The organism is Zhihengliuella sp. (genome assembly GCF_031178195.1).
In the GTDB taxonomy this organism is placed as follows: Bacteria; Actinomycetota; Actinomycetes; order Actinomycetales; family Micrococcaceae; genus Zhihengliuella.
Map to the genome: position 1 here is coordinate 56,630 of NZ_JAPSJL010000007.1, position 114,458 is coordinate 171,087.

Consider the following 114,458-nt stretch of genomic DNA (forward strand, 5'->3'; position numbering starts at 1 on the left):
CTCGGCCCGCAGGTGCGGCAGCGGGCGTAGACCGGCGTCGGCACCGTTATCCGCGCCGTCCGCCGCCAGGAGCGAGCGGACCGTCGGAGCGTCGTCGTCCGCCTGGTCCTGCTCCAGCGAGAAGCCGTGGCGGCCCATCCAGTCGTCGTTGAAGATCTTGGCGAGGTAGCCGCGGCCGCCGTCGGGCAGGATGACCACCACGACGTCGTCCTCGGTCAGGTTCTGCGCCGCGCGCAACGCCGCGACCACGGCCATGCCGGAGGACCCGCCGACCAGCAGCCCCTCCTCGCGGGCCAGGCGCCGGGTCATCGCGAACGACTCGGCGTCGGTGACCGGGACGACCTCGTCGGCGACCCCGGGGTCGTAGTTCCCCGGCCACATGTCCTCGCCGACGCCCTCGAGGAAGTATGGGCGCCCGGTCCCACCGGAGTAGACGGAGCCATCCGGGTCCGCGCCGATGATCCGGACGGGGCCGGACGGCCGGTCCCGGGAGACCTCCTTGAGGTAGCGGCCCGTGCCCGTGATGGTGCCGCCGGTGCCCGCGCTGATGACGGCGTGCGTGATCCGGCCGTCGGTGTCGCGCCAGATCTCGGGACCGGTGGTCTCGTAGTGGCTGGCCGGGGCGGCCGGGTTGGAGAACTGGTCCGGTTTGTAGGCGCCGGGGATCTCGCGGGCTAGGCGGTCGGAGACGCCGTAGTAGGAGTCCGGGGACTCCGGCGGGACGGACGAGGCCGTCACGACCACCTCGCCGCCGTAGGCGCGCAGGACGTCGCGTTTCTCCTCGCCCACCTTGTCCGGAGTGACGAAGACGGTCCGGTAGCCCTTCTGCTGGGCGACCAGGGCGAGGCCGACGCCGGTGTTGCCGGAGGTGGGCTCGACGACGGTCCCGCCGGGGCGCAGGGCGCCGGACTTCTCCGCCTCCTCCACCATCTTCAGGGCGATCCGGTCCTTGATGGATCCGCCGGGGTTCAGGTATTCGAGCTTGACCAGGATGGTGGCGCGGAGCCCTTGGGTGACCTGGTTGAGGCGGACGAGGGGTGTGTCGCCGATCAGGTCGATCACGGAGTTGGCGTACTTCATGGGCGAGACTCTACCGGCGGGCCGTCGCGCAGCCGAGGGGGAGGAAACGCTGGTTCACGCGCGTGGGCCGGCGCACAGCGTGCGCCTCCTCCGGGGCGGACGGGTGCATCATAGAGGTCATGACCGAAGCCCCCGCCCTGCCCCTGGCGCGCCCGGATGCCGAGGGTGACTGGCGACCGGGACGGGCGTACGCGCTGCGGCCGACGCTCGGGATCCTCCAGCGCGGGACCATGGACCCCTGCGTCCGCGTCGGCGAGCGCACGGCGTGGATGTGCTTCCGGACGACGGCCGGGCCCGTCAGCCTCCTGATCCAGCATCTGGCCGAGCCGGGCGGCGACGGCCGGCTCCCCACCGGCCAGCACGACGCCGGTCGGGTGCGGTGGCGGGCGTGGGGCGAGGGAGCGGCGGGCCTCGCGGCCGAACCGGAGCGGGTGGAGCGGCTGCTCGGCTCCGAGGACGACTGGTCCGGTCTCGACGACCCCGACGTCGCGGCGACGCTGCCCCACGCACTGTGCGAGGCGCGCCGCCGGAATCCCGGGCTGCGCCTGCCGGCGACCGGTCGGGTCTTCGACGCGCTGGTGCCGGTCGTCCTGGAGCAGAAGGTCACCACGATCGAGGCGCGGTACGCCTGGCGCTACCTCGTCCGGCGCTTCGGCGACGCCGCACCGGCGCCGAGGACCGCCTCGCTCCCCGAGGGGCTCAGGCTGCCGCTGACGGCGGAGCAGATCCGCCGCGTCCCGTCCTGGGAGTGGCACGCGGCCCGCGTGGACGCCACGCGCAGCCGCGCGCTGATGTTGGCGGCGGAGTCGGCGGACGGGCTGGACCGACTGGGCTCCCGCCCCATCGTCGACCACGCCGGGCACAACGCCGTCAGCCGCGCCATGCAGTCGATCCCGGGCATCGGCCCGTGGAGCGTGGCCGAGACGCTGCAGCGCAGCCACGGCGCACCGGACACCGTCTCGGTCGGGGACTTCCACCTGGCGGCCTACGTCGGTGCGGCCCTGACGGGACGGCGAACGGACGACGCGGGGATGCTCCGGCTCCTGGAGCCCTGGCGCGGACACCGCCAGCGCGTGGTGCGCCTGATTCAGGCCACCGGGTTCCGCAAGCCGACCTACGGGCCCCGGCTCTCCCCCATGGATCACCGGCGGCACTAGGCGACACGCCGGACGACGAGCCCGTTCGGGTGGGGTCTCTACTCGGGCTGACCGCCCTGGGCGATCTCCGCGCGCACGGCCTCCATGTCGAGGCCCTTGACTGCGTCGACGAGTCCGTTGAGCGTCCCGGCATCGACGGCGCCGGGCTGGGAGTAGACCAGCACCTGGTCGCGGAACGCCATCAGCGTCGGGATGGAGGTGATCGCCGCCGCGGCCGCGAGCTCCTGCTCCGCCTCGGTGTCGACCTTGCCGAACACGACCTCCGGGTGCTGCTCCGAGACCTGCGCGTAGACCGGCGCGAACGCCTGGCAGGGGCGGCACCAGCCGGCCCAGAAGTCGATGAAGACGATCTCGTTGTCCTCGAGGGTCTGGCCGAAGGCGGCCTGGGTGATGTCTACGGTTGCCATGGCTCCACGGTACCCGCGGTGCCGGCTTGTCCACAGACCGGGCCGCCCCGCTGGTCCGGTACCGGCGGTCCGCCTAGCGTTCTGGGAACAACTCACACCGCCTGCGACCCCCAAGGAGGGGCCATGAGCCGCTGCTCGCTCCTGTTCGTCATCGCGGAATCGCCGCTCTCCGACGCGATCCGGCAGTCCATCGACCTCGCGGTGCGCTACCGCGAGGACCTCCTGCTCGGCCTGCCGGTCGACGCCGAGGAGCTCTACGCCTTCGGCGAGGCCGAGCGCATCCAGGAGAAGATCCGCCCGCCCCGCCCGACCCGCTCCGGAGACCCGGCCGAGACGAGCCTGGGGCCGGTGCACGCGATCTGGCGCGACGGCGGTTGGCTCACACCCGAGTCGTGCCCGCCGGCGCCACCGGAGGACAACGGCGCCACGGCCTGGCAGTGGGCCCACTACAACGCCGTGATGGAGGCCCCGCCACGGTCCTATCTGGTCCTGTGGGATCTGCAGCTGGCCGACGAGCTCGCGGCGTGACCCGCCCCGACCCGCAGTGCTCTGGCACAGCCGTCCATTCCGGGAGTGGATACACGAATGGCCCCGCTTCCTGGTGGAAGCGGAGCCATTCGATTCGGGTGGCAGATGAGGGATTCGAACCCCCGTAGGCATTGCCAGCTGATTTACAGTCAGCCCCCTTTGGCCGCTCGGGTAATCTGCCCGGTGTTCCCTCGGGAACGAGAAAATACTCTACAGAACTTTGCCCGCAGAATCGAATCGTGCGTTCCCGGTACCCTTGGGGGCAGACATCAACCCGATCCGAAAGGTGAGTCATGGCGAGCGATTCTACGTTTGACGTGGTCAGCAAGGTCGACAAGCAGGAGGTCTCCAACGCGCTGAACCAGGCGCAGAAGGAGATCGCGCAGCGGTACGACTTCAAGGGCGTGGGCGCCGAGATCGACTACAGCGGCGAGAAGATCCTGATGAAGGCGAGCTCGGAGGAGCGCGTCAAGGCCATCCTCGACGTCTTCCAGTCCAAGCTCGTGAAGCGCGATATCTCCCTGAAGTCCCTCGACGCCGGCGAGCCGTTCGCCTCCGGCAAGGAGTACCGCATCGAGGCGACGATCAAGGAGGGCATCGCCCAGGACGTCGCCAAGAAGATCACCAAGCTGATCCGCGACGAGGGCCCGAAGTCCGTGAAGGCGACGATCCAGGGCGACGAGCTCCGGGTGACGTCGAAGTCCCGCGACGACCTCCAGCAGACCATCTCGCTGCTGAAGGGGTTCGACGAGGCTGCGCTGCAGTTCGTCAACTTCCGCTGATCCGGTCGATGCGGCCGCGCGAGGAGCCGCCGGCCCGCGCGAGGGAGGACCGCCACCGTCTCCAGGACGGTGGCGGTCCTCTTCTGCCCTGTTCGCGCTGCGGCGGGCCGGGCTCTCAGTCGGCGGACTCCAGGTCCTGACGGGTGGAGGTGGCGAGGGACTGCCCATCGAGCGTCATCGCGACGACCATGTCCAGGTGCGGCGCGTCCGGCGCGATGCCCTCCATGGCCACGGTGGCGATCTCCTCGAGGTCCACGGCGCCGTCCTGACCCGGGCAGATGGTCGGCGCGTCGCCGTCGACCTCCGCCTCCACGTGCAGCACCAGCAGACCCGGGTCCGGGGACTCCCAGGACCGGATCAGATCGAACGGGCAGCTGAAGTCGTCCACGGAGCCAGCGCCCTCCGCGGCCAGCCACTGCTCCATCTTCTGGTCCGACCAAGCCTGCAGTTCCTCGGAGCTGGGCGCGTCGGCGGACGGCGATGCGGCGGCAGCCTCGGAGGAATCGGTGCCGGCGGAGCCCTCGATCTTGCTCAGCCGGGGCGTCTCCGGTGCGGGCCCGCCACGGGCCTCCTGGACGAAGTGGACGATGCCCATGGTGAGGGCGACGCCGATGACGGCGACGACCGCCGCGCCGACCACCAGGAGCAGGAGCATGCCGGCCAGCGGAGCACCCCGCCGGCGGCGTTCGCGGGGCGCGCTGCGCCTACCCATGGGCGGCCTCCCGCCCGGTCGCTGCGCCCGCGCCCGCACCGTGGCGGACGCTCCTCCCGGGGCGGTGCGCGGAACTGATCGAGGACAAGGTTCCCCCAACGGATTGTCTCGGAGATGTTGCTCGAACCCTAGCACCGGAGCGCAGGGAGCTCCCGGCCGGGGACTCGCTACCAGCCGAGCGGCCGGCCCGCCATCCTCTCCAGCCGCGCGATGCGGTCGGCCATCGGCGGGTGCGTGGCGAAGAACTTCTTAGCGCCCCCGAGGAACGGGTTCGCGATCATCAGGTGGGACGTGTTGACCAGCTTCTGGTCCTCGGGCAGGGGCGCGCGCTGGACGCCGAGCTCCAGCTTGCGCAGCGCGGACGCCAGCGCCAGCGGGTCGTTCGTCAGCTGCGCGCCGTCCTCGTCGGCGTCGTACTCCCGGGTGCGGCTGACCGCCATCTGGATCAGGGCCGCCGCGAGCGGGGCCAGCAGGGCGAGGGCGATCATCGCGATCGGGTTGGCGTTCCGGCGGTCCCCTCCGCCGCCGAAGAACATCATGAACTGGGCCACCGACGTGATGACCCCCGCGACGGCGGCCGCCACCGACGAGGTGAGGATGTCCCGGTTGTACACGTGCATCAGCTCGTGGCCCAGGACGCCGCGCAGCTCGCGCTCGTCGAGCAGCTGCATGATGCCCTCGGTGCAGCACACGGCCGCATTCTCCGGGTTCCGCCCGGTCGCGAACGCGTTGGGCGCCAGCGTGGGCGAGACGTAGAGCCGCGGCATCGGTTTCTGCGCGGTCAGGGAGAGCTCGCGGACGATCCGGTAGTACGTGGGGTGCTCGGCCTCGGTCACCGGATAGGCCTGCATGGACCGCAGGGCGAGCTTGTCCGAGTTCCAGTAGCCGTAGGCCGTGGTGGCCACGCCGATCAGCGCGAACAGCCAGATGAACATGGAGTTGCGCGTCCCGGAGGCGATCAGCGCGCCGAGGGCGAGGAGCAGTGCGAACAAGGCTCCCAGGAGCAGGGCCGTCTTCAGTCCGTTGTTGTGGTTGTGCACGATCCCAGAGTACTGATCGCGCGGAGGAAGCCGCTACGGCACGGTGCCCACTAGGGCACGCGGCTCGCTACGGCACGGGGCTCGCTACGGCACGGGGCGGCGGGCGTCGTAGCGCAGGAAGCCCGGCTGCCAGCGCATCAGCCCGGTGGCCACCGCCACGCACAGCAGCCCGCCGACCATGAGCGTCCACGGCTCGCCGACGAGGCTCGCCGCGCCGCCGGCGACCAGGTCCCCGACGCGGGGGCCGCCTGCGACGACGACGATGAAGACACCCTGCAGCCGGCCCCGCAGCCGGTCCGGCGTGGCCGACTGCAGGATGGTGTTGCGGAAGACGCCGGAGACCGAGTCCGCGACGCCGGCGAGGAGCAGGAAGCCGGCGGCCGGCCACAGCCACGCGGTGGAGGAGCCGTCGTCGGGCACGTCCGTGCCGGCGGCGAGGTACACGATGACGCCGAAGCCGCAGATGCAGAGGCCCCAGGCGACGACCGACCAGTACACGGCCGCCCCGTGCCAGTGGATCCGGCCGAGCGGACCGGAGAAGAGGCCGGTGAGGAAGGCGCCCAGGGCCGTGGCCGCCAGCAGGACGCCGACCGTGGTCTCCCCGCCGCCGATGAGCACGGCGCCGATCGCCGGCAGCAGAGCCCGCGGGGCGGCCATGATCATGGCGGCCAGGTCGATCACGAAGGTCATGCGCACGTTCCGCCGCGTGGCCAGGAACCCGAACCCCTCGACCACCGAGCCCAGCCCCACGCGCCGCCGCCGCGGTGAGGGCGCGGCCGCCCCGCCGTCGTCGTCCGCTTGTTCCGGTGGGAGCGGCGGCAGACGCCAGATCGCCCAGAGGGCGGCGAGGTAGGTGACGACGTCGATCGAGTAGGTCCAGGCGTAGCCGACCTGGGCGACGAGAACCCCTCCCAGCAGCGGTCCGACCATCATGGCGATACTGAAGGTGACCATATTCAGGGCGTTCGCCGCCGGCAGGAGCTTCACCCCGACCAGCGCCGGGATGATGGCCCCGCGGGTGGGCTGGTTGATGCCGACGGCGCCCGAGTGGACGGCGATGAGACCGTAGAGGACCCAAACGCTCTCCAGGCCGGCCCACGCCTGCGCGGCGATGGCCGCCGTGGCCAGCCACAGCACCGCGGCCGAGGCGAGGGCGACCCGGCGGCGGTCGAACGCGTCCGCGACGGCCCCGCCGTACAGGCCCGCCACGATGAGCGGGACGACGGCGAAGAGACCGAGGAGCCCGACGTAGAGGCTCGACTGGGTGATCTTGTAGACCTCCAGGCTCACCGCGACGAGCGTGAGCTGGCTGCCCACCGCGGACAGCGTGTTGCCCAGCCAGAGGCGCCGGAAGTCGGCACTGACCCGCAACGGGGTGAGGTCGGCGAGGAGTCGGGGCACGATCGCGAGCCTAGCCGGTCCCTGCCCGCAGGGCGGCAGCGCCCCTCAGGCGCGGCGCGGGCCGGGCTACGCCTCGGAGTGCGCGGCCTCCCGGGCGATCATCCGCCGCTCCAGGTACACACCGACGCCGACGACGGCCGCCCCGGCCAGGACGAGGCCGATCACGGGCCAGAGAGTGGCGGGGTCCGCCGGGACGATGCTCCGGTCCTCCGCCTGCCAGGGCCAGAGGGCGCGCAGGCCGCCGGCCATGAGGCCGGTGATGACCACCATGGTCGCGTGGTGGCGGACCGCCAGCAACCGGCGCAGGGCGAGCACGATCAGGACGCCGCCGACGAGGGCGCCGGCCAGGAAGACGCCGAGGTAGCCCAGATCGCGGTCATTCACGGCCGCGAGAGTCGGCTCGTAGACCCCGAGCGCGAGGAGCAGGAAGGACCCGGAGAGCCCCGGCAGGGCGAGCGCGCCGACGGCCAGTGCGGCGCAGAGCATGAGCGTGACGGGCGTGATGGTGACGGTCTGCGAGGGCAGGCTGACGGCGACGGCGGCGACGGCCGTCGCGGCGAGCATGTAGACCCAGTCCCGGCGGCGCCACCGGCCGGCCAGACGGATGGGAACGAGCAGCGAGACCAGGACCATGCCGAAGAACGCGGCCCGCATGAGGACGGGGTGGTTCGCCGCGAGGTCCTCCATGAAGTGGGCCATCACGAGGATGCCGACCCCCATGCCGGCGAACAGCGGCAGGAGCAGGAGCCAGTCGACCCCGCGCAGCCGGTCCAGCGCGGCGGCGCGGCGCTCGGGGCCGCGGAAGATCCCAGCGACGAGCCCGCAGACGCCGACGATGAGCGCCGACGCGCTGGCGATGAGCCGCTCGTAGACCATGACGACCAGGGCGACGGTGCCGCCGCTGACCCCGGGCATCGTCTCGACGGTGCCGATCAGGGCGCCGCGCAGGCCGTTGGCGAGGATCTCGCGTCCGGTGCGGCGCCGGCCGGCGGTTCCGGCTGCGGGCCGCTGCCCCGCCGCGGTTTCCTCCACGGGTCCCTGTGCGTGGCTCATGCGCGCTGGACCGCACCCTCGTTGGAGATGCGGACCATGTCCTCCCGCGGGACCACCTTGATGCGCTCCCGGGTGATCTCCCCGGCGTCGGTCCGCACGGTCCCGGCGGCCGCACCGAGGGCGCGCTCGTGCTCGTCGAGCGCCAGCCAGCCCTCCCACGTGGTGTACTCGATGCCGCGCTCGCGCAGCAGCTCCAGGATTGCGTCCTCCCCGGGACGGCTCGCGGCCGGGAGGTCGTTGCGGTCCTCGAGGAGGTTGCCGATGGTCTCCAGCGCGTCGCCCTTGGTGTGGCCGATCAGGCCGACCGGGCCGCGCTTGATCCAGCCGGTCGTGTAGACACCCGGGACCGGGGATCCCTCGGCGTCGAGGACGCGGCCGCCGTCGTTCGGGACCACGCCGCGGCGGGCGTCGAAGCCCAGCTCGGGCAGCTCGGACCCGAAGTAGCCGATGGCTCGGTAGACGGCCTGCAGCGGGTACTCGACGATCTCGCCGGTGCCGCGCACGTTGGCGGTGCCGTCGAGCTCCTGGCGCTCGAAGCGCATGCCGGTCACGCGGCCGTCCTCACCGGTGATCTCGACCGGCGCGTGCAGGAAGTGCAGGTGCAGGCGGCGGCTGGCGGGCTCCCGGCCGGCCTCCTCGCGCTCCTCCTGCTCGACCAGCCAGTTGGTCAGGGTGTTGACCATGGTCTTGACCTGGTTGTTGGTCTTGATCGCCTGGTCGGAGGCGGCGTCGAACTCGAAGTCCTCCGGGTAGAGGACGATGTCCACGTCGCGGCTGTGGGAGAGCTCGCGCAGCTCCAGCGGGGTGAACTTCACCTGGGCGGGGCCGCGGCGGCCGAACACGTGCACGTCGGTCACGGGCGACTCCTTGAGCCCCCGGTAGACGTTGTCCGGGATCTCGGTGCTGAGCAGGTCGTCGGCGTGCTTGGAGAGGACGCGCGCCACGTCGAGGGCGACGTTGCCGTTGCCGATGACCGCGACCTCCCGGGCATCGAGCGGCCACTCGCGCGGCACATCGGGGTGCCCGTCGTACCAGGACACGAAGTCGGCGGCGCCGAAGGAACCCTCGAGCTCGACGCCCGGGACGTCCAGCGGGGCGTCCTTGATCGCTCCGGTCGCGAAGATCACGGCGTCGTACATGTCGCGGATGTCGGAGAGCAGCAGGTCCCGGCCGTAGGTCACGTTGCCGAGGAAGCGGATGTCGCCGCGGTCCAGCACGCGGTGCAGGGCGGTCACGATGCCCTTGATCCGCGGGTGGTCCGGAGCCACCCCGTAGCGGATCAGGCCGTACGGCGCCGGGTAGGCGTCGAACAGGTCGATCGAGACCTCGAAGTCGCGCTCGGCCTTGGTCAGGATGTCGGCCGCGTAGACGCCGGCGGGACCGGCACCGATGATCGCGACGCGCAACGGACGTCCGTCGGCGGGGTGTGACACGTGTTGTCCTTCCGGAGGGGAATCGCGCGCTGCGGGATGGTGAGCGCGCGGCACGAATAGCGCACGGCTCCCTAGTGTAATTGCCCGCACGACGGCGTCCATCGCCCGTGTGCCCGACCTCACCAGGACCGGGCCTCCGATCGACGTCCCGGGCGACGCTCCTCGGTGTGCGCCGGGACACGACGACGGCGCAGGCCCGCCCCTGAGCCGGGGAGGCGCCTGCGCCGTCGTCTGCGGCGGCCGGCCGGTCTAGATGCCGTCGATGATGTTCCCGACGCGGCGGCCGGTGCTGGTGGCCGTCACCTGGTTGTCGGCGAGGAGGCGCCGGGCCCGCTGGACGAGCGCCAGAGTGTCGCCGGCGGCCGTGACCCAGGCCCGCTCCTTGGTGTCGTAGCCCTCGCGGTTGTTCGCGTCCTCCCAGTTGTCGGCGACGAACTTCTGCTGCTGCTCGCGGTCGCCGATGATGGTCTCGATCCGTCCGGCGATGCGCAGGACGGTCGCCTCCATCTGGCCGGCGGAGGCGGTGTCGAACTGGATGACGTCGTTCTCGGTGGGCATGGTGTGTTCTCCTTCGAAGTCTGTTGCGGTCGGGATCGGCGAGCCTCGGCTCAGCGACCGCCGAGGTTGAAGCCGGTGCTGCCGGAGGCCGCGGCGGCGACGCTGGCGGCGTCGCGGCCGTCGTTCTCCATCTCGTCATCCATGTCGAGGTAGGCCTTGGCGGTCTCCGCCTGTCCGGACGAGATCGAGGCGAGCGCGGCGATGAGCTCGCCCTCGACCCGGGTGGCCTCGTTGATGAACTCCGTGAACTTCACGGCGGCGTTGCCCTTGAACGTGTGCTTGAGCTCCTCGACCCCGTCGACCATCTCCTCGACCAGGCGGATCAGCTCGACACCCGAGCCCTCCGACTGCTGCGAGGCGTCGGCCATGGCCGGGACGCTCATCTTGCCCTTGAATCCACTCATGGGCGTTCTCCTTCTCCTTGGCGCAACGGGCTCCGGGAGCGCCGCTGCGGAAATCCTGTCCGGTCTCGCCCACCGAGGGGCACGCTTCAATCCAACGGTCTGGAGGGCACCCGGTCAAGGTCGGGCGATGGGGAGAACTCCCCACCCGCCCCGGAATCCCGCCCGCACGAGGGCCGGAGCTGTCATGATGGGACCGGACCAGAGCGGGGGCCGCGCCCTCCGCGACACGAGCGACGCGCACCGCGCCGGGAGGAGGAGGGATGTCCACAGAGTTCGACGCGCAGTTGATCGAGGCGGTCTCCGTGCGCCGGGACCGGCTGATGGACGCGCTGCTGTTCGGCGCGAACCCGACGGAGCGCCGCTGGCGGAGCACGTTGCGGCTGTTCCTGTACAGCGTGGTGATCGCGGCCCTGATCGCCGCGATCTGCGTGGGCATCTCGTTCGTAACCCACATCCTGGAGCAGCAGGCCGCGGAGAAGGCGCAACGCGAGAGCTCCGCGGTCGTCCACTGGACTCCCCTCCCCCAGACCCCGTCCGCGGCCGCTGCGGCCGCTGCACCCCCGAGCGGCACCGGAGCATGATGCACGAATCCCCCAGCACCCTCCAGCAGTCCCCCGGGCGGGCCGCGGCCCGCCCGCGCGGCGAGGCGGCCGCGGCGGCCGGCGGACGCTCCAACACGACGACGTCGGTGCAGCCGTACACACGCGTCACCCTGGTCGGCGAGCGCCGGCGGTTGGACCTGGTCCTGCCGTCCACGGCGGAGATCGGCACGCTCATGCCGCAGATCCTGCGCCTGCTCGGCGACGCCCCCGGCGAGCGCGTGGCCGCGAAGATCCTGCTCACCGACACGGGCGCCCCGCTGCCGGCCCACACCACGCTGGCCGAGGCGGGCGTGGTTGACGGTGCGGTCCTGAGCCTGCACAACAACTACGACGCCCCGCCGCCGGCCGTGGTCTACGACGTGACCGACGCGGTGGTGGACGAGTCGGAGCAGATCCCGTCGCTGTGGACGCGCACCCACCTGCTGGTCGCCTCCGGGGTCGCCGCCGGGGCGGCGATGCTGCTCGGGCTGTGGGCTCTGACCACCACGTACGCGGCCGACCGCGCGTGGTGGATCCTGCTGGGCGCCGGTGCCGCGCTGCTGGCGACCGGCGCGGCCCTGGCCCGGAGGCACCGGCCGGTCTCGGCGGTCCTGCAGGTCCTCGGCGGCGTCGTCGCGTCCCTCGGCCTGTGGCAGGCCGACTGGCTGCCCGCGGGGGCCGATGCCCTGGCCGTCGCCCTGGTCGGCACGCTCCTGATCGCCGGCCTCGCCCCGCTGGCGGCCCGCCCGCCGGCGGTCTACGCCACCGCCGGAGTCGCGGGAGGCCTGACCGCGCTGTGGGCCGGGGCGGCGGGGGTGTCCGTGTGGGCGCTCGGCCCCGCCGGTGCCGACGGCGGTGCCGCAGGGGCCCACCCCCTGGTGGGTGCGGCGGCGATCGCCGGCGTCGGCTCGGTGGCGGCCCTCGGGCTACTCCCGACGCTGGCACTGAACGCCTCCGGCCTGGCGCGCCTCGACGATCTGCGCGCCCAGGGGGCCGAGATCGCCCGCGGCAGCGCGGTCGACGCCATCCGGGCGGCGCACGGGGCCCTGCGCTGGTCCGCCGTGGTGGTGGCCGTCTCCGTGGGTGCGGCCCTGGTGCTGCTCGGCTCGGGCGACGACGACGCCGGCCTCGTCTGGACCGTGCTGCTGACGCTGGTCCTGGCCGCGGCGACCGCCCTGCGCGCCCGTTCCTTCCCGCTCGCCCTCCAGCGGTACGCCCTGTATGCGGCGGCCGCGGCGGGCGTGTTCGCCGCCGCCGCGGAGCTCGTCGCCGCCTTCCCGGAGCGGACCTGGCTGGTCGCCGTCGTCGTGATGGTGCTGGGCCTGTTCGCCGGCCTGGGCCTGGTGACCCGGCTGGCCGACCACACGCAGGCCAGGATCCGCCAGCTCGCCGCCCGGCTGGAGACCCTCGCGGCCCTCGCCTCCGTCCCCCTGGCCGTGGGGTACTTCGGCGTCTTCCACCTGCTGCTGAACTCCTTCTAACGCCTCGAGAGTCTCTGATGTCGACGAACACTCCCCCGCCCCCGCCGGGCGAACCGCGCCGCCCGCTCTCCCGCACGCTCCCGGACCCGTGGGGGCCCGACGACGGGGCCTCCCGCTCGTCCGGGGCCCCGGACTCGCCGGGGCATCCCGGGGTGCGCCGGACCATCGAGCAACCGGTCCCCCGCGCCTCGCGCCGGACCGCCGGGGCGGCCCGCGGCGGACGCGCCGGCGTCACCGCCGGCACGGGGGCCGGCGGGGTCGGCGAGGCCCTGAGCTACGACGTGCTGCGGCTCTCCAGCGTCCGCGGCAGCGACTCCCTGCTCGCGCGCACCCTCGGCTCGCTCGCGGGCGGAGACCCGGACGCCCAGCAGCTGCCCGAGCTGACGGCCCTCGCGCAGGCCCCGGTCGCCACCGGACGCCGGGTGGCCGTCTTCGCGACCCGCGGGGGCGCCGGCGCCACCACGACGGCGGTGCTCCTGGCCCGGTTCTTCTCCGCGGCCCGCCCGGACCGGGTGGCGATCCTCGATGCGGCCGAGGAGCACGGGACGCTCGGCCTGCGGCTCGGGGCCGTCCGCGGCAGCGGCGGGCCGGCGACGCTGGCCGGGCTGCTGCCGGCGACCACCGGCGGGAACCTGCCCACCGCCGAGGAGCTGGACGGGCTGCTCGGGCACGCGGCGGGGAACCTCGCGGCCACCGCCAGTCCGGGGGCCGACGCGTCGGCGGACCAGTCCGCCCACGAGATCCCGGGCTCGCTCCTCCGCGAGGCCTGCGCCACCATCTCCCGCTACTTCGCGCTGACGATCGTCGACTGCCCCACGGGCGTGCTGCGCCCGGCGACCGGCGCCGCCCTGGCCGACGCGCACGCCGCCGTCTGGGTGGTGCCGGGCACGCTCAGCGGGGTCGAGGACGCGATGGCGCGCCTGGCCGCCCCGACGCTGCGCGGCCTGGCCGCCTCCGGGCGGCTCCTCCTCGTCGTCGCCCAGCAGGACCGTGCCGCCGCCGTCCCGGCCTCCGTCCACGTCCGGCGGTTCAACGAGCTCGGCTACGAGGCGCACGTCCTGGGGTACGACGCGCATCTGGCGGCCGGGGCCCGCATCCGCGCCGGCCTGCTCGGGGCGGAGCGGCGCACGGCGCTCGCCCGGCTGGCCGCTCGCGTCCTGGAGGTCGCGAACACCGCGCCCCGCTCCCCGGACCGCACGGGGCCGCGGGCATGAGCCAGCGCCTCGTCCACCGCCCGGCGCGGACCACGCCGCCGCTGCGCGAGTACCGCCCGTTCTCGATCGATGCCCCGCCGCCCAGCGACGGCGAGGTCAGCGGACCCAACATGATGGCGATCGTGCCCATGCTCGGCGGCGCCGTCTCCATGACGGTCATGATGCTCTTCCGCAACTCCCCCTTCGCCGCGGTCGGCGCCATGATGATGGTCCTGACCGTGGTGGTCGCCGTCTTCATGATGTTCAGCCAGCGCGGCCGCCAGCAGCGCCAGCGGCGGCAGGCCCGCGACCTGTACCTGCGCTACCTCGAGCGCACCCGGGTGAAGCTGCGCGCCGACGAGCAGGAGGCCCTGGCGACGGCCCGGGTCGCGAGCCCGCCGCCGGAGGCGCTGTTCGACGTCGTGCGCAACCCGCTGCGCCTGTGGGAGCGGCGCCGCTCCAACGAGGACTTCCTGCACGTCCGCCTCGGCACCGGGGACCGGCCGGTGCGCAGCCTCCACGTCTCGGAGGCCGCCGGACCCGGGCAGCTCGAGGACACGTTCATGGCCGCCGAGGCCGAGATCCTCCGTCGCCGCTACGCCACCAGCCCCACCATGCCCGTGACCGTGCCGCTGGACGGCGTCGGGAACGTCTCGGTGGTCGGCTCGCGCGGCTTCGCCCTCGCCGTCGCGCGGAACCTGCTCACCAGCGCCGCGGCCCTGCACTCCCCCGAGGACCTGGGACTCGGGCTCGCCGTCCCCACGGACCGCCGCGAGGACTGGGGCTGGGCCAAGTGGCTCCCCCACCTCGCGGACCAGCAGCAGACGACGGCGGCCGGGCCGGTCCGCCGGATCGGCGCCGGGATCGACGACCTCGCCGATCTGATGGCGCCCGAGCTCGCCCAGCGCTCCAAGTTCGCCGCGGAGGCCCGCAAGAACGCGGAGTCCGCCTCCGGTGCGCTCGCCCGGCTGCTCCTGGTCAGCGACGTGCACGGGGCGCCGGCCCAGGAGCTCCCTCTCGCGGACCGCTACGTGACCCCCGCCCAGCTGGGCGTGACCGTCCTGCACCTCGTCTCCCGCCGCGACGACGAGCCCGACGACGTCGCGCTGCGGATCACCGAGACCGGGGACGGGTTCCGGCTCGAGGACTACCGGAGCGACCCGGCCCAGCCCGTGGTCCGCCACGGCGAGCTGGACGGGCTCGATGCGGCCACGGCCGGCGCGCTGGCCCGGGAGCTGGCGCCGCTGCGGCTCTCGGCCGATTCCCTGGAGCATGGCCCGTCCACCAGCGGCGGGCAGTCCTTCCTGGAGATGCTCGGGCTCACCCCGGAGCTCGGCCGGGCGGACGTCGAGCGGACCTGGCGCCCCCGCGCCGACGCCGACTTCCTGCGCGTCCCCCTCGGCCCGGACGACCGCGGCAAGCCGGTCATGCTCGATCTGAAGGAGTCCGCCCAGCTCGGCATGGGCCCGCACGGGCTCTGCGTGGGGGCCACCGGCTCCGGCAAGTCGGAGATGCTCCGCTCCCTCGTCTTCGGGCTGCTGGCCACCCATTCCCCCGATGTGCTGGCGATGGTGCTGGTCGACTTCAAGGGCGGCGCCACGTTCGCCCCGTTCGAAGGCGCCCCGCAGGTCACCGGCATCATCACCAACCTCTCCGACGACCTCTCGCTGATCGAGCGCGTCTACGCCAGCCTGAACGGCGAGATCCTCCGCCGCCAAGAGGTACTCAAGGCCGCCGGCAACATCGCGAACATCACCGACTACCAGGTCCACCGGGCCGAGCGCCTGGCCCGCGGCGAGGACATGGACCCGCTGCCGCACCTGGTGGTCATCATCGACGAGTTCGGCGAGCTCCTCACGGCCCGGCCGGACTTCATCGACCTCTTCCTCTCCATCGGCCGCATCGGCCGCTCCATCGGCGTGCACCTCCTGCTGTCCTCGCAGCGGGTCGAGGGCGGCAAGCTCAAGGGGCTGGAGACCTACCTGTCCTACCGGATCGGGCTGCGCACCCTCTCCGAGGCGGAGTCCCGCACCGTCCTGGACACCGGCGACGCGTTCCACCTGCCGCCCATGCCCGGCTACGGCTACCTCAAGGTGGACACGACCGTCTACACGCGCTTCAAGTCCGGCTACGTCTCCGGCGCCGTCGACGCCGAGCGGGGCCGTTTCGACGAGCCCGTCGAGCCGGCCCGGCCCGAGGTGCTGCCGTTGGGCTTCTACGCCGGCGAGACCGCCGTCGAGGCCGCCGACGACGGGCCCGCGACCAAGCCGGCGGGCCAGGCGCTGCCGGAGCGGACCACAGGACCGACGGTCATGTCGACCCTGATGGAGACCCTGCGGACCTTCCCTCGCTCGGTGCAGGAGATCTGGCTGCCGCCGCTGCCGGACGCCGTCACCCTGGACGCCGTCGTCGGGCAGGTCCATCCCGGCGAGCACGGCCTGCGGCTCGAGCACGGCGGCCGCCTGCGCGTCCCGATCGGCCTGCTGGACGACCCGGCCAAGCAGTGGCAGGGGCTCTGGGAGATCGACTTCGCCTCCGGGGGCGGCAATCTCATGGTCGTCGGCGGACCGCAGTCCGGCCGGAGCACCCTGCTGCGCACCATCGCATCCTCCCTGGCCCTGACGCACCGGCCCAGCGAGGTCGGCATCTACTGCGTGGACCTGCTCGGCTCGGCCCTGCTGCCGCTCGGCCGGCTCCCGCACGTGGGCGGGACCGCCATCCGGACCAACCGCGAGGTCGTCCGCCGCACCGTCGAGGAGCTCCTCGGGATGCTCTACCACCGCGAGCGGCTCTTCGAGCTGCGGCAGATCGACTCCCTCGCGACCATGCGCCGGCTGCACGCCGCGGGTGACCTGCCCGAGCTCCCCAGCGCCGACGTCTTCCTCCTCATCGACGGCTACGCCCAGCTGAACGAGGACTTCGACGAGATCCAGGACACGGTGACCACGCTCATCATGCGCGGCGGCGGCTACGGCATCCACGTGGTCGCCACCCTCAACCGCACCGGGGAGATCCGGATGGCGCAGCAGGGCTTCTTCGGCAACAAGGTCGAGCTCGCGCTGGCGGACCCGGCCGACTCCTCGATCGACCGCAAGGTCGCCCAGGGCGTGCGCTCGGACGCTCCGGGCCGCGGGCTCTCGGACCGGAAGCTGATCGGCCACGTGGCCCTGCCCCGGATCGACGGCGACGCGGACCCGGAGACACTCTCCGACGGGCTGCGCGACCTGGTCGACGCGGTGGCCGCGTCCACGAGCGAGACCGCCATGCAGGTGCGCGTCCTGCCGGCCGAGGTCTCCACCGCGGAAGCCCCCGTGCCCGCGGCGCAGGGACTGTTCCCCATCGGTCTGCGCGAGGTGGACCTGGCCGCGCAGACGATGGACATGACCCACAAGGACCGCCACCTGATCGTCATGGGCGACGAGGGCACCGGCAAGTCCAACCTGCTGCGGAACCTGATCGACACGTTCGTCGCGCAGCACACCCCGGACGAGCTCCTGTTCGCGGTCTACGACCCGCGCAAGGACCTCGACGACGTCGTCCCCGACGACTACCTGGGCGGCTACGCCGGCAGCGCCGCCGTCGGCGAACAGCTCACGGCGGCGCTCGTGAAGGAGCTGGAGATGCGGCTCAACGGCGGGACCGAGGAGGAGAAGCCGGGCACCGCGCGGCTCGTGGTGCTGGCGAACGACTACGACGTCCTCACGGCCGGGAACAGCTCCCCGCTGGGCCGCCTCGCCACCTACCTGCCGATGGCCGGGGAGCTGAATCTGAACGTCGTGCTGACGCGCAAGGTGCGCGGGGCGAGCCGCGGCATGTACGAGTCGCTGTTCTCGGTGCTGCGCGACTCCGGGTCCTCCACGCTGATCATGAGCGGCGACCGGTCCGAGGGCATGCTGGTCAACAATGTCCGCGCCCGGGCCCTGCCGCCGGGCCGCGGGCAGCTGGTCCAGACCGGCCGGCCCGTGCAGACCGTCCAGACGTTCCTGCACCCGGGCACCCCGCGGACCGACGACTGACCGGCACCGTCCGGACGGCGACCCGGTCGGGAGGGCTGGCCTGCGCGGGCCGGCCTGCGGGAAAGCGGCACTGAGTAGGATGTCCGGGTGAGCACACCACCCGCCTCCGGCCCGACCGCGGCGTCCGGGCGCCCGCCGCGCAGCGAGCAGAGCGTCGGGCTGCTCTCCGGGCTGGCGGCCTATGGCCTGTGGGGCGTCCTGCCGCTGTACTTCGTGCTGGTCTCGGCCGCGCACCCGGTGGAGATCGTCGCGAACCGCGTCCTCTGGTCCCTGGTCTTCTGCACGCTCCTGGTCCTCGTCACGCGGCAGGGCCGCCAGTTCAAGGCGTTGGTCGCGGACCCGCGCGCCATCGGCTGGCTCGGGCTGGCCGCCGCCTTCATCGCGGTCAACTGGCTGACCTACACGATGGCCGTGCTGAACCACGACACCGTCTCCGCGGCCATGGGCTACTACATCAACCCGCTGGTCTCCACGGCCCTCGGCGTGCTGCTGCTCGGCGAGCGGCTGAGCCGGCTGCAGTGGCTGGCGGTGGGCATCGCCGTCGTCGCCGTCGCCGTCCTGGCCGTCGGCTACGGCTCCCTGCCGTGGACGGCCCTGATCCTGGCGACGACGTTCGCCTTCTACGGGTACGCGAAGAACCGCGTGGGCAAGCGGACGACGGCGGTGGCGAGCCTGACGGTCGAGACGGCCCTGCTCGCGCTGCCGGCGGCGATCGCGATCGCCGTCCTCTCCGCCCGGGGGCTGGCGACGGCGGGCGAGCTGGGCGCCGGGCACTTCTGGCTCCTCGCCGCCTCCGGTGTCATCACGGCCGTCCCGCTGCTGCTCTTCGGCACGGCAGCGTCGCGGCTGCCGCTGTCGACGCTCGGCTCGCTGCAGTACCTGGCGCCGACGCTGCAGTTCGTGATCGCGCTGGCCCTCTTCCGCGAGCCCATGCCGCTGGAGCGCTGGATCGGTTTCCTGCTGGTGTGGGTCGCGATCATCGTCCTCAGCATCGACCTCTTCCGCCGTCGTCCGCGCCGGACGGCGGGCGGCTGACGCGGGACCGGGGAGACGGGGCAGGGCACGCTGAGCCGGCGCCCCGCCCGGTGCCGCCGCGTAGCCGGGTCCGCGCCGTCTGAGGTCTGACCGGCCGACCGAAATGCCATGCACGGGGCCCCTCACCCGGTTGGGTGAGGGGCCCCGGTGCATGGCGGCGGAACGACAGTCGCTCCGCGGGGTGCGGCTCGGCTAGAGCTCGGTCGCGGGCTGCGCCGGCAGATCCTCGTCCAGCTCGGGATGGCGCGAGAGGTGCGCGAGCGCCGCTGCGAGGCCGCCCCAAACGGTGACCAGCGCGATGATCATCATGATGATGGCGGTTGTGGTCATGGCTGCTTCTCCTTGCTCGGGGACAGGGTGTCCTCGTGGGCCTTGATGGCGTCGTACTCCGGATCGTCGTGCAGCAGCGAGCGGCTGCTCCACGGGATCAGGGTGAGGATGGCGGCGACGACCACCAGGGCCGCGGCCATACCCCAGCCGAACGTGTTCAGCATCCAGTCGGGGTACCCTCCGTACGGCTCGCCGATGAACGTGCGGAACGCCTCGAAGCTGATGTAGCCGAGGGCGATCGGGGCGACGACGCCCACGAGCAGCTTCCACACCCCGGCCATCCGCACGGACCCGTACAGGTTGAGGTGGTCGGACAGGACCGGCAGCTTGCGGGCGAGCCAGGCGACGACCACGACCGTCACGAACGCGCCGAACAGGATGCCGAACTGGTTGACGAACGCGTCCGCGATGTCGAGGACGTGCAGACCGGTGGTGGTGCCGAACAGCAGCACCGAGATCAGGGCCAGCGGCAGCGTCACCGCGAGCGCCGAGGCGCGGCGCGCCCAGCCCATCTTGTCCTTCACGGCCGAGATGATCACCTCGACGATCGAGGTCAGCGAGGTCAGGCCGGCGAAGACCAGCGAGCCGAAGAACAGCACGCCCAGCACCGCACCGAACGGGGCCTCCGAGATGATGGTCGGGAAGGCCATGAACGCCAGGCCGACGCCGCCGGCCGCGGACTCCTCGACCGAGGTCCCCGCCGCGACCGACATGAAGCCCAGGGCGGCGAAGACGCCGATGCCCGCGAGCATCTCGAAACCGGAGTTCGCGAAGGCCACCACCATGCCGGAACCGGTCAGGTCCGTCTTGCGGCGCAGGTAGGACGAGTACGTGACCATGATGCCGAAGGCGATCGACAGGGAGAAGAAGATGTGGCCGTAGGCCGCCGCCCACACAGCCGGATCGCCGAGGGCCTCCCAGTTGGGGGTGAAGAACGCGTTCAGGCCGGTCGCTGCTCCGGGCAGGAACAGCGAGGAGACGACCAGCAGCAGGAACATGACGAGCAGCAGCGGCATGAAGATGCCGTTGGCCCGGCCGATGCCCTTCCGGACGCCGGCGACGAGGATGACGATCGTGATGACCCAGACCGCGATGAGCGGCCACAGGACCTGCGGGACGAAGTCCAGGGCGACCCCGGGGTCGCCGACCTCCAGGAAGGTGCCCGTGAAGAAGCCCGTGGCGTCGTCGCCCCAGGCCTTGCTGATCGAGTACCACGCGTACATGCCGGCCCAGCCGATGATGACGGCGTAGTAGACGGCGATGACGAAGCACATGAGCACCTGCCACCAGCCGAGGAACTCGGCCGGCCGGCTCATGCGGCGGAACGCCAGGGGCGCGGAGCCCCGGAACTTGTGCCCGATCGCGTAGTCCAGGAACAGGAGCGGGATGCCCGCCGTCAGCAGGGCCACCAGGTACGGGATCAGGAACGCGCCGCCGCCGTTCTCGTAGGCCACGTAGGGGAATCGCCAGATGTTGCCCAGCCCGACCGCCGACCCGATGGCGGAGAGGATGAACAGCTTCCGCGAGGAAAACGTCTCGCGCACGGCGCTGTTGCCGTTGCTGCGGATGGGTGCAGTGTTCATAACCGTCACGCTAGACGGATTTCCGGCCTGCGAACATATCGGTCCCGGTATATGAAGCGTCACAATTTGGCTACAGTTCGAAAATGTTCTAGTAGTATCCCGACCGCCCCAGCGGGCGGGCCCTCTGCGCCACCGGAACACGCCGCCGGCCGCCCCTCCGGGCCGGCGCAACGGGCGGGGGCCGGAGCCGGATAGGATTTGGTGCATGGCTGAGATGTTCGTGGACAAGTTCCGCTCCCTGGTTCCGCAATACCTCGATGACCAGTGGGTTTCCGAGGACGGGCTCAGCACGCAGGAGCTCGACGAGGCGCTCGAGGAGGCCGGCGTGGAGATCCCGCTGGTGCTGCGCGAGTTCTACCTGACCCTGGGCGGCTGCGAGGACCTCATGGAGGCGTACTACTACGTCTGGGACCCCGAGGAGCTCGAGTACGACGACGGGTACCTGCTCTTCATGGAGGACGAGGACGAGAAGTACACGTGGGGTCTGCGCGTGGACCAGCTCGACGTCCCGGACCCGATCGTCCACCGCCGGAACAACCGCCGCGGCACGTGGCGGTCCGAGGAGGGGACCTTCAGCGAGTACATGCTGGACATGTACTCGTGGGTCTTCGACGAACTCGAGCCCGAGCTCGACAACTGACATGCCCGGCACGCGCCAGGGGCCGCTGTGGCGCTCCCACGCGCCGGCCGGCTACGCGTGCCCCTTCTGCGAGCTGCTCGCCGGCCAGATCGCCTCGCCCGACAACCTGTGCGCGCTCAGCGACCTGGTCTACCGGGACGCGACGGTGGCCGTCATCATGGCCTGCGACGGCTTCGGACCCTACGGCGGCCACGCCATGGTCATCCCCACGGCGCACCTGGAGACGCTCTACGAACTGCCCGACGACGTCGCCGCGGCGGTCATGCGGGCCACCCGGGAGACCGCCAAGGCGATGAAGCTCGCCTGGGCCCCCGAGGGCACCTCCACACGCCAGCACAACGAGCCCTCCGGCAACCAGCACGTCTGGCACTACCACCAGCACGTGTTCCCGCGCTACGCCGACGACAGGCTCTACGGGCAGATCCGGCACCGGGTGCCGGTCGCGGACCGTGCCCGGAAGGCCCGCGAGCTCGCGGCCGCCCTCGAGGAGCTCGGCTTCCGCGGCTGACGGCGCCCGTCGGGACGGCCAGGGCACGAGGCGGGACGTCAGAGGCTGGACCTCGCGGGAGGCTAGACGTCGCGGGTGACGACGGCGTCGGCGAACGCGGCCAGCGACGTCTTGACCGTGCCGTCGGGCAGCGGCGCCAGCGCGTTGACGGCCGCGTCGGCCCACTCGCGTGCCACCTCCCACGCCCGCGCCGTGACCGGGTGGGCCGAGAGCGCCCGCACGGCCTCGGCGAGCGCCTCGTCGCTGGCGAGGTCGCCGTCCACGAGGGCCAGGGCCTCCTGCGCGGCCGCGTCGCCGCCGGCGGCGGCCTCGCGCAGCAACAGGACGGGCAGCGTGGGGACGCCCTCGCGCAGGTCCGTGCCCGGCGTCTTGCCCGAGTTCTCCTTGGCGCCGGTCACGTCGATGACGTCGTCGGCCAGCTGGAACGCGACACCGACCTTCTCGCCGTACTCGGCCATGATCTGCTGCAGGTCCTCCGCGCCGCCGAACAGCGCGCCGAAGCGGCCGGAGGTGGAGAGCAGCGAGGCGGTCTTGTCGCCGATGACACCCAGGTAGTGCTCGATCGCGTCGTCGCCCTCGCGGGGCCCGATCGTCTCGTGGAGCTGGCCCAGGCAGAGCCGCTCGAACGTGCGCGACTGGATGTTCACGGCCTCCGGGCCCAGCTCGGAGCCGATGACGGAGGCGCGGGCGAAGATCAGGTCCCCGGCGAGGATCGCCACGGAGTTGCCCCACACCTCGTGGGCGGTCGGCGCCCCGCGGCGGTACGGCGCCGAGTCCATCACGTCGTCGTGGTACAGGGTGGCCAGGTGGGTGAGCTCGCAGACCGCGGCGGCCCGGACGACGTCGTCGTTGACGCCCTCCCCCAGCAGCGAGGAGAGCAGGACGAGCAGGGGCCGGATGCGCTTGCCGCCGGCCTCCACGAGGTGGCGGCTGGTGGCGTCGATGAGCGGATCGGAGTTGGCGACGGCGTCGCGCAGCAGCTTCTCGACGCGGGCCAGGCCCTCGGAGATCGCCGGGCCGAAGTCCGGGTCTTCGGCGACGGCGCGGAATCCGGCGGGCAGCTTGATCGTGGCAGCGAGCGCCGCCGTCTGCGGATTCAGGTCCAGCGCCTCCGGCACCGAGTGCCCGGCGGAGGTCCAGTTGCTCTGGGCTTCAGTCACGTGTCTAGCTGCCTCATTGGTCATCGCCGGGGATCCGGCTCGGTCTCGGTCCAGCGGCAGGGCGCGTCGCCCCGCACTGCTTCACTCTAGCGCCCGGCGCAACGTCTCCCCCGCCCCCGCGCGGCTAGTGCGGCCGCCGTGACGCGCGACGGCGCAGGTACTGGGAAGCGCGCTCGGCACGCTCGGCGGACTCACCCGGGGCGCCAGGCTTGAATCCGCGGTGGACGGCGACGATGCCGCCCGAGAGGTTGCGGTACTTCACGTCCTCCCAGCCGGCGTCGGCCAGCCAGCCGGCGAGCTGGTCCTGCGCGGGCCAGGCGCGGATGGACTCGGCGAGGTAGACATAGGAGTCCGGGTTGGAGGAGATCCGCTCGGCGACGGCCGGCAGGGCCTTCATCAGGTACTCGGTGTAGACCGTGCGGAACGGCGCGAACGTCGGGTGTGAGAACTCGCACACCACCACGCGGCCGCCCGGCTTGGTCACGCGCACCATCTCGCGCAGGGCCAGGTGCGGATCGGAGACGTTGCGCAGGCCGAAGCTGATGGTGACCGCGTCGAAGGTGCCGTCCGCGAACGGCAGGCTCGTGGCATCGCCGGCGACGAAGTCGATGTCGGGGCGGCGGCGCTTGCCGACCTCCAGCATGCCGAGCGAGAAGTCGCAGGCCACCACGCGGATGCCCGCGTCGGCGTAGGGCTCGGAGGAGGTGCCGGTGCCCGCCGCGAGGTCCAGGACGCTCTGCCCGGACTCCGCGCCGACGGCGTCGACCACGACCTTGCGCCACCGCCGGTCCTGGCCCAGCGAGAGGACGTCGTTCACGAGGTCATAGCGCGGCGCCACGTCGTCGAACATGGCCTGGACTTCTTCGGGACGCTTCTGCAGCGTTGCACGACTCACGTCCCACATTCTTGCAAACCTCGTCAGGGGCGCGAAACGGCACCGCGCGATCGCCGTCGGAGTAGGCTGTTGCCATCATGTCCACGCCCGCGCCCGCCCACACCAGCACCGTCTCCGGCACCGCCGCCGCACCCGGAACGACGGCGCCCGGCTCGCCCGACGCAGGCACTCCGGCACCGGTCCTGCGCAGCGCCACCTACCGCCGCCCGCCGATGAGCGAGGCCGGCTTGCTGGACTACCTGGTGCGCGACGACGCGCTGGTGTGGGCCCGCCGCGGCGACGGGATCGTCGGCTTCGGGGAGGTCGCCCGGTTCACGGCCCGGGGCGCGGCCCGCTTCGAAGGCGCGCGCCGGTGGTGGGACGCCGTCGGCCGCGCCGCCGTCGTGCTCGATCCCCTGTCCCTGCCCGGCACCGGACCGGCCGCGTTCGCCACGATCGCGTTCGACGACACGAGCGAGTGGCCGTCCACGCTGGTGATCCCACGGCTGATCGTGGGGCGGCGCGGCGACGTGAGCTGGCTGACGGTGGTCTCCGCGGACCCGGACGACGATCTGTCCGTCGAGGCGGCGGAGGCCGAGCTGGCGCTCCTGCTCGAGGAGGGCTCCTTCGACCACGAGCTCGGCTCCGGCGGGACGCTCCAGCCGGGCCGCATCTCCGACGCGGAGCACCTCGACGCGGTCGCGGCGGGCCTGGACGCCATCCGCACCGGCGAACTGACCAAGCTGGTCCTGGCGCGCGACGCCGTGGCGGAGCTGGACGAGCCCGTCGCCGTCGCGCAGGTCCTGCGCGAGCTCGCGCTGCGCTACTCCGACTGCTGGACCTACAGCGTGCGCGGCCTGGTGGGGGCGACGCCGGAGATGCTGGTCCGCGTCACCGGCACGACGGCGCAGGCGCGCGTGCTCGCCGGCACCCTGGACCGCGCCACGGCGCCCGCGGGCGACGCCGGCTACCCGGACCGCGTGCTCGCCGGCGACGAGAAGCAGCGGCACGAGCACCGGCTCGCCATCGACTCGCTGACCCGGCGGCTCGGGCCGCTCGTGGACGCGATGACCTCCCCCGCGGAGCCGTTCGTCCTGCAGCTGCCCAATGTGTGGCACCTGGCCTCGGACGTCGAGGCCCAGCTGACCCGGCACGACGACGGCCGGACGCCCAGCGCCCTGGACCTCGCCGAGGTGCTGCACCCCACCGCCGCCGTGTGCGGCACGCCCACCGAGGAGGCCGCCGCGCTGATCCGCCGGCTGGAGGGCGTGGACCGGGGTCCCTACGCGGGACCAGTCGGCTGGGTGGACGCAGCCGGGAACGGGGAGTTCGGCATCGCGCTGCGCGGCGGCGTGGTGGAGGATCCGCACCACGTCCGGCTGTACGCGGGCGGCGGGATCGTCGCCGGATCGGACCCCGCGGCCGAGCTCGCGGAGACGTGGGCCAAGATGCGGCCGATGCGCGAGGCGCTCGGAATCTGAAGATTTGCCGTCAAGTGCAGTGAATTGCATCACACCGGCTATTGTGATGTCACTGGGCGTCGCGCGTTTCGACATCTTGGATGTATAGAATCGCACGCGCTTGCATAATTTTTCACTGTCTCTTGAGAAGGACTCCCCCATGCAGATCACCCCGCGCGCCTGGAAGACCGTCGCCGTCGTCGCGGCCGCCGGCCTGGCCCTCACCGCCTGCTCCTCCGGCTCAACCGACTCCTCCCCTGAGGCATCGGCGTCGCAGCCGACGACCGCGTCGGGCGTGCCCATCTTCAACGAGGGGGAGCTGACGGTTTGCTCCGACATCCCCTACGAGCCGTTCGAGTTCACCGACGAGAGCGGTGAGATCGTCGGTTTCGACATCGACATCGCCCGCGCCATCGCCGAGGACCAGGGCGTGGAGCTGAGCATCATCGACGATTCGTTCGAGGGCATCCAGTCCGGCCTGTCGTTGAACAAGTGCGACTTCTCCATCTCCTCGATCTCGATCACCGAGGAGCGCAAGCAGAACATGGACTTCTCCGATCCATATCTCGAGGACGACCTGACGCTGATCGCCGCGGAGGGTTCCGGCATCACCGATCTGGAGTCCGCCAAGGACAAGCGCGTCGGCGTGCAGGCCGGCACCACGGGCGAGACGTACGCGCAGGAGAACGGACTCTCGCCGCAGGGCTTCGACGACTCGGGCCTGCAGATCCAGGCACTGAAGGCTGGAACGGTCGATGCCGTCCTCGGCAATGTGTCCGTGCTCGCCTACGCGGTCAAGGACGAGTCGGGCTTCGAGCGCGTCGCGGACTTCGAGACCGGCGAGCAGCTGGGCATCTCCGTCAAGAAGGGCAACACCGAGATGCTCGAGGCCGTCAACAGCACCCTGTCCCGCCTCGAGGAGTCCGGCGAGATGGCCGAGCTCGAGGCCAAGTGGTTCGGCGAAGCCGAGTAACACCCGCTCGACGCATCCGCCGGGTGGGGTCCGCCGCTGCGGGCCCCACCCGCTCATGAAAGGCACCTGAACCATGGCCATGACCGCTCGCCAACGAGCCCGGACCAGCCTCTACGTCCAGCTCGGTCTCTTCGTCGTCGCCGTCGTCGCGCTGGTGATCACCATCGACTGGGCGACCATCCGCAGCGCGTTCTTCAATTTCGAGGCCATCGGCGGGATGTTCCCCACGATCATCCTCGTCGGCCTGAAGAACACGATCTTCTACACAATCATCTCCTTCGCCTTCGGCTTGGCCCTCGGCCTCCTGCTGGCCCTGATGAAGATGGCCACGTTCGCCCCGTACCGGTGGATCGCCACCGGTTACATCGAGTTCTTCCGCGGCATTCCGGCCCTGCTCGTGTTCATCACCTTCGGCTTCGGCATCCCCACCGCCTTCCCGGGCGTGGTGTGGCCGACCTGGCTGGTCGTCATGGTCGCCCTCGGCCTGGTGGCCGCCGCCTACATCGCCGAGACACTCCGCGCGGGCCTGCAGGCCGTCCCCAGGGGCCAGTACGAGGCCGCGCGCTCGCTCGGCATGCCTGGCTGGCGCGCCATGCTGACCATCGTGATCCCGCAGGCCTTCCGGATCGTCATGCCGCCGCTGACCAACGAGTTCATCCTGGTCACCAAGGACACATCCCTGATCTTCGTGCTCGGTCTCGCCATGGGCGACTATGAACTCACGAAGTTCGGCCGCGACGGCATCCTGCAGTACGGCGCCGGCATCACGCCCCTCGTGGTCGCCGGTGCGATGTACCTGATCATCACCCTGCCGCTCGGCCAGCTCGCGCGGAAGCTCGAGTCCCGGTCCGCTCGGACGAAGCGCTAGGAGAAGAGGAGTCACCCATGACTGAGACCAAGCGTTCCACCGCGGCGGGCGTCAAGATCACCGACCTGTCGAAGTCCTACGGCCCGGTCGAGGTCCTCAAGGCCATCAACCTCGAGGTCAAGCCCGGGGAGGTCGTCTGCCTGATCGGCCCCTCCGGGTCCGGCAAGTCCACCCTGCTGCGGTGCGTGAATCTCCTGGAGCAGCCCAACGGCGGATCGATCGACGTGGGCGGTTACAACGTCACCGACCCCGATGTCGATGTGGACCAGATGCGCCGCCACGTGGGCATGGTGTTCCAGCAGTTCAATCTGTTCCCGCATCTCACGGTTCTCCAGAACTGCACCGTCGCGCAGCAGAAGGTCCTCAAGCGCGGCAGGGCGGAGGCGGAGAAGGTCGCCCAGGCCAATCTGGAGAAGGTCGGGCTCGGCACGTTCGCCTCGCGTTACCCGGACCAGCTCTCGGGCGGGCAGCAGCAGCGCGTCGCGATCGCCCGCGCGCTCTCCATGGACCCGAACCTGATGCTCTTCGACGAGCCGACCTCGGCACTGGATCCAGAGACCGTCGGCGAGGTCCTGTCGATCATGCGCAACCTCGCACGCGACGGCATGACCATGCTGGTGGTCACCCACGAGATGGCGTTCGCCCGCGATGTGGCGGACCGCGTGGTTTTCATGGACGGTGGCGTCGTCGTCGAGGAGGGCACCTCCGAGGAGGTCATCGGCAACCCCCAGCAGCCGCGGACGCAGGACTTCCTCAAACGCGTCCTGGACCCGACGCACGTCGACGTCGAATAGCCCGCCGGCGCGTCTCAGCGGCGCCCGCCTCCCGCTCCCAGTGGAGCAGCGGAGGCGGGCGCCGCCGTCGTTTCGGGGCGGCGACGCGGCGCCCTGCTTCCCCGAAGACCGGACCGCGCCACCATCGTCGGGTCCGCGCCCACGCCTAACCGAGGACGGCGGCGAGCGCCTGTGTGATCCGGCCGTTGCGCTCGACCACCCGGTCCCGCAGCAGTGCGACGTCGATGATGCGCCGCGGCCGCGCGGGCGACGCGGCGAGGACCGCCCGCAGCTCCTCCAGCGTCCGGACGGCTGCATAGTCGAGCCCGTACGCCTCGGCCAGGGCCTCGAGCCGCACGCGGTGCGGGGTTCCGAAGAGGCGCTCGACGGCGTCCCCGTAGGCGCCGCCCGCGGCCACCTGGCCGTGCTCGAGCGTCGAGAAGATCGCCCCGCCGGCGTCGTTGAGGACCACGACGTCGAGGGGAGGCTCGATCTCCCCGTCGCCGAGGAGCAGCCCGCCGACGTCGTGCAGGAACGTCACGTCGCCCACGAGCAGGCACGTGCGCGCGCCCTCCGGCCCGGAGGTGCCGGCGGTCGCGATGCCTGTGGCCGTGGCGACGGTGCCGTCGATCCCGGCCAGGCCGCGGTTCGCGTAGACACGCCGCTCCCCCGCACCGGCGGCGGGGGGCGCCCAGAGATCGGCGTCGCGGATCGCGTTCGAGGAGCCGATGACCAGTTGCTCCAGCGCAGCCTCCCAGACGGCCCGGGCGACGTCGGGACCGGTCAGCCCGCCGCGCCGCTCGGCCTCCAGCACCTGCTCCACGGCCGCTTCCGCCAGCTCGGCGGCCCCCCGCCACGCGTCGAGCCACCAGGCCGGTCCGGCGCCGGCGAAGGCCGCGAGCTCGTCGAGGTCGGCGATCACGGCCTCGCGCCGGCGGCCCGGTTCGAACCAGCCGACCGGGTCCGGGACGTACAGGGCGGAGGGGATCCGCGCGTCGGCGAGCAGCCGGGCGACGGGCCGGCTGAGGGTCGGCCGGCCGAACACGACTACCCGCTCGATCCGCTCCCCGGACGGCGCCGGGGCGTCCCCGTGGCCGGCGAAGTAGCCCAGCAGGACGCGGTACGGGCCGATCGCGTTCGGTCCGAACCGCGCGTTGGAGCTCGGCTCCGCGAGCAACGGCAGGTCCAGCACGCGGGCGAACCGCTCGGCCTCCGCACCGGCGCCGTGCCCGGCGACCACGACCGTCCGGCGCCGGGGCAGGTCTGCCGCGGACACCGCCGGCTGCCGCACCGCCGCGCGCCCGGCAGCGGGCTCGACGGCAGGGGCGGCCGCGGTCCGGGACCCGGTCCCCCGGGACCGGCTCGCCCCGGCGAGGCTGTCGCCGTCGTCCGGGACGAGCGGGTCGCGGAACTCGACGTTGACATGCACGGGCCCCACGCCGCGGGCGCCGCAGCCCGCGAGCGCCGTCAGGACCGGCTCCAGGCGCGTGCGGGGGTCCGCCCCCGCGGGGACGCCGACCTCGGCGCGCACGTGCGTCCCGAAGATCCCGGACTGGCGGGTGGTCTGGTTGGCGCCGGTGCCGTGGAGCTCGGCCGGGCGGTCCGCGGAGAGCACCACGAGGGGCACCCCGGCGTGGTCGGCCTCCATCACGGCCGGCAGGAGCTCGCCGACGGCGGTGCCGGACGTCGTCGCCACGGCCACGGGCGCACCGGAGGCGAGGGCCAGGCCCAGAGCGGTGAAGCCGGCGTCGCGCTCGTCGATGCGCACGTGCACCGCGAGCCGCCCGGCGGACTCGGCCTCCGCGGCGGCGTACGCCAGCGGGGCGCTGCGCGAGCCCGGGGACAGCAGGAGGTGGCCCACCCCCTGCTCGAGGAGTTCGTCGAGCAGGAGGCGGGCCACCTCGAGCGAGCCCAGTTCGAGCGAGCCCAGTTCGCGGGGATCGGGGGTCGTGGCGCCGGACGTCGTCATGCCCCCATCCTAGGGCGGGCCCGGTGGCGCCCCGCGCGCCTCGCTCCTGGCCAGAGCCGGTTCCCACCGCCGCGGCCGGCGGGTTGCGCGCCCCGGACCCGCCGGGCTACTTCCGGGGGCCGCGACCCTTGCCGTTGCCGTTGTTCCCGGTGGTGCGGAACACCTGGATGACGGAGGGGCGTGGACCGAAGAACTCGCCCCCGCCGGCCGTCTCCCGGGAGTCCACGTAGTCCGGGAAGAACGACGTCGGCTCGTCCCAGGTGCCGTCGTCGCCCGGGTGCTGAATGGACACGAACACTGTGTTCTCGCGGTCGTGGATGACGGGGCCGCAGGTCTCGGCACCGTTCGGGACCGCGAGGAACTGCTGCACGCGACCCCGCTCGTCGCCGGTGAGCGTGACCTTGTGCAGGGCGTCGGCGTAGCCGATGGTGCCCGGCTGCCCGTCGGTGGAGATCCACAGGTTGCCGGCCGAGTCGAAGGCGACGTTGTCCGGGCAGGAGATCGGCGAGACCTTCTCCGCCGGGTAGCCGGAGAAGTAGGTCGTGGTGTCGACGGAGGGATCGCCGGCGACCAGGAGGATGTTCCAGCCGAAGGTGAGCGAGGCGGCGTCGTTGTTGCGCTCGGTGAGCTCGAGGACGTGGCCGTCGCGGTTGCGCGAGCGCGGGTTCGCCTCGTCGGCGAGCGCCTTGCCGTCCGTGCCGCGGCGGGTGTTGTTGGTCAGTGCCGCGTACACCTTGCCGGTGGCCGGGTTCACGTCGATGTCCTCCGGGCGGTCCATCTTGGTGGCACCGACCTTGTCGCCGGCCAGGCGCGTGTAGACGAGGACCTCCTCGACGCTCATGCCGGGCACGCGGGAGGTGCCGCGGACCAGGAGCGGCAGCCACTCGCCTGAGCCGTCGAAGGCGCCGTCGGACGGGAGCTTGCCGGAGCCGTCGATCTCGGCGGCGCTGGTCGCGTTGAACTTGGCGACATAGAGGTCGCCCTCGGACAGCAGGGTCTTGTTGTGCTCGCGGTCGCCCTCGCGGTACTTGTTCTTGGAGACGAACTTGTAGATGTAGTCGAACCGCTCGTCGTCGCCCAGGTAGGCGACGGCGCGGCCGTCGGCGGCGATCGTGACGTTGGCGCCCTCGTGCTTGAAGCGGCCCAGGGCGGTGTGCTTGACGGGAGTCGACTCCGGGTCGTGGGGGTCGATCTCGACGATGTAGCCGAAGCGGTTGGCCTCGTTCTCGTAGCCGTCGTTCTTGGCGTCGAAGCGCGCCTCGGTCAGCTCCCAGCCACGGCTGCTCGGGTCGGTGCCGATCCCGTAGCGCGCCTCCTCGGGGGTCCCGCGCCCGACGTAGTACTGGTTGAAGTTCTCCTCGCCGGTGAGCACGGTGCCCCACGGGGTCGTCCCGCCGGAGCAGTTGTTGTTCATGCCCCACACGACCGTGCCGGTCGGGTCGTCCTTGGTCTTGAGCAGGTCCGATCCGGCGGCCGGGCCGTCGAGGACGAACTCGGTGTGCATGTGGATGCGGCGGTTGCGCTTGCCGTCGATCACCGGCTTCCAGACGCCGCCGGCCTTGTCGCGACGGACCTCCACCACGGAGAAGCCGTGTGCGGCCATCGCCGTCAGGCGCGCCTCGTCCGGGTTCGCCTCGAGCCAGGCCGGGTCGAACATCACATTCTCGTTGGTGTACTCGTGGTTGGCGACGAGGACGCCGGTGGTGCCGTTGCCGCGGTCGGCGATGATGTTCAGGTAGTCGCAGTTGTAGCCGAAGCGCTGCTTCTGGTCCTCGGCGGACTGGTTCGAGGGATCGAACTCTCCCGCGGAGGAGAACAGGGGGTCGCCCCAGCGGATGACCGGCGACCAGTCGTAGCCCTCGGGGACCGTGACGGCGTCGACGGTCCGCTCGACCGGCGCGATGGCCTGGAACGGCAGCTTGCCGCCGCCCTTGCCGAATCCGCCGGCGTCCGCCGCGGCCGACGGCGCGGACGCGACCTGTTGGCCGACGACGACGGCGGCGGCGGCCACGCCGCCGAGGCCCAGCGCCGCGCGCCGGGACAGCGCCTGGTCGGCGATGTCGCGGAAGTACGCGTTGCTGCTGGTGTTGCAGACGTCCTTGGCGCACGCGTCGCCGCACTTGAAGTGGCAGGTGGCGGCGGAGCGGTTGCCCCGGGTGTGACCGGCCATCGGGAGGAGCTGGAGCAGGTTGCGAGGAGTCATCGTCCGTCTTTCGCTTGGTGTGGACTTTCCGGCCCTCACGTTCTCAGCTTCAAGCGACTACTTCGGAGCGTCCGCCTGAACGGCGGGCGACGGGGAGTTCACCAGCTGTTCATAGCAGCGGCGTACGCGCCCGACCCACCAGGCGCGGCGCTCGGCGGCGGCCCGGTGCCGCTCGAGCAGCTCCGGATCGGCGGCGACCCGGCGCAGGTCCAGAGCGCCGTTGCGCGGCATGTAGCGGTCCTCGGCCACGTCCTCGCCGAAGAGGGCGACCGTGCCGAGCCCGCACGCGTACGGGAGCTCGGGCAGCGCGGCGGCCAGCGCGGCCCCCGCCCGAGTCCCCACGGACGTGTCCAGTGCGGAGCTGACGACGGCGGGCAGGCCGGAGGCGGCGACGATCGCCAGCGCGGCTCGCACTCCCCCGAGCGGCTGGGCCTTGATGACGATCACATCGGCCGCGCCGAGTCGGGCGACCGCGAGCGGGTCCGTCTCCTTGCGGACCGCCTCGTCGGCGGCGATCGGCACGGGCAGTCCGCGGCGGACGAGCTCGGCGCGCAGCTCCGCCAGCGGCTCGACGCCGGGGACGGGCTGCTCGGCGTACTGGAGCCCGAACCCGGCGAGCGCCTCGAGGGCCGACAGCGCCTCGCGGTGGCCCCAGCCGCCGTTGGCGTCCACGCGCAGGGCCGCCGACGGGGCCAGCCGGCGGACCTCGGCGAGGCGCGCGACGTCGTCGTGCAGGGTCTGCCCGCGCTCGGCGACCTTGACCTTGACGGTGTGGGGACCGGCGCTGCCGTACCGGGCCAGGACGGAGGCGACGGCGTCCGGAGCGACCGCCGGGACGGTCGCGTTCACGGGGATCTCCGCCCGGCGCGGGGCCGGGAATCCGTGCCAGCCGGCCTCGAGCGCGCAGCGCAGCCAGGCCGCCGCCTCGGCGTCGTCGTACTCCAGGAACGGGGAGAACTCCGCGTGCTCGCGCGGGCCGGTGAGGATCACGGCCTCGCGCTCGGTGACGCCGCGGAAGCGGACGGTCAGCGGCAGCCGCACCACGTGCAGGGCCGCGAGGACCTCGTCCAGCGGGGGCAGCTCCAGCGGGGGCAGCTCCAGCGGAGGCAGATCCAGCGGCAGCGGACCTGCCCCCGCCGGCGGCCCACCGGTCGTCGGTGGCGTCGGGGTCGACGGGGGTGACGGATTCGGCACGGGCATATACGTCACTTTAGACCGACGCCGTGGCAAGCTGGGGGCGATGACTCACACGAGTGACGGCACCCGCCGGGGCGGGCGCGATGGACAGCGGGTGCTCTGGCCGGTCGGCTGGATCGTCGCCCTGCTGGTGGTCGCCGCCGCCTTCGCGGGGATCTACTGGCTGTTCGTGCTGACGCCGACGGGCCAGCAGGTGGACGACGACGCGCTCCGCGGGGCGAACGTCTTCCTCGCCGCGCGCGACGAGGCCCGGCTCCCGGCCCTGGCGCTGCTGGGCGAACTCCCCCGGGTCTCCGCCGTCCTCGGGGCGATCGCGCTGGTGACCGCCGCGATCGTGCACCGGTCGGTGACGGCCCCGCTGATCACGCTGCTGGGCACGGGCGGCGCCCTCCTGACCACGCAGCTGCTCAAGCACGAGCTGCTGGCCCGGCCGGACATGGGCATCTCCGAGGCCACCGTCAACTCGTTCCCGTCGGGTCACACCACGCTCGCTGCGGCCTCGATGTTCGCCGTGTACGCCGTGGTGACCCCGCGGTGGCGGCCGCTCGTGGCCCTCCTCGGGGGCTTGTTCGCCGCGGTCGCCGGGATGGCGACGCTCGTGCTCGGCTGGCACCGTCCCGCCGACATCGTCGGCGCGTACCTCGTCACGGGGGTCTGGGCCCTGCTCACCGGCTGGTGCCTCTCCGTCGCGGCGCCGCGCTGGAACCGCTGGCACCCGCGCCCGTTCTGGGCCGCGTCCCGGATCTGGTCGGTGCTGCTGTGGGTGCCGGGCCTGCTGGCCGTCGGCTCCTCCGCGGGCCTGCTCGTGTTCCTCCCGAGCACCGACGGCGGCGACGACCCGCAGCAGCTGCTGGGGTTCCTGCTCGGCGGCGTCCTGGCCATCGGCAGCGCCGCGCTGCTCTCCTTCGGCCTGACGAATGCCGTCTACATGCTGCAGAGCCGGATCCGGCCCCGGCACTGACCGCTCGGCGGCTTCCGCGTCAGCGGGCGGCCGAACTCAGCGCGTCCGTCCGGGCCGGGCCCGCTGGTACAGGGGCAGGTACCAGGCGAACACCCCGGTCCCCACGAGTCCAGCGCCGGCGAGCACCCACATCCCCGCCGCGAGCGAGACCGCGGAGGCCACCGCGGAGAGCACGATCGGCCCGGCCATCATCCCGGTGTCGGCGAACAGTCTCCACAGCCCCAGGAACTGCGGCCGGGCGTCCGGCGGCGCGTACTCGGCGCCGAGCGTCATGACGATCCCCGTGCCCATCCCGTTGGACAGCCCCATGAGCGCGCCGACCGCCGTCAGCGTCGCGACGTCGTGCGCGAACGGGAGCAGAGCCAGCGAGACGCTGAGGAAGAACACGCACGGCACCCCGGCCCAGACATGCCCTTTGCGGTCCGCAAGCCGCCCGGCCGGGTAGAAGACCAGCACGTCGAGCGCACCCGAGATGCCGTAGACGACCGCCGCGGTGGAGGCGTCCAGACCCAGCTGGTCCGCCCACAGGGGGATGACGACCTGGCGCGAGGCCCGAATCGCGGAGAGGATGACGACGCCGGTGCCGACGGTGGCGAAGACCCGCCAGTACCGGGCCCCGATGGCGCGCATGGTCGTGCGGCCGGTCCCGGACGCGTCGGCCGTCAGGGGGTCCGCCGCCTGGCCGTCCGGCGGCGTGGACCGCATCGGTGGTCCGGCCCCTGCCGGCCCCGGCGCGATGGGCACCGGGAGCTCGGGGACGAGGAACCCGACGCCCGCCGCCGCGAGCATGGCCGCGAGCCCGAACCAGTAGGCGCCTTCCAGGCCGACGAAGGACATCACGGCCGCGCCCAGGAACGGGCCGGCGAACGCCCCGATGCGGATGGTGCCGCCGAGCGTGGACATGGCCCGGGCCCGGAAGTACGCGGGGACGGCCTCCGCCAGGTAGCTCTGGCGGGCGAGGTTGAAGACGGCGCCGGCCATGCCGACGAGCAGGATCGCGGCGGAGAGCACGACGACGTCGTCGGCCAGGAGCGCGAGCACCATCCCGAGCGCCGCCACTCCGGCCGCGGCGATCATGGAGTTGCGCTCGCCGAACCGCGCCGTCAGCAGCGCCGCCGGCACGTTCGTGATGAGCGATCCGACGCCGATCAGCGTCACCACGAGCGCCGCCGTCGCGACCGACGCGCCCAGCGCGCGGGCACTGAGCGCGATCACCGGAGTGATGGCGCCGAGGCCGACCGCGTAGAGGAGCGACGGCCCGTAGACCCTCAGTCCCAGATCGCGCAGCCGGAAGTTCTCCGCACCCAACGCCCCGTCCGCCTAGTGGGGCGGGACGACGTTGCCCGGCTCCGTCTCCTTGAGCCGGATGATCAGGTGGCGGGACTGGACGGGACCGTAGGGCAGGACCGGGACGGCCTTCGTGTAGTCCACCGACGCCTCATGGATCGCCGTGGTGCAGGTGCGGATCGCCTGACGCAGGTTCTTCAGCTGGGACCGGACGAAGTCCGGATCCACCAGACGCCCGTGACCGGGGACGATCTCGGAGTAGAGCTCGTCGATCGCGATGATCTTCCCAAGCGTCTTGCGCCACTCGTAGGGGTAGGAGTCCTCGAAGCTCGGGTGGCCGCCCTCCTCGACGAGGTCGCCCGCGAACAGGACACTGTCCGAGCCGACGAGCAGGTCGCCGTCCGTGTGGCCCTGGCCCAGATGGAAGAGCGTCACGGTGTGCCCGCCGAGATCGATGTCGACCGGCTCGTCGCGGACGAGGTGCGTGGGCAGGTGCAGCCCCGTGTGCTCGCCGTCGGCGGCGGCCATCGCGGGATCCGCCGTGCGCACCAGCGCCCGCTGGGACTCGCCCGCGGCCTCCATGGCCGCGGCGGCCCCGGCATGGGCCCAGAACTCCTCGACGCCCTGGGCGGCGAAGTAGGCGTTGCCGAAGAAGTGGTCCGCGTGCGCATGGGTGTTGACCACCACGAGCGGCAGGTCCGTGACCTCGCGGACGGCGGCGTGGATCCGCGCTGCGTCGGCCGGTCCGGAGCCGGTGTCCACCAGAAGGGCGCGCTCGTCGCCGATGACCAGGCCGACGTTGACGTCGAACGAGGGCAGCGTCATGGCATGGGTGCGGCCGCCCACGCGCAGCCAGCCGGCGTCCACCGTCGGCAGCACCGCCTCGGTCGAATCCTGCGGCTCGGCCGGACCCGGCCCGAAAGCCGACCGGTCGTGAAGGCCCTCGCCCGTGCTGCGCTCGCTCATAGTGCCCCTTCCGGCCCCCGTCCGACGACGGATCGGCCACATGCTCCCGGTTGCTGTGCGGTGCATCTCAGCCTAGCGCGCGCCCCTCGAGGTTGGCGCAACGCGACGCTCCTTGACGCACCAAACCCACAGTCCTCCCACCTATGCTGAGACGGACAGCCAGCACCCCGACCCACAGGAGCCACCATGTCCCGTCTCGTCTCCACCGGCCTCGCCAAGGCCGGCCTCCTGCTCGGCTACAAGGTTGCACGCGACACCGGCAATCGCCAGGCCGGCGGGACCGTCCTCGCGGCCTGCGGCGCGGCCGCCTTCACCGTCTGGAAGAACGACGCCGGCACGGCCCGCGCCACGCTGCTCACCGCCCTGTACGTGGCGTCGTTCGGCCTGTCCCACCCGTTGGCCAAGCGCATCGGTGCGTGGCCCGCGGTCTTCACCGCCACCGGCGCCACCGCCCTGGGCTCGCTCGTCCTGGGCGGGCCTCGCCGGAAGGACCGGGCGGGGGCCGCGAAGAAGCGCGGCGAGTAGAGCCGCCCCGATGTACCTGCTGCAGCCGGGCGGCGACCTCGTCTACTCGGCGAGCGACCTGGTCCTCGCGAGCCAGTGCGAGTACCAGGCCCTGGTCAAGCTCGACGACCGGCTCGGTCGGCGCCCGGCCCCGGTGAACGCGCCGGACGAGATGCTCGAGCGCGCGGCCCGCCTCGGCGACGCCCACGAGCGGCGCGTCCTGGACGGGCTCATCGCCCGCTTCGGCCGCTGGGACCCCGCCACGGGCGGTGGCGTCCTGGAGCTGCCCGCCGCCGGTGAGACGTCCCCGGACGTCCTCGAGCAGCGGCGGCGGGCGACCGAGGACGCGCTGGGGTCGGGGGCCGACGTCGTCTTCCAGGCCACCTTCTGGAACGACGGTTTCGTCGGTTTCGCGGACTTCCTGGTCCGCGAGCCGGACGGCCGCTACGCCGTCTGGGACACCAAGCTCGCCCGGCACGCCAAGCCGACGGCCCTGCTGCAGATCGCCGCCTACGCCGAGCAGCTCGAACTGCTCGGGCTGCAGCCGTCCGACGACGCCGTGCTCGTGCTGGGCACGGACCGGCAGTCCCGGCACCCGGTGCAGGAGCTCATCCCCGTCCTCCGGGACCGGCGCCGGCGCTTCCTCGACCTCGTCGGAGCGCACCGCGCCCAGCCCGATCCCGTCTCCTGGGAACAACCGGGCCTGCTCGTGTGCGGGCGCTGCGACTACTGCGCAGCCGCGGCGCGGGAAGGCGACGACCTGCTGCTCGTCGCGCGGATGACCCTCTCCACCCGGGCCCGCCTGCGCGCCATCGGCGTGCGGACGGTGCGCGAGCTCGCCGGCCTGACGGACGGCGCCGCCCGCGCGGCCGGGCTGCGCGTCTCCACCGGGGCCCTGTCCCGGCTCCGGGACCAGGCCCGCATGCAGTGCGGGCTCGAGCCCGGCGACGGCGGGGCACCCGGCGACGAGTCCCTCCGCTTCCGGGTCCTGGAGCACCACCGGCTCGAGGCGCTCCCCGCGCCGTGCGCCGGGGACGTCTTCTTCGACTTCGAGGGCGATCCGCTCTGGCAGGACCCGGCCGACGGGTCCTGGGGCCTCGAGTACCTCTTCGGCGTGGTGGAGCACGACGCCGGATCCCCCGTCTTCCGCCCCTTCTGGGCGCACACCCGTGCGGAGGAGCGCGCCGCCTTCCTCGCGTTCGTGGACTACATCGAGGAGCGCCGCCGGAGGTGGCCGGAGCTGCGCATCTACCACTACGCCCCCTACGAGAAGACGGCGCTGCGCCACCTGTCCACCCGCCACGGCGTGGCCGAGGAGGTCGTCGACGAGTGGCTGCGCACGGAGCTGTTCGTCGACCTCTTCGAGACGGTCCGCGAGTCGCTGCGGATCAGCGCCAGCTCCTACTCGATCAAGAAGCTCGAGCCCTTCTACATGGGTGACGAGCACCGCTCCGGGGACGTGACCGACGCCGGGGCGTCCGTGGTCGCCTACGCGGCCTACTGCGCGTCCCGGGATGCTGGTGACGAAGCCGAGGCGGCCGCCGTCCTCGCGAGCATCGGCGACTACAACCGGTACGACTGCCTCTCCACGCTGCGGCTGCGCGACTGGCTCCTCGACCTCGGACGCCGGCACCCGGCGCGGACGCTCGCTCTCGCGGATCCCTCCGGCCCCGGGGACACCGCCGGGGCCGGCCCCTCCGCCCGGGCGGCGGATCCGCCGGCGGCGCCGGCGGACGAGGAGCCGAGCCCCGAGGAGGCCCGTCTCGCGGAGTACCTCGCAGGCCTCCCCGACGCGGCCGCCCAGACGCCGCAGCAGCGGGCCGTCGCCCTCACGGCCGCAGCCACGGCCTATCACCGCCGGGAGCGCAAGCAGTTCTGGTGGGCCCACTTCGACCGGCTCGAGGGCAGCCTCGACGACTGGCGGGACACCCGCGACGTGATCGTCGTCGAGCACGGCGAGGTGGAGACGGACTGGGAGAAGCCGCCGCGCAAGCGGACCTTCCAGCGCCGCCTGCGCCTGACCGGTCGCCCCGGCGAGGGCACGGTGCTCGGAGCCGGATCCAACTGGTTCGCCCTGTACGACGCACCGGTCCCCGAGCAGCTCCGGCCGGAGCCGTCGCCCGCCCCCGCCGCGCACCAAGCCGGCAGGCGGGCGGAGATGCGGCGAGCCGGGCACTTCGGCCTCACCGTCGACGCCATGCAGCCGGACGCGGACGGCCGGATCGCGCTCGTCGGCACCGAGCGCGCCCGCACCGGCGCCGAGGGCTACACGGATCTCCCGCTGGCCCTGACCCCGGGCCGGCCGATCGACACCACCTCGATCGAGCAGGCCCTCGCGGAGGTCGCCCACGACGTCGGCGCCGCGCTCCCCTCCCTGCCCGCCACCGCCGGGATGGATCTCCTGACCCGCGCCGAGCCGCGGCTGCGGGACGGCCTCGCGCTCCCTCCGGTGCAGCCGACCGCCACCGGCCACGACTACACCGCCGCGGTGACGGAGGCGGTGCGCCGCCTCGACGGCTCCTATCTGGCCGTCCAGGGTCCGCCGGGGACCGGGAAGACCTACGTGGGAGCGCGCGTCATCGAACGACTGGTCGAGGAGGGTTGGAAGGTCGGCGTCGTGGCCCAGAGCCATGTCACCGTCGACGGACTGCTGGCCCGGGCCGTGGAGGCCGGCGTCCCGGCCGACCGCGTCGCCAAGAGGCCCAAGCCCGGCGCGGCAGCGGACGCCCCTCCGTGGACCCGCATCACCGACGACGCCCTCGAGGACCTGCTGGCCGAGCCGGGCGGCTGCCTCATCGGCGGAACCGCCTGGACCATGACGGGACGCCGGGTGCCCCGGAGGGCCCTGGACCTGTTAGTCGTCGACGAGGCCGGGCAGTTCTCCCTGGCGAACACGCTCGCCGTGGGCGAGGCGGCCCGGAACCTGTTGCTTCTGGGCGACCCGCAGCAACTCCCGCAGGTCTCCCAGGGGCAGCACCCGGCCCCGGTCGACGAATCGGCCCTGGGCTGGCTCTCAGCCGGCCGCGCCACCCTCCCGCCGGAGCTCGGCTACTTCCTGGCCGACACGTGGCGGATGCACCCGGAACTGTGCCGGCCGGTCTCACGGCTCAGCTACGCCGGAGCGCTCGAGTCCGCCCCGGCGGCGTCGCGGCGCCGACTCGAGGGGTTCCCCGCAGGCATCGAGACCGTCCTCGTGGACCATGCCGGCTGCACCACGTCCTCGCCGGAGGAGGCGGAGGCGACGGTGGAACAGGTCCGCCGGCACCTCGGCGCGCTCTGGCACGATCCGGACCGCCGCGACGCCCGACGGACGGCGGGCCGGGACACCGAACCGCGGCCCCTGGACGAGGAGCAGATCCTCGTGGTCGCCGCCTACAACGCCCAGGTCCAGCTGCTGCGGGAGGCACTGGACGCGGCGGGGCTTCACCGGGTGCGCGTCGGCACGGTGGACAGGTTCCAGGGCCAGGAGGCCCCGGTCGTCATCCTGTCCCTGGCGGTCTCGTCCCCCGAGGAAGCGCCCCGCGGGATGGACTTCCTCCTGAACCGCAACCGGCTCAATGTCGCGGTCTCGCGCGGCATGTGGCGCGCGGTCATCATCCGGTCGCCCCGGCTGACGGACTACCTGCCCGCAAGTCCAGAGGCCATGGCCGAGCTCGGCGCGTTCCTCCGCCTCGACGAGCGGGACTGAACCGGGCCCGTCGGCTCCCCGGACTCAGTTCCCGGGGGCCGGCTGGTTCTCGGGGAAGATCTGCCCGATCGGCTCGCGCTTCTCCGCCTGGAAGACATCCTCGACCCGGCCGTAGGCCCAGTACGGGGAGAGCGACATCCGACTGCGCGCCACTCCCCGGACGTCCGTGAGGTACCGGCGGACGGCCTTGATCATCTCGCGCTCGCCGTGCACGAAGACCTGGACGTCCCCGTCCAGCCACGGCCCGGCCTGGATCGCCGCCGCCAGACGGGTCGACTCCGGCGTGAACGGGCCGCCCCGGTGCACCCAGTGGACCTCCACACCCGCAGGCACCTCCAGCGGGATCTCGTCAGCGGCGTCGGCCACCTCCAGCCAAACGAGGCCGCGGGCGTCCGCCGGCAGCGCGGCGAGGGTGGCCGAGACCGCCGGCAGGGCGGACTCGTCGCCGCCGATGAGGTGCCAGTCGGCCTCGGAATCCGGCAGGTACAGCCCGCCGGGGCCCGCGAAGCAGACGACGTCGCCGGGCCGGGCGCGCTCGGCCCACGGCCCGGCGAGGCCCTGGTCGCCGTGGACCACGAAGTCGATCTGCAGCGTCCGTGCGTCGTGGTCGACGTCGTGGACGGTGTAGGTGCGCCGGACCGGCATCCGCTCCGGCGGCAGGGCCTTGGCCAGCTCCTCCAGGTTGTACGGAGGCGTCAGGCCGAGCTCCGGGTCGGCGAAGAGGAGCTTGACGTACTTGTCCGTGGCCTCCTTGTCCTGGAAGGCCGCGAAGCCCTCCCCGCCGAGCGTGAGCCTGACCAGGTGGCCGCCGATCCGCTCAGTGCGCAGGACCTCCAGGACCACCTGGGGCTTCGGCCCCCGTGCTGGACGGGCGTCGGACATGGGTCACTCCTTCGTCGGCGCGCCCGGTGGAACGGAACCGGGCCTCGGTTCTTAGGCTCTCCTAACGTGGATTGAATCGCAAACCATCGCCCGGCCGGCAGTTGCCCCGAGCCTGGCCGGTCGCTATAGGATGGTGGCAGCTTCATGAGATGCGGCCAACGACGGGCTCCGACCCGGCCGCGCACCAACCCCATGCTCACAGGGCGCCCCACGGCGGTCTCACGGGTGGTTCGGATGACGAAGCGGCCCTGCGCCGACGCGTACGGGCAAGAGCAACGAAGGGATACCCCTGTGACAGTCGTCTTTGCCGAGCGCGGTGCCGCGTGCGCCGCCCCGGCTCCCGGCCACGCGCCGAGCACCGCCCAGATCCTCGCCGTCCTCGAGGGCGACCGCCGCAGCTGGCTGCCCGCTACGGTGACGCGCCTCGACCCCGGGGACGGCCGGATCACCGTCCAGCCGGCGTCGGGCGCGCCGTTCGAGGCCTACCACCACGACCCGGCCGCCGTCGCACGTTTCCTTCCGCTCGGCCGGGGCTGCCTCTGGAACGCGGAGCAACGCACCCTGATCGGCCCGGAGATCGTCGTGGCACGCCCGGGCCGACGGCGGCTGCTGCGGCGCGAGATCGTCCGGCGGGCACTGAGCCTCGCACCCGAGCCGGTCGAGGCGTGCCCGGCCGGCGCCGGCATCGAGGCCGGCCACCCGGGAGGAGGCCCGCCGCCGGAACCCGCCTGCTACCCGACGGCCGGGGGCCCCACGAACCCGGCGAGCGCGGACCGGTGCTCCGCGGGGAGCCGCATCAGCCGCTGATCCGCCGTGGAGAAGAACGCCAGCGTGGTCAGCGCCCGCACGCAGACGTGACCGTCGGCGGGATCGCGGAACTCGTAGCTGATGTCGAAGCTGGCGGCCTTGGGATTGGAGGCCCACACGTCGACCTCCGCGGGGATGTTGCGGTACTCCAGCGGCTGCGCGTAGCGGACGCGGTGCTCCACCACGAGCACCTGGGTGCCGGCGGGGACGTTGGCGAAGAGATCCACCGCGGGCTCGACGCCGGGGCGGCCCGTCCCGCCCGGCACGCCGAAGGCCGCGATCCGGGCCTCCTCCATCATGCGGACGATGTTGACGTTGTTGATGTGCCCGTAGGCGTCCATGTCGGCCCAGCGCATGGGCACGCGGACCAGGACCCGCCGTCCGGCGGGCGGAGCGGCCGCCCCCTTACTCACCGTCGGCCTCCTCGAGGAGGCCGAGGTCCTGGAGCTGCTGGGCGATCGTCGCGCCGTCGGGCCCGTAGACCCACGGGACCCCCGGCGTCGCGTGGACCGTGTGGAAGGAGCGGCCGCCGGCCAGCACGGCCTCCGATGGCGTCAGCTGGCGGATCACGATCGCCCGCACGTGCCCGGGGTGGCGGCTGGCGAACTCGGCGTAGATCTCGGGGTCGTGCTGTCCGTCGTCGCCGATGAGGAGCCACTTGATGTGCGGGAACTCCTGGGCCAGGCGACGGAGCTCGTCCACCTTGTGCTGGAGGCCGGAGCGGAACCAGCGCCCCTCGGTGGGGCCCCAGTCGGTGAGCAGCAGCGGTCCCGTCGGGTAGAGGTTCCGGGTCAGGAAGCGAGTGAGGGTGGCCGCCGCGTTCCACGCGCCAGTGGAGACGTAGAGGACCGGGGACCCGGGCCACGTGGTGACGAGCCGCTCCATCATGACGGCCATCCCGGGCGTGGCCAGGCGGGCGTGCTCGGAGAGCACGAACGAGTTCCAGGCGGCCAGCAGCGGCCGCGGCAGGGCGGTGACGACCACGGTGTCGTCGACGTCGCAGACGATCCCGAAGTCGGAGGACGCGTCGACCACGAAGACGTCGACCGTGGACGGCTCGGATCCCTCCGCGGTGAGCACGACCTCGTGCCACCCGGGCTCGAGGTCGATCGCGAGCCGGACGTCCAGGACCCCGCCCCGGTCGGCGTCGACGTGGAAGACCCGGCCGCCCACCCGTGCCTCGACCTCCGCGTACGGGATCGGCGGGGAAATGAAGTTGCGCCAGCCGCGGATCCCGTCGGCGACCATCTTCGAGTGGCGCAGGCCGTTCGTGAAGACCCCCGGTCTGGCGAGGACCACCCGCGCCAGCACGCGCACCCATCCGCTGGCCTCGGCGTCGTTCTCCGCGTCGGGATCGGCGGTGGCGCCGTACCCCCGGAACGGCGTCACCGTGGGCAGGTGGCCGCGCGCACGCGACGCGCGCTCGCGGTAGGCGTGCCAGGCGTCCTCGAGCTTGACCCCCGGGTGCTTTTTCGGTGCGGGCATGGGTTCAGTCTCGCACGCCGGCGGGGTTGCGCGCCGGATCCCGCGGCGGCCACCCCGCCGCCGGCGGCCCGGGCCAGCGGGCCGCCGCGCCGGACGGCGCGGGCGCAGTCGCTAGGCTGGGGGCGTGGACGATTCCGAACGCTCCCCCGCCCTCCTGCCCGTGTCCGACGACGAGTCGCGCCTCCTGCGCGCAGCCGCCGAGGCCGCGGCGACCGGGGTGGGCGACCTGCTCCGCGGGGCCTTCCGCTCCGCGATGACGGCCACCAGCAAGCGCAACCACCACGACCTCGTGACGGAGTACGACCGGGCCAGCGAGGCGCGCATCGTCGAGTCGCTCTCCGCCGCCGTCCCCGACAGCCGCTTCCGCGGCGAGGAGGGCGGGACGCACGGCGCCGGGCGGGTCGAGTGGATCATCGACCCCATCGACGGCACCAGCAACTTCGCCCACGGGGTGGCGTTCTTCTGCGTCTCGATCGCCGCGGTGGTCGAGGGCGCGGTGGTCGCCGGGGTCGTCTACGACCCGGTGTCCGGCGACCTCTTCGCCGCCGACGCCGCGGGCGCGTTCCGCAACGGCGAGCGGCTGGCCCCGCGCGGGGCCGACCGGGAGAGCGCCGCGTCGGTGATGACGGACTACCCGTCCGCGGAGGCGATCGAAGTGGACGGCCACGCCGCGCTGGAGGTCTTCGCCGAGCTCGTCTCCGCGTACGCGACCGTCCGGCGCAAGGTCTCCGGCGCGCTCGAGCTGGCCCACGTGGCCGCCGGCTGGGCGGACCTCACCCTCGGCTTCGACACGAATCCCTGGGACGTCGCCGCCGGGGCGTTCATCGTGACCCGCGCCGGCGGCACGTACGTGCCGTTCCGGTACGACGGCGACGGGTCTCCGGCCGTCGCCGGGGTCCTCGGGCGCCGCGACCACGAGGCCCCGACCTACCTGGCGTTCGCGCCCGGCGCCGCCGCGGGGACCGCGCTCGACGCCGTCGAGCGCGTCATGGGTGCCCGCCGCCGGGCCGGCTACCGCGGCAAGGACGCGTAGCCGGCGCCGGTCAGAAGTCGGTGATGTCGCATTGGGCGGTGGCCTTGGGTCCGCTCCCGAACTCCTCGGCGACCACCGCGCCCTCGGCGTCCAGGATGCGGCAGCCGACGCGGCCGCTGCCCCCGTCGCTCACCACGGTGATGCTGCCGAACATCGGATGGGCCTGCAGCTCCTCCGAGAACGGGGCCTCCGGGCCGACGGAGACGGTCTCGATGTCCTCCAGCGTCGCCGTGTAGGTGGCCGTGGCGGGCGTCTCGGCGATGGCCTCGAAGCGGTACGCGGCCGTGTCCCCCATCGACTCGGAGAACCAGCCGAAGAGCGCGACGGCCGCGACGGTCCACAGGCTGGCGAACAGCAGGGCGAAGACACCCGTGACGAGGCCGGCGATGGAGAACCCGCGACGCGGCTGCCGGCGGGCCAGGCCGACGATGCCGAGCACGATGGCGGCCAGGCCGATGACGAAGGCCACGAAGTGCACCACGGGGATGACGGAGGCGACCACGGCCACGATGCCGAGCACCAGCGCCGTGATCGTCAGGCCGGAGGCCCGGGGCGGCCGCGGGTACTCCGGGCTGCCGTATCCGTACCCGTACCCGTACCCGTAGGCGGAGGTCCCCGGCGGGCCGTAGCCGCTCGCATGCCCCGCCGAGGCGGGGTCCGGCTGGGCCTCGGGCTCGGTCGGCCCGGGCCGGGGCGGGCGCTCCCAGGGGTTCTCCCAGGATGGCCGCCGGCCGTCGTCGTTCTCGCTCATGTGTGCTCGCCTCCTGCGGTGCTGCTGGGTCCAGCTTAGGCGGGCACCACGGCGTGCGCCGTCGTCCCTGTGGACGATATCGGCGGGCGTGCCGCCGCCGGGAGGAACCGCCCGGGCGGCCCGCTCTATACTGTCCGGTGATGACTCCGCACCCCGACGCCGACGCGTCCCCCACGCCCGCACAGCTGCGCCGCTGGCGGCGCTATCTGGCCGACGAGCGGGCCGAGCGGGCCGTCTACGAGACCCTCGCCCAGAAGCGCACCGGCGAGGAGCGGATGATCCTGCTGGGGCTGGCCGAGGCCGAGCAGCGGCACGAGCAGCACTGGATCGAGCTCCTCGGCGAGGAGGCCGCCCGGAACACGCCGCCGTCGCCGCGCCGGGCGCTGCTGCGCTTCTTCGCCCAGCACTTCGGGTCGGTCTTCGTGCTCGCGCTGGCCCAGCGCGCCGAGGGCAGCTCCCCCTACACCGCCGACACGGACGCCTCGCGGCAGATGGCGGCCGACGAGATGGTGCACGAGGAGGTGGTCCGCGCACTCGCGACCGCCGGCCGGCGCCGCCTCTCCGGCAATTTCCGGGCGGCGGTCTTCGGCGCGAACGACGGCCTGGTCTCCAACCTGGCCCTGGTCATGGGCATCGGGGCGACCGGCGTGGGCAGCGGGCTCGTCCTGGTCTCCGGGATCGCGGGGCTGCTCGCGGGCGCGCTCTCGATGGCGGCCGGCGAGTACGTCTCCGTCCGTTCCCAGCGCGAGCTGGTGACGGCCTCGCAGCCCACCCAGGTGACGCTCTCCGCCGCGCCGCACCTGGACCTGGACCACAACGAGCTGGTCCTGGTCTACAAGGCCCGCGGCATGACGCAGGAGGCCGCCGAGCACCGCGCGGCCGAGCGCATGGGGTACTTCGCCTGCGACTGCGACCCGTCCCGCTCCTTCAGGCCCGAGGCCGAGCGCCCCGCCGAGGACGACGACGACACGATGGGCTCCGCGCTCGGCGCGTCCGCCTCGAGCTTCTGCTTCTTCGCCTCCGGCGCGCTCGTGCCGATCCTGCCGTACCTGTTCGGCATGACCGGGGTCCCGGCGCTGGTCGTCGCCGTGGTGCTCGTGGGCATCGCGCTGCTGTGCACGGGCGCCGTCGTCGGCCTCCTCTCCGGTGCCCCGCCCCTGCGGCGGGCCCTGCGCCAGCTGGCCATCGGGTGGGGCGCGGCGGCCGTGACCTATGTGCTCGGCCTGCTCTTCGGCACCACGGTCGTCTAGGCCGGCCCGCCGTCCAGGACCGCGGCCACCGCGGCCCGATCGGGTCGGCGCCGTCGGGCCTCGTCGGCGCCGACCGCACCGCCCCGCGGGGCACTCGTCGATTAGCCGCCTGCCGCGGAGTCGTGAAACTATATGCGGATGACCGGCCCGCAGTTCCCGCTGATCGATGCCCGCGAGATCCTCCGCGTCGTCGGAGGTGCCGCCTTCACGCGCGGGAAGGGCTACGCGTCCTCCGAGCACATCTCCGGGCTGGCCTGGGACGCCGAGTCCTCGGAGCTCTCCGGCCGCGTCCAGGGCTCGGAACGGCAGCCCTACCAGACCCGTGTGCGCCTCGCCGACAAGAAGGGCGCCTGGACCATCGCGGACCCGTGGTGCACCTGCCCCGTCGGCACGGCGTGCAAGCACACGGCCGCTCTGATGATCCTCTCCAACACACTGCACCTGCAGGCCAAGGACGTGGTCTACCGCGAGCCGGAGCCGGCTCCGGGCTGGCACCAGAGCCTGAACTCCCTGCTCGGCGCGGGCACGACGGCGAAGCCCGCCCGGTCCAAGGCCTCGGCCCGTCCGCGCGGCGGCGACGAGACGCCGGACCCGATCCAGCCGCTGGCGCTGCAGTTCGACGTGCAGGACAGCCAGCTCTCCGCCCACCGCGGCTGGGCGCCGGGCTCCAGCGCCGGACGGCAGCGACCCACCCGCCGCTTCCGGCTCGGCGTGCGCCCCATGGTCCGCTCCGGCAACGGCCGCTGGGTCCGCGGCAACCTGCGCTGGAACACCATCAGCTTCAAGACCTACGGCCTGAACCTCGACGAGGAGCAGCACCGCTGGTTCTGCCAGTTCGTCCCCCTCTACCGCGCCAACGGGCAGCTGTACTTCGGCGAGGACAACGACTGGATCTATCTGGACGACTTCTCCTCCCCGCTGCTCTGGACCCTCCTCGACGAGGCGCGGCGGCTGGGGATCAACTTCCTCGGTCTCTCCCCCGTCGAATCGGTCCGGATCGACGCGCCGGCCAGCGTCTCCCTCGCCGTCGAACGCGTGGGCGCCGGGGCGGACGGCTCCGGCGGCGCGGACGACGGCGGGCTGGGGCTCTCCCCGCATCTGGAGCTCGACGGCGAGTCGCTCGCCGTCGCGGCCAACCGGCCGATGGGCGCCATCGGCGACCACGGCGTCTACGCGCTGCGCGGGTCCTCCCTGAGCCTCGCGCCCACCGACCACCGGCTCAATCCGGCCGAGCAGGAGATGCTCCGCTCCCCCGAGCGGATCGACATCCCCGCCGCTGACGTCGACGAGTTCATGAGGCGCGTCTACCCCCGCCTGGGCCGCCGCGTCGCGGTCTCCAGCGCCGACCCCGAGGTCCGGCTGCCCCGGATCGAGCCGCCCCGGCTGATCCTCGACGTCGACTACACCGGCGAGGACCGGGCCGCCCTGGACTGGTCCTTCGACTACGCCGGCACGCCGGTCGACGCGGAGACCCGCGACGCCGAGGCCGAGCAGCGCCTGGAGGACGCCGCGCTCGCGGCCCTGGCCGACACGCCGCTGGCCGGGAATGTCCTGGTCCCCCGCACGCTCAAGGGGCTCGAGACCGTCGACTTCATGCGCCGGGCCCTGCCCGCCCTGGAGGCGCTCGAGGACACGGAGGTCCGCACCCACGGCGAGGCACCCGAGTTCCGGGAGCTGACCGAGTCGCCGGAGCTGACGGTGACCGCCGTCGAATCGGACAAGCGGGACTGGTTCGACCTCGGGCTGATGATCCGGATCGGCGAGCTGAGCATGCCCTTCGCGGACGTGCTGCGCGCGCTCTCGCGGGGCCAGGCCCGGATGCTCATGCCGGACCGGACGTACTTCTCGCTCGAGCACCCGCTGTTCGACAAGCTCCGCGCACTCGTCGCCGAGGCGGCCCAGCTGGCCGACCGGAAGTCGGACGAACTGCGGATCACCCGTTACCAGGCGTCCCTCTGGGAGGAGCTCGACGCCCTCGCGGCCAACACCGAGGGCCCGGACTCCTGGTACGCCGGCGTCGGCTCGCTCCTGGACTTCTCCGAGTCCGGGCCCCTGGACCTGCCCGCCGGCCTCGACGCCTCGCTGCGCCCCTACCAGGTGGACGGCTTCCGCTGGCTGGGCACCCTCTGGCAGAACGGGCTCGGCGGCGTCCTCGCCGACGACATGGGCCTGGGCAAGACGCTGCAGACCCTCGCGCTGATGCTCCACGCGAAGCAAACGTGGGCGGCGGCCGAGGCCGAGGGACGCGGCCCCCGTACGGACGTCGCCGCCACCACGACGGCCGCGGACGCGAACCTCCCGGGCGCCTTCCTCGTCGTGGCACCCACCTCGGTGGTCGGCAACTGGGCCGACGAGGCCCGCAGGTTCGCGCCCGACCTCCGGGTCGCCACCGTCACGGACACCCAGCCCCGCGCCCGCGTGAAGCTGCGGCAGCTCGCCGCGGAGAACGACGTCGTCATCACCTCCTACACGCTCTTCCGGCTCGACGACGCCGCCTACCAGGAGCAGACCTGGGCCGGCCTGATCCTGGACGAGGCCCAGTTCGTGAAGAACAAGGCGACCAAGGCGCACCACGCCGCCCGGGACCTCAACGCCCGCTTCAAGCTCGCGATCACGGGCACGCCGATGGAGAACAACCTGATGGAGCTGTGGTCGATCTTCGCGATCGTCTCCCCGGGGCTCTTCCCGTCGGCGCTGCGCTTCGCCGAGCACTACCAGCGGCCGATCGAGCGGCAGGGCCTGGACGAGCCCCGCGAACGGCTGCGCCGCCGCGTCCGGCCGTTCATGCTCCGGCGCACCAAGGACGCCGTGGTCACGGACCTGCCGCCGAAGCAGGAGCAGGTCCTCCATGTGGAGCTCGCGCCGAAGCACCGGAAGGTCTACGACACCCACCTGCAGCGGGAGCGGCAGAAGATCCTGCGCCTCGTGGACGACATGGACAAGAACCGGTTCACGATCTTCCAGTCCCTCACGCTGCTGCGGATGCTGGCGCTGGACGCGTCCCTGGTGGACCCGGAGTACGACGGCGTCGCAAGCTCCAAGCTCGACATGCTCTTCGAGCAGCTGGAGGACGTCTTCGCGGAGGGACACCGCGCGCTGGTGTTCAGCCAGTTCACGTCCTTCCTGAAGAAGGCCGCGGACCGGCTCGAGGCCGAGGAGGTCCCGTACGTCTACCTCGACGGGTCCACGCGCAACCGGCCCGAGGTCATCAACCGGTTCAAGGAGGGGCAGGCGCCCGTCTTCCTCATCTCGCTGAAGGCCGGCGGCTTCGGCCTGAACCTCACGGAGGCGGACTACTGCTTCCTGCTGGATCCCTGGTGGAACCCGGCCGCCGAGTCCCAGGCGGTGGACCGCGCGCACCGCATCGGACAGACCCGCAGCGTCATGGTCTACCGCATGGTCGCCAAGGACACCATCGAGGACAAGGTCGTGGCCCTGCAGGATGCCAAGCGGCGGCTGATCTCCTCGGTCATGGACGAGGGCGACGGCTTCGGCTCGGTGCTCTCCGCCGACGACATCCGCGACCTCCTGAACGACTAGGCCGCCGCGCTACGGCAGGAGCATCACCTTGATGGAGCGGCGCTCGTCCATGGCCCGGTAGGCCTCGGCGGTCTCCTCGAGCGGCAGGACCGTGTCGAAGACCCGGCCGGGGTCGATCGTCCCGGCGAGCACGTCCTCGAGCAGCTCCGGGATGTAGAGGCGCGTGGACGCGGCCCCGCCGGAGACCGTGATGTTCTTGGCGAAGAGCACGCCCGCGGGGATCTCGGCCCCGCCGGCCGGCACGCCCACGAACCCGAGGGCCCCGCCGGGCCGGGTGGAGCGCAGCGCCTGCTCCATGGACTCCTTGGTGCCCACGCACTCCAGGACGCAGTCGGCGAGCCGGCCGTCCAGGAGCTCGCGGACGCGCGCGGCGCCGTCCGCGCCGCGCTCCGGGACCACGTCGGTGGCCCCGAACTCACGGGCCAGCGCGGCGCGGTCCTCGTGCCGGGACATCGCGACGATCCGCTCGGCGCCCAGCCGCTTCGCGGCGAGCACGGCGCTGAGTCCGACGGCGCCGTCGCCCACGACGACGACGCTCTTCCCGGGCCCGACGCCGGCGCAGACCGCGGCATGGTGACCGGTGCCCATCACGTCCGAGAGCGCGAGCAGCGACTTCAGGGTCGCCTCGTCGGGCTCCCGCACGCCGGATTCCCCGCCCTCCCCGCTGAACCGCGGGACGGAGACCAGGGTGCCGTCGGCGTTGGGGACGCGCACGGCCTCGCCCTGGCCGCCGTCGACCGGGTGGCCGTGCTCGTCGCTCCAGCCCCAGCCGGCGGCGTGCTCGCACGCGACGAGCACGCCGTTGCGGCAGTTGGTGCACGCCCCGCAGCTGTTCTTCCACGGCGCGATCACGAAATCCCCGACCGCGACCTCGCGCACGTCGTCGCCGACGGCCGTGACGCGGCCGACGAACTCGTGGCCGATCGGGCGCGGCTCGTCCACGGGGCGGACGCCGCGGTAGGGCCAGAGATCCGAGCCGCAGACGCAGGACGCGCTGACGCGGACGACGGCGTCGGTGGGGTGGATCGGCTGCGGTTCCGGGCGGTCCTCCACGCGGATGTCTCCGGGGGCGTGGATGATGGCGGCGCGCATGATGCTCCTGTCTGGGCGGTGGCGGTGGTCCACCACCCAGCCTACGACGCCGCCGCCGCTCGCGGCGGCCCCGCTGGGGGCGTCCACCGACGGGCCGCCTACGGGCCCGCGGGCTCCTCCGGCCGTGCCTCCTCCAGATGGGTGGGGGCGAACATCCGCAGGAGCGTCCGGACGACGACGACGTTCGGCCCGTCCTGGCCCCAGGCCCACGCGAGGGCGGAGCCGACGTCGGAGGCGTCGACGGTGCGGGCGGGTACGCCGAAGGACTCGGCGAGGGCCGCGAAGTCCGGGCGGACCAGCTCGGTCGCGGTCGCCTGGCCGAAGGCGTCGGTCATGTACTCCCGCAGGATGCCGTAGCCGCCGTCGTCCACGATCAGCCAGGTCACGGCAGCCCCGTGCTGGCGGGCGGTGGCCAGCTCGGCGATCGAGTACATGGCCGATCCGTCGCCCGAGACGGCGAGCACGCGCTCCGGCCGACGGTTGACCCCCGGCCCCTCGGACACGGCCCCCTCGGACGCGGTCCCCTCGGACGCTGCGTCCGCTGCCGCCGCGAGTCCGACGGCGCCGCCGAGCGCCCCGGGGAAGCCGTAGCCGAGGCCGCCGGCACCCTGGGCGGAGTGGAACGCGCCGGTCCGGGCGTCCCAGCAGGACCAGCCCCAGTAGGCGGCGATCGTCATGTCCCAGAAGGTCTGCGCCCCGGACGGCACAGCGTCCCGCACTGCCTGCATGAACGTCCGCTCGTGCCCGAGGTCCTGGGCGTCGAGCCGGTCGCGGACCGCCTGCAGGGCAGTGGCGGTCTGCTCGGCGGCGCTGCGGCCGGACCAGCGCGAGGCCGCGGGCGGCTCCGGGAGGGCCTGGATCCCGGCCGCGATGGCCTCCAGGGCCAGGCGCGCGTCGGCGTGGAGGCCCAGCCCCGGCAGGTTGGATCCGAGCACGCGGGCCTCGGCGTCGACCTGGACGAGCCGGCCGCGCGGGTGGAGGGTGAAGTAGTTCGAGGAGACCTCGCCGAGGGAGGTGCCCACGGCGAGCAGGACGTCGGCCTCCTCCAGCACGTCGGTGGTGTGGCGGTCCTCGATCCACGACTGCAGCGAGAGCGGGTGCTCCCACGGGAACGCGCCGTGGCCGCCGGGCGTGCAGATCACCGGGGCGTCGACCAGCTCTGCCAGCCGCAGCAGCGCGGCTTCGGCACCGGCGCGGCGGACGCCCCCGCCGGCGACGATCGCGGGCCGCTCGGCCCCGGCGAGGAGACGGACGGCCTCGGCCACGAGCTCGGGTGCGGCCTGCGTCGCCGCCGGAGCGGGTGCCGGGTGCGGGCCCGGCGCCGGCAGGTCGGTCGGTGCGAGCAGGAGGTCCTGCGGCACCTCGACCCAGACCGGCCCCTGCGGGGACGCCGTCGCCTCCGCCCAGGCGGCCCGGAGGGCCGGGGCGATCGAGGCCGCGGTGCGCACCGTGCGCTGGGACTTGGTGACCTGGGCGGCCGCGGCCGTCTGCTCGTCGAGCTGGTGCAGCATGCCCTTGCGGGTGCCGCCGAGGCCGGCGGCCGGGACCTGGCTGCTCACGACGACGATCGGGACCGCCGTCGCGTAGGCCTCCTGCAGGCCGGCGAGCGCGGTGAGCGCCCCGGGCCCGGTGGACACGAAGAGCACCCCGACCTCGCCCGTGGCGCGGCTGAATCCGTCCGCGGCGAAGGCCGCGTTGTTCTCGACCCGGGAGGAGACGAAGCGCAACGGCGAGCGGCCCAGCGCGTCGAAGAGCCCCAGCGCGTGCTGACCGGGGATCCCGAACACGGTGCGCGCCCCGAGCGCTGCGAGGGTCTCGACGACCAGGTCGCCGCCGTTGCGCCGGCTCATGCCCTGGAGGCCCGCAGGTCGGACATCAGCGTGATGAGGTCGTAGCAGACGTGCGAGGCCGCGACGCCGGTCAGCTCCGCGTGGTCGTAGGCCGGGGCGACCTCGACGACGTCGGCGCCGACGAGGTTCAGGCCGCGCAGGCCGCGGATGATCTCCAGCAGCTCGCGGCTGGTCATGCCGCCGGCCTCCGGGGTCCCGGTGCCGGGCGCGTGCGCCGGGTCCAGGACGTCGATGTCCACGGAGATGTAGAGGGGACGCTCGCCGACGCGCTGGCGGAGGGTCGCGACGACCTCGTCCACGCCGCGGCGGAAGATGTCGGCGCTGGTGATGATGCCGAAGCCCATCCGCTCGTCGTCGTCGAGGTCCTTCTTGCCGTAGAGCGGGCCGCGCGTGCCCACGTGGCTGATGGCGCCGGTGTCGACGATGCCCTCCTCCACCGCGCGGCGGAACGGCGTGCCGTGGGTGTAGTCGGCGCCGAAGTAGGTGTCCCAGGTGTCCAGGTGGGCGTCGAAGTGCAGGAGGGCCACCGGCTGGCCGGCCCGCTCGGCGGCGGCGCGGAGCAGCGGCAGGGCGATCGTGTGGTCGCCGCCGATCGTCATCAGGGAGGCCCCGTCGGCGGTGAGCTCGAGGGCGTTGCGCTGGATGGTGGCGATGGCCTCGTCGATGTTGAACGGGTTCACGGCCATGTCTCCCGCGTCGGCCACCTGGACGTTCTCGAACGGGCTGACGTCCAGCGCCGGGTTGTAGGGGCGCAGCAGGCGGGAGGCCTCGCGGACGTGGGTGGCGCCGAAGCGCGCACCGGGCCGGTAGGACACGCCGGTGTCGAAGGGGACGCCGACGATCTTGATGTCGGCGGACTCGACCTGGTCCAGGCGCGGCAGCCGCGCGTAGGTCGCGGCGCCGGCGTAGCGCGGGATCTGGGACGAATCGATGGGGCCGATGTTGCCGTTGGCCTCGACGCGGATCTCTTCCATGGTTGCTCCTCGGTGGGCGTCCGTCCGGCAGGGCCCGGGGGCGACGTCGTCGTCGACCCCGGGAAGTTGCACAGCAGACAACAGTTGATTCCTCATCGAGGTTAGGCCCGTCACGCCCCGGCGTCAATGCGGCCCCGACCGCCGCGTCCATCGACGGCGGGATCAGCCCCGCCCAGAGAGAACGAGCGTCCAGAAGACAACGGCGGGGGCGTCGTCGGGGTTGATCCAGCTGTGCGGCTCCCGCCCCGGGAAGGTGACCGTGTCGCCAGCGGAGAGCTCGACGTCGCCTCCGGGCAGCCGGAGCACGAGCCGGCCGGACTCGACATGGAGCACCTCCACCTCGCAGTCGACCGAGTAGAGCTCCTCCTCGCCGGCGCCGTGCGGCTCGATGTCGGCGCGGATGACCTGGATGCGGCGTTCGGAGCGCGCCGTGAGCAGCTGCTCCTGGATGCCGCTGCCGCCGAGCGAGACGGCGAGACCCTCGCCGGCGCGCACCAGGTGGGTCTCGGGGCGTTCGAAGAGCTCGCCGACGGAGAGCGAGAGCGCCTCGCAGATCGTCACGAGCGAGGCGACCGAGGGCGAGGTGAGGTCCCGCTCGACGCGGGAGAGGAAGCCCCGCGTCAGTCCGGTGGCCGCGGCCAGCTGCTCGATGGTCATGTGCCGCCCCCGGCGGGCGGACCGCAGCCGGCTCCCGATCGCGATCGGCGCACTGGTCGGCTCGACAGCCAACGCCTTCATCTCACACGCTCCTACATCCGTGGCGGGCGGCGGTCACCGCGGTCGGCGCCCCGTCGCAACAACAGTAACGGGGATTGTGCTGTGTACCCCGTCACCTTACCCTTGTGTCAACATTCGTTTACCGTCAGGGAACTTCCAATGGACATCATCAACTCGAGCATCGTCGCGGTGTACCTCGCCGCCATGCTCCTCTTCGGCTGGTGGGGCAAGTCCCGCACCAAGAACACGAGCGACTACCTCGTCGCCGGTCGCCGCCTCGGACCGTTCGTCTACACCGGGACGATGGCCGCGCTCGTGCTGGGCGGCGCCTCGACCGTCGGCGGCGTCGGCCTGGGCTATCAGTACGGCATCTCCGGCGCGTGGCTCGTGATCGCCATCGGCTCCGGCGTGCTCATCCTGAGCCTCTTCTTCGCGCCGCGCCTGCAGCGGCTGAAGATCTACACCGTCTCGCAGATGCTCTCGCTGCGCTACGGCTCGCGGCGTGCCACCCAGGCCTCCTCCGTGGTCATGCTGGCCTACACGCTCATGCTCTGCGCGACCTCCACCAGCGCCTACGCCACGGTCTTCGTGGTCCTCTTCGGCTGGGAGGAGTGGCTGGCCATCGTCGTCGGCGGCGGCGTCGTCCTGGTGTACTCGACCGTCGGCGGCATGTGGTCGATCACCCTCGCCGACCAGGTGCAGTTCGTCATCAAGACCATCGGCGTGTTCGCCCTGATGCTGCCGTTCACGCTGAACGCGGCGGGCGGCGTCGACGGGGTGCGCGAGCGCCTGGGCGCCGAGTTCTTCCAGTGGGACGGCATCGGCACGCAGACGATCATCACGTACTTCGTCGTCTACACGCTCGGCCTGCTGATCGGGCAGGACATCTGGCAGCGCGTCTTCACCGCCCGCACCCCCGCGGTGGCGCGCTGGGGCGGCGCCTCCGCCGGCGTCTACTGCATCCTGTACGGCATCGCCGGCGCGATCATCGGCCTCACGGCCCGGGCTGCCCTGCCGAACCTGGACACCTCGGCCGGCAACGACGTCGTCTACGCGTCGGTGGCCGCCGAGGTCCTGCCGATCGTCGTCGGCGGCATCGTCCTGGCCGCCGCAGTGGCCGCGATGATGTCGACGGCGTCCGGCGCCCTGATCGCCGCCGCGACCGTGGCGCGCAACGACGTGACGCCCATGGTGGCGGGCTGGTTCGGCCGCCGCCGGGCGGACGACGTCGACGTGGACGAGCACGACATCTCCGGCAACCGGTGGTGGGTGCTCGGCCTCGGCATCGTGACCATCGTCCTGGCCATCCTGGTCGACGACGTCGTCGCCGCGCTGACCATCGCCTACGACATCCTCGTCGGCGGACTCCTGGTCGCCATCATCGGCGGGCTCGTGCTCCGCCGCGGCAACGGCATCGGCGCGGCCGCCTCCATGGCGGCCGGCACGGTCGTGACCCTCGGCACGATCATCGTGCTGGAGATCCAGGCGGAGGAGAAGTTCGGGGGAGTCTACGCCAACGAACCGATCTACTACGGACTCCTCGCCTCGGCCGTCGTCTACCTCGTGGCGAGCCTGCTGACCAAGCCGACCGATCCGTCCATCATGGCGGCGTGGGACACCCGGCTGGCCGGCCGCGGGGCGACCGAGTGGGAGCCCGCCGAAGCGACGTCCGAGGCAGCCGGGACCCGCCCGGCCCCGCCGACGGACGGCGCGTCCGAGCAGCGCTGAGCCCCTCCGACCTCCGGACACGCGAGAGCCGCCCGCCCCAGCAGAGGTCTGCTGGGGCGGGCGGCTCTCGCGTGTCCGTGCCGGGGCGGCCCGCAGGCCGGGACCGGATCAGGCGGGGTAGATCTCGCGGAGCAGGCGCGCCGTCTCCGACGGGGTCTTGCCGACCTTGACGCCCGCGGCCTCGAGGGCCTCCTTCTTGGCCTGGGCCGTGCCGGAGGAACCGGAGACAATGGCGCCGGCGTGGCCCATGGTCTTGCCCTCGGGCGCGGTGAAGCCGGCGACGTAGCCGACGACCGGCTTGGTGACATTGGCCTTGATGAAGTCGGCTGCGCGCTCCTCGGCGTCGCCGCCGATCTCGCCGATCATGACGATCGCCTTGGTCTCCGGGTCGGCCTCGAAGGCGGCCAGCGCGTCGATGTGCGTGGTGCCGATGACCGGGTCGCCGCCGATGCCGATGGCGGTGGAGAAGCCCAGATCGCGCAGCTCGTACATCATCTGGTAGGTCAGCGTGCCGGACTTGGAGACCAGGCCGACGCCGCCCTTGCCGGTGATGTTCGCGGGGGTGATGCCCACCAGCGACTCCTCCGGCGTGATGATGCCCGGGCAGTTCGGGCCGATGATGCGGGTGACCTGGTTGCCGTCGGCGTCGACCTTGGACTGGGCCAGGGCCCAGAACTCGGCCGAGTCCTGCACCGGCACGCCCTCGGTGATGACCACGACGAGCCCGATCGCGGCCTCGATGGCCTCGACGACGGCGTCCTTGGTGAACTTCGGCGGGACGAAGACGATCGACACGTCGGCGCCGGTCTCCTGCATGGCCTCGGCGACGGTGCCGAACACGGGCAGCTCGACCGAGGAGCCGTCCTGGGCGGTGTGCGAGACGGTGGTGCCGGCCTTGCGGGCGTTCACGCCGCCGACGATGTTGGTGCCGGCGGCCAGCATGCGGGCGGTGTGCTTGGTGCCCTCCGCGCCGGTGATGCCCTGGACGATGACCTTGGAGTCCTTGTTGATGAAGATAGCCATGTGAGTTCCTCGATCCTTAGGCGTTCGCCAGCTCGGCGGCCTTGTCGGCCCCCTCGTCCATGGTGGTGGCCAGGGTGACCAGCGGGTGGTTGGCCTCGGCCAGGATGGCGCGGCCCTCCTCCACGTTGTTGCCGTCGAGACGGACGACGAGCGGCTTGGTGGCCTTGTCGCCCAGGATCTCGAGGGCCTTGACGATGCCGTCGGCGACGGCGTCGCAGGCGGTGATGCCGCCGAAGACGTTGACGAACACGGACTTCACCTGCTCGTCGTTGAGGATGACGTCCAGGCCGGACGCCATGATCTCGGCGGAGGCGCCGCCTCCGATGTCGAGGAAGTTGGCGGGCTTCACGTCGCCGTGGGCCTCGCCGGCGTAGGCGACGACGTCGAGGGTCGACATGACCAGTCCGGCGCCGTTGCCGATGATGCCGACCTCGCCGTCGAGCTTGACGTAGTTCAAGCCGGCGGCCTTGGCCTTGGCCTCGAGCGGGTCGGCGGCACCCTTGTCCTCGAGCTCCTCGTGCCCGGGGTGGCGGACCTCGGAGGCGTTCTCGTCCAGGGAGACCTTGCCGTCGAGGGCGATGATCTCGCCGGCGCCGGTGCGGACCAGCGGGTTGACCTCGACGAGGGTGGCGTCCTCCTCCTTGAAGACGGACCACAGCTTGACCAGAGCGTCCGCGACCTTGCCGCGCAGCTCCTCCGGGAAGTTCGCCTCCGCGACGATCTCGTCGGCCTTGGCCTGGTCGATGCCCACCAGCGGGTCGACGGCGACCTTGGCGAGCGCCTCGGGGCGCTCGACGGCGAGCTGCTCGATCTCCATGCCGCCCTCGACGGAGCACATGGCGAGGTAGTTGCGGTTGGCGCGGTCCAGCAGCACCGAGAAGTAGAACTCCTCCGCGATGTCGGCGCCCTGCGCGATCATGACCTTGTTGACCGTGTGGCCCTTGATGTCCATGCCGAGGATGTTCGAGGCGTGCTCGAAGGCCTCGTCGGCGGTCTTGGCGACCTTCACGCCGCCGGCCTTGCCGCGGCCTCCGACCTTTACCTGAGCCTTGACCACGACCACGCCGCCGATCTTCTCGGCAGCGGCCTTGGCTTCTTCTGGGGTGTACGCAACGATGCCGGCGAGCACGGGAACGCCGTACTTCTCGAACAAATCGCGCGCCTGGTACTCATACAGGTCCACGGGGCTGTGTCCTTCTACGTCGAAGTCGTGTCTATGCGGAACCGCCGGACGCGTCTGACCGACGGACTCCTGTGGGAGACTGCGCTCCCACGGCGCTCAGCGCCTCGCTTAGACTAACGCGTTCAGTGCACCCGCACACTTCTACGGCCCGTAGACGAGGCGCTGCCGAGGGGCGCCCGCGCCGCACGCGGTTCGCCACCGACTCGGCGCTGACGTGCGCCGCGCCCCTCGCCCGCTGGCGGGGGATCACTCCGACTCGATCTTCTCCAGGGGGGCGTAACGGAGCAGGAGCCGCTTCTCGTCCGTGGCGAAGGTCACCTTGGCGACGGTCTTGTCGCCGGCACCTTCGAGGGCGATGACGGTCCCCTCCCCGAAGGTGGCGTGCCGGACCCGGTCGCCGATGGAGAGCGCGACGACCTCCTTCTGCTGCTGCACGCGGCCCCGCCCGCCGGCCCGCGCGGTGGCATCGGTGCGCAGGGTGGCCGTCTCCGGGTCGCCGGCCCGCCGGACCGGCCGCGAGGCGCCCCAGGAGGACGCGTCGTCGGACCGGCCGGAGCCGTACCGGCCGGACGAGAACCCGCCGGAGCCGAAGCCGGACCCGAAACCTCCCGACCCGAAGCCGCCGCCGGCGGCGAAGGCGGGCCGGCTGCTGCCCTCGCGCTTCCAGTCCAGGAGCCGCTCCGGGATCTCCTGCAGGAACTGGCTGGCGGGGTTGTACTGCGACTGCCCCCAGAGGCTGCGGTACTCGGAGCGGCTGACGTACAGGCGCTTGCGGGCGCGCGTCAGCCCCACGTAGGCGAGCCGACGCTCCTCCGCGAGCTCCTTCTCGTCCGTCATGGACCGCTGGTGCGGGAAGATGCCGTGCTCCATGCCGGTGAGGAAGACCACCGGGAACTCGAGGCCCTTGGCGGTGTGCAGCGTCATCAGGGTGACGACGCCCTCGCGGGCCGCCATCTCCTCGCCCTCCGCGTCGGTGGGCGCCTCGGGGATCTGGTCCGCGTCCGCGACGAGGGAGACCTGCTCGAGGAACGCCTCGAGCGAGCCGTCCGGGTTCTCGCGCTCGTAGTCGCGGACGACGGCGACGAGCTCGGCGAGGTTCTCGACCCGCGACTCGTCCTGCGGGTCGGTCGACTTCCGGAGCGTCTCCAGGTAGCCGGTCTGCTCCAGGACCGCCTCGAGGGCCTCCGCGGCACCGGAGCCCTCGGCGACGACCATGAGGTCGTCGACCAGCTTCACGAACCCCTTGACGCTGTTCAGGCTGCGGGTGGCCATGCCGGGGGCCTCGTCGGCGCGGCGGAGCGCCTCCATGAAGCTGATCCGGTCGCGGCCGGCCAGCGCCGCGACGGCGTACTCGGCCCGGTCGCCGATGCCGCGCTTGGGCTCGTTGAGGATCCGTCGGACGTTGATGTCGTCCTCTGGGTTGACGAGGACGCGCAGGTAGGCCAGCGCGTCCTTCACCTCCTTGCGGTCGTAGAAGCGCGTGCCGCCGACCACCTTGTACTTCAGGTCCACGCGCATGAGCTGCTCCTCGAGCGAGCGGGACTGCGCGTTGGTCCGGTAGAAGATCGCCACGTCGCCGGGCCGGATGCCCTCCTCGTCGTTGAGCCGGAGGATCTCGTCGGCGATCCAGCGGGCCTCGTCCTGCTCCGACTCCCCCACGTAGCCGATGATCCGCTCGCCGTCGCCCTCTGCGGTCCAGAGGCGCTTGGGCGGCCGGTCCGGGTTCTTCTCGATCACGGCGTTGGCGGCGGACAGGATGGTCTGCGTGGAGCGGTAGTTCTGCTCGAGCTTGATGGTCGCCGCGTCGGGGTAGTCCTTGCCGAACTCGACGATGTTGCGGATGTCGGCGCCGCGGAAGGCGTAGATCGACTGGTCCGAGTCGCCGACGACCGTCAGCTCGCCTCCGGGCGTCGGCCCGTCGGTGCCGGTCAGCTCGCGCACCAGCGAGTACTGCGCGTGGTTGGTGTCCTGGTACTCGTCCACCAGGACGTGGCGGAAGCGGCGCCGGTAGTTGTCCGCGACGGCCGGGAACGCCCGGAACATGTGGACGACCTGGCCGATCAGGTCGTCGAAGTCCAGGGCGTTCGCCTGCCGCAGGCGCTGCGTGTACTGGGTGTAGACCTCTGACACGGCACGGCTGAAGGGATCCTGCGAGGCGGTGGAGACGTAGTCCTCGTCGTCGATCAGCTCGTTCTTGAGCGAGGAGATCTTGTTCTGGATCGCCTTGGGCGCGAACTTCTTGGGGTCCAGATCCAGCGACTTCGCGATCATGGTGATCAGCCGCAGCGAGTCAGCGGCGTCGTAGATGGAGAAGTTGGACTTCAGCCCGACGGCGGCTGCCTCGCGCCGCAGGATCTTCACGCAGGAGGAGTGGAAGGTGGAGATCCACATCTTCTCCGCGGCCTCCCCCACCAGCTCCGAGATCCGCTCGCGCATCTCGGCCGCGGCCTTGTTGGTGAAGGTGATGGCCAGGATCTCGTGGGGGCGGGCGCGGCCCGTGGCCAGCAGGTAGGCGATCCGGTGGGTCAGCACCCGGGTCTTGCCCGAGCCGGCTCCGGCCACGATCAGCAGCGGCGATCCGGAGTGCTTCACGGCCTCCAGCTGCTCGGGGTTGAGCCTCTCCAGCAGGGCCTCGGCGTCCGTCGGGGCCGGACGTCGAGCGGGCGCGGCGAAGTCGTCGAAGAGAAAATCCATGGTGGATCCAGTCTAGGGCCGGGCACCCCGGCAGTGGTGCCGGCCGCTGCCGCCGGGGAACGACGGCGGGAGGCGCCTCCGCGCTCCTCCCGACTGTCCCGCCATGAGGAACGGGCCGCGAACCGCTAGTATGGTTCCGCGCCCGTCCGCGGGCCCGCCTCTGTAGCTCAGTTGGATAGAGCGACCCTCTCCTAAAGGGTAGGCCGTCGGTTCGATTCCGGCCAGGGGCACAGGAACCGGGACCGGCCTCCCGGAGAACGGCTCCCGGCACGAGGCCGGGAGCCGTCTCGCGTTCCGCGTCCCCCGTCGAACGGTCGGGACGATCAGCCGAGCAGGAGGGCGCTGGCCTTCGGCGACAAGGCGGCATCGAGCACGGCGCAGGCCCCGCCGATCGCGCCCAGGTGGTGGCCGAGCGAGGACGTCTCCACGTCCAGCCGGTGCACGCTGCTCATGAGGAACTGGCTCTGGATGGCCTCCCGTGCGTCCTCGATCAGCAGGCTGCTCGCCTCGGACCAGACGGGACCGCCCAGGAAGACCTTGTCGACGTCGTACACGTTGGCCAGCTGCGCGACGAGCGAGGACCAGATGCCGTTGAGCCGGGTCAGCACCTCCAGCGCGGCGGTGTCCCCGTCCCGGGCGCGGCGGACCATGGTGCCCAGGAACTGCGAGCGCTGGCCGACGGTGTCGGCGCCCTCGAGCTCGCGGCAGTCGACGCCGGCGGCCCGGGCGAGGTCGAGCATCGACTCGTGGGAGACAGCGTCGCCGAAGGTGCGCGCGACGGGCGTGTCCGAGCCGGGCACGGGCACCGGGACCACGACATTGCCGATCTCGCCGGCGTTGTTGCTGACTCCGCGCAGCACCTCGCCGCCGAGCACCGCGCCGATGCCGACGCCGGTGCCGATGTAGACGGAGAGGAAGTTCCGGTCCCGGTCCTGGTCGCCGTTCCACTGCTCCGCGATGGCCGCGGCGACCGAGTCCTTCTCCAGCATGACGCTCAGCTGGAGCCGCTCCATCAGCGGCTCCACGATCTCCACAGAGCGCCAGTCGCCTCCCATCAGCGGAGGCGTGACGATCACGCCGGCGTCGGGGTCGATCGGCCCGGGCGCCGCCACTCCCACGCCCACGATGTGGTCGCGGCGCTGGCCGGAGTCGCGGATGAGCTCGTCGATGGTGTCGCCCATGACGCCGATGGTGGCCTGGGGGCTGTCGATGTCGTGATCCGCGAAGCGCCGACTGCCGAGCACGTGGCCGCGGAGGTTCACGAGCACGACGGTCATCTGGGCCGGGTCCAAGTGGACGCCGACGGCCAGGAGGCGGTCAGGTTCGAGCTCCAGGACGGTGCGCGGCTTGCCGGGCCCGGAGATGACCGTGCGGTCCTCGCGCGCGAAGCCGTTGTCCAGGAGCCGGCGGACGACGTTCGAGATCGTCTGCGGCGACAGTCCGGTCGACGACGCGAGCTCGACGCGGCTGACGCCGTCCGGGGCGCGGCGGATCGAGTCGAAGATGACCGCTTGGTTGAAATCGCCGAGTCGGCCGAGATTGGTACCCCGCTGCATACACACTCCAATATCTGATGGGCGCGTGGCCCACCCGTCGCCTATGACGTCTGGTGGTCGCCCGTGTGCTGGATCGGCCGGCGCGTCGCCGGGACCGGGCGCTTCCCTGTGGCCACATTCTAGGGCCTCTTTGAGAAAATCGATACCCAACCATTTGGGCAAATCTGGAGGCTGGGTAACATGGCTCCGATTGCCCACTCTACTCGCCGGTAGATTCGTTGCGCCTAAATTAAGGAGCCGCATGTCTCCCATCATCTCCGTCTCAGCCGTCTCGCTCCTCGACGACCAGGGGCGCGTGTTGCTCGTCCGCAAGCGCGGTACGGCCAGGTTCATGCAGCCCGGCGGCAAGCCGGAACCGGGCGAGGCGCCGGCGGAGGCCGCCGTCCGCGAGGTCCGGGAGGAACTCGGCCTCTCGTTCCGGACCGACGATCTCGTCGCGCACGGCCTCTGGGTGGGCGCGGCCGCGAACGAGCCGGGCACGGAGCTGCGCGCCCATCTCTTCGAGGCGCGGCTCGCCGACGCCGGGGCCGCCGGCCCCATCGCCGCGGCCGAGGTCACAGCGCAGGCGGAGATCGCCGAGCTCCTCTGGGTCCGCCCCGAGGACGCCCTCGACCGCGCGGACCTGGCGCCGCTGCTGCGCGAGGAGGTGCTGCCGCGGTTGCTCCGGGGACGGGAGGACGCGGGCGCGGCCTAGTCCCGCGTGGGCCCCGCGACCGGACCGGGGTCCCCGGCAGCTCAGGAGAACTGGGTGCGGTAGAGCTCCGCGTACCGTCCCTCGCGGGCGAGCAGCTCCGAGTGGGTCCCGCGCTCGATGATCGCCCCGTCCTCGAGCACCAGGATCTGGTCCGCCGAGCGGACGGTGGAGAGCCGGTGGGCGATGACGACGGCGGTGCGTCCCTCCAGCGCCTCGGAGAGCGCCGCCTGGACCGCCGCCTCGTTGGTGGAGTCCAGGGCGGCCGTCGCCTCATCGAGCACCACGACCCGTGGCGCGGCCAGCAGCAGCCGGGCGATGGTCATGCGCTGCCGCTCCCCGCCGGACAGGCGGTAGCCGCGCTCCCCCACCACGGTGTCCAGCCCGTCGGGCAGGCCGGCGATCACCGGCTGCAGCCGGGCTCGGCGCAGCGCCTCCCACAGCTGCTCGTCGGTGGCCTCGGGCGCCGCGAGCCGCAGATTGGCCGCGATGGTGTCGTGGAAGAGGTGCCCGTCCTGCGTCACCATGCCGATCGTGGCGCGCAGCGACGCGAACGTCACGTCCCGCAGATCGGTGCCGCCGATGCGCACCGCGCCGGAGTCGACGTCGTACAGGCGGGTCAGCAGCTGCGCGCAGGTCGACTTGCCGGCGCCCGACGAGCCGACGAGGGCGAACGTCTGCCCGGCCGGGACATGGAAGTCGATCCCGTGCAGGACCTCCTCGCCGCCGCGCCGGTCCAGCACGGCCACGTCCTCGAGGGAGGCGAGCGAGACCTGGTCGGCGCTCGGGTAGGCGAAGCGCACGTCGTCGAAGCGAACGTCGACGGGCCCGGCCGGCAGCTCGCCGGCGTCGGGCTTCTCGGCGATCATCGGCTCGAGGTCGAGGATCTCGAACACCCGGTCGAAGCTCACCAGCGCGCTCATGATCTCCACCCGCGCGTTGGCGAGCCCGGTGAGCGGGACGTACAGGCGGGTGAGCAGCAGCGCCAGGGTCACCACGTCGCCGGCCGCCAGGTCGCCGCGCAGCGCGTACAGGCCGCCGAGCCCGTAGACCAGGGCCAGCGCCAGGGCGGCCACGAGGGTCAGCGCCGCGACGAAGTAGTGCTGGCGCATCGAGGTCTTCACGCCGATATCCCGTACCCGGGAGGCCCGGGCCGCGAACTCCGCGGACTCGGCGTCGGGGCGGCCGAACAGCTTCACAAGCGTCGCTCCGGGCGCGCTGAAGCGCTCCGTCATCTGGGTGCCCATGTCGGCGTTGTGGTTGGCGGCCTCGCGGCGCAGCTCGGCGATGCTGCGGCCCATCCGCCGCGCCGGGATCAGGAAGACCGGGAGCATGACGATCGCCAGCAGGGTCACCTGCCAGGAGGTGGAGAACATGACGGCGGCCGTCAGGACCAGTGCGACGACGTTGCTCACCACGGACGAGAGCGTCCCGGCGAAGGCGGCCTGGGCGCCGATGACGTCGTTGTTCAGGCGGGAGACGAGCGCCCCCGTGCGGGTCCTCGTGAAGAACGCCACAGGCATGCGCTGGACGTGGTCGAACACGGCGGTGCGCAGATCGTAGATGACCTGCTCCCCGAGCGACGACGAGAGCCAGCGCGAGAGGATCGAGACGCCGGCCTCGGCGAGCGCCACGAGCGCGATCAACCCGGCCAGCGCCGCGATCGCGGAGAACGGGCCGCCCGCGACGATCGCGTCGATGACGCGCCCGGCGAGCACCGGCGTCGCGACGGCGAGCACGGCGGCGACGACCGAGACGACGATGAAGAGGACGAGCCGCGTGCCGTACTGCCGTGCGAACCCGAGGACCCGGCGCGGGGTCTGCGGGGAGATCGGGGACGACTTGTCCTTGGTCAGGCGGTAGAGGGTGCCGTACGCGGCGTGTTCCATGCTCACGGACGGCACACTACCGTGACGGTCCCCCGGAGTGGCGCGCGGGTCCCCCGCACCCGCGGGCGGCGCATCGGAGTCGTCGTCCGCGGGCCGGGAGGCCGAGGGGCCCGAGCGCAGCGCGCACGGGCCCCTCGGTCAGGATCGGGCGGGATCAGGAGGAGGCGTCCGCCTTCTCCGGGTCCAGCGCCGGGCTCGGCTGCCCCGTGGACGGCACGAAGCGGACCATCATCGCCTTGTAGCCGGGGGTGTTGGACTCGCGGGCGACCAGCTCGCGGTGCACCAGCGCGTTGGCCTCCGGGTAGTAGGCCGCGGCGCACCCGCGCGGCGTCGGGTAGGAGACCAGCCGGAACTGGTTCGCCCGGCGCTCCTCGCCGCCCTCGCGACCGCCCTTGAAGACGGAGATGACGTCGACCAGCTGGCGGTCCTCGAAGCCGAGCCGCTCCAGGTCCTCGGGGTTGACCAGGATGACGCGGCGGGCGTTCTTGATGCCCCGGTAGCGGTCGTCCAGCCCGTAGAACGTGGTGTTGAACTGGTCGTGGCTGCGCATCGTCTGCAGGACCAGGTGGTCCTCGGGCGCCTTGAGGTACTCGAGCGGGCTCACGCTGAAGAGGCCCTTGCCGGACTCCGTGGCGAAGGACCGCGTGTCGCGCGGCGGGTTGGGCAGCACGAAGCCGTTGCGGTGCTTGATGCGCCGGTTGAAGTCCTCGAAGCCCGGGATGACGTTCGCTATGTGGTCGCGGATGACGTCGTAGTCCTCCGCCATCGCGCGCCAGTCGACGGGATGGTCCGCTCCGAGCGTCGCCTCGGCCATGCGCGCGACGATCACGGGCTCGGCCAGGAGGTGCTCGGAGACGGGCGCCAGGCGGCCCTGCGTCGTCTTGATGGTGGACATCGAGTCCTCGACCGTGAGGAACTGCGCCCCGCCCGGGTGCTTGTCGTCCTTGTCGGTACGGCCGAGCGTCGGGAGGATGATGGACGTCTTCCCGTGCACCACGTGCGAGCGGTTGGGCTTGGTGGAGATGTGCACCGTCAGCCCGGCGCGCTGCATCGCGGCCTCGAGGGCGTCCGTGTCCGAGCCGGCGAGGGAGAAGTTGCCGCCCATCGACACGAAGACGTCGATGTCCCCGCGCTCGAAGGCCTCCTGCGTCGCCACGGAGTCGTACCCGTGCTCGCGCGGGCTCTGGATGCCGAACTCCGCGTCGAGCCGGTCCAGCCACGCGTCGGACATCCGCTCCCACACGCCCATGGTGCGGTCGCCCTGGACGTTCGAGTGGCCGCGCACGGGGCAGGCCCCGGCGCCCGGCTTGCCGAAGTTGCCCTGCAGGAGCAGGACGTTGATGATCTCCTTGATCGTGTTGACCGAGTGCGGCTGCTGAGTCAGGCCCAGCGCCCAGCAGATGATCGTGCCCTTGGACTTCGCCAGCATGTTCGCCAGCGCGGAGATCTCCAGGCGGGACAGGCCCGTGGCCTCCTCGGTGGCGTCCCAGTCGATCTCGGCCCGCGCCTGCCGGTACGCCTCGAAGCCGGCGGTGTTGCGCTCGACGAACTCGTGGTCGACGACGGTGCCCGGGGCGCGCTCCTCCTCCTGGAGCAGCAGGTGGCCCAGCGCCTGGAACAGGGCGAGGTCGCCACCGATCCGGATCTGCAGGAACTCGTCGGAGATCGTGTCGCCGCTCCCGAGCATCCCGCTGACGGACTGGGGGTCCTTGAAGGTGAAGAGTCCCGCCTCGGGCAGCGGGTTGACGGACACCACCTTCGCGCCCTTCTTCCGCGCCTCGGCGAGGGCGGAGAGCATGCGCGGGTGGTTCGTGCCCGGGTTCTGGCCGACCACCATGATGACGTCCGCGTGCTCGAAGTCGTCCAGCAGGACCGTGCCCTTGCCGATCCCGATGGTCGGCGCGAGGGCCGATCCGGAGGACTCGTGGCACATGTTGGAGCAGTCCGGCAGGTTGTTCGTGCCGATCGAGCGGGCGAACAGCTGGTACATGAACGCCGTCTCGTTCGCCGTGCGGCCGGACGTGTAGAACGCGCAGCGGTCCGGCGTCGTGGCGTTGATGTGCTGGGCGATGGTCTCGAAGGCGTCCGCCCAGGAGATCGGCGAGTAGTGGTCCTCTCCCTCGCGGATGATCACGGGCTGCGTGATGCGGCCCTGGCTGCCCAGCCAGTACTCGGTCTTGTCCCGTAGGTCGCTGATCGGGTGCTCGGCCCACCACTGCGGATCCACGGTGCGCAGGGTCGACTCCTCGGCGAGCGCCTTCGCCCCGTTCTCGCAGAACTCGGCCGGCTTCCGCCGGCCCGTCGTCTCCGGCCACGCGCAGCCCGGGCAGTCGACGCCGTTGCGCTGGTTGACGCGCGCCATCGAGCGCATGGTGCGCGTGACGCCTGCCTGTTCGATCCCGCGCTCCAGTGCCACCATGACGGCCTTCATGCCGGCTGCCGCCTTCTTGGGCGGCGTGACCTGAATGCTGCCCTCGTCGATGTCTTCCACTGGCGCTGGACGGTGCATTGCTCCTCCTCGGAGTCAGCTGGAGACCGGGATGACCCGATCCGGATGTGTGTATAGATTCACGCTACTCCCCCTGCTGAACGCCGCAAGGGTCACACCTTCTCGATCCGCGAGCTCGACGGCGAGCGAGGACGGGGCGCTCACCGCGGAGAGGACGGCGATGCCGGCCATGCGGGCCTTCTGGACCAGCTCGAACGAGGCTCTTCCGGAGACCTGGAGCACCACGTCGTGGAGGGGCAGACGCCCCTCGCGGAGGGCCCAGCCGATCACCTTGTCGACCGCATTGTGACGCCCGACGTCTTCGCGGATGCACAGCAGCTCGCCGTCCATCGTGAAGAGTCCGGCCGCGTGGACGCCGCCGGTCCGGGAGAACAGCTCCTGCTGCTCGCGCAGGGAGTCGGGCAGGGCCAGGAGCGTCGCGATGTCGATGCGGGCTCCGGGCATCGGGGATCCGGGCAGGCGGGCGGCCTTCGCCACCGCGTCGATCGACGCCGTGCCGCAGATGCCGCACGAGCTGGTGGTGTAGACGTGGCGTTCGAGCCCGGCGTCCGGCGGTACGGCCGTCGCCGAGAGCTGCGCCTCCACGACGTTGAACGTCTGCCGGCCGTCCTCGTCCTCGCCCGCGCAGAAGCGCATGCTGACGAGGTCCTCCTCCGCGCAGAGGACGCCCTCGCCTGTCAGGAAGCCGGCCACCAGGTCGAAGTCGTCCCCCGGGGTGCGCATGGTGACGCTGAAGGCCTTGTGGCCGAGCCGGATCTCGAGCGGCTCCTCCGCGGCGAGGGTCTCCTCGCGGCGGCGGCCGGGATCGTCGAGGAAGAGCCTCGTCACCCGGCGTCGTGCGATCTTGCGTGGCATGCGTCCTCCTAGCGTGTGCTCCACGGTAGCGGGAGGAACTCTACGGGGTCCCCGTCCTCGACGCCTCCCGGCGGGACGATCATGAGTGCATCGGCTCCGGCCAGCCCGCGCATCATTCCCGGGCCGGTGCGGTCGCAGGAGAGAAGTCGACCAGTCGCGTCGTCGGCCAGCGCCGCCGGGATGAGCCGGTGCCGGCCCGGCAACGGCGCGTGGGGCTCCGCAGCGGCGGCCCACCGCGGGGGCTCCTCGGGACGGCCCGTGGCACCGGCGAGGGCGGGGCCGGCGAGCGTGAGCAGGGCGGCGACGGCGGCGAGCGGGTTGCCTGGGAGGGCGACGAGCAGGGCGCCGTCGTTCCGGCGCGCCAGCACGGCCGGGTGCCCGGGGCGCATGTCGATCTGGTCGACGACGAGCTCGGCGCCCATGGCCTCGAGGGCCGCCCGGACATGGTCCGCCGCGGAGCGGCCGGTGCCGCCGGTGAGGATCACGACGTCGGCGTCCGCGGCGACCTCCTCGTCGGTGCGCCGGCGGTCGTCGCCGATCCGGACCACCTCCCGGACGTCGCCGCCGAGGCCGGCGACGGCGGCCGGCAGGAGCGGCTGGAAGGCGTCGCGGACGTAGCCGGGCTCCGGGATCCCCGCCTCGACCACCTCGTCGCCCGTCAGGACCAGTCGGACCCGGGGCGCGACGGCGGCGCGCACCGCGTCGATGCCGGCGACGGACGCGGCGGCCGCATGCGCCGGGGTGAGCCGGGTCCCGGCCGGGACGAGCAGGTCGCCGCGGGAGGCCTCGCGGCCGGCGGGGCGGATGTCGGCGCCGTCCGGGACCGCCTCCGTCGCCCGGAGCAACCCGTCTGCGGCCTCGCCGCGCTCGGAGCGGAGCACCGCCGTCGTGCCCGCAGGCAGCGGGGCGCCGGTGAGCACGGGGGCCGCGGTGCCGGTCTCCAGCGGCGTCGGCCGGCGCGGCGGTCCTCCGGGGACGAGGCGCCACGGCGGCGGTCCGGCGACCGCCCACCCGTCCATGGCGGACGAGACGAAGTGGGGGAGGTCCATCGGGGCGCGGACGTCCTCGGCGCAGACGCTGCCGACGCACTCGCGCACGGGGACCCACGTGCTGCGGGGCCGGCCGGATCGGGCGTCCCCGAGCGTCGCGGCGAGCTCCGTCCCCGCCCGGTAGGCGGCGGCGCGGGCCGCCGGCCAGGGGCTACCGCCCACGCGGCGCTTCGCTGTCCGGCCCGGCGTCGTCGGCGTCCCGGATCTCGGCCAGGAGCTGCCGCGCGACGAGGTCCGCCGCCGCGGCGGCCTTCTGCTCGCTGGCGGTCTGGTGCCCGGCGGCCAGGCCCGCCGCGAAACCGGCGATGTAGGTGGTCACGGGCGCGGCCGGCCGCGTGATCGTGTGGGCGGCCTCGCCGGCGAGCGACAGGATCCTGTCGATGTCCACGGGGGCGTCCGGGATGTCGTAGGCAGCCTGCAGCCGGTCGGCCCACTGCTCCAGTTCGGGGTGGTCACTCATGCGTTCCTCCTGCGGATCTCGGGAAGACGTTACCTCACGCGGACCCGCGCCCGATCCCGTTCGCCGCCGCGTCCTCCCATGTGTCGACGTCGTCGAAGAGCTGCGCGTCCGCGGTCCTCCAGCTGCGGACGACGACGCCGTCGGCCCGGGTGATCCGGCGCATCGGCGCGTCGGCCAGCCGGGCGGAGAGCGGGACCGCCGCCTCGGTTCCGGACGCCGGCACGGCCGCCGCCTCGAGCGCCCGGCGCAGGGAGTCGCTGCGCCACAGCGACGCCAGCGGCTGCTGCCGGCCCGACGCGTCGAGGGGCACGAGCGCGTCAGGACCCGGCGCGCCGGAGGCGTCGGCCGAGTGGCCGGCCGCGAGCAGGCCGGCCGCCTGACCGGCCAGTGCGGCGACGATGCCCTCCGGATGGATGTAGTCGACCGCGAGGAGCAGCGTCAGCGCCGGTCCGGGCAGCGCCGCGTCCGGTGCCGGGTCGGCCACCGGACCCGCGGCCGACTCCGCCGCCGCGACCCCGGCGGCGACGGCCGCCAGCGGGCCGGCGAAGGGCGGCTCCTCCCGCGTGAGGCGCACGTGGGATCCGTGCGGGCACGCGGCGAGGGCGGGCTGCAGCGCGTCCGGCCCGACGACGACGACGCGCGCGTGGGGCAGATGGCCCGCCAGGGCGCCGAGGGCGTTCGAGAGGAGCGTGGCGCCGTCGTGCACGAGGAGCGCCTTCCAGGCGCCGCCGAGGCGGCTGCCGCGGCCGCCGGCGAGCAGGACGACGGACTCGATCCACGGCCGCACTAGGCGGCCGCGCTCTGCAGGAACGGGTCCCAGGCCTCCACGGGCCGGTCGAGGTCGCGGATGTAGCAGGCCGGGCCGCGCGGTGCGGTCGGCCGGGTCTTGAGCTTCCAGCCCAGCTGGGACAGCGTGCGGTTGCCCTTCCGGCCGTTGCAGTCCAGGCAGCACGCGACGAGATTCTCCCAGCTGTCCGCGCCGCCGAGCGACCGGGGGTGGATGTGATCCACCGTGGCGGCGTTGCGGCCGCAGTAGGCGCAACGGTAGCCGTCCCGGCGCAGGACGCCGCGCCGCGTCACGGTGGCGGGACCGCGGTAGGGGATCTTGATGTAGCGGTGCAGGAGGATGACCGACGGCCGGCTGACCACCTCGTTGGGGCCGACGACCGGCGAGGGGTCCTCGGCGAGGATGCTCGCTTTGCCGGTCAGCACCAGCAGCAACGCGCGGCGGAACGTCACGACCGCGAGCGGCTCGTATCCTGCATTCAGTACTAGCGTGCGCATACGCGTTCCTTACGTCCGAACGCCTTGCGGGAGGGGCCGCGGCCCCTCCGGCGGCGTGTCACGTGTTTCTTCGCCTCTTCAGGGTAACCGGATTCCCCGCCGTAGGACGTGTCGGGCGTCACAGGGGCGGGTCGTGCCACCGGCCCGTCGCGCATCGTTCATCCCCTCGATGCTGCGCCGACGTCGCCGCGTCGCCTGCGCGGGGAGGCGGGTCACACGGTGGCGGCCGGCCGGCACGTCCGGGAAAGCACAGGAGCCCATCCGCATGCGCGGATGGGCTCCTGTGACAGGGCTTGCGGGCTCTAGCGGGCCAGCGTGTAGTAGCCGTAGAGCGGGCCGTACGGGCTGTCGGCCGGGCGGATGACCGTGCCGACGGACGGGTTCTGCGCACCGACGATCTTGCCGCCGCCGAGGTAGATGCCGACGTGGCCGCCACCGTTCTGGAACACCAGGTCGCCCGGCTTCGGGTTGCTGGTGCGGACGAACTGGCCGGAGCTCAGCAGCGCGGAGGTGCCGCGGGCGACGTCGATGCCGTGCTGGGCGTAGACGTACTTGATGAAGCCGGAGCAGTCCCAGCCGGCCGGGGTGTTGCCGCCCCAGACGTAGGGGGCGCCGACGTACTGGGCGGCCGTGGCGGCGATGCCGGAGAGGCCGGCGCTCGGAGCGGACTCGGCGACCTCGGCCTTCGGCTCGGCTGCCGGCTCAGCGGCGGCCTGCTGCTGGGAGCCGACGTTCTGACGCGTGGTCGCGGCGTAGCGGGCGTCGTCGTCCGAGGACTCGGAGGAGGCGGTCTGGGCCGGCGTCTCCTCGACGGTCTCGGCGGTGGCGACGACCACGGGCTCCGGCTCGGGGGCCGGTGCGGACTCGACGAAGGCGCGCTCGACCTCGAAGTCCTCGACGGCCTTGGCGGAGACGGTCACGGCGGAGACCGCGGTGCGCTCGACCGGGAGGGCCTCGACCGGGGCACTGGCGGCCTCACGGGTGGTCTGGTTGGCCTGGGCCGGGACGCCGACGGTCAGGACGAGACCGGAGGCGGCTGCGATGACGGCGGCCTGGCGGCCGACGGAGCCGGCGTTGGACGCGACGGCCTTCGACAGGCCTTCGAGCGGGTTGCTGCGAACGGGAGCCGCGCGGTGGCGACCCAGAGCTTGACGCTTGGACAAAGTTGTACCTCTCCCTATGCCTACGAGGTGAGCTGTCGGGTTCGAGTGGGAGTCACTCGGCGTCGATCGAGAGTCTCGATCCACGCTTAACCCCAAGGGCCTCTCGGCCCCGGGAGCCGTTTCCGGCTCCGGTTTGGTTCCCCCGCCACTGCCATGCGGTTAGATACGAACGGACCTCGGTCGGTGGCAGTGCTTGGCACTCCGTCCGAGGGTGTTGAGCCCGCGGGAGGCTCAGCACTTGATCAAAGTTATCGGAATCCAGACCGAATGTCACGTTAAGGTCACGGGAGTGTCTAGATTCGGTCTCGATTTGCGAGGAAGCTTACAGCCAGCCGGCCGGGTCCACCGCGGTGCCGTCGACGAGCACCTCGAAGTGGAGGTGGCATCCGGTCGAGTTCCCGGTGGTGCCGCTGAGCGAGACCACGTCGCCGCGGTCCACCTTCTGGCCCACCGCCACCTTCAACGACGAGTTGTGGTTGTACGTGGTCTCCAGGCCGTTGCCGTGGTCGATCCGCACCCGGTTCCCGGAGTGACCGGCATAGCCGGCCTGCACCACGGTCCCCGAGGCAGCGGCCTTCACGGGCGTGCCGCAGGCCGCACCGTAGTCCTGGCCGATGTGGTTGACGGTGCCGCCACCGCCCCAGGGGTCCGCGCGCAGTCCGAAGCGGGACGTGATCCGGACCTGGTCCAGCGGCTGAGCCAGCACTCCGCCGGTCTCGACGCGGGTCACGTCGCCGCCCGAGGCGGCCATGATCTGGTCGAGCCGGTCGTCCTCCGTGAACGAGGCCTGGATCGAGGCCATCTCCAGCTCGTACGGCGCGTCCGCGGCGACGACGACGTCCTCGACCTCGGCGGCCCCGGCCGGGCTCCCGGCGACCTCGATCCCGGCGTCCTGCGCCTCGCTCGAGATCTGCGGCCACGCCGCGGTGAGCGCGATGCCGGAGACTGCGGCGGCGGCGGCGAACTTGTGGCTCAGGGCCACGCCCCGGCGGGCCGGTGCGGCGACCGGGCGGTCGATCCGGTGCGCCGCCAGGTCGACGACGTCGCCAGCGGCGGCCTCGCGTCCGGCCAGGAGCGCCGCGAGCTCGTCCGTCGTCGCCGCGCTGTAGCGCAGGTCACGGGCGTAGCGCCGGCCGATGTAGTCCGCCTCGGCGGGGGCCGCGCAGGCGGTCTCCTGCTGGAGCAGACGGCGCCGCTCGGATCCACGGGGACGACGCAGCGGCTGCTCGGATGCGGCGGGCGCGTCCTCGACGGGTTCGTTCACCGCATCAAGCGAGGCGGTCACGGGGCCGCGTGTCGTCTGCGTAGTCAATGTCAAAGTACCTCTCGCTGCACTGGCGGAGTCGTCCCGGGGCACGGGCGCGAGGGCGCAGCGGTATCCCGGGGACGTAGGTGGCTGACCCGGTGGATGGCCGCGCTGGGACGCGCGGATCCGGGAGAGAACAGCTTCCCCGCCCTGCCTGTCGTGTGGGTTTGGGTGACCCGCTGGCAGGTGGATGCAGAAGCGAGTCGTGGTGTCAGAAATCGTTCTGAGCCTCTACGAGACTACAGGAGGGCGCCGACAGTTACAATTTCGTTATCTAATCTTGTGGATAACCTCGTCTGAAGGACTGCCTTCGTTATCAGGCCTGCGGCGCCACGGCACGGGACTCCACGAAGACGTGGGCGCTGACCTCGTGGGGCAGCTCGAGGGCGCCCTCGATCCCCTCCACCCGGACCACCACGTACTCCCCCGCGCGCTCCAGGGTCACGCTCGCCCCGGGCCGGATGCCGCCGTCGTTCAGCTGCGCCAGGAGCACGGGATCCACCTGGATGGTCTCGGCCAGCCGGAGGATGCGGACGGGGCCGGCCTCGCCACCCTCCAGGGCCGTGTCGAGGTTCTGCACTCCGACCGTGAAGTCGCCGGCCTCGGGCCCGCCCAGGGCGTCCAGACCGGGGATCGGGTTCCCATAGGGCGACTCGGAGGGCTGGCCGAGCAGTTCATAGAGCCGGCGCTCGACGCGCTCGCTCATGACGTGCTCCCAGCGGCAGGCCTCGTCGTGCACGTACTCCCAGTCGAGTCCGATCACGTCGGAGAGCAGACGCTCGGCGAGGCGGTGCTTGCGCATCACCTCGGTGGCGAGCTGGCGTCCGGCGGGCGTGAGCTCCAGATGCCGGTCCTCGGAGACGATCAGGAGCCCGTCGCGCTCCATGCGGGCCACCGTCTGGGAGACCGTCGGCCCCGAGTGCCCCAGCCGCTCCGCGATGCGGGCTCGCAGCGGGACGATCCGCTCCTCCTCCAGTTCGAGGACGGTGCGGAGGTACATCTCGGTGGTATCGATCAGATCAGTCACGTCGGTGGGTCTCCCAGAGCAGGCGTGGACAGGGCGGCAGCATCAGCCACTCTACCGCGCGTTAATAATCGCGGTCCGGTTCCGGCAAACCTCGTGACCTGCGCGATTATGGAGGGGTGCGGACCGCCGCGTCGGCCATCCGCCCGGGCCATGCCCGCATCCGACGCGCCCGCATTCCGCACATCCCGGCGTACCCGACGGCAGGAGCCACCGTGAGCGAAACTCTGACCATCCCCTCCAACCTCCTCCCCGCGGACGGCCGCTTCGGCGCCGGCCCCTCCAAGGTTCGGCCGGCGCAGCTCGATGCACTGCTGGCCGCCGGCTCCTCGGTGCTGGGGACCTCGCACCGCCAGGCCCCGGTCAAGAACCTGGTCAAGTCGGTGCAGGAGGGGCTGCTCGAGTTCTTCCGGGCCCCCGACGGCTACCAGGTGGTCCTCGGCGTCGGGGGCTCCACCGCCTTCTGGGACGTCGCGGCGTTCGGGCTGGTGGAGCAGCGCGCCCAGCACCTCTCCTTCGGGGAGTTCGGCTCCAAGTTCGCCAAGGCGACGGACAACGCTCCGTTCCTGCAGCCGTCCTCCATCATCGCGTCCGAGCCCGGCACCCGCCCGGAGCCGCGGGCCGAGGCGGGCGTCGACGTCTACGCGTGGCCGCAGAACGAGACCTCCACCGGGGTCGCCGCCCCGGTCCGCCGCGTCGCCGGTGCCGACGAGGGCTCGCTGGTGGTCGTCGACGCGACCTCGGCCGCCGGCGGCCTCGCCGTCGACGTCGCCGAGACGGACGTCTACTACTTCGCGCCGCAGAAGAACTTCGCGTCCGACGGCGGCCTGTGGCTCGGGCTCTTCTCGCCGGCCGCGCTGGAGCGCGCCGGGCGCATCGCCGCAAGCGACCGCTGGACCCCCGACTTCCTGAACCTGCAGACCGCGATCGAGAACTCGGCGAAGAACCAGACCTACAACACCCCGAGCCTGTCCACCCTGGTCACGCTGGACGCGCAGGTCCAGTGGCTCAACGCCAACGGCGGCCTCGACTGGGCGGCCGCCCGGACCGCCGACTCGGCCTCCCGCGTCTACGAGTGGGCCGAGGCCTCCGCCGTGGCGACCCCGTACGTGGTTCGCCCCGAGGACCGCTCGAACGTCATCGCAACCGTCGACTTCGACGCATCGGTCGACGCGGCCGCGGTCTCGAAGGTGCTCCGCGCCAACGGCATCGTCGACACCGAGCCGTACCGCAAGCTCGGCCGGAACCAGCTCCGGATCGCCACGTTCGTGGCGATCGAGCCGGACGACGTCACCGCGCTGACGCGCTGCATCGACTACGTGCTCGAGAACCTCTAGCCCGCCGGCCGCCCGCTCCGGCGGAGACGCGGACGGGCCCTCGGTGCCCGCTTGGATCCAAGCGGGCACCGAGGGCCCCTTCTGCTGTGTGGAGCCTCGCGTGTTCCGGCCGACGTCGGTCGGGGATGCGCGCGGCGGGCCGTCGACTAACCGCGTGTGGCGCGCCGTGCGCGACGACGGCGGCGGGGCCTGCGGGGCTGCGCCGGATCCGCGTCGTCCTCCGGATCGCTCTCGCCGTCCGCCCCCGGCGTGGAGGCGTCCGGCCCGGAGTCGTCGGTCGGTTCGGAATCGTCCCCGCGGTGGCCTGCGTCGTCGTCGGCGTCCGTGGACTCCGGTGCCTCCGCCGCGGCCCCGCCGGTGCCGCCGTCCTCCGGCGATCCACCGGAGGGCGCCGTCACCGGGGTCTGCTCGGTGTCCTCGCCACCGGAGGCGCCGTTCGCCGCGGCCTCGGCCGCCTCGGCGAGCCGCTCGGCCTCGAGCTCCTCCGGTGCCACGCGCTCGGCCCAGGGGACCCAGGCCGGTGGCAGGAGGGCGCCGTCGCCGGGGAGCAGCCCCGAGTCGCACACGGTCGCGACCTTCATGCGCGGCCCGCGCGCCAGCGTGACGTACCACTGCCAGCCGCCGTAGCCCGGAACCCGCGCCTCGAACCGGTGCATGACCAGTCGTTCACCCTCGGCCGAGGCCAGGACGTGCTCGCCGATCTGGTCCTGCGGGACGAGCTCGGTCAGAGCCGCACGGGCGGACTCCGCCTGCGCGGCCAGCACGGCGTCGAGCTTCGGAGTCCGTGCCACGCTCAGGCGTCCAGCTCGTCGGCGACGGCCCGGAGGACGGCGGCGATCTTGGCGCCCTGCCGGCTGTCCGGGTAGCGACCCTTGCGCAGCCCGTTCGAGATGCCGTCGAGCAGACGGATCACGTCCTCGACGATGGCCGCTGTGTCCTCGGCCGGCTTGCGGCGGGCGCGCGCCACCGACGGCGCGTTGTCCAGCACGCGGACCGCGAGCGCCTGGGCGCCACGGCGGCCCTCGGCGATGCCGAACTCCAGCCGGGTCCCGGCCCGCAGCGTGTCCACGCCGCTGGGCAGTGCCGACTTGGGCAGGTAGACCTCCTGCCCGTCTTCCGCCACCACGAAGCCGAATCCCTTGGAGGCCTCGTACCACTTCACCTTGCCTACAGGCACTGTCTCTTCCCTCGTTCTTGCGTCGTGCGCGGGGCGCGGTGCTCGGCGCCGCCTGCGCAGTGGATTCCCAGCGGCGCCTGCGCTCGTCGTTTCGGTCGCGGCGTCCTCGCTGGGGAAGTCTGTATCTCTAGGGTACGTCACCGGCGGCCGTGGCCGGAGCTGGCGGCGGGACGAGGCGACCTGCACGGCTTTTGGACCCGGCCCGGCAGGCCCCTACCTTTAACCCGTGAACACACCGGATTCCCCGCACCCCGTCTCCCCGGCCCCGGGAGCGCCGACGCAGCGGCCGCGGGCCGCCGCCCCCCTCATGCGCGCCGCCGTGGCGGTCGCCGCCGTCTCCCTGATCTGCCTGGCGGTCATCCTCGTCGGCTACGCGGCCGGTGCCGACGTCTGGCCGGGCTTCTTCGCCGTGGGCCTGTACGGTCTGCCGGCGGCGTTCGCCCTGTTGGTTGCCAGCCTGCTCGTCAGCTGGAGCCGACGCCGCCGGCAGCACGACTGACGCGCTTCACATCCAACGTCCAGTCAACTCCCAGAAAGAGCTCCCACACTGGGAGCATGAGTGAGAAGAGCGCTGAGGCACGCCTCCTGGTTGTTGATGATGAGCCGAACATCCGCGAACTCCTCGCGACGTCCCTGCGCTTCGCGGGATTCGAGGTCTTCGCCGCCGCGAACGGACGGGAGGCGCTCGAGCTCGCGGAGTCGGAGCAGCCCGACCTCGCCGTGCTGGACGTGATGCTCCCCGACATGGACGGGTTCACGGTGACCCGCAAGCTGCGCGCCGCGGGTCGGCACTTCCCCGTCCTGTTCCTGACCGCGCGGGACGACACCGAGGACAAGGTCACGGGCCTGACGGTGGGCGGCGACGACTACGTCACCAAGCCGTTCAGCCTCGACGAGGTCGTGGCCCGTATCCGCGCGGTGCTCCGCCGCTCCCACCCCTTCGAGGACGAGGGCGCCGTCATCCGGGTCGATGATCTCGAGCTCGACGACGACGCGCACGAGGTCCGCCGCGCCGGCGTCGTCGTGGATCTGTCCCCCACCGAGTTCAAGCTCCTGCGCTACCTGATGATGAATCCGAACCGGGTGCTGTCCAAGGCGCAGATCCTGGACCATGTGTGGGAGTACGACTTCAACGGCGACGCCTCGATCGTCGAGTCCTACATCTCCTACCTCCGCCGCAAGATCGACGCCCAGGAGGACTGGACCCCGATGATCCAGACCAAGCGCGGCGTCGGCTACGTGCTGCGCTCCGCCGACCGCCGCTGACCCCTTGCGCTCGGCTACCCGCTTCCTGCGGCAGGTCTCGCTGCGGTCCAAGCTCGTGGCGCTCATGGCGCTGCTGATGACCGTCGGCGTCATCGCCACCACCTTCACGGCGTCCTTCTCCCTGCGCCTGACGATGGTGGACCAGATGGACCAGGACCTGGCGAGCTACTCGAGCCCCATGGCGAACATCCTGTATGCGGTGTACCAGGAGGAGTCGAGCCAGGACACGTCGCCGTCGTCCCCGTACCGCATGTGGGCGAACCTGGAGCTCACCCGCTTCCACGCCACCCTGCGCAACGCGGACGGCGAGGTGCTCGCGGAGCTGCCCGGCGTCGAGGGCGACGACGAGCCCGTGATCGACCCGGTCGACGTCGAACGGGTCAAGGAGGTCCACGACCTCGCCTTCACCGCGCCGGGCGTCCTGCCGGACTCCGAGGGCTGGCGGTACCGGATGATCGACATGGCCAACGGCGCCGGCTACATCACCATCGCGCTGCCGCTGAGCGACGTCGAGCACACGGTCTCCGACGCGGCCGGATCGATGGTGACCTCGGGCATGCTGGCCACCCTGCTGATGTCGCTCGTGGCCTACGCGGCGACGAGCCGGGCGTTCCGCCCGCTGGTGCGCGTCGAGCGCACGGCCGCGGCGATCGCCGCTGGCGACCTCTCGCGGCGCGTCGAGGAGACCTCGCACGACACCGAGGTCGGACGGCTCTCGCGCGCCCTCAACGCGATGCTCGCCCACATCGAGCATGCGTTCCGCGCCCAGGAGGCCTCGGAGCGGAAGATGCGCCGGTTCGTCCAGGACGCCTCCCACGAGCTGCGCACGCCTCTGGTCACGATCCGCGGCTACTCCGAGCTCTACCGGCACGGCGGCATCCGCGAACCCGAGCAGCTCGACTCCGCCATGGGCCGGATCGAGGGCGAGGCGAAGCGCATGGGCCAGCTCGTCGAGGATCTGCTCACGCTCGCGCGCCTGGACGAGCAGCGCGCGCTCGAGCGGGTGCCCCTGGACCTGCTGCTCCTGGGCAGCGACGCGGTCGAGGACGCCCGCGTCAACGCCCCCGACCGCACGGTCCGGCTCGTGGGGCTCGAAGGCGGTCCCGCCCTCCCCGCTCCCACGAGCGGCGACGAGTCCCGGCTCCGGCAGGTCGTGGTGAACCTCATGACCAACGCGCTGCGCTACACGCCCGAGGGCACGCCGATCGAGATCGCGGTCGGGACGATGCCCGTCATCGACGGCCGCTCCGACTCCGTGCTCGAGATCCGCGACCACGGGCCCGGCATCTCCGAGGAGGACGCGGCCCGCGTCTTCGAGCGCTTCTACCGCGCCGACACCTCGCGGCACCGCGAGACCGGCGGCACCGGTCTGGGTCTGGCGATCGTCGCCGCGATCGTCGCCCAGCACGACGGCTCGGTCCGGCTCTCGGAGACGCCCGGCGGCGGTGCCACGCTGTCCATCCACCTGCCGTACGAGCCCATGCCCGACTCCGTCGGCGAGGAGCACGCCGAGGATCAGCACGAGCTGGATCCGCCCCAGCCCGAGGGCGGCGGCGGGGGCGGCCGGCGTGCCGCCCGCGGCGGCGACGGCACTCGTCCTCCACAGGCGTCCTGACCGGCCCCGCTGCCCACACCGTCCCGGGCCCCACCCCGGGTGCCCCACCGCCCTCCGTAGCCTCGGGATGTGGGGCATCCGCCCCGCCGCGGCCCCGCGGTCGCGACGAGGACCGGCCCGGTGGAGGGCCGGAGCAGTGGAAGGGAAGTGCCATGAGCACGTTTGCAGCGAATACGGCCGAGATGCGCACCAAGGCCGCGGCGGTCCAGGCGACGGTCGAGCGGCTCCGCGCGGAGATCACGAGCATGACGGCGAACCTGCGCGAGCTCGAGGGGACCTGGCAGGGCGCCGCGGCCACGAACTTCCAGTCGGTCGTCGCCGACTGGCACGGCACGCAGGTGCGGGTCGAGGAATCGCTCGCGTCCATCAACGGGGCGCTGGCCCGGGCCTCGCAGCAGTACGACGACGTCGAGTCGGCCAACGCGAGGCTGTTCACCTACTAGGCGCATGCAGCCCCCGCCCGGGGTCCGGGTGGCGGCCCCGGCGTACTCTGGGTGGCGTGGCCCTCTATATCGATCCGCCGGCGTGGCCGGCGCACGGCACCCTGTTCTCGCACCTCGTCTCGGATGCGTCCGTCGAGGAGCTCCAGGCCTTCGCCGAGCGTGCCGGGCTGCCGCCGCGGGCCTTCGACCGGGACCACTACGACGTCCCGGAGCGCCGCTACGCGCAGCTGGTCGCGCTCGGAGCCATCCCGGTCTCCGGCCGGGAGCTGGCCCGGCGGCTCATCCGCTCGGGCGTCCGGGTCCCCGCCCGGCAGCGGGACGAGAAACTCGACGGCGTCCTGCGCCGACGCTGGGATGCACTGGGCCTGGGCGGTCCGGGTCGCGACCGCTCGGCTCACCGCTCGGTCGCCGTGCGCGACGAGCTCCTGCGCCGGTGGTCCGAGCCGCACCGGCACTACCACGGGCGCTCCCACCTGCTCGCGGTCCTGACCGCACTCGACACCCTGGCGGCGGCCGACGGGACGACGGACCGGACGTTCCTCCTGCACGTCCGCCTGGCCGCCTGGTTCCACGACGCCGTGTACGACGGCGTGCCCGGGCAGGACGAGGAGGCCTCCGCCGCGCTGGCTGTGTCCCGGCTGCCGGGTCTCAGCCCGGCCGTGGACGCCGCGGAGGTCGCCCGACTGGTCCGGACCACGGCCCGGCACGCGCCCGCGGCCGACGACGCGGCCGGCCGCCTGCTCTGCGATGCGGATCTGGAGGTCCTCGCCCGGCCCTGGGCCGAGTACCAGCGGTACACGGCCCAGGTCCGGCGGGACTACGCCCACGTCGCCGACCCCGACTTCGCCGTGGGCCGGGCCGCGGTCCTCCGCGGCCTGCTGGGCCGGGACCCGCTGTTCGGGACGGCGGCCGGCCGGCGCCTCTGGGAGTCCGCGGCCCGAACGAACCTCCTCCGGGAGCTCGCCGCGCTCGGGTCGGCGGGGCCCGAGGGGACAGCCGGCCCACCGCCCGAGACGACGCCCGGTTAAACGACGGCGGGGCCGCACACTCCTGGGAGTGTGCGGCCCTGCCGTTCTTCCGACGGTCCAGGCGGCGCCCCGTGGGGCGATCGTCCTGGATCGGCCCGGGGGCTTAGAAGCCGCCCATGCCGCCCATGCCGCCCATGTCGTCGCCACCGCCGGCCGGGGCGTTCGCCTCCGGCTTGTCGGCCACGACGGCCTCGGTGGTGAGGAACAGACCGGCGATCGAGGCAGCGTTCTGCAGCGCGGAGCGCGTGACCTTCACCGGATCGTTGACGCCGGCGGCCAGCAGGTCCTCGTACGCACCGGTGGCGGCGTTGAGGCCGTGGCCGGACTCGAGGCCCTTGACCTTGTCGGCGACGACACCCGGCTCGAGACCGGCGTTGAAGGCGATCTGCTTCAGCGGGGCCTCGATGGCGACCTTCACGATGTTCGCGCCGGTGGCCTCGTCGCCCTCGAGGGCGAGCTTGCCGAAGGCACGCTCGCCGGCCTGGATGAGGGCGACGCCGCCGCCGGCGACGATGCCCTCCTCGACGGCCGCCTTCGCGTTGCGCACGGCGTCCTCGATGCGGTGCTTGCGCTCCTTGAGCTCGACCTCCGTGGCGGCACCGGCCTTGATGACGGCCACGCCGCCGGCCAGCTTCGCGAGGCGCTCCTGGAGCTTCTCGCGATCGTAGTCGGAGTCGGTGTTGGCGATCTCGGCACGGATCTGCTTGACCCGGCCGGCGATCTCCTCGGCGGAGCCGGCGCCCTCGACGATGGTGGTCTCGTCCTTGGTGATGACGACCTTGCGGGCCTGGCCCAGCATGTCCAGCTCGGCCTTGTCCAGGGACAGGCCGACCTCCTCGGAGATGACCTGGCCACCGGTGAGGATGGCGATGTCGGCGAGCATGGCCTTGCGGCGGTCGCCGAAGCCCGGGGCCTTCACGGCGACGGACTTGAAGCGGCCCTGGATCTTGTTCAGGACCAGCGTGGCCAGGGCCTCGCCCTCGACGTCCTCGGCGATGATCATCAGCGGCTTGCCCGACTGCATGACCTTCTCCAGGATGCCCACCATGTCCTTGATGGTGGAGATCTTGGAGTTCACGATGAGGATGTACGGGTCCTCCAGCACGGTCTCCTGGCGCTCGGCGTCGGAGACGAAGTAGGCGGAGATGTAGCCCTTGTCGAAGCGCATGCCCTCGGTGAGCTCGAGGTCCAGGCCGAAGGTGTTGGACTCCTCGACCGTGATGACGCCTTCCTTGCCGACCTTGTCCAGGGCCTCGGCGATCAGCTCGCCGATCTGGGTGTCGCCGGCCGAGATGGAGGCGGTGGCAGCGATCTGCTCCTTGGTCTCGATCTCCTTGGCGGAGCCGATGAGCTCGGCGGTGACGGCCTCGACGGCCTTCTCGATGCCCCGCTTGAGCGAGAGCGGGTCGGCGCCGGCGGCGACGTTGCGCAGGCCCTCCTTGACGAGTGCCTGGGCGAGCACGGTGGCGGTGGTGGTGCCGTCGCCGGCGACGTCGTCGGTCTTCTTGGCGACTTCCTTGACCAGCTCGGCGCCGATCTTCTCGTACGGCTCGTCGAGCTCGATCTCCTTGGCGATGGAGACGCCGTCGTTGGTGATCGTGGGGGCGCCCCACTTCTTCTCGAGGACGACGTTGCGGCCGCGCGGGCCCAGCGTCACCTTCACGGCGTCGGCAAGGGTGTTCAGTCCGCGCTCGAGGCCGCGGCGAGCTTCCTCGTCAAATGCAATCATCTTGGCCATGGTTGCGTGTGGTCCTTCCGGGACATTCATGCGATGGAAGTGGAGTGACGGCAACGCCCGCGACGGACGAGCCTCCACGGCGGCGTCGTTCGGAAACGCCTCCGCGAGCACCCTCGCTACCTCAATCCACGAATCACCGGCCACCCCGCGCCGTCGGCACCCGAGGGTGCGTCTAGCAGTCGGGGCGTCCGAGTGCTAACCCAATTATTGGCACTCTCCGTCCGAGAGTGCAAGTACGACGGCGGGGCCGCCGCCGCGGGCCGGGAGAACGGGCGCCGGACGCGGAGCGCCGGGGTTCGCCGACTGCTCCGCCGAAGGGCGGCACGCCCCGCTAGAGTCCCAGCCGTCGCAGGAAGTCGTTGACGAAACGCCCCTGCGGATCGTGCCGGCGCTGCAGCGCGACGAAATCGTCCCAGCGGTCGTAGGCCCCCGTGACGTCGGCGGGATCCAGACGCCAGAGCTTGCCCCAGTGGGCCCGCACGCCCTCACCGAACGCCGCCTCGAGCTCCGGCAGGACGGCCTCCACCGCCGGCTGGTCCGGCGTCCAGGTGAAGTGGAAGGCGACGACGTCCTGCCGGTACGCGGGGCTGAGCCACAGGTCGTCGGCCCGCACGGTGCGGAGCTCCGAGGCCTGCACGAGCGGCGCCAGGCGCGGCCCGAGCGCCTGCACCCGCCTGATCGCGGCCCGCGCCTCCTGGCGGGGAAGGAAGTACTCGGACTGCAGCTCGTCGCCGCTCGAGGGCGTGAACGCGAGACGGAAGTGCGGCAGCCGGTCGGACCAGAGGCCGGGCACGCCGAGCTGCTCCGTGCTCGCCCGGGTGTCGCCGCCGGGCAACGGGTGCCGCGGCCCGGCGGCGGGGAGGGCGCCCAGGCCACCGAGGACCGCCGCCGCCTCGCCGGCCGCTGCATCGGCCCGGTGCTTGACCCAGATCTGGTCGACGCCCCCGGGCTCGCCCCAGGAGGTGAACAGCGAGACGCTGGTCCCGCACCCGGTGATGGCGTCGAAGTGCTCCACCACCGTGTCCCAGTCGAGCCGTCCGAACACCGTCTGGGCGACCTGGTAGGCCGGTTCGACATCGAGCTCGACGCGGACGACCACCCCGAGCGCGCCGAGGTGCACCACGGCGCCCGCGAAGTCGTCGTCGCCCCGCCGGTAGGTCCGTTCGGTGCCGTCGGGCGTGAGGAAGGTCAGGGCGCGGACGGAGGTGGCCAGGGATCCGAGCCGGTCCCCCGATCCGTGCGTGCCCGTGGCGATCGCGCCGGCCACGGAGATGTGCGGCAGGGACGCCAGGTTGGCCAGGGCCAGCCCGTGCCGTCCGAGCTCGACGGCGAGGTCGCCGTAGCGGACACCGCCCCCGAGGGAGACGGACCGCCGGTCGGCGGCGACCTCGACGTGCGCCGGGAGGCGGTCGGCCGAGATCAGCGTGCCCGTGGTGTCGGTGATGGTGTTGAAGGAGTGGCGGCTGCCCGCCACCCGGACCTCTCCCCCGCCGGCGAGCGCCGCGGCGAGGCCGTCGGGGCCCTCGGGCCGGAGGATCCGCCGGGCGCGGTAGGACAGGTTCCGGGCCCAGTTCGTCTCGGTCGGCTGCATCTGCTTCCTCTCCCGGTCCGTCCGGACCGCGGGATGGCCGCCGGCCTGACCGGTGGCTCTCGTGGACGATATCCCGGCGGGAGGCGCGGCCGGATGCCGCCGGCCTCCCGCCGCTGTGATGCTCCCGCCGCGTCAGGCGAGTCCGACGGCCGTCCAGGAGACGGGCGGCAGCGTGACGGTGAGCCGGCCGTCGGCCACGCGAGCGGACTCGTTCTCACGCGTGGTCACGCGCTCGGGGTCCTCGAGGGTGTTCTTCGCGTAGTGGTCCTCGTCGGCCATGAGGTGGCTCTCCGCGATGGAGAGATCGCCCAGGCGCGCGACGTCGACCGTGACGGTCAGCTCCTCCGTGGTGCTGCGGTTCACGAGGAAGACCGCCGCCCGGCCCGCCTCGACGTCGTAGGTGGCGGCCGCGTCGACGAGCGGGACCTCCCCGTAGCGCTCGGTCCGGTATGCGCCGGCCTGCACCGGCAGGCGGAGCGCCTCGCCGCGAGCGAGCCGGGAGGTGATCGAGAACGGGAAGAAGGTGGTCTGCCGCCAGGCGGGGCCGCCCGGCTCGGTCATGATCGGCCCGATGACGTTGACCAGCTGGGCCAGCGAGGCGCTGGTGACCCGGTCGGCGTGGTTGAGCAGGGAGATCATGAGGCTGCCGAAGACGACGGCGTCCGCGACGGAGTACACGTCCTCCAGCAGGCGCGGCGCGATCGGCCAATTGTCGAGCCCCTCGATCTTGTCCACGTTCTCGAAGCGTGACTGGTACCAGACATTCCACTCGTCGAAGGCGATGTCGATGCGCTTCTGCGAGCCGCGGACGGCGCCCACGTGGTCCGCGGTCGCGACGACGGACTCGATGAAGCGGTCCATGTCGACCGCGGAGGCGAGGAAGGATCCGAGGTCCCCGTCCTTCTCCTCGTAGTAGGCGTGGCAGGAGATGTAGTCGACGTCGTCGTAGGTGTGCGTCAGGACGGTCCGCTCCCACTCGCCGAAGGTCGGCATGTGGGCACTGGACGAGCCGCAGACCACGAGCTCGACGTCGGCGTCCACCATGCGCATGGCCTTGGCGGTCTGGGCGGCGATCTTGCCGTAGTCCTCGGCGGAGCGGTGCCCCACCTGCCAGGGACCGTCCATCTCGTTGCCCAGGCACCACATCTTCACGCCGAAGGGCTCCTGGCGGCCGTTGCCGATCCGCCGCTCGGCCAGTTCCGTGCCGGCGGGGAGGTTGGTGTACTCGAGCAGCTCGAGGGCCTCGCGGGTGCCGCGCGTTCCGAGGTTCACCGCGAGCATGAGCTCGCTGCCGACCTTCTCGAGCCAGTCGGCGAACTCGTGCAGTCCGACCTCGTTGGTCTCCGTCGAGTGCCAGGCGAGGTCGAGGCGGCGGGGGCGCTGCTCGCGCGGCCCCACGCTGTCCTCCCACTGGAAGCCGGAGACGAAGTTCCCGCCCGGGTAGCGGATGGTCGAGACGCCGAGCTCGCGGACGAGCCCGATGACGTCGCGGCGGAATCCGTCCTCGTCGGCCTCCGGGTGCGTGGGTTCGAAGATCCCGTCGTAGATGTGCCGTCCGAGGTGCTCGACGAACCCGCCGAAGAGGCGCCGCTTGACGGGCCCGACGCTGTGGTTCGGGTCGAGGGTCGAGAATGCGTCAGTCATGTTTTCGCTTTCGTCGCGTGGGGGGGTGTGGTCCCGGCGCGCCGCCGTCGTCGGCGCGCCGGGGAGCTGCGGTCCTACTTGATGGCGCCCGTGCTGAGGCCGCCCTGCCAGTAGCGCTGCAGGAAGAGGAAGGACAGGATCAGGGGGACGACCGAGATGAAGGCACCGGACGTGATGAGGTTCCAGACCTGCTCGCCGCCGGCCCCGGCGTTGGAGAGGGCCGTCCAGCGGTTCAGGCCCACCGTGACGGGCAGCAGGTCCGGGTCGGTGAGGACGGCCAGCGGCAGGAAGAAGTTGTTCCAGGTCACGACGACCGAGAGCAGGAGCACTGTCACCACGCCCGGGCGGAGCATCGGGAGGACCACGGTGAAGAACGTCCGGATCTCGCCGGCGCCGTCGATCCGGGAGGCCTCGATGATCTCGTCCGGGATGGCGTCCTGGGTGTAGATGCGCATCAGGTAGACGCCGAACGGATTCAGCAACGAGGGCAGGATCACGGCCCACGGCGTGTTGATGATGCCGTAGTCGCTCAGCAGCACGAAGGTGGGGATCACCAGGGCCGTCAGCGGGACCATGACCGAGCCGAGGATAAGGGTGAAGACCCAGCTGCCGCCGCGGAACCGGAACTTCGCGAAGCCGTACCCGGCGAGGACCGCCAGGATCGTGGCGCCGATGCCGCTGGTGAACGCGTAGAGGAACGAGTTCCCGAGCCAGCGCCAGTAGATGCCGTCCTGGTGCTGGAAGAGGCCGGCGATGTTGTCGAAGAGGGCGAAGTCGTCGGCGAACCAGAACGCGGGACTGCCGAACAGGCCGGCGGTGTCCTTGGTCGCCGCGACCACGAGCCACCAGATGGGGATGACGAAGTAGAACGCGAGGATGATCAGGAAGGCGTGGGAGCCGATCCGCCGGCGGCCGACCGGACGCCGGGTGCGGAGGGTGGTCGTCGAGGTTGTCATCATTTGAGACCGCTCTGCTTGCGTGTGAGGAAGAGGAACACGAACGAACCGATGAACACGAGGATGCCCAGCGAGAACGCGATCGCCGAGGCGTAGTTGAACTGGCTGTAGGAGAACGCCAGCGAGAACGCGTACATGTTCGGCGTGTACGCCGCGTCGATGGATCCCTGGGCGATGCTCTGGAGCACGACCGGTTCCGTGAAGAACTGCAGGGTGCCGATCAACGCGAAGGTGATGACCATGACCATCGAGGACGAGATCATGGGGATCTTGATCCGCAGCGCCGTCTGGAGGCCGTTGGCGCCGTCGATCCGTGCCGCCTCGTAGATGGCGGGGTCGATGGCCCGCAGGGCGGAGTAGATGACCACCATGTAGTAGCCGGCCCACTGCCAGGTCACGATGTTCACGAGCGAGGCGAAGATCGTGTCGGGGCCGAGGAAGTTCGGTGCGTCGAGCCCGAGTGCCGTGAAGATCGTGGCGCCGGGCCCGAACCGCGGGCTGTAGAGGAAGCTCCACATCAGCGCACCGATGACCACGGGGACGGCGTACGGGACGAAGATGAAGAGCCGCGTCAGCTTGGACAGCCACGTCGACAGGGTGTCGAGGACCAGGGCTGCGATCAGGGCGACGATCAACTGGGCCGGGATCATCACCGCGCCGAAGCCGAGGACGCGGAGCATGCCCTCCAGGAACAGCGGGTCGTTGAACGCGCGGACGTAGTTGGCCAGGCCCGTGAACTCGGTCCCCGCGGCGAGCGTGGAGGTGAAGAGGCTCATCCAGAGCGCGTAGCCCAGGGGGATGATCAGGAAAAGCGCGAAGACCAGCAGGAAGGGCGAGACGAAGAGCCAGCCCCAGCGCTGGCGTCTCCGGACGAGGACCGACCCCGCGGAGGCGGGGGCCCGGCTCGCGGCCGGGCTCGGCTCGAGCGTCTGAGTGGTCATGGTGTTACTCCTAGTGGGACTGGAGGGTCGTGGGGCCCGTCCCGCCTGACGGCGGGACGGGGCCCGGACGTGGGAGGTGGCGGCTACTTCAGCGTGAAGCCCTGCTCCTGGGCGTACTTCTCGAGGCTGCTCTGGAGGTCCTCGAGCGCGCCGGCGGCATCCTTCTGCCCCTCGGTCATGGCGAAGAGCTCCTCCGTGAGCTGGTCATAGGCGTAGTTCTGGAAGGGGCTGAACGTGAAGCCCTCGTAGCCCTGGGCGGCTTCGAGGAAGACGTCCTCGTTGATCTTCTGCCCGCCGAAGAAGGGGTACTCCAGATCGCGGAAGTAGTCGGATTCGAGCATCGGCTTCCAGAGCGGGAAGAGCGCGGCCTCCTCGACCCCGATCTTCCACGCCTCCTCGGTACCGAAGATCTCCTGGGCCACCAGCGCGGCGGCTTCCTTGTCCTCGGCCTGCTGGGTCACGGCGAAGGTGGAGCCGCCCCAGTTCACCTGGGTCGGGTTCTCCAGGTCCCACTGCGGCAGCGGAGCGGCGCGCCACACCGCGTCCGGGTCGGTATCGGAGAGCCCCTGCAGATAGCCCGGGCCCCACGCGGCGGCGAGGTAGATGGCGTAGGTGCCGTCCACGAGCTTGGTGTTGTAGTCGGCGGTGAAGGCGTCGTCGGTGCTGACGAGCCCCTCGTCGACGAGGCCCTCCCAGTAGGCGAGAACATCCTTGGAGGCCTGGTCGTCGACCTCGATGCCGATCTCCGCAGGGTTGGCGGGATCGTACTCATAGGGCGCGGAGCCGGCCTGGGCGAAGAGCGCCTGGTTGAAGGCACGCCCGTTCGTCGGGAAATTGGCCAGCACGCCGGGTGCGCCTGCCTCCTTCAGCTGGACGGCCGCGGCCTCGAACTCCGCCCACGTCGTCGGCGGGGCGATCCCGTACTCGTCCAGGATGTCCTGACGGTAGAGCATGCCCATCGGGCCGCCGTCGACCGGAACCGCGTAGACGGCGTCGCCGCTGGAGACGTCCTTCCAGGCGCCCTCGGTGTAGTCGCCCTCGATCTCGCCGACGCCGTACTCGGTCAGATCCACCAGCGCATCGCGGATCGCGAAGCTGGACAGCACCTCGGCCTCGAGCATGATGACGTCGGGAGCGCCCGAGCCGGCCTCGATGGCCGTCGAGAACTTGGTGTACTCGTCGTTGCCCTGCCCGGCGTTGGTCCAGCAGACCTGGACGTCCTCGTGTGTCTCGTTGAAATGGTCGACGACCTGCTCGAAGGCGGGATACCACGCCCACACCGTCACCTGCGTCGCGTCGGGGTTGACCACTTCGTTCGTGCACGCGGCCTCGGCCTCGCCGGAGCAGGCCGCGAGCCCGACCATCGTCAGTGCGGCGACCGCGGTCGCGGCGGCCATCCTGGTAGTCCTGGACTTCATCGTCTATACGTCCCTCTCATGGTTGCGCTGCTGATCGCGCCGGGCAGGCGGCGGGGACCGGCCCGTTCCTGCGGCCCGGCCCGAGCCCTGAACGGGCCGGCGGAGTGCGGGACGACTCTCCGCCCCTCAGGTACAACGTTGTACTGTAAACGTTGTACCCAGTATCTTGGCGGCTGGCTGGACCCCTGTCAAGGGAAATTTGTGAGTCAGCTCACCGGGCTGATCGTGGACTCGCGGGCGACCACCTGGAAGTCGGCGACGTGGCGCCGGGCGGTGGATGCGCCGCCCCCGGACTCGATCCGCTGCAGCAGCAGGCTCACCGCCGTCCGGGCGATCCAGCCCCGCCCGGGGTCGACGGTGGAGAGGGAGGGGATGGCGTAGGGCGCCTCGTCCAGGTCGTCGAAGCCGATGACGGCCACGTCCTCGGGCACGCGCAGCCCGGCCTCCTGGAGGACGCGCATGGCTCCGAGCGCCAGCGTGTCGTTGAGCCCGAAGACCGCGTCGAACTCGACGCCGCGCGCCAGCAGCTCGCGCATCACGTTGGCGCCGTCGGCGCGGTGCCACAGCTCGGAATAGCCGATCAGCTCCGGGTCGAAGGCGACTCCGGCGGCCTCCAGCCCCTCGCGGTAGCCGGCCAGGCGGAGACCCGCCGACCCGACGACCTCCCCGGCGTGCGCCCCCACCACCGCGATGCGGCGCCGGCCCGTGGAGACGAGGTGCTCTGTGGCCGCCCGCGCACCCGCGACGTTGTGCATGGTCACGTGGTCCGCCGGGGCGTCGAAGACGCGTTCGCCCAGCACCACCAGTGGGTAGTCCACGCGCAGGGCATCGACGTCGTCCTGCCCCATCCCGAGCGGGGAGAAGATCAGTCCGTCCGTCATGTTCAGGCGAGGGCTCTTCAGCAGCGCGACCTCGCGCTCCCGGCTCGCGCCGGTCTGCTCGATCAGCACGACGACGCCGGCCGCCTCCGCGGCCTCGATCACGGCCGCGGCGAGTTCCGCGAAGTAACTCAGCGCGAGGTCCGGCACGGCGAGCGCGATCGCGCCCTTCCGGCCGGAGCGGAGCCCCCGGGCGGTGAGATTCGGCGTGTATCCGAGCTCCTCGACGGCGGCCTGCACGAGCGCGCGGGTGGTCTTCCCGACGTTCGGCCGGTCGTTGATGACGTTGGAGACGGTCTTGATGGACACGCCGGCGCGGCGGGCGACATCGTGCAGGGTCACGGCCATGGTTCCTCCTCGCGATGGACGGAACCACAGCTTACAACGTTGTACACGGCCGCCCCGCCGCCTGCTCGGGGAGCCGGCGGGCGGCGTGCCTCAGTTGACCGTGCCGATGACCACGCTGATCTCGACCGGGACGTTCTCCGTCTGGTAGATCGTGGCGATGCCGAGCTCGTCCGCGACGGCCCGGGCCGTCGCGGCGGACTCCTCGCTGCGGTAGTAGACGACCGTGGGCTCGACCTGGCGGGTCCAGTTGCCGGTGACGACGTCCGTGTAGCCGGCCGAGCGCAGCGTGTCCGCGTTGACACCCGCGAGGCCCGGCTGGTTCGAGCCGTTGTAGACCCCGACCGCCAGGGTCTGGTCCACGGCGCCGGACTCGCCGGCCTGCTCGCTCTCCTCGGCGGACTCGGAGGCACCGCCGTCCTCGTTCTGCCCGCCGTCGTCCGGGGCGCCGTCGTTCTGGCCGTCGCCCTCCGTGGCGTCGCCGGATGCCGTGGCTCCGCCGTCGTCCCCGCCCGCGGAGGACTCGGCTGCGGTGTCGGCGGTCTGCGACGCCGAGGCATCGGCGCCCGCGGTCGGCTCGGCGCCGAACTGGGGGCGGAGCAGGGTGAAGGCGACGACGCCGATGATCAGCGCCGCCACGCCGAAGAGCATGAGCGGCCAGAGCCCGCCGCGCTTGACGGGCGCCATCCCGGCGTCGAGCCGGTGCACGCCCTGACGGTCCGTGTATTCCGGGACTCGGTCGAACTCGTCGCTGGGGTACTTACTCACTTAACGTCCTTTGATGCGGCCTGGGGGCTGATTCGTCGTCGCGTCGTTCGTAGTCTACGCAACCGCTTGATCAACATCGGATCTTGGGCCAGAGCGGCGTCGGTGTCGATCAGCACGTTGAGCCGCTGGTAGTAGAGCGTCGGCGAGAGGTCGAACTCCTCGCGGATGACCTGGTCCTTGGCGCCGGCGTGCTTGAAGTGCCGCTTCTCGAGCTCGAGCATGCGACGCTCCGCCTCGGAGAGTCCCTCCTGCGCCATGCATCCCTCCTCGTCTGTCCAACGGCCCCGCCACTCTACGGCGGGCCGGCCCGCCGGGTGCCGCGGCCTCCGGCCTCCGGGCCGGACCTTCTACTTTAATGGGCCCATGGACATGGCCGAGGACTGGCACCACGCACTGGCCCCCGTGGCCCCGGAGCTCGAGGCGGCGCGGGCGGCCGTCGCGGACCGTCGGGCCGCGGGCGAGCACGTCCTGCCGACGGAACCGCACGTGCTGCGCGCGTTCGGCCGCCCGCTGGCGGACGTGCGCGTCCTGATCGTCGGGCAGGACCCCTACCCGACGCCCGCGCATCCGATCGGGCTCAGCTTCGCCGTCGACGGCCGGGTCCGCCCGCTCCCCCGCTCCCTGGCCAACATCTACCGGGAGCTGCAGTCCGATCTCGGCATCGTCCCACCGGCCCACGGGGACCTCTCCGCCTGGCAGGACCAGGGCGTGATGCTGCTCAACCGGGTCCTCACGGTCCGCGCGGGCGAACCCGGCTCCCATCGCGGACTCGGCTGGGAGGCCGTCACCGACGCCGCGATCCGGGCGCTCGCGGCCCGCGGCGGCCCGCTCGTGGCCGTGCTCTGGGGACGGGACGCGCAACGGCTCGCCCCGCTCCTGGAGGCGGGCACCGCGGCCGGCACGACGGCGGTGATCGCCTCGGCGCACCCGTCGCCCCTCTCGGCACGGCGGGGTTTCTTCGGCTCGCGGCCCTTCAGCCACGCGAACGAGTTCCTCGTCGCGCAGGGCTCCGCGCCGATCGACTGGACGCTCCCGACGCAGCCGTCCCCCGTCGTCGCGCCGGAGACCGACGAGTCAGCGGCGGACACCGAGGGTGCGGCGGGCACGCCGCACCCGGACGCCGGCGGGGACGTGCAGCGGCCCCTCTTCTGATCCTGCGCCGGCCGGAACCTCCCGACCGGACCCCGGAGGACGTCAGCGGCGGCGGATGCGACGGCGCTCGTGCGAGTTCCAGCCCTTGGTCAGCGGGCGCGCGATGGTGTCGCCGAGGACGATCCCGGCGGCGATCGAGAGGATGATGCCGAACGCGTTCATGATCTGCGTGATGCCGAGGACCAGGTCGCCCGAGTCGACCGTGATGCCGTACATGGCCCGGAAGATCATGAGCCCGGGGAGCAGGAACATCATCGCCGGGACGGCGACCACCATCTGCGGCGCCTCCATACGCAGGGCCACCCAGCGGCCGGCGGCCCCGATCACCACGGCCGCGGCCGCGGGGGCGAGCCGGGCCCCGATGCCCAGCTGCTGGACCAGGAGCATCGTCAGGTAGCCCAGTACCGAGACCGCGGCGGTGGGGAGCAGGAGCTTGGGCGCGGACTGCTCGAAGACGGTCCCCGCCGTGATCGCGAGGCCCACTACCAGGATCAGGAACCAGGTGGGGTAGGCGATCGCGCTGGCCTCGGTCACGTCCACGGTCCCGATGCCGGAGAGATCGCCGATGACGATGCCGGTCATGATGCCGGCGACGATCGCCGCGAAGATCATCATGGCCGGCAGGAGTCGGCCGATCGCGGTCACGGGGAACCCGTTGATCGCGTCCTGCGCGGAGGCGACGAAGCGGGCGCTGGGCAGCAGCAGCATGATGCCGCCGGCGATCACCATCGACGGCTCGATGGGGACGTGGAAGCGCCAGAGCAGCAGGGCCGTGGTGGTGATCAGCACCGACGCGAACGCGGTGGCGAAGAACTCCGGGATGCGCCAGCGTGCGGAGACCTTGAACAGCTGCGAGACGCCCAGCCAGGACAGAAACGCGATGATCCCGCCGAGCAGGCTGCCACCGCTGAAGAGCACGAAGCAGCCGGCGAAAACACCACCGCCCACGTCGGCCATCCAGCGCGGGAACGGCTTGGGCTTGCGCGCGATCTCCTGGAGCCGCTCGATCGCCTCGCGCCGCGTCACGTCGCCGGCGACGATGTCCGTGACCAGCTGGTGGACCAGCGCCAGCCCCGCGTAGTTGTTCGTCCAGGAACGGACCACGCGCAGCAGACTGATCGGGACCTCGTCGCCGGCGTAGTTGATGTGGATGGACTGGTTGGTGATGTCCACGTCGACGTTGCGCAGGCCGAAGGACGCGGTGACCGCGATGATGCTGGTCTCGGCCTCCAGTGCGCCGCCGCCGAAACGGAACATGATCTCCGCCAGATCGAGGCTGAACTCGAGGGTCTCGCGGGCGTCCGTCTCGTGCACGCCCGTCTGCACGGTGGGATTCGCGTACGGGCTGCCCACCAGCCGATCGACGATTGAGAAGGCCTGGGTGGGCGGGTGCTCCGTGGTGAGCAGGCGCGAGAAGACGCGCCGGGCACTGGGCGCGGGCCGCCAGACCGGCAGGCGCCCGCGCCCGGCTCCGTCGGTCCGCTGCGGGGCCGGCGTCGTCGGCTGCGGCGCCGTGTGCGGATGCGCGGCGTGCGCCTGCGTCCCGGGGTACGGCTGCGTCGGCAGGCCCTGGTAGGTCCCCGTGCTCGGGTACGCCCCGGTGCTCGGGTACGACGTCGTCACCGGGCCGCCGGGCCAGCGCGGCTTCGGGGTACCGCCCTTGGGCGGTCGGAGCGCCCCCGTCGGCGGCGGCCCCACCGCGGGTCCGGGCCCGGCCGCAGCGGCAGCGGCGGCCTCGCCGGGTGCGGACCCGGGCGTGGAGGCGCCCGGCGAGGCCGCCGCCGGTCCGTCCAGATGCGGCGTGCCGTAGCCGGACGGAGCACTCGAGCCCTCGCCGGTCTCGACGGCGGGCCCGCCCTCGGTGCTCGTCACGCCGTGGCCGTAGTTCAGGGCCTCCCACTCGATCTCGGCCTGCGAGCGGTCGTCGGCCGGGTCGGCCGAGGGCGGCAGGACGGGTGCGGGCCGGGGCGGCGGCGCGAGTGGGTTGGCGATCTGGGAGGTCGCGATACGCGGGATCGGGCCCGCCGCCGGATGGGCGTCGCGGGCGCGGTCGTCCGCGTCCCGATCCGGCAGCTCAGCGGACCCGTCGCGGTCGGGAGCAGACTCCCCGGCCTCGTCCGGTTCACCCGCAGGCCGGCCGGAGGACACCGCGGAGGACGTGGTCGGGGCTTCGAATCGGACGCGCGGCCGCTGCTCTTCCTCGCCTGACGGCTCGGGCTCGAACGGTTGCGTGCGACTCACCTGGCGACTCCTCCATGACTGCTCTCGCCGCTCACTTTACAGCCGCCTCCGAGGCCTGGATACGGACGGGAATAGATAGCTTCACCACACCGCTTTACATGCAAATACATCTATTTTCGGAGGCGGTATGAGCGGCATGCTAGAGCTCGGTGTCGAGACGTTCGGCGACGTCAATGTAGAGGCGGACACGCCCGGCGGCAACCACGCCCGGGTGCTGCGCGACGTCGTCGAGGAGGGCGTCCTGGCCGATCAGGCGGGACTGGACTTCTTCGGCGTGGGCGAGCACCACCGGGCCGATTTCGCCGTGTCCGCACCGGAGGTCGTCCTGGCGGCCGTCGCGGCGCGGACAGAGCGCATCCGGCTCGGCTCGGCCGTGACCGTGCTGAGCTCAGACGATCCCGTCCGGGTCTACCAGCGCTTCGCCACGCTCGACGGCGTCTCCGGCGGACGCGCCGAGATGATCCTCGGCCGGGGCTCCTTCATCGAGTCCTTCCCGCTCTTCGGACTCAGCCTCGACGACTACGAGGTCCTGTTCGAGGAAAAGCTGGCGCTCATGGCCAAGCTCCTGCGCGAGGAACCGGTGACCTGGGACGGCCGGACCAGGGCCCGGCTCAGCGCCCAGGACGTCTATCCGCGCACGGAGGGCGGCCTGCGCGCCTGGGTGGGCGTGGGCGGCAGCCCGGAGTCGGCCGTGCGCGCGGCCCGCCGGGACCTGCCCATGATGCTCGCGATCATCGGCGGCGACCCGCTGGCGTTCAAGCGGTTCGCCGACCTCTACCGCAACGCGCTGGAGGAGTTCGGGCACGCTCCGCGCCCGGTGGGGGCGCATCTGCACGGATTCGTCGCGGACACCGACGAGCAGGCCAAGGAACTGCTGTGGCCGCATTACTTCGCCGAGATGTCGAAGCTGGGGCGCGAGCGCGGCTGGCGCGGGTACGGGCGCGGCCAGTTCGAGGCCGCGGCCGGCCCTGAGGGCAACCTCGCCGTCGGCTCGCCGGAGACCGTGGCCCGGAAGATCGCCCGCGTCGCCGGGCGTCTGGGCCTCTCTCGCGTCGACCTGAAACTGAGCAGCGGAACGCTCCCCCACGCGGACATCGCTCGCAGCATCGAGTTGCTCGGCGACAGAGTGGCGCCCCTGGTCCACGACATGCTGGCCGACTGACGAGGGCTCCGGAACTTCCGCTCCGACAAGGCTGATTACCACTGGCAACCAGCGAGTTCAAGCATTGAAGTTGCCGTGGGACAATGCTTGGCTGACCAGTCAGGCCCCAAAGGCGGGACCTGTTCTGAAGGAGGAATAATGCCACCACGCGCATCCAAGGCCACCGACCCCCGGAGCCACCCTCGGTGGGGCCGCCGTCTGGCCGCGGCCGTCTTCGCCGTCGGCCTCACCGCATCGCTCGCGCCCGCGGCGGCTGCCGGAGGCAACGGGCCCGACTACAACGGCCACGAGACGATCAACACGTCGATACTGCACACCTACGATGAGCTGGCAGCCGAGCTGGAGAAGCAGGACGCCCGGCAGGAGGCCCTCGAGCTCGAGGTCATCGGGCAATCGGTCAAGGGCCGCGATCTCTTTCTCGCGAAGTACGTGAACGACCCCGCGAACCCGACAATCCTCTTCCTCACGCAGCAGCACGGGAACGAGCAGCTGACGACCGAGGGCGCGCTGGAATTCATCAAGCACCTCGGTTCGGCACGGCTCGGCGACACGCTGGAGCACGTCAACGTCCTGATCGTTCCGATGCTGAACCCCGACGGCGCCATGGGCGACGTCGACTTCTCCCTCGACGACTACGTGGCGAGCGGGGATCGTCACCTGACGCGGTACAACGCCGTCGGGGCCGACCTGAACCGCGATCATGTGGACCGCGTCCAGCCCGAGACCCGGGCGCTCCACGAGAAGGTGCTGGGCGCCTACGAGATCGACTACATGATCGACCTGCACCACCAAGGCACCCGCAGCGCGCGCGATGGACAGCTCGTCTCCGGCTCGATCCTGCACCCGACTACCCCGGAGGTGGACCCGGACGTCCTGGAGGGCTCCAAGCGGCTCGGCGCCGTGGTATTCGACGCCGTCGACTCGACGGGCTGGGGACACCTCGGCAAGTACGCCGGCGGCGACGCGACCACGATTTCGCGCAATGGCGTGGCAGTGGAGTACGGCATCTCGACGCTGCTCTTCGAGATGCGCGGCATGAGCGATCACGAGTACGAGCCGTATGTGCTGGGCCAGAAGTCCAACGGGTACCTGCGCCAGCAGACGCTCGTGACGCTGGAAGCAGCGGTCCAGTCCATCGCCGACGGCTCCATCGAGTCGGCGGACACATCCTTCTGGGACACGCTGGCCGAGCAGGAGTGGATGCCCCGAGACGAGTAGCCGCCCGCACATGCGAGAGGGGCCCAGCCAGACGGCTGGGCCCCTCTCGTGCTCGGTGGATCTTACTGGACTCGAACCAGCGACCTTTCGCGTGTGAGGCGAACGCTCTAACCAACTGAGCTAAAGATCCGGGAATTCCGCACCCCCGATGAGGCACCGCACTATCTTAACGGCAGTCCGGCCCCGCCGCCAAATCGGTCGGGGCCGGTGCCGGGCACATCCGGGTCGGTCAATCGCTCAGCGTCATCCATCCGCGCTCGAGCCACAGGTCGGCGAGCATGAGCCGCCAGAGCCGCAGCCGGATGATCCGCGCCGGGGGCAGGTCCGGGTAGGGCGCGAGCGCCTCGCCGACGGGCATCTCCGTGAGCCGCCGCACGATGTCCTGCATCTGCTCGCCGAGGAGCGGCTGCAGGACCGCGTAGCGCGGACTGTCCACCAGGTACCGGGCGACGGAGCGGAACGGGTCGCCGACATAGTCCCGGAACGCCGGCCGGTCCACGGCCGCGGGCCGGATGACCGGGCCCGCGTAGGGCGGGGCCACGGCCATCCGCTCCTCGTAGTACGGCCCGGAGACGCCCTCCATCGGCTGAGTGATCTCGAAGCGGAAGCGGCCGTTGGCCGGCGTCGGGACCCGGAGGGCCTCGGGCCAGACTTTCTCCACCGCCAGGAAGGCGGAGATGTTGCGCATGCGGTTGATGGCGGGGAGGACGTCGGCCACGGCGGCGACCTGGGAGTCGAGGAACGGATACATCATCTGGCTGACCCGGTCCACCTGGATGTTGTGCGGCTGGAGATACCGGCTGGAACGGATGTCGCGCGCGTAGGCGTAGAGGTACTCCAGATTGCTCAGCCCGTGGACGCTGCTCATCCAGTCGGCCACGGCGCCACGGGTCCTGCCGTTCAACTCAGCGTTGAGCATCCGTGCGTCGACGCCGAAGAGCTTGGCCCGCACCTCGTCGAGCGTGTTCTTGCCGGATTTGTCGAGCACGCCCTTGAAGAGCGGCCACTGGCCGGCGGCCAGCATCTCGCGTCCGTTCATCGGCGCAGCGGCGGCGTACGGCGCGGTCAGCGCCTCCGACGGCATGAAGCCCTGGGACTCGAAGATGGAGCGCCGCATGGACTCGACGAACCCGTCGTCGTCCGTCAGCTCCGGGTAGACCACCCGGTGCGGCACGCCGGCGCGCTCGGCGAGGAGCGCGGCCACGGCGGCGTCCGGCGAATCGTGGCCGCCCTGCGTCACTGCAGTCACCTCGAGCGTGGGATGGCCCCGGAGCAGACCCAGGATGATCCGGCTGTCCAGGCCACCGCTCAGCCGCAGCTGGACCTGGTCCGAGTAGCGCCGGTCCACGCAGCGGCGGGTGGCGGCCTGGAATGCATCGGCGAGCTCGGCTGCACCGGTGTGCCGCTCGTTCTCCTGCTCCACCAGCTCGATCCGGTCCGCCACCGGTGCTGGCCCGAAGCCGATCTCGCCGTCGACCACCGCGAGCGTGCTGCGCGGTTTCAGCGTGGTGACGCCCTTGAACGGCGTCGCGCCGCCGATCGAGAAGCCGAAGTTCAGGTACTCGGGAAGGTATCCCTCGACGTCGAGCTCGACGCGCGCCAGCTCGCCGTCGTTCATCGCCAGGGCGATCAGCAGCGGCCGGTTGGAGACGTACGTGAAGTCCGCATCCTGGGCGTAGTGCACCGCCTCGACAGTCGGAACGGTGTTCCAGGCGAAGAGGCGTTCCGTGCTCTTGTCGCCGATCACGGCCATGTAGGTGCCCCACACGGGGTCGGAGTAGCGCAGCTGGCCGCTCCCGGAGGCCATCGCGCGCCAGAGCGGGGTCGCCGTGCGCGGCGAGCTGCTCGCGGCCCAGCGGCCCTTGAGCGTGTAGAAGACGTCGGACTCCCCGTCGGCGGTCCACTGCGCCACGGCCCCGCCGTTGATGCTGAGGTCCGGGCGGACGGTCGGCTCGGCGCGGTAGCGCGGGCCGAGCAGGGGCCGGGCCGCGTCCGCCACGGACGCGAGGAGCGCTTCGAGCGGGCGGGCGGGGGATGCTTCCGAATCGCGCGGGATGACGGCGAGTGTGAGGGCCATGCTGCTCAATCTACTGAGTGCCGCCCCCGGCAGCCAGCAGGCGCTGCGGGGAATACGGCGTGGCGGCTCCCGACGGTCTCGTCCTCCTCTGGTCCCCTCTCTCCCCGCCTCGTCCTCCTCTCCCCGCCCCGGGAGCCGACCCCCGGTTCCCGGCCGACCTCTGGAACCGACCCGGCGAACCGGCGTACGCTCGGTCACAGGTCACACCCGCGGGTTTCTGCCGCGAGCCATTCCGAGGGGAGTCCGCCATGACAACACCCGATGCGCCCATACCCGAGAGCACGTCGCTCTGGCTGTCGCGGGCCACCGCCGCGCACGGCGCGCGCAGCTCGACCGGCGTCGACCCGGCCCATCCGGAGCCGTTCGAACCGGACGCCGTCTACGACGCCGTGGTGGTCGGAGCCGGGATCACCGGGCTGACGACGGCGCTGCTGCTCGCCCGCTCCGGCGTGACGGTGGCCGTCCTGGAGGCCCGGCACGTCGGTGCCGTCACCACCGGGCACACCACCGGCAAGGTCAGCCTGCTGCAGGGGACGGTCCTGTCCAGCCTGAAGCGGAAGGCGGGCGCCGACGTCGTGCAGGCGTACGTCGAGGCGAACCGTGAGGGCCAGGCATGGCTGACCCGCTACTTGGACGAGCACGAGGTCGCCTACCAGCGGCGCCCCGCCTACACGTACGCGACCACCCCCTCGGGGCTCGAGATCCTGGAACCCGAGCTGCACGCCGCGCGCGAGGTCGGCCTGGACGTTCACTACACCGAGGATGTGGGCCTGCCGTATGCCACCGCCGGCGCGCTGCGGCTGGACGGGCAGGCGCAGATCGACCCCCTGCCCGTGCTCGTGGCGCTGGCCGCCGACCTGCGGGCCCACGGCGGCGTGCTGGTGGAGGGCGTGCGGGTGCGCGACGTCGACGCGCCGCGAGTCGCCGGCGAGCGCGTGACCCTCACGACGTCCCTGGGCCGCGTCCAGGCGGACCAGGTGGTGCTGGCCACGGGCACGCCGATCCTGAACCGGGGCCTGGACTTCGCGCGTCTGGAGCCGCTGCGCTCGAACGCGGCCGCCTACCGGCTCCCGGGCTCCGCCCCGCTCCCGCAGGGCATGTACCTCTCCGTGGACCAGCCGGGGCGGACGCTGCGCACCGCACCGGATCCGCAGGGCGGCGAGGCCCTGGTGGTCGGCGGCAACGGGTACCCGGTGGGTCGCCGCGGCTCGCCCGCAGCGCTGGTCGCCGAGCTCGACGAGTGGGTGCGGCAGCAGTTCCCGGGGGCCGAGCGGACGCACCGCTGGTCCGCGCAGGACTACCGGGCCACGGGACTGGCGCCGATCGTCGGCGCGCTTCCGGGCAGCGGCCGGCGCATCCACGTGGCGACCGGCTTCAACAAGTGGGGCCTGACCAACGGGGTCGCGGCGGCGCTGTCCCTGGCCTCGCACATCCTCGACGGCAGGTCCGACTGGGCCGACACGCTCTACGACCACGCTCCGACGCTCGGCGGCATCGCCGACGCGTTGAAGATCAACGCCAAGGTCGCCGCACACCTGGCCTCGGGCTGGGTCTCCGCGGAGACGTCCCGCTCGGAGGACAGCGAGGCGGAGGAGAGCCGCTCCGACGGCGCCGCTGTGCCGCCGGCCGACCCCGCCGAGACCCCTGCCGACCGACCCGCGGCCTCCCGCCGAGGCGCGGCCGCCGGCACCCTGCCCGAGGAGGGGCAGGGGCTGGTGCACCGTCAGGGCGTGGCGCCGGTGGCGGTCGCGAAGGTCGGCGGCCGGGTCTGCCGGGTCTCGGCGGTGTGCACGCATCTCGGCGGAGTGCTCAATTGGAACGACGCCGAGCGCACCTGGGACTGCCCGCTGCACGGCTCGCGCTTCACCCCGGACGGCGAGGTGCTCGAGGGCCCGGCGACCCGGGATCTGCCCTCGCGCTGACCGCCCGGAGGAGACGCGAAGGGCCGCCGCCTCCCGGGCAGGGAGGCGGCGGCCCTTCGGCGTCTGCGCTGTGAGCCCCCTGCCGGATTCGAACCGGCGACCCTCTGTTTACAAGACAGATGCTCTGGCCAGCTGAGCTAAGGGGGCGGGAGGAGTGCCGCGCCGCGGGCGGCGGCGGCCCGTCCAGATTAACCCACCGGGCACGACGGCGGCGAATCACCGCCGTCGTGCCCCGCGCGCCGCTGCGCGGCGGGGATCCCGCCGGACGTCAGCCCAGGCGCTCCTCGAGCCAGGCCGTGAAGTCGGGCTGGCCCTGCATGTCCCATTCCTCGCCCTTGAGCCACACGCTCGGCGTGCCCGGGACGTTGTCGGCGCGGGCAGCCGCGTCCGTGAACTGGGCGAACGGACGGTACGTGCCGGAGTCGATGCAGTCCTCGAGGCCCTCGGCGCCGTTCTCGGCGGCCAGCGCGGCCAGGCCGGCGTTGTCCAGCTCGCCCTCCGGCTGCTGCGCCATGAGCGCGGCGGCGAAGTCCATGTAGGCCCCTGGCGCCTGGTCGGCCACGCAGGCCAGGGCATTGGCGCCGCGGGAGGAGTAGTTGGTGGAGGAGTTGCCGTCGAGGAAGGCGACGTTGCGGTACTCGAGGGCGATGTCGCCGTTGGCGGCTTTCTCCTCGAGCTGCTCGCCGTACTGGCCCTCGAACTGGGAGCAGTGCGGGCAGTTCACGTCCACGTAGACCGTCAGCACGGGCGGCTGGCTCTCGGCCGTCTCCTCGACCCCGCGCGGCGCGGGCGGCGCGTCCTGCGGGAGGGGTTCGCCGACCTGGTCGAGGCCGATGGTCCGCTCACCGGTCAGCTCGGGGTCCACCGTGGTGCCGCCCTCGCCGTCGGAGACCAGGACGATGCCGCCGTGCTCGTTGCCGCCCGGCGGGATCGGCCCCGACTCGGGAATCTCCGCGTTGCGGTTCTGCACGACGATCATGATCACGAGAGCCACGATGAGCACCATGGCGCCCACGACGCCGAGCTTGACCAGCAGCGACTTGCGCTTCGCCTTCGCCTGCTCCTCCTCATGGAGCTTGCGGGCCGCCTCGCGGGCGGACGAGGTCCGCTCGGCCTTGCTCGGTCGTTTCGGGGACTCAGCCATGCTGGGAACATCCTTATCTGTCGGCTGAACGTTGGCGTGCTCCCGCCATATTAGTGGACGCTATAGGCTCAGGGGGACGGTGCTTGATCCAACCCGAACGAGGAGAATGCATGTCCGCTTCCACCCAGGACCAGACCCCCGAGCAGCAGTTCGACTTCGTCGTCGTGGCCAACCGCCTCCCCGTCGACCGGGTCGTGAACGACGACGGCGAGGCCTCGTGGAAGCGCTCCCCCGGCGGACTGGTCACGGCGCTGGCCCCCGTGATGACCGCCGCCGACGGCGCCTGGGTGGGCTGGCACGGCGCCCCCGACGAGCAGCTCGAGCCGTTCGAGAACGACGGCATCCAGATCGTCCCGGTCGAGCTCACCCAGAAGGAGGTCAGCCTCTACTACGAGGGCTTCTCCAACTCGACCCTCTGGCCGCTCTACCACGATGTCATCGTGACGCCGGAGTACCACCGGACGTGGTGGGACAGCTACCGGCGCGTCAACCAGCGCTTCGCCGATGCGACGGCGGCGGTCGCCGCCGAGGGCGCGACCGTGTGGGTGCAGGACTACCAGCTGCAGCTGGTCCCCAAGATGCTGCGGGCGGCCCGACCGGACCTGCGCATCGGCTTCTTCAACCACATCCCCTTCCCCCCGGTGGAGATCTTCGCCCAGCTGCCCTGGCGCCACCGCGTGCTCGAGGGGCTGCTCGGCGCCGACCTCATCGGCTTCCAGCGCGCCTCCGACGCCTCCAACTTCATGGGCGCGGTGCGCCGCATCCTCGGCTACACCATCCGCGGGCAGCAGGTCCACGTCCAGGACGAGGAGGGCAGGCTCACCCATATCTCCCGGGCCGAGGCCCACCCGATCTCCATCGACGCCGAGACCGTCGCCAAGCTCGCCAACGACCCCAAGGTGCAGGCGCGCGCCAAGGAGATCCGGCGCGGACTCGGGAATCCGGACGTGGTCCTGCTGGGCGTGGACCGGCTGGACTACACGAAGGGCATCGGCCACCGCCTCAAGGCGTTCGACGAGCTCCTCGAGGACGGGCGGCTGGAGGTCGGCGAGGCCACGCTGGTGCAGGTGGCGAGTCCGAGCCGCGAGCGCGTGGAGAAGTACAAGGAGCTCCGCGACGAGATCGAGCTGACGGTCGGCCGCATCAACGGTGAGCACGACACGATGAGCCACACGGCCGTCCGCTACCTGCACCATTCCTATCCGTTCGAGGAGATGGTGGCCCTCTATCTGGCCTCGGACGTCATGCTGATCACCGCCCTGCGCGACGGCATGAACCTGGTCGCCAAGGAGTTCGTCGCAGCGCACGTGGACAGCCGGGGCGCCCTGATCCTCTCCGAGTTCGCCGGCGCCGCGGACCAGCTCAAGCACGCGCTGCTGGTCAACCCGCACGACATCGACGCCCTCAAGGAGCGCATCATCGAGGCGGTCCGGATGCCCCGGACGGAGGCCCAGCGCCGGATGCGCATCATGCGCCGGCAGATCTCCACGAACGACGTCAGCCGCTGGTCCCGCCGCTTCCTGAAGTCGCTCTCGGCCGACCCGGCGGACTCGGCGCACCGCACGGAGAACCGCACCACGGGCGCCGGCGACCGGGACCAGGAGCCGGACACCGAGCCCGACGTCCACCAGGAGCGCTGACATGCCGGTCCCGGAGAAGCTCAGGGCCGCCGTCGAGGCCCTCGCCGGCGTCCCGCACCTGCTCGTCGCCCTCGACTTCGACGGCACCCTGGCCCCGTTCGTCCCCCGCCCGGAGGACGCCCGCCCCCTGCCCGGCTCCGCGGCCGCGCTGCGAGCCCTGGCGGCCGGAGCCGACGACGGCCCTGCAGCGGCCACGGGCGGCGGCGAAGGGTCGTCGTCCACGCCCGGTCCCGGATCAGCGGCGCCGGAGCGCAGGACGACGACGGCGCTGCTCTCCGGCCGCCACCTGTCCAGCCTGCGTGCCACCGCCTCGCCGCCGGCGGGGACCTGGCTGGTCGGCAGCCACGGGGCCGAGCGCTACAGCCCGGCCGCCGGGGAGGAACCGCTCACCCTCACCGAGGCCCAGGCCGCCGAGCTGGACCGGACCACCGACGCCCTGCGCCGCGTGGCCGAGCGGTTCCCCGGCGCCCGGCTCGAGCACAAGCCCTCGGGCGTGGTGCTCCACGTCCGCCAGTGCTCGGACGAGGACGGCGCCGCCGCCCTCGAGGCCGGGCGCACGGCGCTCGCGGACCGCGACGTGAAGGCGACCGAGGGCAAGGCGGTCCTGGAGGCCGCCGTCGTGCGGGTGGACAAGGGGATCGGCCTGGCGTGGCTGCGGGACGGCACGGGAGCCGACGCGACCGTCTTCGTCGGCGACGACGTGACCGACGAGCACGGGTTCGCCGTGCTCGCGGAGGGCGACCTCGGGGTCAAGGTCGGCGACGGCGCGACCGCCGCCGGCTACCGGCTCGAGACCTTGGATGACGTGACGGAGTTTCTGGAACTGCTGCGGGCTGTGCGACACTTGTGACTACCCTCACAGACTGAGGGCCCATTCACAACGGATCGTCCGGCACGTACCTGCCGGTGAAGGGAATCATCATGGCTACGGTCACTTTCGACAACACCACCCGTCTGTACCCGGGCAGCACCACGCCCGCGGTGGACTCGCTCAACCTGGAGATCGCCGACGGCGAGTTCCTCGTCCTCGTCGGCCCGTCCGGCTGCGGAAAGTCCACCACGCTGCGCATGCTCGCGGGCCTGGAGGACGTCAACGCGGGACGCATCCTCATCGGCGACCGCGATGTCACGGACGTCGCCCCCAAGGACCGGGACATCGCCATGGTGTTCCAGAACTACGCGCTCTACCCGCACATGTCCGTCGCCGACAACATGGGCTTCGCCCTGAAGATCGCCGGCGTCGACAAGGATGAGCGCCGCAAGCGCATCGAGGAGGCCGCCCGCCTCCTGGACCTCACCCAGTACCTGGACCGCAAGCCGAAGGCCCTCTCCGGCGGCCAGCGCCAGCGCGTCGCCATGGGCCGCGCGATCGTCCGCTCCCCGCAGGTCTTCCTCATGGACGAGCCGCTGTCCAACCTGGACGCCAAGCTCCGTGTCCAGACCCGCACGCAGATCGCGTCCCTGACCCGCCGCCTGGGCGTCACCACGGTCTACGTCACCCACGACCAGGTCGAGGCCATGACCATGGGCGACCGCGTCGCCGTGCTGAAGGACGGCCTGCTGCAGCAGGTCGACACCCCGCGCAATCTCTACGACCGCCCGGCCAACGTCTTCGTCGCCGGCTTCATCGGCTCCCCCGCCATGAACCTCGTGGACGAGGGCACCCAGACCGTCGGCGTCCGCCCCGAGGACCTCAAGCTGGTCAGCGACTCGAGCGTCGACGAGCACACCTGGGACGTCGTCGTCGACGTCGTCGAGGAGCTCGGCTCGGACGCCTTCGCGTACGGCCGCACGCAGATCAACGGTGAGGAGCACGAGTTCGTGGTCCGCCTCGACGGCCGCGCGCAGGTCAAGATGGGCGAGACCCTCAAGGTCCACGCCCCGGCCGAGCGCCTGCACCGCTTCGACAACGCGACCGGCAACCGCATCGACTAGTCGCCACGCCGCTGCTGCGGCGTCCCGGCTCGGGGCCGGCCACCGTCACGGTGGCCGGCCCCGGTTCCGTTAACCCCGGTCCCTCACGCGGCGTGCGGTCGGCGGACGCCGGGCAGGAGCCAGACGGCTCCGCACGGCCCGCCGGCCCCTTCGAGCACGACGGCGTCCCCGTCCCGGAGGGCCCAGACCCCGGGACCGACGTCGAGCGCGTGCTCCCACACCCCCCTCGCTGCCGTGCCCACGGCCGCGGGCGGGAGCTCGATCTGGAAGGCCGCCCTCGCGGCGACCACGAGGGCCGACTGCTCGGCGTGCTCGCGGATGAAGACCAGGACGTCGCCCTCGGCGTGGAGCCACCGGATGCCGCCGTCGAGCAGCGCCGGGCTGCCGGCACGCAACGACCCCAGCGCCCCGTAGAGACCGCGCAGGTCCTCGCGGATCCGCCGGCGCTCGCCCTCCGGACACTCGAGCTCGCGCCAGGGCATCGGGGTGCGCGAGGCCTCCCCGTTCCACCCCGTCAGGCCGAACTCGTCCCCCATGAAGACCATGGGGATTCCCGGCATCGTGTACTGGAGCAGGACGCCCACGGACTGGCCGCCCGGGAGCAGGATCTCGGCGGCCCGGGCGGTGTCGTGGGTGTCCAGGGCGTTCAGGTTGCACCGCCGGACCGTCCACGGGAACCCCGAGACGAAGTCCAGATGGGTCACCAGGAACGTCTCCGCCGGCGTCTGGTCCGTGGCCCCCGGCGGCACTCCGAAGAACCACGGCTCGCGGCCGGCGAGCGCCTCGGGCGCGTCGGCCAGCCAGTGCCAGAGCGGCCGCGTGAAGTTCGTGTACGTCATGGCGCCCTGCCAGGTGTCGCCCTGGAAGTCGGCGGCGGCGTCGGAGGTGGACTCGGCCAGGAGCAGCGCGTCCGGCTTGACCTCGCCGACGCGGTCGCGCAGAAGCGCCGCGACCTCGTGGTTCAGGTCGTCGCGGCCCAGCCGGCCGGTCATGTTCCCCACGTCGATCCGCCACCCGTCGAGGTCGAAGGGCGGCTGCAGCCAGCGGGCCACCATCGCGTCGTCGTCGAGCACGAACCGGCGGCGCAGCCCCTCGGAGCGCCAGTTGAGCTTGGGCAACGAGTCCACGCCGAGCCACGCCTCGTAGGTGCTGTGGTCGGCGCTGAAGTAGTAGAAGTCGGCCTCCGGCGAGCGCGGGTCGGCCCGCGCGGCGCGGAACCACTCATGGGCCGCGCCCGAGTGGTTGGTGGTGAGGTCGCCGATGACTCTGAGCCCGCGCGCGTGGGCGGCCCGGACCAGCTCGACCAGCGCCTCGTCGCCACCCAGGAGCGGGTCGATGCCGCAGAACGACGACGCGTCGTACCGGTGGTTGGACCGGGCCGGGAAGAGGGGCGTCAGGTAGAGGACGGTGGCGCCGAGCCCCACCAGGTGGTCGAGCCGCTCGGTGATCCCGGGCAGGTCCCCGCCGAAGAACTGGTACGGCGTCTGCGGCCCCTGGCCGATCACCTCGGTGGTGTCCCAGTCGCAGGCGATGGCCCACTCCGGCACCGGGTGCCGGTCCGCCTGCTCGGAGCGCGCGAAGCGGTCCGGGAACACCTGGTACATCACCGCACGGTGGGCCCAGTCCGGGGTCTGCCGCCCGTCGTGCGCGGTGAGGCGGAAGTCGTGCGCATCGCCCACGTCGCGGTCCCAGAATCCGGCGGCGTTGAGCCAGTACGCCCGCCCGCCGGCGCGGACCAGCCAGCGGTACCGCTGAACCGGGTTGACCAGCAGGAGGTCGGCCTCGTACCAGTCCCACGACGACGCCGCAGCGTCACCGGCCGTGGCGGCCGCGGCGTCGTAGTGGGGCTCGAAGTCCCGGAGGCTGCGCAGCCACACGCCCTCGAGGGGGCCGAGGGCCGCGCTCAGGGCGCGCGGGATGCGCAGGCGGACCGGGACGCGGTCCCGCAGCGCCGGGAACAGCTCGCCGACGTGCAGCTCCGACCCGTCGTGGTGCGGCCACGCGCTGAGCGGGACCCTCGCGAACGGGCCGGACGGCCGGTCGCTGCTGGACGGGCGGACGCTGCCGGACATGGCTACCCCTTGACGCTGCCGGCGGTCAGGCCGGACGTGATGTACCGCTGGAGGAACAGGAACAGGGCCATGACCGGGATGGCGGCGATGACGGCGCCGGCGGCGAAGACGCCCCAGTTCTCGCTGCGCTGCTGGGCCACGTACGAGTACAGGCCGACGGCGAGCGTCTGCGAGTCCGGGTCGGTCAGCACGACGGAGGCGATCACGAACTCGCTCGAGATGCCGATGAACGCCAGCAGCCCGACGACCGCGAGGATGGGCGTGACCAGCGGCATGACGATCCGGAAGAAGACCTGCGCGTGCGAGGCGCCGTCGATCCGGGCCGACTCGTCGAGGGACTTGGGCACGGTGTTAAAGAACCCGTACATCAAATACGTGTTCACGCCGAGCGCCCCTCCCAGGTAGACCATGATCAATCCAAGCATGCTTCCCAGTCCGAGCGCCGGAAAGATGTCGCCGATGAAGTTCAGCAGCAGGAAGATCGCGACGACGGCGAGCAGCTGCGGGAACATCTGCAGCAGCAGGAGGGTCAGGAGCCCGAACCGACGGCCCGCGAAACGCATGCGGGAGAACGCGTAGGCAGCGAGCGCCCCGAGGAAGACGGTGGCAGCGCTGGTGACGACGCCGATCACGAGGGTGTTGACGAACCAACGGGCGAAGGGGCGCTGCTCGTTGGCGAAGAGGGCCTCGAAGTTGCCGAAGCCGACATTCGTGAACAGGCTCGTCGCCCCCGCCATGGTCCCCGTGGGATTCAGGGCGGCCGACAGGACGTAGACCAGCGGGAAAATGGAGAACAGCGTGGCCAGGACGGCCACCGCGTGCCTCCAGCCCTTCTCCCGGACCCAGCGCCCGAACGGCATCCGGACCTCCGGGACGCCGACGCCCGGCTCGCGTGTGGTGGTGTGCGTAGTCATCAGTTGATCTCCTCCAGCGCCTTGGTCCGGCGGAAACTGATCGTGGAGACGACCGCCACCACGATGAAGATGATGATCGCGAGGGCGCTGGCCAGTCCGTAGTCGCGGCCGGTGCCGGTGCCGAAGGCGACCTTGTAGACCATCGTGATGAGGATGTCCGTGGCACCGATGTCGAAGGTCGTGCCCCCGAACCGCGGCCCGCCGCCCGTGAGCATGTAGATCACGTTGAAGTTGTTGAAGTTGAACGCGAACGAGGAGATCAGCAGCGGGGCGAGCGAGACGAGCAGCAGCGGCAGCTTGATCGCGGTGAAGATTCTCCAGGCGCCGGCACCGTCCATCCGCGCGGCCTCCTCCACGTCCGGCGGGAGGGACTGCAGGGCGCCCGTGCAGACCAGGAACATGTACGGGTAGCCGAGCCACAGGTTCACCAGCAGGACCGAGAACTTCGCCATCCAGGGGTCCGTCAGCCAGGCGATGTCGGCGCCGCCGAGCAGGGCGTTGTTGATGAAGCCGAACTGCGGGTTGAGGAGGCCGGACCAGACCAGGCCGGAGAGGAACGCCGGGAAGGCGTAGGGCAGGATCATCAGCACCCGGTAGATCCGCTTGCCCCGGAGGTCCGCCCGGTTGAACGCGATCGCCAGGAAGAGCCCCAGCGCGAACGTCGTCAGGACGGAGAGGAAGGCGAACGCGAACGTCCAGAGCACCACCTGCAGCAGTGGGCCGCGCAGGTCGGCGTCGGTGAAGGCGCGCTCGAAGTTCTCGAGGCCGACGTGGATCTTCCAGCCCACCCCGAGCTCCTGGCCGTCGGCGGAGCGGAAGGTGCCCTCGCCGGAGTCGGAGTAGACGACGCCGGTGGAGGTGTTCGTGAAGGTGTCGGCCTCGGCGTCGTAGGTCAGCCGGGGCTTGAACACGTAGGCGGTGGAGCCGTCCTGGGTGCGCAGCGTCCCGTCCTCGAGGTCGTCGCTGAGCGGGACCACGAGTTCCGCGACGTCGGCCTGCCGGTTCAGCAGGTCGGCGAACTGCAGCGTCTCGTAGCCCTCGATCGCCACGGCCTTGCCGGTGGCGTCGCGCTCGACCGGCTCCTCGACGGGCTCGAGCGGCTGCTCAGGCCCGCCGAGGCTGACCTGGCCGGTCGGGTCGGTGACGAGCAGGAGGAGCTCGTCGCCGTCCTCGACCACGGTGGCCGCGTACTGCGGTGAATCGGGCACGCGCTCCAGCGCCGAGAGCTGGATGGCGTGGACGGCGTCCTCCTTGGTGGAGTTGTGGCCGTCGCCGTAGTTCGTGAACGCGATGTAGGTCGAGTAGAACATCACGAACACCTGGAACACGAGCAGGAAGATCAGACCGGGGGCCAAGTACTTGGCCGGCAGGTTCTTCTTACCCAGATAGATCCAGTTGATGGCCAGGGTCACCAGGAGGCTGATCGCGAAGACCGCCCACTCCTCGCTGACGGCCAGCTGGAACAGCCCGTAGGCCGCCGCCGCGTCGACGAGGCCCAGCAGGACGATCTTGGTCAGGATTCCGATCAGCCCGTCCGGGCCGCGGGAGGCGCCCCGAGGCGCTCCCGCGGCCGGACGGACGGCCCCGTTCGGGGTCGATTCACCGCGCACGCTCTGGTCCTAGCCCTCGAACTTGGCTTCGATGTTCTGGCTCATCTCTTCCCAGGCCGCCGCCGGATCGGCCGCGTTGCCCTTGATGAGGCTCAGCTCGGTGGCCCCCCAGTCGGCCCACACCGCCTGCATCTCCGGGGCAGCCGGCATCGGCACGCCGTCCGCGCCGATCTCGCCGAAGGCCGCGACCACGGGGTCGGAGGCGGCCTTCTCGAAGGAGGCGTTCAGGGCCGGCGGGCGTCCGCCCTGGTCGAAGAGCGCGTCCTGCGCAGCCTCGGTGCTGAGGTAGTTGACGACGAACTCGTTGGCCGCCAGCTGGTTCTTGCTGTGCGCGGAGACGAAGAACCCGTTGACGCCGATGAACGGCTGGGCGGCCTCCGGGCCGGCCTTCGGCAGCGGGTCGACGGCGAAGTCGATGCCGGCCTCCTCGATGACGGGGATGTTCCACGGTCCCGTGAGGAAGTAGGGCGAGGCCCCCGCGGCGAACTTCTCCTTGGCGATGTCGCCGGTGATGTTGGAGTTGAACACCCCGGTCCCCTGGTCGCCGTGGTCGGCGAGGAGCTGGGCGAAGTCCTTCCCGCCGTCGTTGTTCATCGCGAGCTTGCTGACGTCGTAGGAGCCGTCCTCGCCGCGCTCGAAGACGGGGGCGCCGAACGAGGTCTGCAGCGGGTACATGTGGTAGGGATCGGCCTGCTTGGGATCGAGCCCCACGAGGAAGGGGAACTCGGCGTCGCCGGCGTCGACGGCCGCCTGGCCGGCCGCGACGACGTCGGCGAAGTCCTCGTGCGCCTCGCCCACGAGGGCGGTGTTCCGGATCAGGGCGATGTTCTCGACGCTGTAGGGCACGCCGTAAGTCTGGCCCTCGTACGTCATGGCCTGGACGGAGGCCTCGCTGAACTCACCGGCCTTGTCCCCGAGCTGGACGGGTGCGACGACGCCGTTCTGCACGAGCGTGCCCAGCCAGTCGTGCGGGCCGACCAGGACGTCGGGGCCCTTGCCGGTCGGGGCCTGGGTGATGAAGTCGTCGCGCACGGCGGCGAAGTCCTTGACCACCAGGTCGACGGCGATGCCCTTCTCCTCCTCGAACTGCGCCGCGATGCCCTCCAGGGCCGGCGCCCGCTCGGCGTCGGTCCACATGGTCAGCGTGGTGTCGCCGGCCGCGGCGGACCCGGAGGCCGCCGTCGTCTCCGCAGGCTCCGTGCTGCCCCCGCAAGCGGAGAGCGCCAGGACGGCCGAGACGCCCAGCGCCCCGAGTGCCGCCGACCGGCGGCTGATGGTACGAGTGTGCACCTTCATGGGTGAGCTCCTTGTTCGTCGATTCCGCATCCCCGATGGTGGGTCGACACGGGAGGGCCCGCACGACGCCAAGTGATGCAAGACACAAGTGTAAGCGCTTACATGACTTCCGTCCACCGCGGGATAAACCACGCCATTTCGGGGGATGCTTTCTGGAAAACGCTTCCAGAGCGCTCGGGTTGCCGTTAGCATGGGCAGCATGACGACCGCAGCCTCGCTTCCGCCCGCCCTCGCCGCCGAGCGCCCCGTCCACGCGGCCGCCGCGCGCGACGAGTGGTGGCGCCGCGCCGTGATCTACCAGATCTACCCGCGGTCCTTCCGCGATGCCGACGGCGACGGCATGGGGGACCTCCGCGGCATCACCGACGAGCTCCACCACGTCGCGGACCTCGGGGTCGACGCGGTCTGGCTCTCGCCCTTCTTCCGGTCGCCCCAGCGCGACGCCGGCTACGACGTCTCCGACTACTGCGACGTCGACCCGCTGTTCGGCACCCTCGACGACTTCGACGACCTGGTCGCCGAGGCCGATCGCCTCGGTCTGCGGATCATCGTCGACCTGGTCCCCAACCACTGCTCGGACCAGCACGCGCTCTTCCAGGCGGCCCTGGCCGGCGGTCCCGGCGCGCTCCCCCGCGCGCTCTTCCACTTCCGCAACGGCCGCGGCGAGGACGGCGAGCTGCCGCCGAACAACTGGCAGTCCCACTTCGGCGGCCCGGCGTGGACGCGGGTGACCGAGCCCGACGGCTCCCCCGGCCAGTGGTACCTGCACCTCTTCGACTCCTCGCAGCCGGACTTCAACTGGGACCACCCGGACGTGCGCGCCGAGTTCGAGCGCATCCTGCGTTTCTGGCTGGACCGCGGCGCCGGCGGGTTCCGCGTCGACGTCGCCCACGCCCTCATCAAAGAGCCGGAGCTGCCCGACTGGCACGGCCGCCCCGACGGCCGGCCCGTGGAGGGCTACCCCTTCTCCGACGCGCCCATGTTCGGGCGGGCCGGCGTCCACGAGATCTTCCGCGAGTGGCGGAAGGTGCTGGAGGAGTACGACGGCGAGCGGATCCTCTGTGGGGAGGCCAACGCCCACCCCGTCGAGACGATGGCGCACTGGGTGCGCCGCGACGAGATGCACCAGACCTTCAACTTCGACTACCTGGGCATGGGCTGGGGCGCCGCCTCGTTCAAGGGCACGGTCGAGCGCTCGCTCAAGGCCTTCGACGCCGTCGGCGCGCCGACCACCTGGGTGCTGTCCAACCACGACACGTCCCGGCACACCAGCCGCTTCGGCCTCGGTGCGGCGGGGCACGTCGGCGACGGCATCGCGCCGCAGTCCCGG

At 72.0% G+C, this 114,458-nt stretch carries 95 protein-coding genes, 4 tRNA genes and 2 riboswitches (2 of these 101 running past the window's edge); of the genes, 38 read left to right on the plus strand and 61 right to left on the minus strand.

Annotated features, from left to right (window positions below; all coding sequences use genetic code 11):
- Positions 1–1,080 carry the 5' portion of a cystathionine beta-synthase gene (locus tag RIN46_RS10785; protein WP_309081173.1) on the minus strand. It extends 351 nt beyond the left edge of the window, so only the first 1,080 of its 1,431 coding nucleotides appear in the window; its start codon is at positions 1,078–1,080; its stop codon lies beyond the left edge, outside the window.
- 119 nt (positions 1,081–1,199) lie between these two features.
- Here RIN46_RS10785 and RIN46_RS10790 point away from each other — a divergent pair, with 119 nt between their 5' ends.
- Positions 1,200–2,237 carry a 3-methyladenine DNA glycosylase gene (locus tag RIN46_RS10790; RefSeq protein WP_309081174.1) on the plus strand — a complete coding sequence of 346 codons (1,038 nt, stop codon included), beginning with the start codon at positions 1,200–1,202 and terminating at the stop codon, positions 2,235–2,237.
- Between the two features lie 38 nt (positions 2,238–2,275).
- Here RIN46_RS10790 and RIN46_RS10795 read toward each other — a convergent pair whose 3' ends face one another.
- Positions 2,276–2,644: a thioredoxin family protein gene (locus RIN46_RS10795; RefSeq protein ID WP_309081175.1), complete on the minus strand. Its 369-nt coding sequence runs from the start codon at positions 2,642–2,644 to the stop codon at positions 2,276–2,278.
- A gap of 123 nt (positions 2,645–2,767) precedes the next feature.
- On the opposite strand from RIN46_RS10795, the gene RIN46_RS10800 reads away from it, so the two are divergent.
- On the plus strand, positions 2,768–3,172 hold the full coding sequence (locus tag RIN46_RS10800; RefSeq protein WP_309081176.1) for a hypothetical protein: 405 nt from the start codon (positions 2,768–2,770) through the stop codon (positions 3,170–3,172).
- 99 nt (positions 3,173–3,271) lie between these two features.
- On the opposite strand, the gene RIN46_RS10805 is transcribed toward RIN46_RS10800, so the two are convergent.
- Positions 3,272–3,353 (minus strand) — tRNA-Tyr (locus RIN46_RS10805).
- Positions 3,354–3,465: 112 nt separating this feature from the next.
- Between RIN46_RS10805 and RIN46_RS10810 the strand changes: the two genes are divergently transcribed.
- Positions 3,466–3,954, plus strand: a complete 489-nt coding sequence (locus tag RIN46_RS10810; RefSeq protein WP_309081177.1) for a YajQ family cyclic di-GMP-binding protein — start codon at positions 3,466–3,468, stop codon at positions 3,952–3,954.
- 115 nt (positions 3,955–4,069) lie between these two features.
- Here RIN46_RS10810 and RIN46_RS10815 read toward each other — a convergent pair whose 3' ends face one another.
- From RIN46_RS10815 to RIN46_RS10845, 7 genes are all read right to left on the minus strand, one after another.
- Complete coding sequence (locus RIN46_RS10815) at positions 4,070–4,666, minus strand: hypothetical protein (protein WP_309081178.1); 597 nt, start codon at positions 4,664–4,666, stop codon at positions 4,070–4,072.
- Between the two features lie 167 nt (positions 4,667–4,833).
- Positions 4,834–5,706 carry a zinc metalloprotease HtpX gene (htpX, locus tag RIN46_RS10820; protein ID WP_309081179.1) on the minus strand — a complete coding sequence of 291 codons (873 nt, stop codon included), beginning with the start codon at positions 5,704–5,706 and terminating at the stop codon, positions 4,834–4,836.
- Positions 5,707–5,790: 84 nt separating this feature from the next.
- Positions 5,791–7,107, minus strand: a complete 1,317-nt coding sequence (locus RIN46_RS10825; RefSeq protein WP_309081180.1) for an MFS transporter — start codon at positions 7,105–7,107, stop codon at positions 5,791–5,793.
- 66 nt (positions 7,108–7,173) lie between these two features.
- On the minus strand, positions 7,174–8,160 hold the full coding sequence (locus RIN46_RS10830; protein WP_309081181.1) for a DUF368 domain-containing protein: 987 nt from the start codon (positions 8,158–8,160) through the stop codon (positions 7,174–7,176).
- Positions 8,157–9,593 carry an FAD-dependent oxidoreductase gene (locus tag RIN46_RS10835; RefSeq protein WP_309081182.1) on the minus strand — a complete coding sequence of 479 codons (1,437 nt, stop codon included), beginning with the start codon at positions 9,591–9,593 and terminating at the stop codon, positions 8,157–8,159. Before RIN46_RS10835 ends, RIN46_RS10830 begins: the two co-directional genes overlap by 4 nt.
- Before the next feature lie 249 nt (positions 9,594–9,842).
- A complete protein-coding gene (locus RIN46_RS10840; protein ID WP_309081183.1) occupies positions 9,843–10,151 on the minus strand; it encodes a hypothetical protein in 309 nt (102 codons plus the stop codon).
- A 50-nt stretch (positions 10,152–10,201) separates the two neighbouring features.
- Positions 10,202–10,555 carry a WXG100 family type VII secretion target gene (locus tag RIN46_RS10845; protein ID WP_309081184.1) on the minus strand — a complete coding sequence of 118 codons (354 nt, stop codon included), beginning with the start codon at positions 10,553–10,555 and terminating at the stop codon, positions 10,202–10,204.
- A gap of 260 nt (positions 10,556–10,815) precedes the next feature.
- Between RIN46_RS10845 and RIN46_RS10850 the strand changes: the two genes are divergently transcribed.
- The 5 genes from RIN46_RS10850 (at position 10,816) to rarD (ending at position 18,861) form a co-directional block, all read left to right on the plus strand.
- On the plus strand, positions 10,816–11,136 hold the full coding sequence (locus RIN46_RS10850; protein WP_309081185.1) for a hypothetical protein: 321 nt from the start codon (positions 10,816–10,818) through the stop codon (positions 11,134–11,136).
- Positions 11,133–12,617 carry a type VII secretion integral membrane protein EccD gene (eccD, locus tag RIN46_RS10855; RefSeq protein ID WP_309081186.1) on the plus strand — a complete coding sequence of 495 codons (1,485 nt, stop codon included), beginning with the start codon at positions 11,133–11,135 and terminating at the stop codon, positions 12,615–12,617. Before RIN46_RS10850 ends, eccD begins: the two co-directional genes overlap by 4 nt.
- Before the next feature lie 17 nt (positions 12,618–12,634).
- A complete protein-coding gene (locus RIN46_RS10860; RefSeq protein ID WP_309081187.1) occupies positions 12,635–13,831 on the plus strand; it encodes a hypothetical protein in 1,197 nt (398 codons plus the stop codon).
- On the plus strand, positions 13,828–17,826 hold the full coding sequence (gene eccCa / locus RIN46_RS10865) for a type VII secretion protein EccCa (RefSeq protein WP_309081188.1): 3,999 nt from the start codon (positions 13,828–13,830) through the stop codon (positions 17,824–17,826). The genes RIN46_RS10860 and eccCa overlap by 4 nt, the downstream gene beginning before the upstream one ends.
- Positions 17,827–17,913: 87 nt before the next feature.
- The gene (gene rarD / locus RIN46_RS10870) at positions 17,914–18,861 is read left to right on the plus strand and encodes an EamA family transporter RarD (RefSeq protein WP_309081189.1); all 948 of its coding nucleotides are present in this window, start codon (positions 17,914–17,916) and stop codon (positions 18,859–18,861) included.
- 192 nt (positions 18,862–19,053) lie between these two features.
- Here rarD and RIN46_RS10875 read toward each other — a convergent pair whose 3' ends face one another.
- Both RIN46_RS10875 and RIN46_RS10880 read right to left on the minus strand, forming a co-directional pair.
- Positions 19,054–19,191, minus strand: coding sequence for a methionine/alanine import family NSS transporter small subunit (locus RIN46_RS10875; protein ID WP_309081190.1), 138 nt, complete (start codon positions 19,189–19,191; stop codon positions 19,054–19,056).
- The gene (locus RIN46_RS10880; protein WP_309081191.1) at positions 19,188–20,774 is read right to left on the minus strand and encodes a sodium-dependent transporter; all 1,587 of its coding nucleotides are present in this window, start codon (positions 20,772–20,774) and stop codon (positions 19,188–19,190) included. Before RIN46_RS10880 ends, RIN46_RS10875 begins: the two co-directional genes overlap by 4 nt.
- A 205-nt stretch (positions 20,775–20,979) precedes the next feature.
- Here RIN46_RS10880 and RIN46_RS10885 point away from each other — a divergent pair, with 205 nt between their 5' ends.
- Positions 20,980–21,414, plus strand: coding sequence for a hypothetical protein (locus RIN46_RS10885; protein WP_309081192.1), 435 nt, complete (start codon positions 20,980–20,982; stop codon positions 21,412–21,414).
- Between the two features lies 1 nt (position 21,415).
- The gene (locus tag RIN46_RS10890) at positions 21,416–21,922 is read left to right on the plus strand and encodes an HIT family protein (RefSeq protein ID WP_309081193.1); all 507 of its coding nucleotides are present in this window, start codon (positions 21,416–21,418) and stop codon (positions 21,920–21,922) included.
- Positions 21,923–21,984: 62 nt separating this feature from the next.
- On the opposite strand, the gene RIN46_RS10895 is transcribed toward RIN46_RS10890, so the two are convergent.
- Positions 21,985–23,106 (minus strand): polyprenyl synthetase family protein, encoded by a 1,122-nt coding sequence (locus tag RIN46_RS10895; protein WP_309081194.1) that lies wholly within the window; start codon positions 23,104–23,106, stop codon positions 21,985–21,987.
- Between the two features lie 100 nt (positions 23,107–23,206).
- On the minus strand, positions 23,207–23,977 hold the full coding sequence (locus RIN46_RS10900) for a demethylmenaquinone methyltransferase (RefSeq protein ID WP_309081195.1): 771 nt from the start codon (positions 23,975–23,977) through the stop codon (positions 23,207–23,209).
- A gap of 212 nt (positions 23,978–24,189) precedes the next feature.
- Between RIN46_RS10900 and RIN46_RS10905 the strand changes: the two genes are divergently transcribed.
- From RIN46_RS10905 to RIN46_RS10920, 4 genes are all read left to right on the plus strand, one after another.
- A complete protein-coding gene (locus tag RIN46_RS10905; RefSeq protein ID WP_309081268.1) occupies positions 24,190–25,437 on the plus strand; it encodes an isochorismate synthase in 1,248 nt (415 codons plus the stop codon).
- Positions 25,438–25,576: 139 nt separating this feature from the next.
- Positions 25,577–26,389 (plus strand): ABC transporter substrate-binding protein, encoded by an 813-nt coding sequence (locus tag RIN46_RS10910; protein WP_309081196.1) that lies wholly within the window; start codon positions 25,577–25,579, stop codon positions 26,387–26,389.
- Between the two features lie 73 nt (positions 26,390–26,462).
- Positions 26,463–27,257, plus strand: a complete 795-nt coding sequence (locus tag RIN46_RS10915; protein WP_309081197.1) for an amino acid ABC transporter permease — start codon at positions 26,463–26,465, stop codon at positions 27,255–27,257.
- A gap of 17 nt (positions 27,258–27,274) precedes the next feature.
- Entirely contained in the window at positions 27,275–28,051 is a 777-nt protein-coding gene (locus RIN46_RS10920; RefSeq protein WP_309081198.1) for an amino acid ABC transporter ATP-binding protein, read from the plus strand.
- 145 nt (positions 28,052–28,196) lie between these two features.
- Here RIN46_RS10920 and menD read toward each other — a convergent pair whose 3' ends face one another.
- The 3 genes from menD to RIN46_RS10935 form a co-directional block, all read right to left on the minus strand.
- Entirely contained in the window at positions 28,197–29,999 is a 1,803-nt protein-coding gene (gene menD / locus RIN46_RS10925; RefSeq protein WP_309081199.1) for a 2-succinyl-5-enolpyruvyl-6-hydroxy-3-cyclohexene-1-carboxylic-acid synthase, read from the minus strand.
- Between the two features lie 106 nt (positions 30,000–30,105).
- A complete protein-coding gene (locus RIN46_RS10930; protein WP_309081200.1) occupies positions 30,106–32,202 on the minus strand; it encodes a PhoX family phosphatase in 2,097 nt (698 codons plus the stop codon).
- Between the two features lie 57 nt (positions 32,203–32,259).
- Positions 32,260–33,402, minus strand: a complete 1,143-nt coding sequence (locus RIN46_RS10935; RefSeq protein ID WP_309081201.1) for an o-succinylbenzoate synthase — start codon at positions 33,400–33,402, stop codon at positions 32,260–32,262.
- 40 nt (positions 33,403–33,442) lie between these two features.
- On the opposite strand from RIN46_RS10935, the gene RIN46_RS10940 reads away from it, so the two are divergent.
- Positions 33,443–34,360, plus strand: coding sequence for a phosphatase PAP2 family protein (locus RIN46_RS10940; RefSeq protein WP_309081202.1), 918 nt, complete (start codon positions 33,443–33,445; stop codon positions 34,358–34,360).
- Positions 34,361–34,396: 36 nt separating this feature from the next.
- Here the strand turns inward: RIN46_RS10940 and RIN46_RS10945 are convergent, their stop codons facing one another.
- Together RIN46_RS10945 and RIN46_RS10950 are read right to left on the minus strand one after the other, a co-directional pair.
- A complete protein-coding gene (locus RIN46_RS10945) occupies positions 34,397–35,668 on the minus strand; it encodes an MFS transporter (RefSeq protein WP_309081203.1) in 1,272 nt (423 codons plus the stop codon).
- A 12-nt stretch (positions 35,669–35,680) separates the two neighbouring features.
- Positions 35,681–36,613 carry an MBL fold metallo-hydrolase gene (locus RIN46_RS10950; RefSeq protein WP_309081204.1) on the minus strand — a complete coding sequence of 311 codons (933 nt, stop codon included), beginning with the start codon at positions 36,611–36,613 and terminating at the stop codon, positions 35,681–35,683.
- 186 nt (positions 36,614–36,799) lie between these two features.
- On the opposite strand from RIN46_RS10950, the gene RIN46_RS10955 reads away from it, so the two are divergent.
- Entirely contained in the window at positions 36,800–37,138 is a 339-nt protein-coding gene (locus RIN46_RS10955; protein WP_309081205.1) for a hypothetical protein, read from the plus strand.
- A 10-nt stretch (positions 37,139–37,148) separates the two neighbouring features.
- Entirely contained in the window at positions 37,149–40,805 is a 3,657-nt protein-coding gene (locus RIN46_RS10960; RefSeq protein ID WP_309081206.1) for a TM0106 family RecB-like putative nuclease, read from the plus strand.
- A 24-nt stretch (positions 40,806–40,829) separates the two neighbouring features.
- Here RIN46_RS10960 and RIN46_RS10965 read toward each other — a convergent pair whose 3' ends face one another.
- Positions 40,830–41,687 carry a siderophore-interacting protein gene (locus tag RIN46_RS10965; RefSeq protein WP_309081207.1) on the minus strand — a complete coding sequence of 286 codons (858 nt, stop codon included), beginning with the start codon at positions 41,685–41,687 and terminating at the stop codon, positions 40,830–40,832.
- Between the two features lie 140 nt (positions 41,688–41,827).
- Positions 41,828–41,966, plus strand: a riboswitch (SAM riboswitch).
- A 12-nt stretch (positions 41,967–41,978) separates the two neighbouring features.
- Between RIN46_RS10965 and RIN46_RS10970 the strand changes: the two genes are divergently transcribed.
- Positions 41,979–42,494, plus strand: coding sequence for a hypothetical protein (locus RIN46_RS10970; RefSeq protein WP_309081208.1), 516 nt, complete (start codon positions 41,979–41,981; stop codon positions 42,492–42,494).
- Here RIN46_RS10970 and RIN46_RS10975 read toward each other — a convergent pair.
- Entirely contained in the window at positions 42,419–42,907 is a 489-nt protein-coding gene (locus tag RIN46_RS10975) for an acyl-CoA thioesterase (protein WP_375141868.1), read from the minus strand. The genes RIN46_RS10970 and RIN46_RS10975 overlap by 76 nt on opposite strands.
- The gene (locus RIN46_RS10980; RefSeq protein WP_309081209.1) at positions 42,900–43,979 is read right to left on the minus strand and encodes an App1 family protein; all 1,080 of its coding nucleotides are present in this window, start codon (positions 43,977–43,979) and stop codon (positions 42,900–42,902) included. Before RIN46_RS10980 ends, RIN46_RS10975 begins: the two co-directional genes overlap by 8 nt.
- A 124-nt stretch (positions 43,980–44,103) precedes the next feature.
- Between RIN46_RS10980 and RIN46_RS10985 the strand changes: the two genes are divergently transcribed.
- A complete protein-coding gene (locus RIN46_RS10985) occupies positions 44,104–45,012 on the plus strand; it encodes an inositol monophosphatase family protein (RefSeq protein ID WP_309081210.1) in 909 nt (302 codons plus the stop codon).
- Between the two features lie 10 nt (positions 45,013–45,022).
- On the opposite strand, the gene RIN46_RS10990 is transcribed toward RIN46_RS10985, so the two are convergent.
- Positions 45,023–45,763 carry a DUF4190 domain-containing protein gene (locus tag RIN46_RS10990; protein ID WP_309081211.1) on the minus strand — a complete coding sequence of 247 codons (741 nt, stop codon included), beginning with the start codon at positions 45,761–45,763 and terminating at the stop codon, positions 45,023–45,025.
- A gap of 140 nt (positions 45,764–45,903) precedes the next feature.
- Between RIN46_RS10990 and RIN46_RS10995 the strand changes: the two genes are divergently transcribed.
- Both RIN46_RS10995 and RIN46_RS11000 read left to right on the plus strand, forming a co-directional pair.
- Entirely contained in the window at positions 45,904–47,013 is a 1,110-nt protein-coding gene (locus RIN46_RS10995) for a VIT1/CCC1 transporter family protein (RefSeq protein WP_309081212.1), read from the plus strand.
- A gap of 138 nt (positions 47,014–47,151) precedes the next feature.
- Complete coding sequence (locus RIN46_RS11000) at positions 47,152–50,553, plus strand: DEAD/DEAH box helicase (RefSeq protein WP_309081213.1); 3,402 nt, start codon at positions 47,152–47,154, stop codon at positions 50,551–50,553.
- Between the two features lie 9 nt (positions 50,554–50,562).
- On the opposite strand, the gene RIN46_RS11005 is transcribed toward RIN46_RS11000, so the two are convergent.
- The 4 genes from RIN46_RS11005 to RIN46_RS11020 form a co-directional block, all read right to left on the minus strand.
- Positions 50,563–51,645, minus strand: a complete 1,083-nt coding sequence (locus RIN46_RS11005) for a zinc-dependent alcohol dehydrogenase family protein (protein WP_309081270.1) — start codon at positions 51,643–51,645, stop codon at positions 50,563–50,565.
- A gap of 98 nt (positions 51,646–51,743) precedes the next feature.
- Complete coding sequence (locus tag RIN46_RS11010) at positions 51,744–53,495, minus strand: thiamine pyrophosphate-binding protein (RefSeq protein WP_309081214.1); 1,752 nt, start codon at positions 53,493–53,495, stop codon at positions 51,744–51,746.
- Complete coding sequence (gene speB / locus RIN46_RS11015) at positions 53,492–54,469, minus strand: agmatinase (protein ID WP_309081215.1); 978 nt, start codon at positions 54,467–54,469, stop codon at positions 53,492–53,494. Before speB ends, RIN46_RS11010 begins: the two co-directional genes overlap by 4 nt.
- A gap of 162 nt (positions 54,470–54,631) precedes the next feature.
- The gene (locus tag RIN46_RS11020; protein ID WP_309081216.1) at positions 54,632–55,207 is read right to left on the minus strand and encodes a cupin domain-containing protein; all 576 of its coding nucleotides are present in this window, start codon (positions 55,205–55,207) and stop codon (positions 54,632–54,634) included.
- Between the two features lie 138 nt (positions 55,208–55,345).
- Between RIN46_RS11020 and RIN46_RS11025 the strand changes: the two genes are divergently transcribed.
- Positions 55,346–56,914, plus strand: coding sequence for a sodium:solute symporter (locus RIN46_RS11025; RefSeq protein WP_309081217.1), 1,569 nt, complete (start codon positions 55,346–55,348; stop codon positions 56,912–56,914).
- Between the two features lie 108 nt (positions 56,915–57,022).
- Here RIN46_RS11025 and sucD read toward each other — a convergent pair whose 3' ends face one another.
- The 3 genes from sucD to pcrA form a co-directional block, all read right to left on the minus strand.
- Positions 57,023–57,937 (minus strand): succinate--CoA ligase subunit alpha, encoded by a 915-nt coding sequence (sucD, locus tag RIN46_RS11030; protein ID WP_309081218.1) that lies wholly within the window; start codon positions 57,935–57,937, stop codon positions 57,023–57,025.
- A 16-nt stretch (positions 57,938–57,953) separates the two neighbouring features.
- Positions 57,954–59,120: an ADP-forming succinate--CoA ligase subunit beta gene (gene sucC / locus RIN46_RS11035; RefSeq protein WP_309081219.1), complete on the minus strand. Its 1,167-nt coding sequence runs from the start codon at positions 59,118–59,120 to the stop codon at positions 57,954–57,956.
- A gap of 246 nt (positions 59,121–59,366) precedes the next feature.
- On the minus strand, positions 59,367–61,814 hold the full coding sequence (gene pcrA, locus RIN46_RS11040; protein ID WP_309081220.1) for a DNA helicase PcrA: 2,448 nt from the start codon (positions 61,812–61,814) through the stop codon (positions 59,367–59,369).
- Positions 61,815–61,970: 156 nt separating this feature from the next.
- On the opposite strand from pcrA, the gene RIN46_RS11045 reads away from it, so the two are divergent.
- Positions 61,971–62,044 (plus strand) — tRNA-Arg (locus RIN46_RS11045).
- Between the two features lie 93 nt (positions 62,045–62,137).
- Here the strand turns inward: RIN46_RS11045 and RIN46_RS11050 are convergent.
- Entirely contained in the window at positions 62,138–63,370 is a 1,233-nt protein-coding gene (locus RIN46_RS11050) for an ROK family transcriptional regulator (RefSeq protein ID WP_309081221.1), read from the minus strand.
- A 241-nt stretch (positions 63,371–63,611) separates the two neighbouring features.
- Between RIN46_RS11050 and RIN46_RS11055 the strand changes: the two genes are divergently transcribed.
- Positions 63,612–64,064 (plus strand): NUDIX domain-containing protein, encoded by a 453-nt coding sequence (locus RIN46_RS11055; RefSeq protein ID WP_309081222.1) that lies wholly within the window; start codon positions 63,612–63,614, stop codon positions 64,062–64,064.
- A 41-nt stretch (positions 64,065–64,105) separates the two neighbouring features.
- Here RIN46_RS11055 and RIN46_RS11060 read toward each other — a convergent pair whose 3' ends face one another.
- From RIN46_RS11060 to RIN46_RS11105, 10 genes are all read right to left on the minus strand, one after another.
- A complete protein-coding gene (locus RIN46_RS11060; protein WP_309081223.1) occupies positions 64,106–65,956 on the minus strand; it encodes an ABC transporter ATP-binding protein in 1,851 nt (616 codons plus the stop codon).
- Between the two features lie 148 nt (positions 65,957–66,104).
- The gene (locus RIN46_RS11065) at positions 66,105–68,459 is read right to left on the minus strand and encodes an FdhF/YdeP family oxidoreductase (RefSeq protein ID WP_309081224.1); all 2,355 of its coding nucleotides are present in this window, start codon (positions 68,457–68,459) and stop codon (positions 66,105–66,107) included.
- Between the two features lie 15 nt (positions 68,460–68,474).
- On the minus strand, positions 68,475–69,314 hold the full coding sequence (fdhD, locus tag RIN46_RS11070; protein ID WP_309081225.1) for a formate dehydrogenase accessory sulfurtransferase FdhD: 840 nt from the start codon (positions 69,312–69,314) through the stop codon (positions 68,475–68,477).
- 8 nt (positions 69,315–69,322) lie between these two features.
- Positions 69,323–70,525: a molybdopterin molybdotransferase MoeA gene (locus RIN46_RS11075; RefSeq protein WP_309081226.1), complete on the minus strand. Its 1,203-nt coding sequence runs from the start codon at positions 70,523–70,525 to the stop codon at positions 69,323–69,325.
- Positions 70,515–70,823, minus strand: coding sequence for a DUF6457 domain-containing protein (locus RIN46_RS11080; protein WP_309081227.1), 309 nt, complete (start codon positions 70,821–70,823; stop codon positions 70,515–70,517). Before RIN46_RS11080 ends, RIN46_RS11075 begins: the two co-directional genes overlap by 11 nt.
- 34 nt (positions 70,824–70,857) lie before the next feature.
- Complete coding sequence (locus tag RIN46_RS11085; protein WP_309081228.1) at positions 70,858–71,610, minus strand: NTP transferase domain-containing protein; 753 nt, start codon at positions 71,608–71,610, stop codon at positions 70,858–70,860.
- On the minus strand, positions 71,610–72,107 hold the full coding sequence (locus RIN46_RS11090) for an HNH endonuclease (protein ID WP_309081229.1): 498 nt from the start codon (positions 72,105–72,107) through the stop codon (positions 71,610–71,612). The genes RIN46_RS11085 and RIN46_RS11090 overlap by 1 nt, the downstream gene beginning before the upstream one ends.
- Before the next feature lie 302 nt (positions 72,108–72,409).
- The gene (locus RIN46_RS11095; protein WP_309081230.1) at positions 72,410–73,270 is read right to left on the minus strand and encodes an NlpC/P60 family protein; all 861 of its coding nucleotides are present in this window, start codon (positions 73,268–73,270) and stop codon (positions 72,410–72,412) included.
- 3 nt (positions 73,271–73,273) lie between these two features.
- A riboswitch (cyclic di-AMP (ydaO/yuaA leader) is annotated at positions 73,274–73,446 on the minus strand.
- 146 nt (positions 73,447–73,592) lie between these two features.
- Positions 73,593–74,534, minus strand: coding sequence for a M23 family metallopeptidase (locus tag RIN46_RS11100; protein WP_309081231.1), 942 nt, complete (start codon positions 74,532–74,534; stop codon positions 73,593–73,595).
- 358 nt (positions 74,535–74,892) lie between these two features.
- A complete protein-coding gene (locus tag RIN46_RS11105; protein ID WP_309081232.1) occupies positions 74,893–75,603 on the minus strand; it encodes a metal-dependent transcriptional regulator in 711 nt (236 codons plus the stop codon).
- Positions 75,604–75,815: 212 nt separating this feature from the next.
- On the opposite strand from RIN46_RS11105, the gene serC reads away from it, so the two are divergent.
- On the plus strand, positions 75,816–76,937 hold the full coding sequence (gene serC / locus RIN46_RS11110; RefSeq protein WP_309081233.1) for a phosphoserine transaminase: 1,122 nt from the start codon (positions 75,816–75,818) through the stop codon (positions 76,935–76,937).
- Positions 76,938–77,083: 146 nt separating this feature from the next.
- Here serC and RIN46_RS11115 read toward each other — a convergent pair whose 3' ends face one another.
- Positions 77,084–77,728, minus strand: coding sequence for a DUF3027 domain-containing protein (locus RIN46_RS11115; RefSeq protein WP_309081234.1), 645 nt, complete (start codon positions 77,726–77,728; stop codon positions 77,084–77,086).
- Positions 77,729–77,730: 2 nt separating this feature from the next.
- Entirely contained in the window at positions 77,731–78,114 is a 384-nt protein-coding gene (locus RIN46_RS11120; protein ID WP_309081235.1) for a cold shock domain-containing protein, read from the minus strand.
- 226 nt (positions 78,115–78,340) lie between these two features.
- On the opposite strand from RIN46_RS11120, the gene RIN46_RS11125 reads away from it, so the two are divergent.
- The 5 genes from RIN46_RS11125 (at position 78,341) to RIN46_RS11145 (ending at position 82,466) form a co-directional block, all read left to right on the plus strand.
- On the plus strand, positions 78,341–78,613 hold the full coding sequence (locus RIN46_RS11125; RefSeq protein ID WP_309081236.1) for a hypothetical protein: 273 nt from the start codon (positions 78,341–78,343) through the stop codon (positions 78,611–78,613).
- Positions 78,614–78,669: 56 nt separating this feature from the next.
- Positions 78,670–79,380, plus strand: a complete 711-nt coding sequence (locus RIN46_RS11130; protein ID WP_309081237.1) for a response regulator transcription factor — start codon at positions 78,670–78,672, stop codon at positions 79,378–79,380.
- A 4-nt stretch (positions 79,381–79,384) separates the two neighbouring features.
- Entirely contained in the window at positions 79,385–80,995 is a 1,611-nt protein-coding gene (locus RIN46_RS11135) for a HAMP domain-containing sensor histidine kinase (RefSeq protein WP_309081238.1), read from the plus strand.
- 152 nt (positions 80,996–81,147) lie between these two features.
- Positions 81,148–81,438, plus strand: coding sequence for a WXG100 family type VII secretion target (locus tag RIN46_RS11140; protein WP_309081239.1), 291 nt, complete (start codon positions 81,148–81,150; stop codon positions 81,436–81,438).
- Between the two features lie 56 nt (positions 81,439–81,494).
- Positions 81,495–82,466, plus strand: a complete 972-nt coding sequence (locus RIN46_RS11145; RefSeq protein WP_309081240.1) for a DUF4031 domain-containing protein — start codon at positions 81,495–81,497, stop codon at positions 82,464–82,466.
- A gap of 103 nt (positions 82,467–82,569) precedes the next feature.
- Here the strand turns inward: RIN46_RS11145 and groL are convergent, their stop codons facing one another.
- The 9 genes from groL to RIN46_RS11190 all read right to left on the minus strand — a co-directional run bounded on the left by groL (position 82,570) and on the right by RIN46_RS11190 (position 93,002).
- Complete coding sequence (groL, locus tag RIN46_RS11150) at positions 82,570–84,204, minus strand: chaperonin GroEL (RefSeq protein ID WP_309081241.1); 1,635 nt, start codon at positions 84,202–84,204, stop codon at positions 82,570–82,572.
- 331 nt (positions 84,205–84,535) lie between these two features.
- Entirely contained in the window at positions 84,536–85,795 is a 1,260-nt protein-coding gene (locus RIN46_RS11155) for an FAD-binding protein (RefSeq protein ID WP_309081242.1), read from the minus strand.
- 132 nt (positions 85,796–85,927) lie between these two features.
- Entirely contained in the window at positions 85,928–87,439 is a 1,512-nt protein-coding gene (locus RIN46_RS11160; protein WP_309081243.1) for an alpha-N-arabinofuranosidase, read from the minus strand.
- Between the two features lie 74 nt (positions 87,440–87,513).
- Positions 87,514–88,395, minus strand: coding sequence for a carbohydrate ABC transporter permease (locus RIN46_RS11165; protein ID WP_309109466.1), 882 nt, complete (start codon positions 88,393–88,395; stop codon positions 87,514–87,516).
- Positions 88,395–89,336 carry a sugar ABC transporter permease gene (locus RIN46_RS11170; protein WP_309081245.1) on the minus strand — a complete coding sequence of 314 codons (942 nt, stop codon included), beginning with the start codon at positions 89,334–89,336 and terminating at the stop codon, positions 88,395–88,397. The genes RIN46_RS11165 and RIN46_RS11170 overlap by 1 nt, the downstream gene beginning before the upstream one ends.
- An 83-nt stretch (positions 89,337–89,419) precedes the next feature.
- Complete coding sequence (locus tag RIN46_RS11175) at positions 89,420–90,733, minus strand: extracellular solute-binding protein (protein ID WP_309081246.1); 1,314 nt, start codon at positions 90,731–90,733, stop codon at positions 89,420–89,422.
- 227 nt (positions 90,734–90,960) lie between these two features.
- Complete coding sequence (locus tag RIN46_RS11180; protein WP_309081247.1) at positions 90,961–91,980, minus strand: LacI family DNA-binding transcriptional regulator; 1,020 nt, start codon at positions 91,978–91,980, stop codon at positions 90,961–90,963.
- A gap of 90 nt (positions 91,981–92,070) precedes the next feature.
- Positions 92,071–92,745, minus strand: a complete 675-nt coding sequence (locus tag RIN46_RS11185) for a LytR C-terminal domain-containing protein (RefSeq protein WP_309081248.1) — start codon at positions 92,743–92,745, stop codon at positions 92,071–92,073.
- Positions 92,742–93,002, minus strand: coding sequence for a DUF3263 domain-containing protein (locus RIN46_RS11190; RefSeq protein WP_309081249.1), 261 nt, complete (start codon positions 93,000–93,002; stop codon positions 92,742–92,744). The genes RIN46_RS11185 and RIN46_RS11190 overlap by 4 nt, the downstream gene beginning before the upstream one ends.
- A 106-nt stretch (positions 93,003–93,108) precedes the next feature.
- Between RIN46_RS11190 and RIN46_RS11195 the strand changes: the two genes are divergently transcribed.
- Positions 93,109–93,897, plus strand: a complete 789-nt coding sequence (locus tag RIN46_RS11195) for a uracil-DNA glycosylase (RefSeq protein WP_375141869.1) — start codon at positions 93,109–93,111, stop codon at positions 93,895–93,897.
- Positions 93,898–93,939: 42 nt separating this feature from the next.
- On the opposite strand, the gene RIN46_RS11200 is transcribed toward RIN46_RS11195, so the two are convergent.
- On the minus strand, positions 93,940–96,138 hold the full coding sequence (locus RIN46_RS11200; RefSeq protein ID WP_309081250.1) for a threonine/serine exporter family protein: 2,199 nt from the start codon (positions 96,136–96,138) through the stop codon (positions 93,940–93,942).
- A gap of 127 nt (positions 96,139–96,265) precedes the next feature.
- On the opposite strand from RIN46_RS11200, the gene RIN46_RS11205 reads away from it, so the two are divergent.
- A complete protein-coding gene (locus RIN46_RS11205) occupies positions 96,266–97,300 on the plus strand; it encodes an LLM class flavin-dependent oxidoreductase (protein ID WP_309081251.1) in 1,035 nt (344 codons plus the stop codon).
- A 138-nt stretch (positions 97,301–97,438) separates the two neighbouring features.
- Positions 97,439–98,518 (plus strand): M14 family zinc carboxypeptidase, encoded by a 1,080-nt coding sequence (locus tag RIN46_RS11210; protein ID WP_309081252.1) that lies wholly within the window; start codon positions 97,439–97,441, stop codon positions 98,516–98,518.
- A gap of 56 nt (positions 98,519–98,574) precedes the next feature.
- On the opposite strand, the gene RIN46_RS11215 is transcribed toward RIN46_RS11210, so the two are convergent.
- Positions 98,575–98,648, minus strand: a tRNA-Val gene (locus tag RIN46_RS11215).
- A gap of 99 nt (positions 98,649–98,747) precedes the next feature.
- Positions 98,748–100,595, minus strand: coding sequence for an asparagine synthase-related protein (locus RIN46_RS11220; protein WP_309081253.1), 1,848 nt, complete (start codon positions 100,593–100,595; stop codon positions 98,748–98,750).
- Between the two features lie 248 nt (positions 100,596–100,843).
- Between RIN46_RS11220 and RIN46_RS11225 the strand changes: the two genes are divergently transcribed.
- Positions 100,844–102,517, plus strand: a complete 1,674-nt coding sequence (locus tag RIN46_RS11225) for an FAD-dependent oxidoreductase (RefSeq protein WP_309081254.1) — start codon at positions 100,844–100,846, stop codon at positions 102,515–102,517.
- A 73-nt stretch (positions 102,518–102,590) separates the two neighbouring features.
- On the opposite strand, the gene RIN46_RS11230 is transcribed toward RIN46_RS11225, so the two are convergent.
- Positions 102,591–102,664, minus strand: a tRNA-Thr gene (locus tag RIN46_RS11230).
- Between the two features lie 121 nt (positions 102,665–102,785).
- Entirely contained in the window at positions 102,786–103,661 is an 876-nt protein-coding gene (locus RIN46_RS11235; protein WP_309081255.1) for a thioredoxin domain-containing protein, read from the minus strand.
- Positions 103,662–103,771: 110 nt separating this feature from the next.
- Between RIN46_RS11235 and RIN46_RS11240 the strand changes: the two genes are divergently transcribed.
- From RIN46_RS11240 to RIN46_RS11250, 3 genes are all read left to right on the plus strand, one after another.
- Positions 103,772–105,301, plus strand: coding sequence for a trehalose-6-phosphate synthase (locus RIN46_RS11240; RefSeq protein ID WP_309081256.1), 1,530 nt, complete (start codon positions 103,772–103,774; stop codon positions 105,299–105,301).
- Position 105,302: 1 nt separating this feature from the next.
- Positions 105,303–106,151 carry a trehalose-phosphatase gene (gene otsB, locus RIN46_RS11245; RefSeq protein ID WP_309081257.1) on the plus strand — a complete coding sequence of 283 codons (849 nt, stop codon included), beginning with the start codon at positions 105,303–105,305 and terminating at the stop codon, positions 106,149–106,151.
- A 71-nt stretch (positions 106,152–106,222) separates the two neighbouring features.
- On the plus strand, positions 106,223–107,236 hold the full coding sequence (locus RIN46_RS11250; RefSeq protein WP_309081258.1) for an ATP-binding cassette domain-containing protein: 1,014 nt from the start codon (positions 106,223–106,225) through the stop codon (positions 107,234–107,236).
- An 83-nt stretch (positions 107,237–107,319) separates the two neighbouring features.
- On the opposite strand, the gene RIN46_RS11255 is transcribed toward RIN46_RS11250, so the two are convergent.
- From RIN46_RS11255 to RIN46_RS11270, 4 genes are read right to left on the minus strand one after another with little or no spacing between them, the layout of a single operon-like run.
- Complete coding sequence (locus RIN46_RS11255) at positions 107,320–109,308, minus strand: glycoside hydrolase family 13 protein (protein WP_309081259.1); 1,989 nt, start codon at positions 109,306–109,308, stop codon at positions 107,320–107,322.
- 2 nt (positions 109,309–109,310) lie between these two features.
- A complete protein-coding gene (locus RIN46_RS11260; protein ID WP_309081260.1) occupies positions 109,311–110,222 on the minus strand; it encodes a sugar ABC transporter permease in 912 nt (303 codons plus the stop codon).
- Complete coding sequence (locus RIN46_RS11265; RefSeq protein ID WP_309081261.1) at positions 110,222–111,832, minus strand: ABC transporter permease subunit; 1,611 nt, start codon at positions 111,830–111,832, stop codon at positions 110,222–110,224. The genes RIN46_RS11260 and RIN46_RS11265 overlap by 1 nt, the downstream gene beginning before the upstream one ends.
- 9 nt (positions 111,833–111,841) lie before the next feature.
- On the minus strand, positions 111,842–113,128 hold the full coding sequence (locus RIN46_RS11270; RefSeq protein ID WP_309081262.1) for a maltose ABC transporter substrate-binding protein: 1,287 nt from the start codon (positions 113,126–113,128) through the stop codon (positions 111,842–111,844).
- A 190-nt stretch (positions 113,129–113,318) separates the two neighbouring features.
- Between RIN46_RS11270 and RIN46_RS11275 the strand changes: the two genes are divergently transcribed.
- Positions 113,319–114,458 carry the 5' portion of a glycoside hydrolase family 13 protein gene (locus RIN46_RS11275; RefSeq protein WP_375141870.1) on the plus strand. It continues 630 nt past the right edge of the window, so the window shows 1,140 of its 1,770 coding nt (coding positions 1–1,140); the start codon lies at positions 113,319–113,321; the stop codon falls past the right edge of the window.

What these genes read in the sequence shown, in the direction of transcription:
- RIN46_RS10790 (WP_309081174.1), top strand. Translation starts at nt 1,200, where the DNA reads ATGACCGAAGCCCCCGCCCTGCCCCTGGCGCGCCCGGATGCCGAGGGT.
- RIN46_RS10795 (WP_309081175.1), bottom strand. Translation starts at nt 2,644, where the DNA reads ATGGCAACCGTAGACATCACCCAGGCCGCCTTCGGCCAGACCCTCGAG.
- RIN46_RS10800 (WP_309081176.1), top strand. Translation starts at nt 2,768, where the DNA reads ATGAGCCGCTGCTCGCTCCTGTTCGTCATCGCGGAATCGCCGCTCTCC.
- RIN46_RS10810 (WP_309081177.1), top strand. Translation starts at nt 3,466, where the DNA reads ATGGCGAGCGATTCTACGTTTGACGTGGTCAGCAAGGTCGACAAGCAG.
- RIN46_RS10815 (WP_309081178.1), bottom strand. Translation starts at nt 4,666, where the DNA reads ATGGGTAGGCGCAGCGCGCCCCGCGAACGCCGCCGGCGGGGTGCTCCG.
- RIN46_RS10830 (WP_309081181.1), bottom strand. Translation starts at nt 8,160, where the DNA reads ATGAGCCACGCACAGGGACCCGTGGAGGAAACCGCGGCGGGGCAGCGG.
- RIN46_RS10840 (WP_309081183.1), bottom strand. Translation starts at nt 10,151, where the DNA reads ATGCCCACCGAGAACGACGTCATCCAGTTCGACACCGCCTCCGCCGGC.
- RIN46_RS10845 (WP_309081184.1), bottom strand. Translation starts at nt 10,555, where the DNA reads ATGAGTGGATTCAAGGGCAAGATGAGCGTCCCGGCCATGGCCGACGCC.
- RIN46_RS10850 (WP_309081185.1), top strand. Translation starts at nt 10,816, where the DNA reads ATGTCCACAGAGTTCGACGCGCAGTTGATCGAGGCGGTCTCCGTGCGC.
- eccD (WP_309081186.1), top strand. Translation starts at nt 11,133, where the DNA reads ATGATGCACGAATCCCCCAGCACCCTCCAGCAGTCCCCCGGGCGGGCC.
- RIN46_RS10860 (WP_309081187.1), top strand. Translation starts at nt 12,635, where the DNA reads ATGTCGACGAACACTCCCCCGCCCCCGCCGGGCGAACCGCGCCGCCCG.
- eccCa (WP_309081188.1), top strand. Translation starts at nt 13,828, where the DNA reads ATGAGCCAGCGCCTCGTCCACCGCCCGGCGCGGACCACGCCGCCGCTG.
- RIN46_RS10875 (WP_309081190.1), bottom strand. Translation starts at nt 19,191, where the DNA reads ATGACCACAACCGCCATCATCATGATGATCATCGCGCTGGTCACCGTT.
- RIN46_RS10880 (WP_309081191.1), bottom strand. Translation starts at nt 20,774, where the DNA reads ATGAACACTGCACCCATCCGCAGCAACGGCAACAGCGCCGTGCGCGAG.
- RIN46_RS10885 (WP_309081192.1), top strand. Translation starts at nt 20,980, where the DNA reads ATGGCTGAGATGTTCGTGGACAAGTTCCGCTCCCTGGTTCCGCAATAC.
- RIN46_RS10890 (WP_309081193.1), top strand. Translation starts at nt 21,416, where the DNA reads ATGCCCGGCACGCGCCAGGGGCCGCTGTGGCGCTCCCACGCGCCGGCC.
- RIN46_RS10895 (WP_309081194.1), bottom strand. Translation starts at nt 23,106, where the DNA reads ATGACCAATGAGGCAGCTAGACACGTGACTGAAGCCCAGAGCAACTGG.
- RIN46_RS10905 (WP_309081268.1), top strand. Translation starts at nt 24,190, where the DNA reads ATGAGCGAGGCCGGCTTGCTGGACTACCTGGTGCGCGACGACGCGCTG.
- RIN46_RS10910 (WP_309081196.1), top strand. Translation starts at nt 25,577, where the DNA reads ATGCAGATCACCCCGCGCGCCTGGAAGACCGTCGCCGTCGTCGCGGCC.
- RIN46_RS10915 (WP_309081197.1), top strand. Translation starts at nt 26,463, where the DNA reads ATGGCCATGACCGCTCGCCAACGAGCCCGGACCAGCCTCTACGTCCAG.
- RIN46_RS10920 (WP_309081198.1), top strand. Translation starts at nt 27,275, where the DNA reads ATGACTGAGACCAAGCGTTCCACCGCGGCGGGCGTCAAGATCACCGAC.
- menD (WP_309081199.1), bottom strand. Translation starts at nt 29,999, where the DNA reads ATGACGACGTCCGGCGCCACGACCCCCGATCCCCGCGAACTGGGCTCG.
- RIN46_RS10930 (WP_309081200.1), bottom strand. Translation starts at nt 32,202, where the DNA reads ATGACTCCTCGCAACCTGCTCCAGCTCCTCCCGATGGCCGGTCACACC.
- RIN46_RS10935 (WP_309081201.1), bottom strand. Translation starts at nt 33,402, where the DNA reads ATGCCCGTGCCGAATCCGTCACCCCCGTCGACCCCGACGCCACCGACG.
- RIN46_RS10940 (WP_309081202.1), top strand. Translation starts at nt 33,443, where the DNA reads ATGACTCACACGAGTGACGGCACCCGCCGGGGCGGGCGCGATGGACAG.
- RIN46_RS10950 (WP_309081204.1), bottom strand. Translation starts at nt 36,613, where the DNA reads ATGAGCGAGCGCAGCACGGGCGAGGGCCTTCACGACCGGTCGGCTTTC.
- RIN46_RS10955 (WP_309081205.1), top strand. Translation starts at nt 36,800, where the DNA reads ATGTCCCGTCTCGTCTCCACCGGCCTCGCCAAGGCCGGCCTCCTGCTC.
- RIN46_RS10960 (WP_309081206.1), top strand. Translation starts at nt 37,149, where the DNA reads ATGTACCTGCTGCAGCCGGGCGGCGACCTCGTCTACTCGGCGAGCGAC.
- RIN46_RS10965 (WP_309081207.1), bottom strand. Translation starts at nt 41,687, where the DNA reads ATGTCCGACGCCCGTCCAGCACGGGGGCCGAAGCCCCAGGTGGTCCTG.
- RIN46_RS10980 (WP_309081209.1), bottom strand. Translation starts at nt 43,979, where the DNA reads ATGCCCGCACCGAAAAAGCACCCGGGGGTCAAGCTCGAGGACGCCTGG.
- RIN46_RS10990 (WP_309081211.1), bottom strand. Translation starts at nt 45,763, where the DNA reads ATGAGCGAGAACGACGACGGCCGGCGGCCATCCTGGGAGAACCCCTGG.
- RIN46_RS10995 (WP_309081212.1), top strand. Translation starts at nt 45,904, where the DNA reads ATGACTCCGCACCCCGACGCCGACGCGTCCCCCACGCCCGCACAGCTG.
- RIN46_RS11000 (WP_309081213.1), top strand. Translation starts at nt 47,152, where the DNA reads ATGACCGGCCCGCAGTTCCCGCTGATCGATGCCCGCGAGATCCTCCGC.
- RIN46_RS11005 (WP_309081270.1), bottom strand. Translation starts at nt 51,645, where the DNA reads ATGCGCGCCGCCATCATCCACGCCCCCGGAGACATCCGCGTGGAGGAC.
- RIN46_RS11010 (WP_309081214.1), bottom strand. Translation starts at nt 53,495, where the DNA reads ATGAGCCGGCGCAACGGCGGCGACCTGGTCGTCGAGACCCTCGCAGCG.
- speB (WP_309081215.1), bottom strand. Translation starts at nt 54,469, where the DNA reads ATGGAAGAGATCCGCGTCGAGGCCAACGGCAACATCGGCCCCATCGAT.
- RIN46_RS11020 (WP_309081216.1), bottom strand. Translation starts at nt 55,207, where the DNA reads ATGAAGGCGTTGGCTGTCGAGCCGACCAGTGCGCCGATCGCGATCGGG.
- RIN46_RS11025 (WP_309081217.1), top strand. Translation starts at nt 55,346, where the DNA reads ATGGACATCATCAACTCGAGCATCGTCGCGGTGTACCTCGCCGCCATG.
- sucD (WP_309081218.1), bottom strand. Translation starts at nt 57,937, where the DNA reads ATGGCTATCTTCATCAACAAGGACTCCAAGGTCATCGTCCAGGGCATC.
- pcrA (WP_309081220.1), bottom strand. Translation starts at nt 61,814, where the DNA reads ATGGATTTTCTCTTCGACGACTTCGCCGCGCCCGCTCGACGTCCGGCC.
- RIN46_RS11050 (WP_309081221.1), bottom strand. Translation starts at nt 63,370, where the DNA reads ATGCAGCGGGGTACCAATCTCGGCCGACTCGGCGATTTCAACCAAGCG.
- RIN46_RS11055 (WP_309081222.1), top strand. Translation starts at nt 63,612, where the DNA reads ATGTCTCCCATCATCTCCGTCTCAGCCGTCTCGCTCCTCGACGACCAG.
- RIN46_RS11065 (WP_309081224.1), bottom strand. Translation starts at nt 68,459, where the DNA reads ATGCACCGTCCAGCGCCAGTGGAAGACATCGACGAGGGCAGCATTCAG.
- fdhD (WP_309081225.1), bottom strand. Translation starts at nt 69,314, where the DNA reads ATGCCACGCAAGATCGCACGACGCCGGGTGACGAGGCTCTTCCTCGAC.
- RIN46_RS11080 (WP_309081227.1), bottom strand. Translation starts at nt 70,823, where the DNA reads ATGAGTGACCACCCCGAACTGGAGCAGTGGGCCGACCGGCTGCAGGCT.
- RIN46_RS11090 (WP_309081229.1), bottom strand. Translation starts at nt 72,107, where the DNA reads ATGCGCACGCTAGTACTGAATGCAGGATACGAGCCGCTCGCGGTCGTG.
- RIN46_RS11130 (WP_309081237.1), top strand. Translation starts at nt 78,670, where the DNA reads ATGAGTGAGAAGAGCGCTGAGGCACGCCTCCTGGTTGTTGATGATGAG.
- RIN46_RS11140 (WP_309081239.1), top strand. Translation starts at nt 81,148, where the DNA reads ATGAGCACGTTTGCAGCGAATACGGCCGAGATGCGCACCAAGGCCGCG.
- groL (WP_309081241.1), bottom strand. Translation starts at nt 84,204, where the DNA reads ATGGCCAAGATGATTGCATTTGACGAGGAAGCTCGCCGCGGCCTCGAG.
- RIN46_RS11155 (WP_309081242.1), bottom strand. Translation starts at nt 85,795, where the DNA reads ATGCAGCCGACCGAGACGAACTGGGCCCGGAACCTGTCCTACCGCGCC.
- RIN46_RS11160 (WP_309081243.1), bottom strand. Translation starts at nt 87,439, where the DNA reads ATGACTGACGCATTCTCGACCCTCGACCCGAACCACAGCGTCGGGCCC.
- RIN46_RS11165 (WP_309109466.1), bottom strand. Translation starts at nt 88,395, where the DNA reads ATGACAACCTCGACGACCACCCTCCGCACCCGGCGTCCGGTCGGCCGC.
- RIN46_RS11170 (WP_309081245.1), bottom strand. Translation starts at nt 89,336, where the DNA reads ATGACCACTCAGACGCTCGAGCCGAGCCCGGCCGCGAGCCGGGCCCCC.
- RIN46_RS11175 (WP_309081246.1), bottom strand. Translation starts at nt 90,733, where the DNA reads ATGGCCGCCGCGACCGCGGTCGCCGCACTGACGATGGTCGGGCTCGCG.
- RIN46_RS11180 (WP_309081247.1), bottom strand. Translation starts at nt 91,980, where the DNA reads ATGGCCGTGACCCTGCACGATGTCGCCCGCCGCGCCGGCGTGTCCATC.
- RIN46_RS11190 (WP_309081249.1), bottom strand. Translation starts at nt 93,002, where the DNA reads ATGGCGCAGGAGGGACTCTCCGAGGCGGAGCGTCGCATGCTCGAGCTC.
- RIN46_RS11195 (WP_375141869.1), top strand. Translation starts at nt 93,109, where the DNA reads ATGGACATGGCCGAGGACTGGCACCACGCACTGGCCCCCGTGGCCCCG.
- RIN46_RS11205 (WP_309081251.1), top strand. Translation starts at nt 96,266, where the DNA reads ATGAGCGGCATGCTAGAGCTCGGTGTCGAGACGTTCGGCGACGTCAAT.
- RIN46_RS11210 (WP_309081252.1), top strand. Translation starts at nt 97,439, where the DNA reads ATGCCACCACGCGCATCCAAGGCCACCGACCCCCGGAGCCACCCTCGG.
- RIN46_RS11220 (WP_309081253.1), bottom strand. Translation starts at nt 100,595, where the DNA reads ATGGCCCTCACACTCGCCGTCATCCCGCGCGATTCGGAAGCATCCCCC.
- RIN46_RS11225 (WP_309081254.1), top strand. Translation starts at nt 100,844, where the DNA reads ATGACAACACCCGATGCGCCCATACCCGAGAGCACGTCGCTCTGGCTG.
- RIN46_RS11235 (WP_309081255.1), bottom strand. Translation starts at nt 103,661, where the DNA reads ATGGCTGAGTCCCCGAAACGACCGAGCAAGGCCGAGCGGACCTCGTCC.
- RIN46_RS11240 (WP_309081256.1), top strand. Translation starts at nt 103,772, where the DNA reads ATGTCCGCTTCCACCCAGGACCAGACCCCCGAGCAGCAGTTCGACTTC.
- otsB (WP_309081257.1), top strand. Translation starts at nt 105,303, where the DNA reads ATGCCGGTCCCGGAGAAGCTCAGGGCCGCCGTCGAGGCCCTCGCCGGC.
- RIN46_RS11250 (WP_309081258.1), top strand. Translation starts at nt 106,223, where the DNA reads ATGGCTACGGTCACTTTCGACAACACCACCCGTCTGTACCCGGGCAGC.
- RIN46_RS11255 (WP_309081259.1), bottom strand. Translation starts at nt 109,308, where the DNA reads ATGTCCGGCAGCGTCCGCCCGTCCAGCAGCGACCGGCCGTCCGGCCCG.
- RIN46_RS11260 (WP_309081260.1), bottom strand. Translation starts at nt 110,222, where the DNA reads ATGACTACGCACACCACCACACGCGAGCCGGGCGTCGGCGTCCCGGAG.
- RIN46_RS11270 (WP_309081262.1), bottom strand. Translation starts at nt 113,128, where the DNA reads ATGAAGGTGCACACTCGTACCATCAGCCGCCGGTCGGCGGCACTCGGG.